This window comes from Variovorax sp. PAMC28562 (genome assembly GCF_014303735.1).
Taxonomy (GTDB): Bacteria; Pseudomonadota; Gammaproteobacteria; order Burkholderiales; family Burkholderiaceae_C; genus Variovorax.
Map to the genome: position 1 here is coordinate 564953 of NZ_CP060296.1, position 115343 is coordinate 680295.

Consider the following 115343-nt stretch of genomic DNA (forward strand, 5'->3'; position numbering starts at 1 on the left):
GTCGTGTTCGGCCGCCGCGCGACAATGCACGCTCCAGACGCCCCTGCGCCATCGGCGCGTCGCTTTTTGATCCGTCCATCCCTCGTACTCGTCGTCGCTTTTGCCTCAATTCCTGATTTCCTTCCGCTCACGCAGGCTCCTGCTTGCGCTCGCGTTGTCTTTGCAGATCGGCTGCAGCGTGCAGCCATCTTCGACAGATGCGCCCGCAGCCGTGTCCTTGCAGCCGGGCACCCGCATCGATGTCGCTTTCTCACCGGAAGCGGGTGCAGAGGCCCTGGTGCTCAAGGTCATGGACAGCGCCCAGCGATCGTTGCGCCTTGCCGGCTATTCCTTCACATCTCCCGCCGTCGTCCGTGCACTCGTGAACGCGCGCAAGCGCGGCGTGGACGTCAAAGTCCTACTGGATGACCGGGGCAACCGCGGTAAGGCCAGCATCGCCGCAATGAACTTGATCGCAGGCGCCGATATACCGATCAGGGTGATCTCGAGCTATGCCATCCACCATGACAAATACATCGTGGTCGATGGCCGGCACACGGAGACGGGTTCCTTTAACTACAGCCAGGCGGCCGCACGGTCCAACTCCGAGAACGTGCTCGTGGTCTGGAACGATGAACGCGTCGCGTCGAGTTATCTCGCGCATTGGGACAGCCGCTGGGCTCAAGGGGTTGCGGTGGAAGTGAGCTTCTGAGCATGGACGGCTCAGACGGCTTTCCGGAAACAGTCGACGCAGCTGTTCGGCTGCTGATCGCGATGGTGCCGAAAGCAGAACAGGCACGAATCGCAGCCATGGCGCGGGACGAACTGGTGGTGTTGCACTTCGGTTTGGGCCTGTGGATCCGAAACAACCTCGGGCTGTGGCAAGGCAACCGGGCGTTGCTCGAAGCTTGTGGTGTCCAAAGCCCAGACGATGCTTCGACCTTCCTCATCGAGGCGTTCTGGCGGGAGCTGCGTGCCCTGGAGCCAAAGCTTCACTGAACATTGACCGGCGCCACCCGACTCCAGCGGCTCGGACGCCGTGACTTATTTCCGCGGCGAGTCTGTGTTCAAGTCAATCCCTTAGTGCGGGGGATTTCACAATTTAGCTGTACCCATTGTCCACAGTGAGCGTGCATAACATTGTGGACAACTGCGCTGGCACAGGGCCGGATCGTTGCTGTGCGGGCCTTCGCCGGTGGTGCTCTGTATTTAGGCACCGACCTCAGTAAGTCTGCCAGCCTTGCACGGAGGGCGCTAGGGTGCTTTGTCACTATCGTTGGACGCGACCAGCGTTGCTGGTGCAACGATAGGCCCGGCGACGAACACATCCACCGACGCGAGTCGCAACATCTGCTTGGCTTCCTCGACGGTGCCGGCCAGCCACTGGTCGACATCGCCGGCCTCGATTGGGATCACGCTGCGCTTGTCCTGCGCGTCCGGGGCGAACTTCGGATCGGGCTTGTGCATGCGGCGCATCAGTTCGTGGTCGTCGGCGTTGAGTGTGAGCATCGTGTAGCTCTCGTGCACCTCGCCGGTGTCCTTGTTCGTCCAGACGTTCCACAGGCCCGCCAGACCCCACGGCGCGCCATCCGCGCGGCTGAACTGCCACCAGATGTTCTTGCCCGTTTCCCAGTTGGGTTCGTCGAACGATGCCGCTGGAATGATGCAGCGCTGCCCGCGCTTCCACGGGTCTTTGTAGCTGGCCTTCTCCGCCAGCTCTTCGCTGCGCGCATTGTTGGTGGGAAACTTGAGTTTGGGTTCTTTGGCGAACCATGGGATCAAGCCCCACTGGCCGACGACCAGCTCGCGCTCGTACCCTGTTGAATGACGTGCGCGCCGAATGAAAGGCCCCGGCGACCGCGGGAAGACCTGGCGCGGAAACAACGGCGGCCGGTTCGTTGGGCCGAGGTGCCAGAAGCGTTCCATCTCCGCTTCAGCGGGCGTGACGTAGCGATTGCACATCGTCAGATGCTACTGGCTTGAGCCACTCGGCGGCCGCGTCGGCGGGCGGCATGGTGCGTAGGTGCTCATCCCGCCAAAGGTCGCGCGCCAACTCTTCAAGCACGGCCGCATCGAGCGTTCGCCACCGCTGATGAAGGCGATGTGCGCAAGCCCCAATCCAAACGTCAGCGTTCAACAATTCCATATCGACATCGTACACAAACACTGTACATTCATCCAGCATGCGGGTGAGAATGAAACGACGATTCAAGGCTGGCGTGGAACTGGACGACCGGCAGTTTCACGCTCAACCGTGGGTCATCGGGTTGCTGCAGTACCAGGGCAGCGCGCTGTATCTGTGTGCGAGCACCCCTGACGGCAACCCACCTCCTTTTGGCATGCTTTACCGGCCCGCCCTGAAGGCTTGTTATAGCGACACGATCAGCTTCACCGGCATCGAGCTGGAGGGGCACCAGTGGCTGGTGCAGGTATGGTTTTGCGAGGTGGGGAATAGATGAGCCTCACGGACATCTTCAACGCCGAGCAGGCGCGCATCTATGGCCCGCTGATGATCGCGTCACAAGAGGCCGCCACGCGCTGACGGCCGTCGAATTTAGGCAGACGCTGCTTGATGTTCGCTGGAAGCGATCGGACTTCTGCTGTATGGGGGGTGCGAACGCAACACGCCGAGCCGCTGGGCGAACGGCGTCGTACCGGTGCCGGCTTGGGTTCGCGTATATCGCGGCGTTCTGCTGGAACTAAAGGGCATGCACGCGACGTACTTCGATCCGATGGTGGCGCCTGACACCTTAGGTTCGCAGTCGGTGGCCCGTTGATTTCCGCCAGCGGTGGTCGGAGCCCGGTCCCGACGCAAGGAGAGCCGCGTTTCGATCTACGACTGCTCTTTCGGGATCGTCGCTATTCGGACGCTCGTTGCTCTGGCTCTCGATGAAGGGCACGTCGATTGCCCCACGCAGCATGGCGTGTAGCTCGACTTCCACCTTTAACGAATTGATCAGCGTCTGTGCGGTTTCGCAGACGGCACGCTGTCTGGCGATGTCGAGCGGCTTCGTGTCGTCGTCAAGGCTTTCGAGAACCTTGAACAAATGCCCTCGCATGGTCTCAATGTTTCGCTTCGACATCTTGCAGTTTCCTTTGGACGTTGTGGTGGAGACGGATCAGTGATCGCAGTTCGGGCGGGTAGGCGTGGTGTCGCTGGTCCCATGTGCTGAGCACGTATGCATGGCCGCGTTCGATACCAAGAACGTCAGCGCGGTGGTAGATGTTCCGATCGGTGCGACGGGGCAGCAGACAGGCAAACACAGGCACGGGCGTGCATGGGTAGTGAGCCCACAAGATCTCGTCCTCCTCCTGCGACCATGCTTTTCGCATCCGCAGGTTGAGGTAAAACGCGCGCGCCCGAAGGGCTTCCGGCGGCCGAGTAAGCATGGCTGCCAGAAAAATAGTGTCGACCGCGCCGTATAGATCCCTGAGCATGGAATCTTCATCCAGCGCCCAAGGCACTGGAGGCGTCAACTTGTGAATCCCGAATTTGAGGCGACGTATAACGACGCCGACTTTGGAACGACCGAGCCTTTTGCCTATCGCGGCGTCGGTCATTGCGGCGCATTTAGCGAGCATGAAAGCGTCATCCTCGGCAGACCAACGGCGACACCGGTTTTCCTCTGTCCCAGTCGTTCGTGGCTGCCGGATGGCAGGCGCTATGGGCTTCCGTGGACGTTGTGGCATCTGCACAGTTTTTCAGACTGTGACGTTGCCAGCCATGGCAGAAAACCGGATGTGCAGCAGGCCCGTCAAAGGGCACTCGCATGCACGCGCACGCGCCTTAATTGATTTGTCGACGCAGCGTACAGCGAAGATGTGAGGCGCGCGCTTCGAGTACTACCAGACGTAATCACCGTGCGCGGTCTGGAGAAATACGGGTGCGGATTGTGTAAAAGTACACTGAACCAAGTTGTTTAGGTGTACCATAACAACTATGGAAACGAAAAAGACTCACGGTGGCGCTCGCGAAGGTGGCGGCAGGAAGCCGCAAGTTGCTGGCGCGCCGGCCACAGCCCCGGTCACGATCAAGCTATCTGACGCCCAGAAGGAGAAGCTTCAGCGGCTTGGCGGAGCACCTTGGGTTCGTGACCGGATCGACAAGGCGAAAGAGCCAACGAAGTAAGGCGCCGCGCCTCAGGGCGCTGGGGGCATCAGCCTGTTACCCCCAGAAAGCTGAGGCACAAAAGGCGACGGCCACAGGAGGTGAGATTCCTGGAGCCGTCTAACCACAACGTGCAACTTTTGAAGGACCGCACACCATGGCTATACAAATTATCACTCCCGCCCGCGGCAAGCAGCACACAGCGAAGCGCGGTAAAGCGCAGGACCGCACGAAAGCTCCGCAAAGCGCCCCAGCATCAAACTGGCGGACGATCGCCACCTCGGCACGCGATGCAGCGTGCAACTTAATGGAAGCAGCGGAAGAGCGCGCCGAGCAGGAAATGGACACCGACGGCTTTCTGCGTTTGATGAACCTGGCAACCATCATGCTGGGACAATTCAGCTTTCAAGACGAGCAGCGCTCAAAGCAAGAATGCGAACGGGTCGTCTTCGACACGATGGCGATGATCAATGGCGCTCTGCACACTCCGGAAGAGATGGACAGCGTCGCGCGTTCACTTGGCGCACAGACATACGACATTCTCGACAAGATGTCCGATGTCATGACGAGCGGCTCTTACAACCCGGAATATGAGCGCATTGCACGGGCAGCCATTGAGGCAGCGACTGTCGTAGATCCACAAGACGCCGTGCCTTTGGATGCCGCAAGAGCCCGCGGGCCGTGCGACAAGAAATCGTCGGCGCAATCTCCGAAGCGCGTTGATGACGAACCGGTCGACATCGAGGGCTTGATCTTGCGCGCTACCTGCCATGCGCACGAAGCATGCGCAGTTCTCAGTGCGATCACAGAGGAACTGAACAGCAATGCTGCTTACGGTGGGTCAGATCTCGCAGAGATCGCCGCTAAATCCCTTGAATCGATCTCGCAAACTGACACGAAAGAGGACGAATGCAACCCCGCAAGCAACGCTCTGTGCGTGGCAATCGCAGTGCTCACCATGGTGGCGCATCAGGACACAAACATTGCGCTGTGGGCATCTATCAGCCTGCTTGAATCATCCAAGCGCCACATCGACCGCGCCATCATCAAGATCATTCGGGAGCGCCAAGCATGAAGCCCGCAAAGAGCAAGATCACCGGCGTAGATTGCTTCGGCGATAGCCGCGGCAACTATTACTTCGGTCGGCCTGACGCGTTGATCGCTGCCGGCTTAGTTGAACCCGACCAGTTACCCGGCAAGGCTGGCATGCCTCGAACGTCAGTGATGTTTGTTAAAGGCATTCAGCAACCTCGCACGGCACGCCCCCAGCACAATCAAGATTGGATGCAGGTTGCCAAGATTGGCAGCGCATTTCGAGTGACCAAGGGCGTCACAGGCGAAGAGAGCGAACGCCGCGAGCAGACCGAAGAAGATGAGCGCGAAGCCCGCTCACGCATCAAACACGATCCCGGCCTGTCCGCATCTCATGAAGCAGTCCGCGACGCCAGCGCTTTGTTCAAGGTTGGCGATTCGGTGACAGTGGCGGGCTGCGCTGCCGTCATCTCACAGGGTTACGGAGTACACCGCACGAAGGAGAAAGGCGGGGAATATCTGCAAGACGATGGATCGCGCAGCAGCTACAGGCTCGGCTACATCATTCAGTTCAGAAACGGGGAAACGTACTTTGTAGAGGCATGGAAGGTGACAGATCCGGAAGGGGCACCAACCCATCTCCAGTTGGTTGGCGTTCCATCGGTTCGGACGCAGCGACCAATGATTGCGCTCAGGGGCTGATCGCTCCACTACTCTCAGTTCTGCCAGCCATAGGCTGATCCCCGAAAACCTGCTTCCCTGGCGGGCTTGGCTGGCATCTTTCTTAAGGGGCGCAAGGGGCGCATATGCAAACTATTTACCGTCAAGACACTGGCCGCATTACAGTCGCCGACGCGAAGGAATTGATTCGCAAAGCCGCACCGATTGAGCGGGTGGTTAATGTGTACGTCGAAGTAGGCCCCGACGATGAGGCCGTTGCCGACTCGCCGCTGATCATCGAACAGGGCACTGCCCGACGTTATGACCTGAGCATAGAAAGCGACTTTGATGAACTGTGCAAACAGCTTTCGATTGAGCCCCGCAATCGCTGGCGCCCGGCACTTACCGGATACAAGTCTGACGCGAGGCAGGACGCTCTCTACTCGATCGACCACATGGAGTTTGTCCGACTCGCGGAGCTCCATGGTGGGACTGTCGTGGTCCGTCCTTCCAAGAGGGCAAAGCCAGTCGTTACAACAAGCGAATATGCAGAGTTAGAAAAAATAGTTGATTGGTACAACGCAGTGCTGGGCGCGGACATCTGGCGCAAGCTTCCTGCGGTAAAAGCCGAAGATGCTGCGCTGCTGATGAGCGAATTTTCTCCGGCTTCGACTAAAGCAGCCGACATCAAAGCCGACGGCATAGCTAACCTGCAAGTGAATGCCGATGAGTTTGCGCTGATGCTCAGCGCCTTCGAGGCTTTGAGCACGACAAGCCGCAGCTTGGCTGATTGGCACCTCGTCGCGAGACAGCTGGGTCTGACGTATCACGATTGGATCGATCGATACGAAGCGGCAATGGCGATTCTCGATCCTGCCAATGTGCCGATCCAAACTGCAGCGGCTACATCACCATCGGCCGCGGCGCCGGTCGACGCTGCCGTGGAAAGAATCGAACTGGAAGCCGAGGTTGTCCGGGTAGATACCAAGCCTGCCACGCCCAATGACATGCCTGCCCCGCAGGCAAACGAGGCTGATGCTCACGGAGCCGCGGCTACTGCGCCCCGTACGACTCCTGACGGCCCCGTTTCGCTATCGACGGGTGACATCGCGTTCTGCTTCGCGGGCCTGAAATGGACCGAGAAGGAATGGAAGAAGCCACTCGGCGACATGCCCAAGTGGCTGGAGAAATGCCTTGAAATGAGGGGGCAGAGAGGGGTGCGGGAGCATCGATGGAACCCGGTGCTCATCGCAGCCACCCTTGTGCGAGAACACAATATCAAGGCCAATAGCGCCCGCGCAAGATTCCAAACGCAGCCTCTACTGAAGCCGTGGTTCGACCTTTGGAAAACCTACGAAGCAGATCACTTTGATACGTTGGCTTAACCCCGGGTGTAAACCCCGCGTTATCGGATAGTCCATCGCATGCGCACAGCGAGAAGCGCAGTTTTTCAAACCCCAGGGTCGTTGCTCTAAATGCGGGGTTTTCATTGTTCGCCCATACCGGTCTGTGCCACCGGTTTAAAGGCAAATAATGGAACAAGTTTCCTACCAAGCATCGGGTATGCAGCGCGATTCAGAGAGCGCAGGGTTCACACCCTTGGACCGCGAAGATCGTCCGACGGTCAACACAGCCGCAGCGGCACACTATCTGAACCGCCGACCGCAAACATTGCGCCAGTGGGCATCCAAGGACCACGGACCGCTTCGTCCACTCCGCGTAAACGGGCGCCTTGCCTGGCCCGTGGCCGCGATCCGTAAGCTGATCGGGGTGGCACTGTGATGAAGGCCCTCAACGCATTGGCCTTGCGACTCTGGTTCGCAAGCCCTTCCCTTTGGTTCAAGGGAGCGTCCAAATGAAAGAACCCATGGCACTTTCGAGGGCGACCATGGGCTTTCAAAATCAGACCAGCAGTTTCGATTTTACCGCCAACGTGGGCGTAGCAGCGCGCCGATACCTCACCCGCAAAGAGCAGCACAAGGTCATCTTGTCAGCGCTGCGTCACAGCCCCAAAACGACGGATTTTTTGCGCTCCGTCGGTTGCTTCCAAGCCCCGACTCGTATCCACGAACTGCGCGCGCAGGGCTACAGCATCGACACCGCGATGGTGAATGCATGGGGCGCTGATGGCCGAACCCATCGCATGGCGCTCTACACGCTGAACGAACCGACAGACGACTGGGTTCGCCCAGCCGCAGGGAGCAACTGATGCCCTTCGCAAAGATGGCCGCGCTGGCGGCAGTCCAACCGTGGGCGGCACCACGCAAAACCGATGCCGACAACACTCATTGCGATTGCTGTGGGGGCTCGATGGAAGCCTATGCGCGCCGCTGTGGTTTCTGCAACCAGCCAGCGCTCGACGAACTGGCAGCACGTCGCGAGAAAACGGTTCTGCTTCGTATGGGAGCACAACGCCATGGCCGCTGAAGACAAGACCTACGCCACGTTGGCAGCCGAGTACGCCTTGCGCGGTTTCGCGCTGGTACGTACTGACCCTGGCAGCACGCAAGCACCCTTCTATGCATGCAGGTGGGGATGGCTTAAGCCGATCCACAGCCTCGACGACGCCCGTCGTTTCCTCTCACAGAGAACAGGTGCCCGATGAGCGCTACCACTGACTCCACCGAAAAGTTCCGTTCAGCGATCGAAGCTGCCGGCATGACTACACCTGACGAGATCTTCGGCGATGGACTTCTCCACCGCTTCAGCCCCGAAGGCAAGCGGAGCGACAAACCGGGCTGGTACGTCCTTCATCTGGACAACATCCCAGCCGGCACCTTCGGCAACTGGCGTACCGGCGAGACGCAAACATGGTGCTCGAGGTCCGACAACGACATGAGCCCCGCAGAACGCGTCGCCTTGCGTGATCGCATCAAAGCTGCGCAGCACATGCGTGACGCCGAGACAGCCCGACGCAACGCCGATGCTGCTGACAAGGCAGCGCAGATATGGGCGCTCGGCGTGCCTGCAGTAGGTCATCCCTACTTGAAGTTGAAGGGCGTCAAGGGTCACGGCCTGCGCGTCGGCCGGTGGCAGAAGTGGGACGGCGAAACCGGCGAGATCACCACGCTGGAGAACGTCCTCTACGTGCCCATGCGGGACACCGCGGGCAAGTTGCACAGCCTGCAGGGCATCACGAGCAACGGCGAAAAACTCTTTCTTTCTGGGGGCAAGGTCAAAGGCATGTATCACTCCATCGGTCGCCCAAGTGGGCGGCTCATCATCGGCGAGGGGCTTGCAACCTGCTCCACAGTCTTCGAGGCAACAGGTGATGCGGTCGCCGTCGCGTTCAACTCCGGCAACCTTGAACCGGTGGCGCGTGCGCTGCGAGCAAAGTACCCATCCCTCTCCATCGTGCTCGCAGCCGATGACGACTGGCAGACGCCCGGCAACCCCGGCATGACCGCGGCAAAGAACGCTGCAGCAGCCATCGGTGGTCTGCTTGCCGTGCCTGGCTTCGGCAACCTACCTAGAGGACCGAAGGACACGGACTGGAACGATCTGGCCCGCCTGGCTGGTTCGGTGAATGTGGAGGCGTCGGCATGAGCGCGCTGGTCCCCGTGAGATCCGGTATCGATGCCGCTGCTCCCGTCCTCGATGGCTGGCCGGTCCCTACCAAGCTGCCCGACACGCTCCCGCCCGTGATGGCGTTCGATCCCGACCTGTTGCCCGACGAGATCCGGGGCTGGGTGATGGACATCGGAAACCGCATGCAGTGCCCGCCGGACTTCCCTGCTGTCGCCGCGATAACAGCACTCTCAAGCCTGATCGGCGCCCGTGCGGTCATTCAACCGAAGGCCAAGGACGACTGGCAGGTAGTGCCGAATCTTTGGGGCTTGGTCATCGGCAACCCCGGCGTCATGAAGTCCCCGGCCTTGAGCGAAACGCTCCGGCCACTCAATCGACTCGAAGCCGACGCGCGCGAGAAGTGGGAAGCGGAGAAAGAGGACTGGGATCTCGACGTGAAGGTGGCCGAGCTGCAGAACGAAGCCAACGCACGAGAGGCCAAGGGCTTGGCGACCAAAAATCCGGCCGGCGCCAAAGAGAAACTGAAGCCAGTGGATTTGCCAGCCACACCAGCGGAGCGTCGCTTCATCGTCAACGATGCCACCGTGGAAAAGCTCGGCGAGTTTCTGAGCGTCGACTCGTGGGGCATGCTGGCATACCGCGACGAGATCTACGGGCTGCTGAAGAGCATGGACCGCGAAGGCCAAGAAGGCGCGAGAGCGTTCTACCTGCAGGGCTACGACGGCAATCAGGGCTACACCTTTGACCGGATCGGCCGCGGCACGAAGCGCATTGACCGCGTCTGCATCGCCATGCTCGGCGGCATCCAGCCGGGGCGCATCCAGAGCTATGTGCGTGATGCCGTGGCAGGTGGCGCCGGTGACGACGGCCTGCTGCAACGGTTTGGGATGGCGGTATGGCCGGACGTCACGACAAGTTTTGTGAACGTCGACCAGTGGCCCGACACGCCGGCCAAGCAACGCGCTTACGACGTGTTCACCCGCCTGGCAGCGATCGAGGTCGACGCCGAACCACGGGTCTGGCGCTTCGACGATGAGGCACAAGCCATGTTCAATGAATGGCGCGAGGAGTTTGAACCGGAAGTGCGTGGCGGCGAACTGCACCCGTCATTCACGGCGCATCTCTCGAAGTATCGGAAACTGGTTCCGGCGCTGGCCGTCGTCTTCACCATGATCGACACGCCGAACGCTGCCACGATTGGAGCTGAGCAATTGGCACGAGCACTCGACTGGAGCGTATATCTCCGCTCGCATGCTGAACGGCTCTACAGCGCGGCAGTGATGCCCGAGACAGGCGCCGCCAAGGCTTTGCTCGGCAAGATTCGCACGGGCGTGCTGTGCAGCTCGTTCACGCCGCGCCAAGTCGTACAGAAGTGCTGGGCCCACCTGGGCACCACTGAGGCAGTGCGCAAGGCTGCTGAACTGCTCGCTGACTACGACTGGCTCCAGCGTGAAGTCGTGCACACCGGTGGTCGGCCGAGTGAGCGATATGAAGTGAACCCGCTGGCTTGGAGCCCAACATGACCGGGTCGGTGAAGATCACGGCGCAGAACGTCGCAGTAGATGCCTTCTACTTCTGGCGCGAGATGGCCGACTGCCCGGTGAACAGCAAGGTGCAGCTTCTTGGCGCGGGCGGCCTGCCGCAATACGGCCAGTGGGACGGCAAAGCCGCCTTCTATGTCGCGTGGGCGCCGCTGCCCAAACGCCGGCCGAACGACCCGACAAGGGCCTGTCAGCTATGCGGATGCTGCTCGCCGCATGCGGGACCCGGTGCCACATTGACGACCGCGCAAGAGCCGACAGGAGGCGCCGCATGAAGTGGCTCGACCGCGTCCGCAAAACGGCAGATGCCCCGCCCGTGGCACCTACAAAACCTACAGAAGCCACTTTCGTAGGTTTTGTGGGGTCGCCCCCCGCCCCTTTCTCTGAAATTGAGGGCTTCAACGACCCCGAAGTTTCGGATGACTGCCCGCCGAACTTCTTGGACGAAGCCCCGGCGGTGGTGACCGCTGCAGCCTCGCCTGCTTCCAACCCGGAGTCCGGCGTGGTGTTAGGTCGAGCATCCGCACCGGGCGCGGACCCTGCCGAACCAAGTGAAGCCCACATGGCGCTGGTGATGCTCTTTCAACGGCGTGGCGTTCGCAACGAAGAGGCTGATCAGTTGGCGCTGGATGTCGCCGCCCGAACGTTCAACCTCGATGACCATCACATCTGCCTCGAATGCCGACGCCTGAACGGCAAGCGATGCACGGTGCCGACGCGGGCGCAAGCCGGGGAAATCGTGACGCCGTTCTTGCGGTGGCCCATGCGCTGCCCTGGCTTTGAGGCTGCGGCGTGACCACCGCGCATACCGAACTGGTTGCGTTGGTGGATGCGTCCACATCGCGTCGGCGTGCAAACACGGAAGCCACTACGGCGGCGCTGACAGCTTCGGCGGGCCGTGATGGCATGACCATCTCCGGTGATGGCCGAGTGACCGAGAAGGACGCCGCAAAGCTGCTGGGTTACTCCGCTGGCTTCCTGAAAGCGCTTCGGCTCAGCAGCAATGGCCCGGTGCACTTCACCGTCGGCATGAACGGTTGCCGCGTGAGTTACCGCATCGAGCACCTGGCCGCATGGATTGAGATGGGCAGGGAGGTCTAAGGACGGCATTGACCGCACTCCAACGACATAGATCAAGGGGACACTCCGGCGCGACCATCGAGACATGAGGGCGGCACTCCATGTGCCCGCCTTCCAACCTAACGCAGTGATTGCGCTGGAGCACTTGATGGCAGACATGTATTCCGACCCGAGTAACGCGGCTAACAACCCGTTCCTCAGTGGCTCAAACCCTTATTTGCAGGGCAGCATCGACAAAGCGCAAGGCGATGTCGTCCGCAACTACAACCTGACGACCCAGCCTGCGTACAACTCGGCGATGGCCAGGTCCGGCTCCTTCGGGAATGCCGGCATCGATGAGATGAACGCCAACGGGCAGCGAACCCTTCAGGACTCGCTGGGCAACATCTCCACGCAGATGCGCGGTGCGGATTACCAGAACCGCGGCAACCTGTACATGCAGCAGCAGGGCATCGACAGCTCCAATTACTGGAACAACAACAATTTCAACCGGTCGCTCTACAACGACGCCTATTCGCAGAACCAGCAGAACCTGCAAACCGGAATCGGCCTGTTGGGCACGCAAGCGGGCTACAACACCAACAACCTGAACAACGGCACGACGATTCAGAACACGCCGATGAACTATTGGTCGCAGTTTGCCAACGCGGCGAATGGCACAGGCCAGGGTTACGGCACCGAGATCAAGACGACCGGCACCACGAGCAACCCGTTCGTTTCGGCAATGGGCGGCGCTCAACTCGGCCAGTCGGCCATGGGCTGGTGGAACAAGAACTTTCCCGGCACCACCGGCACGAGCGGCAATGACTACTCGGGATCGAGCGGCGACTACACCGCGCCGAACTACACCAACTCGATGGATCAAGGGATCAAGTGGTAACCCCATGAGCGAAGCCGCAAAGATCATCGATTCGGCCACTGCGCCCACCATCTACGTTGACCAACCCGTTGGCTTCATCATGAGCCGCGGCAACGTCATCATCACGTTCGCAAACCCTACCGCCGACCACAACCCGAGCGGCGAATCGGTGCACAAGAAAGTCGCTCTGCGTGTAGTCATCCCGGCGCGTGAGGCTCAGGCGTTGACGGTCACGCTCTACGAGTACCTCAAAGAGCAAGGCGTCGATGTCGCCGGCACCGCTGGAGCTATGCAGTGACCGCCACCGTCTTCACCGAGTGGAACACCGAGATTCCCGACACGGAGCAGGACGCGGCATTGCACGAAGCCTTTGCAACGTTCGCGCTTGATGTGGTGGCACAGACCATGCCGGCGTTCTTCGACTTTCTGAATGCAAATGACGCGCAGGTCGTCGCGGGGCTGCACATCTTCTCGTACTCGACGCCCGCCGCTCCTGAGGTCTGGGTTGACGTGCCAGCCATGGCAAACCGACTGAATTTCTTGCCGTGGGCCGAGCCCCACGAAACCGCGCACTAAGGACCACTCATGGGGCTACTCGACTTCCTTCAGCAACCCGACGCTCAGCTTGGTATCGGCTTGCTCGCCGCCGGTGGGCCTACGACCGATCCAAACCGCACCGGGATCGGCCAGCGTCTTGCTGGTGCGCTACAAAGCGTCGATGCGAACCGTGATGCCGACCTGAAACGGCAGTACGTGAAATCGCAGATCGACGAGAACACGGCCCAGATCGCAGCACGACAGATGCAAGCCCAGCGTGACGCACAGATCAATGGAATGATCATGTCCCGCTTCGGTAACGGCGCTCCTCAGCCGCCCCTCGCCAGCATGTCGGGCGCTCCGCCTTCGACCGGCTTTTCGAACGGCGGCACTGCCCCCGACGGGTTCGCATCGGCCCCTGTCGGCAGTGCACCGTCCTCGCCTGGTGCCGGGTACAACCCTTCAGCTCCGGTTCAAGGTCCGGGCGCTGCGCAATCAAGCGGCAGCTTTCCTCTTTCGCTCAACGACCTCGCTTTGCTCAGCACTGCCGGCGCGAAGAACGCGGGCGACTTGTTCAACATGTACAAGTACTCCACGGACGGCGTGAAGCAGGAGGCCGGCAACTACTACAAAGACCCGAGCACGGGCGCTGTGCGCTACATGCCGAAGCTGGACAACGGCATGGGGATGGTCAATGGTGCGGTGGCCCCGATGTCGGGCTACTCCGCTTCCAATGCCTTGATCAAAGGCCAAGAGGCTGGTTCCGTTGCCGGGGCAAAGATGCCCTTCGACGTAATGACCGACCGTGCGCGACAGGTCACGGGCGCGCAGTTGCAGACCAAGTCGGTGATCGGCGCAGATGGCAATTCATACGAGGTGCCTCTCTACAACCTCGCGCAAGGGCAAGGCGGCGCCGCTGGCGGTGGTAGTCAGGGCGGCGCGCCTGGCAGTGCCCCTGCTGCGTTCCCTGGTGCATTCCAGAGTGGCCGCAACCCGATCACGCAGCAGTCGGCCGTTGCGCTGAACGACAACTGGATCAAGAGCACTTATCAGCCGACGCTTGATGCAGGAAAGACGGCGACGGATCTGCAGTCGAGCATTCAAGCGGTGCGCAACGTCAATATGAATACGGGATGGGGCGCCGAACAGAAAGCTGCAGGCGCGGCGATGCTCGAAGGCTTGGGCATCAACGTCGGCAACTCGAAATTGTTTGCGTCGAGCGCTCAGAAGTTTCAATCGGTCGCCATGGACAAGCTACTGACCACGCTCGCAGCGCAGAAGGGACCGCAGACCGAGGGCGACTCGACCCGCGCGCAGCAGACCTTCGTCAAGCTGTCGAACACGCCAGACGCCAACGCTTTCATCATGGACTTCGCGCAGGCCAAGGCGAACATGGACCAGCGTCGCGCCCAGTACTACGAGCAGGCGTTGCCCTTGGCGCAGAAGGCCGGTGACCTCACGCGCGTGGATCGCGAGTGGCGAAAGATTCAGGGCTCGGTGTGGGCTGATCCCGTCCTTCAACCGTGGGCTAAGTGATGGAAATCTTTAACAGCCTCGAATCGCAATACGGTCTTCCGGCCGGCTTGCTCGATAGTGTCTGGTCTGCCGAATCGGCTCGGGGCCGCAACATGGTTTCCCCTGCCGGCGCGCAGGGCCACTTTCAATTCATGCCCGGCACCGCCCAGCAATACGGTGTGACCAATCCCAACGATCTCACGCAGTCGGCGACCGGCGCCGCACGCATGTTTTCTGACCTCTTGAAGAGCACAGGCGGCGATGTGACGAAAGCCCTCGCTGGCTACAACTGGGGGATTGGCAACGTCCAGCGAAAGGGGCTCGAAGCAGCCCCGACAGAAACGCGCAACTACATCCAGAAAGTGACGGCCGGCATGGGACAACCTCAGGCAGACAGCAACTCCTCGGAATGGGACGCGCTCGCTCAGAAGTTCGCGCCACAGACGGCAGCACGAACGGGAGCAAGCGGCGCCGATCCATGGGCTGACCTCAATGCTCAGTTCACGCAGCCCATGGCGACCGCAGGCGCGCAACCGAGCCGAGCAGCCAGCAAGGAGGCGGCGGCAAGCAACTCGATGCTCGACAACGCGGCGAGCGTCATCACGAACCTCGCACCCTTCGGCACGCTTATCAACGCGGCGCGCGGTCCTGGCATGGAACGCGATGCGGCGAAAGGCTTTGCAAGCGGCTTCGCTGATGTCGGCAACACGCTGCTCAACGGCGGCGCGCGTCTGGCGGATGCTGTGGGCTTGGGTGTCAAAGATCCCAGCCAGTCAACGCTGGGGCGCATGGGCATCACCCCACCGCTTTCCAGCAACGACGACCGGCAGGCGTCACTCAGCGCTTTCAACAAGGAAAACGATTCGCTCGCCTTTGGTGGCGGACGCTTCGCCGGCAACATTGCGGCGACGTGGCCGGTCGGGGGGACCATCGGTGCGGGCATCCGGGGCGCAGCGGCCCTGCCGATGCTTGCCCGCGCAGCCCCTGCCCTCGACGCACTGGGCACCTCGATTGCAAGCGGTGGCATGTCCACGGGGCTTGCTCCTGCAACGCTTTTGGGACAAGCCGGAAACCTCGGCCTGCGCTCCGCTGGCGGTGCGATCAACGGGTATGCCAGTGCTGGCCTGGTCGATCCATCGTCAGCCGGCCTTGGTGCTGTCGTCGGCGGTGCGCTGCCTCCAGTGGTTGCGGGCCTCGGCAAAGCAGGCTCATTGGCCGCGTCGGGCGTCCGGAAGATGCTCACGCCCGAAGAGGTCCGCGCTGCACAAACCGTGATGGCCGCAGGTGGTTACAAGACTCCGGAAGAGATTGCCGCGGTGCGTGCTGCTCTCGGTCAGCAGGGTCCGAACATCGTCGGCGAAGGCCCGACGGTTCCGCAGATCCTGCAAAACCCCGGCGTCAGCCAGTTGCAGCGCACGCTTCGAAACAGCGGCGATAGCGCCATCCTCGGACGCGAAACCGCGCAGGATGCGGCCCGCCTCGCCACGCTCGATCGTGTGTCGCCAGTCAGCGGAACCGTGCAGCAGTCGGCCGAGAACTTCGGCAACGGCCTGAGCGCTGCTGTCCGGCCCGCAGAAGCGCAGGCATCGAAGGAAGTAAATCAGGCGTTCAACGCCGTCGACCCATTCGACGAAACCCGCTTCAATCTGCCGCTTGATGAGATGCAGGCAGCGAAAGACAAGTTTCTCGGGGCTGGCACCTTCGGCACTGGTGGCAAGGTCGACGCAGCGCTCGCTGAAGCGCGTCGCATCGGAACTGAAACGGTTCCTGCGATCGTGCCAACCGGTGCACCTGGCGCCCGCTCGCAGCCCCAGAACATCGCTCAGGCTGTCCGCGCGCTGGGTGGCATCAATACGGGTGCGGTGTCCTCTCGGGGTCTCGCTGGCGAGCTTGCCGATCTTCGTCAGTCGGGGCTCGGCAGCATCATGCAGAACGGCCGCGGCCAGTCGATCGATACGCTGGCTCAGGCGATGCACGCGCAAGGCTTCATCCCGGAAGCCGACTCGGCCACGCTGCTCAACGCGCTTCGTGATCACTCGTCTGGTGAGACGGTGGTGTCGAACGCTGCCGACCAGTCCCGCGCAATGCTGGCGATGCACGAAGCCGCGCAAGGTGAAGCACCCGGCGCACAGGTCATCTCCAAGGTTGTCCCGTTCGCCCATGTGCAGAACCTGCGTTCATCGCTCGGTGAGGCGGCAGCAGCTGCAGATGCGAAGGGCGCCAACCGTGAAGCTGCGGCGCTCCGGCAGATGGTTGCCGATGTCGACACGCGTGTGAAGGCGGTCGCAGGCGGCAACGGTGGACCGGGCGAGAATTTTCCGCCTGACATCGTTGCGCAGTGGGAGAAGGCAATCGCCCTGCACGCCGACAAGATGGACCGATTCCATACCGGCCCGCAGTCGCTGATGTTTCAACGTGGCGGCGATGGCCTGCCTGCTGCCCAAGGTGCTGAGCTGGCTCCCAAGTTTTTCAACCCGCGCGGCTCGCAGTCTTCCGACATCGCAGCCTTCCAGAAGGTCGCTAATCCAGAGACGACGGCAGCGCTGAAGAACTATGCGATCACCGACGCGGCAAACCAGACGGACCGGCTCGGTCGGCTGACCAACGCCAAGTTTGCGAACTGGGTGAATGCTCGGAGTGGTGCGATCGATGGGCTGATGAGCCCCGGCGAGCGGGCTCAGCTGATGGGTGTGCAGAGCGACCTTGCGCGTGCTGATACAGCAACGTCGCTAGGCATGGCCACCGGCTCGAACACGGCGCAGAACGTGCAGAACGCACTGGGGCTTGGATTGCTGGATCACAAAGCGGTCAACGTGCTTGCGAACCGCATTCCCTTCATCGGCAAGTTCACCGGTCCGATGCTCGACGGCCTTCGGGCTACAGCGAAGCAGGGCAAGGTGGAACGGCTCGGCGGTCTGCTTGCAGACCCTGACGAGATGGTCAAGGCGTTGAAGCTGCTGGAGATGCAGTCGGCGCCGCGGCCTATCGGTCTGCTCCATCCCGACCTTGGACAGTACCTGCTGCGGGCGGCACCGATGAGTACATCCGGTTCCGGTCGTCAGTGAGGTTGCGGCCTGTCTTCCATGTGTAAACGAAATTCACCACGAAGGCCAGCAAGCCAAGGGCGACCAGCTTCAAGAGCAGGTACGCCGGGATGCTGTAGCCGAAGATTTCCATCGCCCGATGTTAAGGACTTACTGTTCAAAACAACAGCCCCCGAAACAATCCGAGTTACCGAATGACCAAAAAGACCGATTCTGAAAATGCACTGCCGCCAGCAGGCGAGAAGAAGCGCCCGCCGCAGTTGTGGAAGAAGGGCCAGTCGGGCAACCCTGCAGGCCGGACGCCGGGCACGAGCAAGGCTCACGAGTTGCGCGAGAAGATCCGCGATTGCGTGCCTGACCTCATCGCCAAGTTAATGGAGCAAGCCAAAGGCGGAGATGTGGGCGCTGCACGCCTCTTGCTCGAACGCGTCCTGCCAGCTATCAAGCCGGTGGAGCTGCCACAGGCAATCATGCTGCCGTCCGATGGCAACCTGACCGAAAAGGGCCACGCGCTGCTGCAAGCCGCTGCCGACGGCGAGATCCCTGCCGCCCACGCCGCCAGCCTGATGACCGCGCTTGGCTCGCTTGCGAAGGTGGCCGAGGTCGACGAACTGGCCCGCCGTGTCGCAGCCCTCGAAGATTCCGCAACCAAGAAGTGAGGCCCGGTATGGACATCAAGAAACGAATCGAAGCTCTGGAGCAGCGCAAAGGCACGAGGCGCGTTTACCGGGGCCTGGTGGATGAAACGCTGGAGCAGGCGTGCAAGCGGCTCGGGCTATTCGGTGACGAGGATGCGATCGTGATCCTGCGATCCATCGTCGATGTCTGACCGAAGGAGAACGATATGGCATTGAACCTTGAACGACGTGTCGCGGACCTTGAGGCCGCAGGCGACAAGAACAGCAAACCCTTCCTGGTGCGACTTGTCTCCGGTGATGGAACGCTAGAGCAGCAGGCCGAGCACGCGGCACTCAGAGCAGCTGGGAATGAGGTGATGGTCGTCTCGTTGGTCGCCCTGGCGCCAAAGCATCGACCAGCAGCCGAGCCGCCGGCAGCGACGCCCAATCTTTGAACATTGCACAGGAGAAACCATGTTTCCATTCAACCCGACGAACGCGCCCATGGTGGGAGGCGGTCTGCTCGATCCCAAGGTGATCGCAGCAAAGCAAGCGATTGCCAAGGTGCCGAAGGCCAAGGGAACGAAGCACAAGAAATCGCCCGAGCAGATGCGCGGCCGTTGAATGGGTTTTTCAGGTCGCCACGATACACAACCTAAATGCATGAGGCGCGTGCGAAAATTGTTTAGGCACAAAAATGGACGACGACAAGTTTTTTAGACTTCGATACGTGGGGCGACGGTTTGACCGGACGCGGCTTCCGCTCGATGTGTTGGCTGATCTGCCAGCGTTTCGTGACCTGCTCGTTGCTTACGCGAAGCAGCAGTGGCGTGCCGCAAATTCCGATCGCCAGCGGGTGCCCAAAGGGTTTGACAAGAGCCTTTCCTTTGACTTGGTGGGAATCGAACCTGGCAGCGCAATTCCTGCACTTAGTTGGGATGAAGCTACGGCACAAGAATATTTGCCGGGCTTCGCAAGCGAGCTCAATGAGATCGTGACTGCTTCCTACGCAGACGTTATCAGCCTTGTCGATGATGCTGGGCATGATGTTTTTCCGAAGGCTTTGGACCCTGAGCACGTCCGGGCACTCAATCGATTGGGATCGGGATTGCATGAAGATGAACGAATCGAATTTGTCGGGAGCAAAGGCGTAGATGGCAACGTCGTTTACCTCGATGTCGTCCGCCGCAAAAGGCTAATTACCAAAGTCCGTGAGACGTATGAAAGTCGGCACGACGGCATTGGCACTCTCATTGGCGTATTCGCTCCGCCCGACGCGCAGGCAACTATCAAGGTGCAAGCTTTCGAGCTTGGTCAAATAGATATACGTATCGACAACGAGCGCGTCAAAGTTTTTGACGGCAACATCAACGGAACGGTTCAGTTCGACTTGCAGATAGAGCGTGACAACAACGACGCCTTTCGCGGTATCGTGCAGGTACACGGCGTTGATCTAATTGACCCTGAGATCGGTGCCGAGCTGGAGCGTTGCGGCAATAGGGTCGAAGCGATCGCGATCTTGGTTGATGGCTGGTCTGATGGCGCGGGTGTCGCCCCATCTGCAGAGGCTGTTTCGGCGGCAAAGAGTTTTTTGAGCAAGCGCCCAATGTTGTGTGCAGATTTCAGGATTTACCCGACGCTTGCCGGCGGTGTGCTCTTTGAGCTAGTACGAAATGATTGGGACCTATCGGTAGAATTTCTTGCTACTGGCGGCGTGGAACTCTTCGGGATCGAAGTGGGTGGCAGAGGTGAGCTCGAGCCAGTGTTTTACGGAGCAGTCTCGCAAGATTTCATCGACTTTTTCGATGCAAAGGTTGGCCGCTAATGGTTCGACCTTTCGTTCCTGAAGAGGTGTTGTTCCGCCAGATCCATCCGCACTCGCTGGAGAAGGGGGAGCCGTCCAGTGATCGTTTTCGCCCATACGCAAATGACCAAAATCAAATGTCGGTAGACAGGTCTGCGCTAACTACGGCAGCGGAGTCACACACTCTGTATGTAGCGAACGGCAAGCTATCGGCCGCAGTTTTTGGCCTTGCTGTTGCTGAGCTTTCGGCCGAGTCCATTCCGTGCAAAGCCGATCCGCTGACGGCCAAAGATGACCAGCTTGAAAATGCTGCTCACGCATTGGCGGACTATTCCGCGCACAGCGAGAAAGCTCAGAAAAACATCGCGAAAAAGTTAAAGCAACTTGCTATCGCAAGGGGTTGCCTCCACTCATCGGTAGAGGCCTGAGGACCACTGCGTTGATCCGCTCCGCATCGTTGGAGAACGCTTGTGCGATCGCCCCATCCCGGTTCGTGACCATCGGCTTTGCCGCCACGATGACGGCCTATCCCGCAAGGCCATCGAGCGCAAGATCGAAAAAGGTGAATGGGCCGAGGGGATCCATTTCCGCAAGCGCGATGGTCGCGTTTATATCGATATGGTTGAATTTGAACGGTGGATCATTGGGCTGGATAAGTCGCAGCTGACACGCTCCGCTCGCCCTCGTGCATCAACGTAGATTCTCTATCCACTCGATTAGACGTTTTGCGCATCGGGTGGCGTGGGGTAGAGCGATTCAAGCGATCCGCTGAAGTTGAGCAAGCTGATGTTCAGCCTGTTGGCCTGCGTGGCGATCTCTTGCAGCGTGGCTATGGTGACATGCTGGCGCGTGACCTCTAGCCCGTCGGGCGTCTTCTTCTTGTGCCGAATGCTCAGTGCTTCGATCGCCAGCGTCGGGCTAGGCACAAAGCTACCCCAAATCGCGTGGACAACCGTGTTGCGACGCTCAGCCACCACCATCAAGTCATTCACCCACCAAATGGCAACGTCGTGTACTCCGACCAGATCGGCGCACGCCCCAACCGCGATTTTCCATAGCCTGGCTCGTTCCGCCATGGAGTTTGGCAATTGGTGCGTCACGGCCGCGGCGCCGGCTATTCGCATGAGATTCAGCAGCATCAGAGTGAAGTGCCCCTCAAGCCGCCCCCAGGCAACGAGTGCGATCCCCAGCGCTTGGTAGAAATCGTTCGCGTCGACAGGGTCTAGCGGCGACGGTGTCGTGCTCGGCGAAAACTTCAAGACCGCCGGTCCATTGGATTGGGTTACAGACATGAAGCACCTCTGCATGTGCAAGCTATAGCAGCAATGGTGGCTAGAGTAAGGCAGTCGTTTCCGCCGGGATGCAGCCACGGCTCTATCAACGCAGGCTCACCGCCAATCAGTCGGTCGCCTATGCTGCTCGCTCGGAATGACATTGACGCGACGAGAAACGCCGGCGCGTTCGCACGGCCGGGCGCGCCCAGGATTTCTGGACGGACATTCGCACCTGAACAGCACTTCAGCGGTTTGCGGCGTCCAGCCCTGCGTCCCGCCCAATGTCGACGACTCCAGCACCATCTCCTTCTTGCCGCAGAAAACACGCGCGCGTTGAAGCACCTCGCTCGGTGCACCGGCGTCATGGAGGTGCACGCCGTCACGGCCAGCAGCTCAAAACAAGCGCACACCATCGTCCCCTTTTGTAGGTTCTGTAGGGCTCCCATAAGGCCGCTTTCGAATCTCAAGGTGGCTTTCGTAGGTTTTGTAGGCTGCGCGGGGGCACCCTTTCCAGTTTTAGACGGCCGCTATGGCGTCTGTCTGCGTAGATACGAACCGGTAGTTTGCGTAGCCACGCCAACAGATTCAAAGACTGGCGAAGTGACATCCCCGCGTGCGCGCGCAAGGATCGCGCACTTGATGTTCACTGCGTGGCGCATTGGTTGGCGGACAGTTCGGCACGAAGCCCCCGCATGCGTTGCTGGTCAGGGTTGATGACCTCGGGCGGTTGCCACTGCCAGTTTGTGTAGCGCCCCTCGATTTTTGCGCGCTCTGCCGCGAGCTGGCCGCAGCGCTGTGCCCGCTGCGCGTCGGCGGTATGCGTCTGGGTTACTTGGGCACGCCCGGATCTCGCCTGCTCGGCCTGCAGTACCTGCTGTGCCCATGGCACGCCGTCAGCGACATATTCAATGCGATCGATCAACGCGTTGTGCTGGTTGCAGTGATTCGCAGCCCAGAAGGTAGCACCGTTGTATGCCTTGCAAAGGTAGATCGTGGCAGCGTGCCCCGTACCCGCCATCAGCGCCAGAGTGCAGACGATTGTTGCTTTCATGTTTCCTGCTCCTGGGCGAAGTCTATGAGCCCGCGGACACGTCGCACGCCACAAGTCCGCGGAAACGGGAATAGTTGGCACCGGCGCTCGCTTACCCCTAGGACACAGTTCGTTGACGATTGCAGACTGCTCGAGCCCGATCCGGGTGAGGAGAAAAAAATGAAGAAGATTGCCGTTATCGCGCTGGCCCTTATCAGCGTTTCTGCCTTCGCCCAATCGGAGCATCTGCGCCGGGGATACACCACATCGAACGGAACATACGTCGCGCCAAGCTATGCGACCAATCCAAACCACACGAAGATGGACAACTACAGCACGCAGGGCAACTACAACCCGCACACCGGCCAGGCGGGCACCGTGAACCCGTACCAGCAGCCGACCTACCAAGCCCCACAGCAGCGGTGCGGGACCAATCGCAACGGCCAGTTCGTCTGCAACTGACGCCGAGCACAAATTGACCCTGTGAGCGAAGTCGAAGTGATGAGGCGCCTCGATCAGCTGACCGCCGCGGTCCTTGAGCTGACGCGCTGCTTAGGCGCCAGGCTGACACGCTCGCAAATGTGCGAACGGCTCGGCGTTTCTGGCAAGACCCTCACAGGTCGCGTCAGGCGCGGCGTAGTGCCCTCGCCCGCAGCCGATGGCAAATGGTTGCTAGCGGAAGTGATGGCGTGGGAAACAAAAGGATGATTGTGAATAAACTTCTATTGATCCTGATTACGTTCGCCCTGACCGGCTGTGCGATCACTCATGAAACCTCTGTACTTGTCGGCACGGCACGGACGCCGACGACGCCGGATCAGGTGAAGCTCTACACCAGCCCGCCGAAGAAGTACGTCGAGATTGCTATCGTCTCAGCCGATGCCGCGCATGACTTCATGGACAAGCAATCGTTGATGAATACCGCTGTGGCGAACGCCAAGAATCAGGCCGCAGCGGTCGGGGCAAATGGTCTGCTGCTGGACGGCCTGGGCGACTTCGAAACGGGAAGCTCCGGTATCGTCATGCTGCAGCCCTCCTACAACCGCAAGGCGCCCATGATCGGCGTCTCAAGCTCGAATGTCCGGACTGGCAAGCAGATCAGCGGCAAAGCGATATTTGTCACCGAAGAGTGAATGGGAATGGGACGACTACTGTTGCTGTCGCTGCTGTCGCTGCTGTCGCTGGTCGGATGCACGGGCCTGCGCGGACCCACGGCCGAGGCCATGATGGGCTCCGACCCGACGATGGCCTGCTTCAGGCGCATGAACGCGGACCCCGAGGCGCGCCGGGTGCTGCATGACAAAGTAGGCGTCGGCCTCGACGGTCCGCCGACGATCCAGATGCTGGCCGACAAGACGGCTCCGACCGAAGAGGAGCGTCAGGCACTTGTGACCTTCACCAGCGTGAGACAGGCTTGCATCGCCGAGGGCGCCAGCTATAGGCGAGCGAACATGCCGCCCGAAGTCTGGATGCAGATTGAGGGGCTCGGTGAGCAGACCACATTGCTGTTCGCCAGGCTGTACGCCGGCGACATCACCTACGGCGATTACAACCGCATCCATCTGGAGCAGACACGCAACGCCATGCTTCGTCTCGCTGACTCAGATCGGCAACGAGCGCAGGCTCAGGCCGCTGATGACGAGCGACGCGGCCAAGCCTTCTTGCAGGGCTTGCAGGCGGCTCAACAGCAGCAGTACCAGCAGCAGATGCTTCGACAGCAGCAGATTCAGATGAACCGGCCGGTGACGACTGAATGCTCGCGGTTTGGAAGCTCGGTAAGCTGTACGTCGAGGTGAGTGGTAAGCGTCCAGTAGGCGTGCGCAACCGCGTCGGGATCGGCCGCTATGCTGGCGCATGCATCAGCCCTATACCTCGTCGGAACTGTTTCACTTCGTGGGGCATGCGCAGCCACAAGACGACGCTCGCAACTGCTCCACGCTGATTCAAATTCTGCGCGCCGGGCTTCTTTCATTTCCGCCGCATGACAAGCCAGGCAGACTGCCTCGCACTGTGACCGTGCGCCCAGAAGCATCTTTGCTCGACGAGCAATTAATTTCACCGCACATCACCTGCTTTGCTGATATTCCTGCCGATTCACTTGGCTCGCATGTGTCTCGATATGGCCGCTTCGGTCTTAGCTTTCAAAGAGCAGAACTGATCAAATGGGGCGCCCGTCCAGTGGCTTACGTGCCGACGTTTAAGGGCGATTGGGATGGACTCGCAGGCCGGCCGTTGCTACGCGACATTCAAGCCGTCTACAAAGGTTTTCGGAAGCATTTTGATGATCGTGTTCCTCCTCAACCGGAGACGATGCCGCGCACGATGGAGGAAATGTTTGCCTCGAAGCACCTGTACCGAGAGATGGGGAAAATACCTTCTGACGAGGTGCAGTTGATGCGCGGCCTGAAGAGCATCTTGGAAATGGAACTGCTCGCGTACATCAAGCCGTTCAACGCAGACCTGCCGGACGACCATCGAGATAATTTCTATATGGAGCGGGAGTGGCGCTTGCTGGGGCAGTGGCCATTCGACATTGCCGACATCGTGCATGTACATCTTGCGCCAGCCTTCCGATCTGCTGTCGAGGCTGAGTTTCCTACGCTGGCAGGTCGGATCATCGAGATCCCCACCTCCTAAACCCATCGGGCGTCGGCAGTTGGCCGACGGGTCGTCATGCGCGCTGCATGGCAGCACAGACAAACGTCCAGTACGTGCGCGCGCGCAAGGCAGCGAATCCGCGAAGGCTTTCAATGCTGCATGGTGCGGCTGTTTGTGCTTCACAAAACACGGCGATGGTATCCAGAAGGGTATCCACCGGTTGCCGGCTTTGGTTGCCAGACTGGTTTCCACGAAACTCTCTACTTTCCGACCGCATTGCTTTTGAAGGTTGGTTAGCGCGCTGGTTAGTGCGCTCTTGCCACCTTGGCGCCGACAGGACGCCAACGCTCGCTACAGCGCGTGCCCCAACACGCCACATGGTGGGCTGGAATGAACCTTTCGTAGGTTTTGTAGGGTGGATAGTGGCGCCCTTTGTGCTTTTTGGCGCAGCAAGAGCACGTCGCCGAAAGACCGGCATGAGCACTCGCGGATTGGATTTGGGGATGAGCACAGAGTACGGCACGCTTGACATGACTCCACCCCCAGTCGGCCAGCATAGGCGGAATGTCTGGGCAAGGCCAGTGCTCTTGCTGGCAGGCGGCATCGCGCTCGTTGTGATCCTCAGCGTCGTGTTGCGCTGATCCAGAAGCCGGGCAGGAGATCAACGAGGCACCTGCAGACGGCGGGGACCGTTTATATATTCTGTAGGGTAGTCTGGGGCCACTTTTTTGAAATCAGTCGCCCACGCCCCCGCTCGAACGCCGCGCCGGGAAGGCGCGGCGGTCCTAAAAATCGGTGGTTTGGTTGGAGCGCCTGGCGTTTTGCAGCTGCTCGGCGTCGCGTTGCCCGTGCGGCATTTCACTGAACAACATAGCCAGCACGATCAATGGCAAGCCCACCAGGATGACTGGACCGAAGGCGTGCACCAACCCGGCCATTACGACAGCGCTGACCACGACGGCAAGAAACTTGATCATGCACCATGATCCAGACCGCGCTCTACTGGGTCAATCCATCGGATTGCCTACGGCGCACTGAAAATGCGTCGTCCGTTAGTTCGATAGTGGAAACGTGCAATCCTGCACAGGCGGTGCCCACAATGGACGCCAATCGTTTGATGATTCTGAGCGTTCCGCGCGCGTACGCGATGGCTCGATCAAAGGTGTACCGCCGGCTACATGGTGGCTACATGACGCTCAGAAACGAAAAAAGTCTGCTACTTATTTGATAGCAGACTCTTCAAGCCCCTTGCGGGATAAATAGATGGTGGCCTGGGGCGGAATCGAACCACCGACACGCGGATTTTCAATCCGCTGCTCTACCAACTGAGCTACCGGGCCATACACACAAGCTCTTGCAAGCTCGAATGCAGCCTCAAATTATACCGCGCTGCGGCGGCCCCTAGAAAGGTCGACGCCAAGTTGTTTGAGTTTGCGATAGAGGTGCGTGCGTTCAAGGCCGGTCTTCTCGGCAACTCGCGTCATAGAACCGTTTTCCATGGCGAGGTGAAATTCGAAGTACGCCTTTTCGAAGCCGTCGCGTGCGTCACGCAATGGGCGGTCGAGGTCGAAGCTCTGGTTCGATTGCGGGCCTGGGTCCGTAGCTGGGATGTGCAGGGGGGGCGGCACCATCGTGCTGTCACTCACAGTGGTCAGCGCTGCAGCGAAGCTGCTCGATGCGGCAGCCGGCACCACGTTCGCTGCAGCCCGACGTGCGCTCTCGCGCGCGAGACCCTGTTCGACTGCCTTGAGCAGCTTCTGCATCGTGATCGGCTTTTCGAGGAAAGCGAACGCGCCGATGCGGGTCGCGTCCACTGCCGTGTCGATGGTCGCGTGGCCGCTCATCATCACGACCGGCATGCTGAGCAAGCCAGCTGTCGACCACTCCTTCAAGAGCGTGACGCCGTCGGTGTCCGGCATCCAGATGTCGAGCAGCACGAGATCGGGCCGAGCGCGCAGCCGTGCGGCGCGCGCCTCGGCTGCGTTCTCTGCGAGTTCCACGTTGTGGCCTTCGTCATTGAGAATTTCGAAGAGCAGGTCTCGTATGCCCAGCTCGTCGTCGACCACGAGGATATTTGCCATGAATGCTTGTTTACTGCGCCGGTATGAGGCCCGCTCGCCAAAGAAAGACTTTGCGTCTTCGGTGTGAGCGACCGCTATTGCGGATCGCCTGCCAACGCGAATGATAACGAGACTTGCGCTCCTGCTACAGCCCCGTCGGACACGCGGTTGCTCAGCTCGATGCGCGCACCGTGTTCATCGGCGATTTTCTTGACCACCGCGAGCCCGAGACCGGTGCCTTTGGTCTTGGTCGTGACATAGGGTTCGAACGCTCTTTTCAAGATGTTCTCGGCGAAGCCTGGCCCACTGTCCTGCACCGTCAATCGCACCCGCTGGCCGGAGTCGGAAAGGCGTGTGCGAATGCTGATCTCGCCGGCGCGACCGAGACTGTGGGCAGCCGTTTCCGCCGCATCCTGAGCATTTTGTAAAAGGTTGTGAATAACCTGCCGAATCTGTTGTGCATCGCCTCGAATCGGCGGGCAACGCGGGTCGAGTTCGGACAGCACGGCGATAGGCGCGTTCTCGGCACCATACAGCTGGAGCACGTCGCCGACGAGTGCGTTGAGATCGATCGCCTTGAGGTCTGCAGCGGGCAGACGGGCGTAGTCACGAAACTCGTTGACCAGCCGCTTCATCGCGTCGACCTGGTCGACGATGGTCTTGACCGATTTGGTGAGGATCGCCTGTTCAGGCGCTGCCACCTTGCCAGACAACTTCATCTCCAGCCGCTCTGCCGACAGCTGAATCGGCGTCAACGGATTCTTGATTTCATGTGCCAGCCGCCGCGCCACTTCGCCCCATGCCTGCGCGCGCTGTGCCGACACGATTTCGGAGATGTCGTCGAACACGAGAAGCCGCGCAGCGCCCGGCAGCTCCGCCCCCCGCGCCACGAGGTTGATGGCGTCCTGCGACAGGCCGTTGCCCGAAGCGTGCAACTCAAAAGCATGCTGCCAATGGTCCAGCCCATGCTGCAGGCGCTCGACCTGGAAGTCGTCGAACTGCTGCTGCACGTCTTGCCCGAACTCGGTCAGACCCGGCACATCGCTCAGCAAGCGACCTTCGAATGCGGCCAGCGGCGCCCGCAGCACGCGCGTGGCGCCGGGGTTGATCGAGAGCATCGTTCCCCTCGCGTCCAGCACGATCACGCCCGAGGTGAGGTTGTCGAGAATGGTCTGGAGATTGGCCCGCGCGGCGTCGAGCTGCCCCATCGTCTTTTCGACCGCGCCGCGGGCGTCCGACAACTGTTGTGTCATGACGGCGAAAGAGCGCGTCAGCCCACCAAGCTCGTCCCTGCCTTGCAACACTGCGGTCGGTCGCAGATCGCCAGCTGCGACCTGCCTCACGCCGTCGGCCAACACCAGCAATGGCCGCGCCAACTGGGTGCCGAACAGCACCGCCAGCAGCACGGCCCCGAAGACCGCCAAGAACAGACTGAGCGTGAGCGTACCGATGTACATGCGCCGAAGGCCCTCGCGCGCCAGCGCTCGCTCCTGGTATTCGCGGTTGGCTTCCTGCACCGCCAGCGCGTTGGCAACGACGGCGGGCGGCAGAGGTTGCGTCACCTGCAGGTAGCGCGGCTCGGTATTGAAATCGAAGCCCGGTCGCTGGACCAGCGCCAGGGCACGAATGGTGGCGGCGGGCGGCGCGTTGGTGCCCGGTGCCGGCACTTCGTCCAGCCCTTCGATGTGCGCGATCGGCCGGTCGGCGCGCACCTGTCGAAACTGCTGCTGCGTCGGTCGCTCGGGACTGAGCTGAAAGCGCGAGGCACCAGCACTGGCGACCAGTTGCCCGGTGCCCGTCCAGAGCACCACGTCGCTGGCGCCCAACTGGTCGCGAATACGCTCGAGCAGCAGGCCGGCGCTCGCATCGGATACCTCGGCGAGTTGACTACTGGCGACGCGTGCTTTGGAAGCGAGCTCGTCGGACAAGGAATCGAGCGTGGCACGGCCGAGGTTCAGCCCGGCGTCGAGCGCGCCCTCTACCTTGACGTCGAACCAGCTTTCGATCGACCTTGCGACGAATTGATAGGACACCACGTACACCAGCGCGCCCGGTACGACGCCAACGAGCGCGAAGATGGCCGCCAGCTTGATGAGCAACCGGCTGCCGAACTTGCCCTGCTGCAACCGGCGCAACAGCCGGAAAGCGACCCAACCGATCACCAGCACCAGCAGCGCCGCGACCACGACATTGAGACCGAAGAGGCGCGCGTAGTTCTGCTCGTAGAGCGCGCGGTTGTTGGTCGCCTGCGCAAGCAGGAAGATCAGCACCAGGCCGATGGCCGCAACCAGTGCGACCCCTACGCCGACGGCCCAGCGCACGGCGCGCGAACGGCGCGCAGCGGGCGACGACGCGCCGCCGCGAGGGCCGCCATTTCCGCTACTCACTTCAGTTTCTCCAGTGCCAGGCGCGCGCTGCGTTCGACCACGATATTCCAGTCGGCCTGCCCCGCCACGCCGATCTGGAACGGCCGCGGCAGTTGCGTGGTGTCGAGCCTGAAACTGAACTGCACGGGCTGCGTCGCCTCATCACCGACTTCGCTCCGGTCGGCCAGCCGAAGCCGTCCGACGCGTTTGATCGCGTCCAGGGCTTCGGGCAGGCTGTCGAAGTTCTGGTTCAAGGACACGCCCAAACCCGCATTCGCGATCGGCACCGACGACACGTTGAGCCGCCAGCGCCGGCTGAGCGGCTGGTAAGCCAGCCGCATGTGGCGCGTGGCCGACCCGACCTTGCGATCCGCCCAGTACCAACGCTCACGATAAAGCTCAGCGTCGACCACGAAATAGATAGCGATACCTTTGTCGAGCACCTCACCGACACCCAGGGGCAGTTCGAACTGGACCTGCGCGGTCAGATAGATGCCGTCGTCGGCCTCCTCCAGCCGCATTTGAGTAATGGAGGCTTGGGGCGAGTCGGCCAGGGCGGGCGTCGGCACACCTGCCAGCGTGCCAATGACCAGTAACGCTGCGAGCGCGACGATCCGACGCCGGCGCATCGGCAAACCGACAGCTGCCAGCGCGCGCAACTCAGCCGGTGCGCTTTTCGAGCAGGGCGTAGAAGAAACCGTCGTGTTCACCCAAGGCATTGTCCGGGACGGCATGGGCAATCCCGGCGCTTTGGGGAAGCAAATGGCCGGGCGAAGGTCGCAATCGGGCGTCGGTGTTGTGCGCAAGAAACGCATCGATCTGTTGCGATCCCTCTTCACGAAAAACCGAACAGGTGCAGTAGACAAGACGTCCTCCAGCCCGCAACAGCGGCCAGAGTGCGGCCAGCAGCTGGGCTTGCTGGGCCGCCAGCTGCTCGATGTCACTCTCCCGGCGCAGCCATCGGACGTCCGGATGGCGACGCACGATGCCCGACGCCGTGCACGGCGCGTCGAGCAGGATGGCATCGAATGGCGTACCGTCCCACCAATTTTCCGGTCGCGCAGCGTCGGCCACGACGATATGCGCCTGCAATCCGAGCCGCGTCAGCGTCTCCTGGATACGGCCAGTGCGCGTGGAGTCGATTTCGAGCGCGGTGACATCGAGGCCGCGTCCACGGTCGAGCTCCAGCAGGTGCGCAGTCTTGCCGCCGGGCGCGGCGCAGGCGTCGAGCACTCGCAGACGCGCCCCGGACGCCAGATCGAAGCCTTCGAGCAGCAGCGGCGCGGCGAGCTGCGCGGCGGCGTCCTGCACCGACACCTCGCCTTCGGCAAAGCCGGGCAGTTGCAGCACAGGTCGTGCACGGCCCAATTGCACGCCGCTCGCGCCCACGGCCTTGGCGGTCTGACTGTCGGCGGTCAGGGCGACCAGGTAGTCGGCAACCGACGTCTTTCGGAGATTGACGCGCAACGTCAGCGGCGCTTGCAGGTTGTCGGCCGTGAGCACCCGCTGCCAATCGCGCGGATGGTCGCGCCGCAGCCGCTCGATCCACCAGCGCGGATGGTTCCACTGCGCGACCGGCTCGCGTTCCGTCACCTCGACCAGCTCGTCGCGCTCTCGCAGAAAGCGCCGCAAGCAGGCGTTGATGAAGCTCGCTTGGGCACGCGTGGCGGGGTTGCGCTTGGCGGCCTCGACGGCTTGATCGACCAAAGTAAAGGGCTCGTACGGCGCACGGCCAACGTCCCACGCCAAAGCCAATGCGGTGCAAAGCAGCGCGTCGGCGGCCGGTGGTGGCGTGCGTTTGGCGAGGTGCCGACGCAGCGCCTCGGCGCGGCCGAGCCATCGCAGCACCTGGAAGCCGAGCGCCTGCACGCCGGGCCGCATGGCGGTCTCCACATTTTCGAAGGCGACAGAGCCGGACACGCCGCTCCGGATGGCGGCCAGGGCCATCGCTGTCAGCTGCAATTGGCGCCAAAGCGGCGGCTGGTTCGGCGCAGTGCCGCTGGAGGGGTCTGTGAGATCGGGCAAGTTGCCGCCATGGTAACGGGGCGCGCGAGCTGCCGGCGCTGCGTCGACGTCCAAGGCGTCAGAGCAAGGGCGCAGCCGGACGCAACCGCGTGATCCAGGCGATCAGCAAAGGCGGAAACTGCCGGATGGCAGTGTTGTATTGCGCAACGGCCGTGTTGAACTGCCCGCGCGCAATCTCCGCTGCGGCCGATGGTTCCGGCCATGCAATGAAGCGGCTCGGAAATGGTGATGGCGGCGCTTCGTAGACGCCCTTCAGAGGCGCAGGTCGCGACAGCGTGCCCTCGGCATCGAAGCTGACGACATCGTCGGGATGCAGGCGCTGCCATGCCGACAGCATGACGTTAAGGGCCGTCCCGAGCGCGTCGATGCGCTCAGGCTCGAGCGGGCGCATCCGCGTCGCTGCCAGCAGCGTGGTGAGCTGCGTGGTGGCTGCCAGCAAAGACTCCGCCCCGACGGCCGCGTTGGCCTGGACGAATTCGAGTTGCCGCAGCAATGCGGCGTCAAGGATCGCATACGCCTGGAAGGCCGCAGAACGCAGCCTGACCATCCGGTTGTAGGCACCGACGAACCAGAACACCAGCAGCGCACAGCCGATCCAGAAAGCCAATGAATCGGGGACCGCACTCATCGCCGGACCAGAATGAAAAACGCCCTCCGTCCGCAAGCGGAGGGAGGGCGTCGGATACCGGTCATGCCGGCATGCTAACGCGCGGTGGCGCGTGGGGCCGATTACTCGGCTGCAGCGCCTTCGCCCGCGTCGGCCGTCGCAGTGTCGTCGCTCGAATTGCCAGCCAATTCGGCCGCTTCCGAATCGGCGATCGCGCGGCGCTCTGCCTCGTCCATGGCGTCCTTGACCTTGCGTGCCTGGTGGTACGCCATGCCGGTGCCTGCGGGAATCAGGCGGCCGACGATGACGTTTTCCTTCAGGCCGCGCAGTTCGTCGCGCTTGCCCATGATGGCCGCTTCGGTCAGCACGCGCGTGGTTTCCTGGAAGGAAGCCGCGGAGATGAACGAGTCGGTCGACAGCGATGCCTTCGTGATACCCAGCAGCAGGTTGGTGAACGTCGCGGGGATCTTGTCAGCGGCGCGCAGGGCGTCGTTGGTGTTGAGCATTTCGCTGCGTTCGACCTGTTCGCCGGAGATGTAGTTGGTGTCGCCGATGTTGTCGACAACGACCCGACGCAGCATCTGGCGAACGATCACCTCGATGTGCTTGTCGTTGATCTTCACACCTTGCAAGCGGTACACGTCCTGCACTTCGTCCACGATGTAGCGTGCGAGTTCTTCCGAGCCCAGCAGGCGCAGGATGTCCTGCGGGTCCGCCGGTCCGTCGACCACGCTTTCGCCCTTGTTCACGACTTGGCCTTCATGCACCAGGATGTTCTTTTCCTTCGGCACGAGGTCTTCATAGACGCCGCCTTCGGGATCGGTGATCTGCAGGCGAATCTTGCCCTTGGTCTCTTTACCGAACGACACGGTACCGGTCATCTCGGCCAGCATGCCCTTGTCCTTCGGTGAACGGGCTTCGAACAACTCCGCCACACGCGGCAGACCGCCGGTGATGTCGCGCGTCTTCTGACCTTCGACCGGAATGCGCGCCAGCACTTCGCCAGGACCCACGTCCTGGCCGTCGCGGATCTGAACCAGCGAGCCGATCGGGAAGCCGATCGTCACCGAGTGGTCGGTGCCGGGGATCTTCACTTCGTTGCCCGATGCGTCGATCAGCTTGACTTGCGGTCGCACGACCTTCGTGGCGCCGCGGCGCTTCGGATCGATCACGACGAGAGTCGACAGGCCCGTCACTTCGTCCACCTGCTTGGCAACCGTGAGGCCTTCCTCGACGTTTTCAAACTGGGTCTTGCCGGCGAACTCGGTAATGATCGGGCGCGTCAGAGGATCCCAGTTGGCAAGCACGTGGCCAGCCTTGACCTGTTGATCGGCCTTCACCGCCAGGATGGCGCCGTACGGCACCTTATGACGTTCGCGCTCGCGGCCATGCTCGTCGTGAATCACGATTTCGCCCGAACGCGAGATGACCACCAAATCGCCCTTGCCATTGGTCACGTAGCGCATCGTGGCGTTGAAGCCGATCGTGCCGTTGGACTTCGCTTCGACGCTGGAAGCGATCGCCGAACGCGATGCCGCACCGCCGATGTGGAAGGTCCGCATCGTCAGCTGCGTGCCGGGTTCGCCGATCGACTGCGCCGCGATCACACCGACAGCTTCGCCGATGTTGATGAGGCCGCCGCGACCGAGATCTCGTCCGTAGCAGGTGGCGCAGATACCAAAACGCGTCTCGCACGTGAGCGCGGTCCGCACCTTGACTTCGTCGACGCCTTGCGCCTCGAGCACTTCGATGTTGTCCTCGTCGAACATCTCGCCGGCCTTCAGCAGCACCGAACGATTTTCCGGATGCAGCACGTCTTCGGCCGCCGAACGACCGAGGATTCGGTCCCGCAACGATTCGATGGTTTCACCGCCTTCGACGATGGCGCGCATGAGGTAACCACCGTGCGTACCGCAGTCCTGCTCGATGACCACCAAGTCTTGCGTCACGTCGACCAGACGACGCGTCAGGTAACCCGAGTTAGCCGTCTTCAATGCCGTGTCGGCCAAGCCCTTACGGGCACCGTGGGTGGAGATGAAGTACTCCAGCACGTTCAGACCTTCGCGGAAGTTGGCGGTGATCGGCGTTTCGATGATCGAGCCGTCGGGCTTGGCCATCAAACCGCGCATGCCGGCAACCTGGCGAATCTGCGCGGCTGAACCGCGAGCGCCGGAGTCGGCCATCATGTAGATCGAGTTGAAGGACTCCTGCTCGACGTCCTTGCCGTGGCGATCGATGACGCGCTCTTTCGAGAGCTTGGACATCATGACCTTCGACACTTCGTCGCCGGCCTTGCCCCAGATGTCGACCACCTTGTTGTAGCGCTCGCCAGAGGTCACCAGACCCGAGACGTATTGCTGCTCGATCTCTTTTACTTCCTTGGCCGAGCGTTCGATGATGCCGTGCTTTTCAGCGGGCACCAGCATGTCGTCGATGGCGATCGAGATACCGGCTTTGGTGGCGAGACGGAAGCCGTTCTGCAACAGCTTGTCGGCGAACACCACGGTCTCTTTCAAGCCGCACTTGCGGAACGAGACGTTGATGAGCTTGGAAATTTCTTTCTTCTTCAGCGCCTTGTTGATGTTCGAGAACGGCAGGCCCTTCGGCAGGATCTCGGACAGCAGCGCACGGCCCACGGTCGTGTCGACGAGCGAGGTCGACGCGGTGAATTCGCCGGTTTCCTTGTCCTTGGCGTACTCGGTGATGCGCACCGCCACGCGGGCGGTCAGTTCGACCACGTCGGCGTCGAGTGCACGCTGAACTTCGCCGATGTCGGAGAAGATCAGGCCCTCGCCCTTGCCGTTGATGCGGTCGCGGGTCGTGTAGTACAGACCCAGCACCACGTCTTGCGACGGCACGATCGATGGTTCGCCGTTGGCCGGGAACAGCACGTTGTTGGAGGCCAGCATCAAGGTGCGGGCTTCCATCTGCGCTTCTACCGACAACGGCACGTGGACGGCCATCTGGTCACCGTCGAAGTCGGCATTGAAAGCCGCGCAAACGAGTGGGTGCAGCTGGATCGCCTTGCCTTCGATCAGGATCGGCTCGAACGCCTGAATGCCCAACCGGTGCAGCGTGGGCGCCCGGTTCAGCATGATCGGGTGCTCTTTGATCACCTCTTCCAGAATGTCCCAAACCACCGGCGTGCCGGATTCGACTTCCTTCTTGGCAGCCTTGATCGTCGTCGCGATGCCCATGGCCTCGAGGCGCGAGAAGATGAAAGGCTTGAACAGTTCGAGCGCCATCAGCTTGGGCAAGCCGCACTGATGCAGCTTGAGGGTCGGGCCCACCACGATGACCGAACGACCCGAGTAGTCGACCCGTTTGCCCAGCAAATTCTGGCGGAAACGACCGCTCTTGCCTTTGATCATGTCGGCAAGCGACTTGAGTGCACGCTTGTTGGCGCCCGTCATGGCCTTGCCGCGACGACCGTTGTCCAGCAGCGAGTCGACGGCTTCCTGCAGCATCCGCTTTTCATTGCGCGCAATGATTTCCGGCGCCTTCAGTTCCAGCAGACGGCGCAGGCGGCTGTTGCGGTTGATGACGCGGCGATACAGGTCATTCAGGTCGGAGGTCGCAAAGCGGCCACCGTCGAGCGGCACCAGCGGACGCAGGTCCGGCGGCAGCACCGGCAGCACGTCGAGCACCATCCAGTTGGGCTTGATGCCCGACTTGCGGAAGGCTTCGAGCACCTTGAGGCGCTTGGAGTTCTTCTTCACCTTGACTTCAGAGCCGGTCAGGTCGCCGCGCAGGCGTTCGATCTCGCTGTCGAGTTCGATGCCTTCGAGCAGATCCTTGATGCCTTCGGCGCCCATCTTGGCAGTGAACTCGTCACCGAATTCCTTGCGCTTGGTGTCGTAGTCGTCTTCGGACATGATCTCGCGCTTCTTCAGCGGGGTCATGCCAGGGTCGGTGATGACGTACGCTTCGAAATACAGCACACGTTCGATGTCGCGCAGGGTCATGTCGAGCACCAGGCCCAGACGCGACGGCAGCGATTTCAGGAACCAGATGTGGGCGCAAGGTGCGGCCAGATCGATGTGACCCATGCGCTCGCGGCGCACCTTGGTCTGCGTAACTTCAACGCCGCACTTCTCGCAAATGACACCGCGATGCTTGAGGCGCTTGTACTTGCCGCAAAGGCATTCGTAGTCCTTGATAGGACCAAAAATCTTTGCGCAAAACAGGCCGTCGCGCTCGGGCTTGAATGTGCGGTAGTTGATCGTTTCCGGCTTCTTCACTTCACCGAAAGACCACGAACGGATCTTCTCGGGCGAAGCCATGCGGATGCTGATGGCATCGAAATGCTCATCGGGCGTGAATTGCTTGAACAGGTCGAGTAGTGACTTCATGTGACTCTTTCCTTTTCTGCTTATGAACGTTCGAGTTCGATGTCGAGGCCGAGGGAACGAATTTCCTTGACCAGCACATTGAACGATTCCGGCATGCCGGCTTCGATGGAGTGTTCGCCCTTGACGATGCTCTCGTACACCTTGGTACGGCCCACAACGTCGTCGGACTTCACCGTCAGCATTTCCTGCAGCACGTAGGCGGCGCCGTAGGCTTCGAGTGCCCACACTTCCATTTCGCCGAAACGCTGACCACCGAACTGAGCCTTGCCGCCCAGCGGTTGTTGCGTGACGAGCGAGTACGGACCCGTCGAGCGCGCGTGCATCTTGTCGTCCACCAAATGGTGAAGCTTCAGGAAGTGCATGTAGCCGATGGTGACCGGGCGATCGAACTGATCACCCGTGCGGCCGTCGTACAGGTAGGCCTGCGTGCGCGTGTCGGTGAGACCCTTGAGCTTGGCGATCTCTTCCGGATAGGCGAGCTTCAGCATGCCGCGGATTTCTTCTTCCGAGGCACCGTCGAACACCGGCGTCGCGAAGGTCACGCCGGCGGCCAGATTGGCGGCCATCGCCAGCACATCGCTGTCGCTCAGCTGCGCCAGGTCTTCCTTGCGGCCGGAGCCGTTGTAGAACTGGTCCATGAACTTGCGCACTTCGGCCACCTTGGCCTCGGCTTGCAGCATGTCGCCGATGCGCTGACCGATGCCCTTGCCGGCCCAGCCCAAATGCACTTCGAGGACCTGGCCCACGTTCATGCGCGAAGGCACGCCCAGCGGGTTCAGGCAGATGTCGCACGGCGTGCCGTCGGCCATGTGGGGCATGTCCTCGACCGGAACGATCTTGGACACGACACCCTTGTTGCCGTGACGACCGGCCATCTTGTCGCCGGGTTGCAGGCGGCGCTTGACGGCAAGGTAAACCTTGACCATCTTCAGCACGCCCGCCGGCAGCTCGTCGCCTTGCGTCAGCTTCTTGCGCTTCTCTTCGAACATCAGATCGAAGCTGTGACGTGTTTGCTCCAGCGAGTTCTTGATCGATTCAAGCTGCGAGGCCACTTCGTCGTCCGCTGGGCGGATGTCGAACCAGTGGAACTTCTCGACCGACGTGAGGTACGCCTTGTCGAGCTTGGTGCCCTTGGCCAGCTTGTTCGGGCCACCATTCGCAGCCTTGCCGGTCAGCAGCTTCTCGATACGGTCGAACGCATCGGCTTCGACGATGCGAAGCTGGTCGTTCAGGTCGAGGCGGAAGCGCTTGAGTTCGTCGTCGATGATCTGCTGCGCACGCTTGTCGCGCACGATGCCTTCGCGGGTGAACACCTGCACGTCGATCACGGTGCCTTGCGAGCCCTGATCCACCCGCAGCGAGGTGTCCTTCACATCGGATGCCTTCTCGCCGAAGATGGCGCGGAGCAACTTTTCTTCAGGCGTCAGCGTGGTCTCGCCCTTCGGCGTGACCTTGCCCACCAGCGTATCGCCCGGCTGCACTTCGGCACCGACGTAGATGATCCCGGATTCGTCCAGCCGGTTGAGCTGTTGCTCGGCAAGGTTCGGGATGTCGCGGGTAATTTCTTCGGCACCCAACTTGGTGTCGCGCGCCATGACCACCAGCTCTTCGATGTGAATCGAGGTGTAGCGGTCTTCGGCGACGATCCGTTCGCTGATCAGGATCGAGTCTTCGAAGTTGTAGCCGTTCCATGGCATGAACGCGATCAGCATGTTCTGGCCGAGGGCCAGTTCGCCGAGGTCGGTCGATGCGCCGTCCGCCACCACGTCGCCCTTGGAGATGTGGTCGCCGCGCGCCACGATCGGGCGCTGATGAATGTTGGTGTTCTGGTTCGAACGCTGATACTTGATCAGGTTGTAGATGTCCACACCGACTTCACCGGCCGCCGCTTCGGCGTCGTTCACGCGCACCACGACACGGGTCGCATCGACATAGTCGACCACGCCGCCGCGGGTGGCCGTGACCACGGTACCGGAGTCGACCGCGGAAACGCGCTCGATGCCGGTGCCGACGAACGGCTTTTCAGGGCGCAGCACAGGCACGGCCTGACGCTGCATGTTGGCACCCATCAATGCGCGATTGGCATCGTCGTGCTCCAGGAACGGCACCAGGGATGCCGCGACCGACACGATCTGCGCCGGCGACACGTCCATGTACTGGACGCGCTCGGCACCGACCAGGATCGATTCGCCGGCTTCACGTGCGGAAACCAGGTCGCCGGTCAGCTTGCCGTCCTTGTCCAGAACCGCATTGGCCTGGGCAATGACGTACTTGCCTTCTTCGATGGCCGACAAATAGTCGATGTCCATCGTGACCTTGCTGTCAGCCACGCGACGGTAGGGCGTTTCGATGAAGCCGTATTCGTTCAGGCGGGCGTACAGAGCCAGCGAATTGATCAGGCCGATGTTCGGGCCTTCAGGCGTTTCGATCGGGCACACGCGGCCGTAATGGGTCACGTGCACGTCGCGCACTTCAAAGCCGGCACGTTCACGCGTCAAACCGCCCGGGCCAAGAGCCGAAACACGGCGCTTGTGGGTGATTTCGGACAACGGGTTCGTCTGGTCCATGAACTGCGACAGCTGCGACGCGCCGAAGAACTCTTTCAACGCCGCCGAGATCGGCTTGCTGTTGATCAGGTCGTGCGGCATCAGCGGCTCTTGCTCCGCTTGACCCAAACGTTCCTTCACGGCCTTTTCGATCCGTGCCAAACCGGTGCGGTACTGGTTTTCGGCCAGTTCGCCGACGCAACGTACGCGTCGATTGCCGAGGTGGTCGATGTCGTCGACTTCGCCGTTGCCATTGCGCAGGTCGACGAGGATCTTGACCACTGCCAGGATGTCTTCGTTGGTCAACACCATCGGACCGGTCGACTCGTCGCGACCGACCTTGGCGTTGAACTTCATGCGGCCGACGCGCGAAAGATCGTACGTGTCCGGGTTGTAGAACAGACGCTGGAACAGCGCTTGCACCGCGTCTTCCGTCGGCGGCTCGCCGGGACGCATCATGCGGTAGATGGCCACGCGCGCTGCGAACTCGTCGACGGTTTCGTCGATGCGAAGGGTTTGCGAGATGTACGCGCCTTGGTCGAGTTCGTTGGTGTAAATCACCTGGATGTCTTGCACACCCGAGGTACGCAGCTTCTTCAACAGCGCTTCGGTCAGCTCATCGTTGGCCTTGGCCAGAATTTCGCCGGTGTCGGCTTCGACGATGTTGCGGGCAATGACGCGGCCAACCAGGAAGTCTTCCGGCACGCTGATGTGCGTGGTCTTCGACTCTTCCAGTTCACGCGTGTGGCGCGCGGTGACGCGCTTGTCTTTGGCGACCACGACCTTGCCGGACTTGTCGGTAATGTCGAAACGGGCGACCTCACCGCGCAGGCGTTCGGACACGAACTCCATCTGCGCGCCGCTGTCCATCAGGCGGAAGTTGTCATTCACGAAGAAGTTCGCGAGGATCGATTCCGGGTTCAGGCCGATGGCCTTCAACAGGATCGTGACAGGCATCTTGCGGCGACGGTCGACGCGGAAGTACAGCATGTCCTTCGGGTCGAATTCGAAGTCGAGCCACGAACCGCGGTAAGGAATCACGCGGGCCGAGAACAGCAGCTTGCCGCTCGAATGGGTCTTGCCCTTGTCGTGCTCGAAGAACACGCCCGGAGAACGGTGCAGCTGCGACACGATGACGCGCTCGGTACCGTTGACGATGAAGGAACCCTTCTCGGTCATGAGCGGTACTTCGCCCATGTAGACCTCTTGTTCCTTCACTTCTTTCACCACCTTCGACTGCGAAGTCGACGACTCGCGGTCATAGATGATGAGTTGAACCTTGGCGCGCACGGCCGAGGCGAAGGTCAACCCGCGGGTCTGGCATTCGCGCACATCGAACGCCGGTTTCGCCAGGTTGTATTCGAGGTACTTCATCTCGACAAAACCGTTGTGCGAGACGATGGGGAACGCCGCTGTGAAGGCGGCTTGCAAACCTTCGATGGTGCGCTTGGTGGGCGCGATGCCGGCTTGCAGGAACGCGGTGTACGCGTCTTTCTGCATCTGCAGCAGGTAAGGGATTTCGACGACGCTGTCGCGGTTGCCGAAACTTTTTCGGATGCGCTTGCGCTCGGTGTAACTGTACGCGGACGTTTGGGCCATGAGAGCTCCGGGGCTTGAGATCTTGCGCGACTTGAGTCGATGCTTTCGCACCACTCCCTGGCGGCTGGCCACTACCAGCCCTGGCGGACGGCGATGCATTGCACATCGCCCGAACCAAGGGGTCTTCTGTAGTCGGGGTCAGAAGACACTAGAAAGTCTTGAATTGACTTTCTGGTGGCCTCTCGGAGCCCGTTAAAAACCGCGCCGCAGCATGGATTTTGAACGTGCTCTGAAAGCGGCAAAGGCTGGAGGGCCATAAAGCCCTCCAGCCCTTCGCGGAAACCGAATTACTTCAGTTCCACCTTGGCGCCGGCATCTTCCAGCTTCTTCTTGGCAACTTCGGCGTCAGCCTTGGACAGGCCTTCCTTGACAGCCTTGGGAGCGGCTTCGACCAGATCCTTGGCTTCTTTCAAGCCGAGGCCGGTGATTTCGCGCACAGCCTTGATCGCCGAGACCTTGTTCGGGCCAGCTTCCATCAACATGACGTTGAATTCGGTTTGTTCTTCAGCGACTGCGGCGGCCGGGCCGGCGGAAGCAGGGCCTGCCATGGCGGCAGCGCTCACACCAAACTTCTCTTCGATGGCTTTCACCAGGTCGTTGAGTTCCAGGACCGTCATGCTGTCGAGCGCGGTCAGAAATGCGTCTTTATCGAATGCCATTTTTGTTTCCTAACAATTGGGTTGAAATGTTCAAACGCAAGCCGGCTTACGCTGGCTGCGCTTCGGCTTCTGCCGGAGGTGCATCGGTTGCTGCTTCTGCCGCGCCTTCGCCACGTTTCGCCGCCAGCGCCGCGAGCACGCGAGCGGTACGGGAAATGGGGGATTGCATCAAGCCCAGCAATTGCGCCAACAACACTTCCTTCGAAGGAATGCTGGCCAGTTGCTTCACGCCGTTCACGTCCAGGACTTTGCCGCCGAATGCACCGCCGCGAATTACCAACTTGTCGTTAGTCTTCGCGAAATCGGCCACCACTTTCGCGGCGGCCACGGCATCGACGGAAAAACCGTAGATCAGCGGACCGGTCATCTGGTCACCGAGGACTTCGAATGCGCTACCAGCGACAGCACGGCGTGCCAGCGTGTTTTTAAACACGCTGAGGGTCACACCCTTGCTGCGCGCTTCATTGCGCAACTTGGTCATATCGGCAACCGTGATGCCACGGTATTCCGCCAGAACGAGCGTTTGAGCTTTTGCGGCGAGGCTGGTCACGTCACCGATGACCGCTTCTTTCTCACTGCGATTCAGACTCAAGGTCTACTCCTTTTAATGCGCCTCTCAGCCTGGTTTTTGCCACAGCCTCGGGACGCGCTTCATGCAGCGACCAACCGTTCAGGAAACAAATCCTTTGCAGCGGGATCGCCATCTGCGCTGGCCGCCTCTCGCGCGGGAAAGGCAATTAAGTACAGGCTGCCCTGCACACCAGCGGTCTTGGATGGCCCACGGCGACCGAAGCTGCCGCGACCCACCACATCGCCCCGCCGTTCGAACGGCAGGGCAAATTCTCTTGCTCTCTCAGCTCGCCGAGATGGTTTGCGTGTCCACGCGGACACCTATGCCCATCGTCGACGAAACAGCCACCTTGCGCAGGAACACACCCTTGCTGGTCGCCGGCTTGGCTTTCACCAGCGCTTCGATCAGTGCAACCAGATTGCCCTGCAACTTGTCGGTGTCGAAAGAACGACGGCCGATCGTGCCGTGGATGATGCCGGCCTTGTCGACACGGAACTGCACCTGGCCTGCCTTCGCGTTACGAACCGCTTGGGCGACGTCGGGCGTCACAGTGCCGACCTTCGGGTTCGGCATCAAACCGCGTGGGCCGAGGATCTGGCCCAGCGTACCGACGACGCGCATGGCATCCGGCGCAGCAATGACCACGTCGAAAGGCATATTCCCCGCCTTGACCATCGCGGCCAGGTCGTCCATGCCGACGATGTCGGCACCGGCCGCCTTGGCTTCTTCAGCCTTTGCGCCCTGGGCGAACACAGCCACACGCTTGGTCTTGCCGGTGCCGTTGGGCAGCACGACAGCGCCACGCACGACTTGATCCGACTTCTTCGCGTCGATGCCGAGTTGCACTGCGACGTCGATCGATTCGTCGAATTTGGCGGTGGCCGCGTCTTTCACGAGACCAATCGCTTCGATCAAGGCGTACAGCTTGTCGCTGTCCACTTTGCCTTCAGACACTTTTTGTTTTTTGGTGAGCTTGGACATTTACACGCCCTCCACAGTCACGCCCATCGAACGGGCAGTGCCGGCGATGGTGCGAACCGCTGCGTCCAAATCGGCAGCGGTCAAATCCTTCATCTTCGTCTTGGCGATCTCTTCGAGCTGGGCGCGCGTGATCTTGCCGACCTTGACCGATTGCGGCGTGGCCGAACCCTTGTCAATTTTGATCGCCTTCTTGATCAGGATGCCCGCTGGTGGCGTCTTGATAATGAAGGTAAAGCTCTTGTCAGCGAACGCAGTGATGACCACTGGCAGCGGCAGGCCTGGCTCGACGCCCTGAGTCTGCGCGTTGAACGCCTTGCAGAACTCCATGATGTTCAAACCGCGCTGGCCCAATGCGGGACCGATAGGCGGTGAGGGGTTGGCTTTACCAGCTGGCACTTGCAGCTTGATGAAGCCGACGATTTTTTTCGCCATGCTTTTCTCCTTGCGGGTGATAACGCGTTGGCTGTTTCAGCCTCGGCTCCCCGGGGGTTAACGACTCTTCGAAAAAAACCGCGTGCGAGTCGGACTACGCGCGGTCGGAATTGGTTCCGGTCTTCCGACCGGCGGCATCAGGTCTGGCTCAGGTCTTTTCGACCTGGCTGAACTCGAGCTCGACCGGCGTCGCGCGGCCGAAGATCATGACCGAAACGCGGACCTTGCTCTTCTCGTAGTTCACTTCTTCGACGGTGCCATTGAAGTCGGTGAACGGGCCGTCCTTGACGCGCACGAACTCGCCCGGCATGAACTCGACCTTGTGACGGGGCTTCTCGGAGCCCTGCTGCATCTGATTGACGATGTCTTCGACCTCTTTTTGCGAGATCGGGGCTGGCCGGTTTTTCGCGCCGCCGACAAAACCAGTCACCTTGTTGGTGTGCTTCACCAGGTGCCAGCTCTCGTCGTCCATGATCATTTCGACCAGCACGTAGCCCGGGAAGAAGCGGCGCTCGGTGGTGCGCTTCTGGCCATTCTTGATTTCGACGACTTCTTCTGTCGGCACCAGAATGCGACCGAACTTGGCCTGCATCCCCACGCGGCCGATGCGCTCGAGGATGTTGCGTTCGACGGCCTTTTCCATTCCAGAATAAGCGTGCACCACATACCAGCGCAGATCCGGGTTGGCAGCAGGTGCCAACAGCGGATTCACCTCTTCCGGCGTGGCTTCAACAACTTCTTCGGTCATTATTTTCTCCAACCCAGAATGAGGTCAAAAAACACCCATTCGAGCGTCTTGTCGGTGAGCCAAAGGAAAACGGACATGATCGCGACGAAGCCGAACACGTACGCCGTCATTTGCATCGTTTCCTTGCGCGTCGGCCAGACGACCTTCTTGACCTCACGCCAGGAGTCACGCCCGAAAGCCCAGAGCTGTCGGCCGTTTTCAGAACTGGCGAAGGCACCCACCGCTGCCGCGAGCAACACGAGCAACACGGCCCATTGCACCAGCGAGCCCTGGCGCGTGAGCAGGTAGAACGCGACGATGGCGCCCACAGCCAGCAACACCGCCGCAGCCAATTTGGCTTTGTCTGCACCGGTGCTCACGGTTTCGATTTGAGAAGTTGCCATGGTTGGCTGTGTTTCCTTAGACGCCGAAGCCCGTCAGGACATGACGGGCTTTTCAAGAGCTGCCACCTCAGGTGGCAGGGGCAGTAGGAATCGAACCTACAACCTTCGGTTTTGGAGACCGACGCTCTGCCAATTGAGCTATACCCCTTCGTTATCTTCTTAAGCGAGGACCTTGGCCACGACGCCAGAGCCGACGGTCTTGCCACCTTCGCGGATGGCGAAGCGCAGGCCTTCTTCCATGGCGATCGGGTTGATCAACTTCACGGTGATGCTCACGTTGTCGCCAGGCATGACCATTTCCTTGCCTTCTGGCAACTCGATCGCACCGGTCACGTCCGTCGTGCGGAAGTAGAACTGCGGGCGGTAGTTGTTGAAGAACGGCGTGTGACGGCCGCCTTCGTCCTTGGACAGGACATAGACTTCGGCGGTGAAGTGGGTGTGCGGCTTGATGGAGCCGGGCTTGCAGAGCACCTGGCCGCGCTGGACGTCTTCGCGCTTGGTGCCGCGCAGGAGCACGCCGACGTTGTCGCCAGCCTGGCCTTGGTCGAGCAGTTTCCTGAACATTTCCACGCCGGTGCAGGTGGTCTTCTGGGTTGGCGAGATGCCGACGATCTCGATTTCTTCGCCGACCTTGATGACACCGCGCTCGACAGCGCCGGTGACGACGGTGCCGCGGCCAGAGATGGAGAACACGTCTTCCACCGGCATCAGGAAGGCACCGTCGATGGCGCGTTCCGGCTGGGGGATGTAGGTGTCCAGGGCGTCGGCCAGCTTCATGATGGCTTCTTCACCGAGGGGACCCTTGTCGCCTTCGAGGGCGAGCTTGGCGGAGCCGTGAATGATGGGGGTGGCGTCGCCTGGGAAATCGTATTTGTCCAGGAGTTCGCGTACTTCCATTTCGACGAGTTCGAGCAGCTCGGCGTCGTCGACCATGTCGCACTTGTTCAGGAAGACGATGATGTAGCCGACACCGACCTGGCGGGCCAGGAGGATGTGCTCGCGGGTCTGGGGCATGGGGCCGTCAGCAGCGGAGCAGACCAGGATCGCACCGTCCATTTGCGCGGCACCGGTGATCATGTTCTTCACATAGTCAGCGTGGCCGGGGCAGTCGACGTGGGCGTAGTGGCGGTTGGCCGTTTCGTATTCGACGTGGGCGGTGTTGATGGTGATGCCGCGGGCCTTTTCTTCAGGCGCCGCGTCGATCTGGTCGTACGCCTTGGCTTCGCCGCCAAATTTAGCGGACAGCACGGTGGCCAGGGCCGCCGTCAACGTGGTCTTGCCGTGGTCGACGTGACCGATGGTGCCCACGTTCACGTGGGGCTTGGTACGGGCGAATTTTCCTTTTGCCATTTTCTCGACTCCGAAAAAAAAGATATCAACGTATCTACGCGAGCTGCAAACCAGGCGCTGCAACCCCAAAACTGGTGCCCTTTGCGGGAATCGGACCCGCGACCTCCCCCTTACCAAGGGGGTGCTCTACCACTGAGCCAAAAGGGCCTGTACAAAACAACGCATTCCTGCGGCGATCCGGAATTTCTGGAGCGGGAGACGGGAATCGGACCCGCGTCATCAGCTTGGAAGGCTGGGGTTCTACCATTGAACTACTCCCGCATCGGGAGCCATCAGCGCACCCCAAATGCCCGTTTCTCACGGTGCCAACGCCCTTGAAATCCATTTCGTCGCTGGTGGAGAGGGCTGGATTCGAACCAGCGTACTCGTAAGAGGGCAGATTTACAGTCTGCTGCCATTAACCACTCGGCCACCTCTCCGGCGAACCGCGGAATATAGCATGGTTCGGAGGCGGTTTCGAGTCCCTTGCGCACCAAGAGCGCCTAAATCCCGGCGCTCCCACCGGACACGGAACGCTGCGCCTCTCGCCAGGCACGTGCCTGACTGAAATGCCCGCAGCCGATAAACGGCAGGGGCGGCCGCAGTGCCGACAGCGGAGAGGGATGGTTCGCCGTCAGCACCTTGTGGCGCTGCATGTCGATCAACGCCCGCTTGCTCTGCGCATGTGCGCCCCACAGCATGAACATCGCCGGATCGTTGCCGGCGCCGACATGGCGAATGATTGCGTCGGTCAAGATTTCCCAGCCGCGACCCGCATGACTGGCAGGTTGCGCTTCTTCGACCGTGAGGCAGGTGTTCAGCAGCAGCACACCCTTTTCAGCCCACTCAACCAGACTGCCCCCAGGCTCGGGAAACGGTGGCGGGGGTGTACCGACATCACGCTCCAGCTCCTTGAAGATGTTGCGCAGCGACGGCGGCACCCTGACGCCTGGCGCCACGGAAAACGCCAGCCCCTCAGCCTGGCCGCGACCGTGGTACGGATCTTGTCCGAGGACGACGACGCGCACTTCCTCAGGGGGTGTAAGCTCCAGCGCGCGGAGCGGGCGCGGCGGAAAGATCACTGCACCAGCGGCCAGTCGCGTTTGCAAAAAGCACAAAAGCTTTTGACCCGCTGCGCTCGCAAAAAACGTGTCGACGAGCGGCTGCCAGCCGGGAGCCACAGGCCAGTCCGCCGGATCGGCGCGCGTCAATTGATCATCTGGCGCGCGGCTCACTTGAACAAATCGGCGAGCGCCTCGCCTGGCTCTTTGGCGCGCATGAACGCTTCGCCGACCAAAAAGGCCTGAACCCCTGCAGCGCGCAGAGCGGCCACGTCGTCCCGCGTCACAATGCCGGATTCGGTAACCAGCAACCGATCGGCTGGCAGCCTCGGCAGCAGATCGATCGTGGTCTGGATCGACACCTCGAAGTTGCGGAGATTGCGGTTGTTGACGCCGACGAGCGGCGTCTTGAGCCTGAGCGCACGGTCGAGCTCCACCGCACCGTGCACTTCCACCAGTACCGCCATGCCGAGCCCCAGCGCGATCGCCTCGAAGTCTTTCATCTGCGCATCGTCGAGCACCGATGCGATCAGCAGGATGGCATCGGCGCCGATCGCGCGCGATTCGTAGATCTGCCATGCATCGACCATGAAATCCTTCCGTAACACCGGCAGGTCGCAAGACGCCCGAGCCTGCTTCAGGTAGTCGATCTCGCCCTTGAAAAACTGCTTGTCCGTGAGCACTGAAAGGCAGGCCGCGCTGACGCTGCCCGCGGTGCCATCGCCCTCGGCATAACTTTGTGCGATGTCGGCCGGAATGAAGTCTTCGCGAATGATGCCTTTGCTCGGACTCGCCTTCTTGACCTCGGCGATCACCGCCGCCTGGCCCGCTGCGATCTTTGCGCGCATCGCGCCGACGAAATCGCGCGTCAGCACGCGGCTCTCGGCGTCGAAGCGAATGCGCTCGAGCGGCGTACGGCGCGTTGCAGCGGCCACTTCTTCGTGCTTGACCGTAACGATCTTGTTCAGGATGTCGGCGGACATGTCAGTGCGCTCCCGCGGTGTTCATGGCTGCCGTGTTCGTCGCTGAGACAAACTCGGCCAGCTTGGCCTTGGCCGCGCCCGATTCGATCACCGCACGCGAACGCTCCACGCCGGCCAGCACCGAGTCGACGACGTTCGCTGCGTACAGCGCCGCACCGGCATTCAGTACGACGATGTCACGCGCCGCGCCTGGCTCGTTGTCGAGCACGCCGAGCAGCATGGCTTTCGATTCGTCGGGCGTCTCCACGCGCAATGCGCGGTTGCTCGACATCGCGAAACCGAAATCTTCCGGATGCAACTCGTACTCGCGGATCTCACCGTCTTTCAGTTCACCGACCAACGTCGAGGCGCCCAGCGAAATCTCGTCCATGCCGTCGCGGCCATAGACCACCAGTGCGTGCTCGGTGCCTAGACGCTGCAGGGCTCGCACCTGAATGCCGACCAGGTCGGCATGGAACACGCCCATCAGCATGTTGGGTGCTCCGGCCGGGTTGGTCAGTGGGCCCAGGATGTTGAAGATGGTCTTGATGCCGAGTTCCTTGCGCACCGGCGCAACGTTCTTCATCGCCGGGTGATGGTTAGGCGCGAACATAAAACCGATGCCGACGTCCTCGATGCACTTGGCAATCTGCTCGGGCTTCAGGTTGATGTTGACGCCCAGCGACTCCAGCACGTCGGCGCTGCCCGACTTGCTCGACACGCTGCGGCCGCCGTGCTTGCTCACCTTCGCGCCGGCCGCGGCCGCGACGAACATCGAGCAGGTCGAGATGTTGAAGGTGTGCGAGCCGTCGCCGCCGGTGCCGACGATGTCGACCAGATGCTTGGTGTCCTTTACCGGCACTTTGGTCGACACCTCTCGCATCACTTGTGCGGCAGCGGTGATCTCGCCGATGGTTTCCTTCTTGACGCGCAGGCCCGTGATGAGCGCGGCCATCATCACGGGCGAACACTCGCCGCTCATGATGAGCCGCACGATGTGCAGCATCTCGTCGTGAAACACTTCGCGATGTTCGATGGTCCGTTGCAGTGCTTCTTGCGGAGTGATCATGTTGTCTCTCTTGGATTTTTGATTCAGGCGTTGAAGAAGCCACGGATGGCAGTCACTGCACGATCGACGCCCGCCGCATCCACATCGAGGTGCGTGACGAAGCGCAGCCGGTACAAGCCCATCGTGTGAATGCCTTGCGCGTTCAACGCGGCCAGCAACTCGACCGAGCGTTCTTTGGCAGCGCCGGTGAGATCAACGAAAACCATGTTGGTCTGCGGCGCCTCGACCATGAGCCCGTCGATACCCGCCAGCCCTGCCGCAAGCCGCTTTGCCAGCGCGTGATCGTCGGCCAGCCGATCGATGTGATGGTCGAGCGCATGCGATGCCGCCGCAGCCAGAAAGCCGGACTGCCGCATGCCACCACCGGCCATTTTGCGAATACGGTGAGCGCTCGCAATGAGCTCGCGCGAGCCGCACAACGCAGAGCCGATCGGTGCGCCGAGGCCCTTGCTGAAGCATACCGACACGCTTTCGAAGCACTGCGCGATACGCCGCGCCTCGACGCGAACGTCGCCACCGCTCTGGGCAGCCTGCGCCACCGCCGCATTGAACAACCGCGCGCCATCGAGGTGCCGCTGCAATCCTTTGGCCTTGGCCAGATCGGTCGCGGCCTGCACATAGTCGAACGGCAAGAGCTTGCCGCCCAGCGTGTTCTCCAGCGCCAGCAGCCTTGTGCGCGCAAAGTGCGCATCGTCGGGCTTGATGGCGGCTTCGATCGCACTGATCGGCAAGGTGCCATCGGCCGCATGGTCGAGCGGCTGCGGCTGCACACTGCCGAACACCGCGGCACCTCCGCCTTCCCAGCGATACGCATGCGCCTGCTGGCCGACGATGTACTCGTCACCGCGACCACAGTGCGACAGGATCGCGCAGAGGTTGCTTTGCGTGCCGGTCGGCACAAACAGGGCCGCTTCGAAGCCGAGCATGTCGGCGATCTTTTCCTGCAATGCATTGACGCTGGGGTCGGCGCCGAAGACGTCGTCGCCCAACGGTGCCGCGGCCATGGCAGCGCGCATCGCGGAGGTCGGCTGGGTGACGGTGTCGCTGCGAAGGTCGACGGTTTTCGTGGCGGTCAAGGTGATTACTCCAGAAAGTTCTTGAGCATGGCGTGGCCGTGCTCTGTCAGGATCGATTCGGGATGGAACTGCACACCTTCGATGCGAACATCGTGCGCAAAAGCGGTGTGGCGCACGCCCATGATTTCGCCGTCGTCGGTCCATGCGGTGACTGACAGATCGGCCGGACAGCTGTCGCGCTCGATGGCCAGCGAGTGGTAGCGGTTCACCGTGAATTTCTCCGGCAGGCCGGCGAAGACACCCTCGCGTGTGGTCGTGATCTGGCTCGTCTTGCCATGCATCAGTTGCTGCGCGCGGACGATCTTGCCGCCGAAGGCCGCGCCGATGGCCTGGTGCCCGAGGCACACCCCCAAGATCGGCAGCCTGCCCGCGAAAGCCTCGATGGCCGCCACCGACACGCCGGCTTCGGCCGGCGAGCAGGGCCCCGGCGACACCACCAGCCGCGTGATACCCGCCGCCACACGCTCGCCGATCTGCGCCACCGTGATCCCGTCGTTGCGCACCACATCGACCTCCGCCCCCAGCTCACCTAAGTACTGGACGATGTTGTAGGTGAACGAATCGTAGTTGTCGATCATCAGCACTCTCATGGCGTGCTTCGCGGCTTGCGTCATGGCTTGCCCACGATCCGATGGACACCCTTGACGACAGGGAACACATTGAAGTTGATCAAGAGCGCCAGCTTGAGCCCCGACAGTCGCAGCGCCGCCATCACTTGCGCGCGATGCAGGTCGGTCAGCAACTCGGCCGCCTTCAACTCGACGACGACCGATTGCTCGACGACGAATCCTGCGCGATACACGTCGCCGAGTGGCCGGCCCTTGTACATCGCGCCAAAAGGCACATTGCGGATAAAACCGATCTCGCGTTCGGCGAGTTCGATTTCCAGTGCAGCGGCGTAAGCGCTTTCGAGCAGCCCGGTGCCGAGCACGCGCTGCACCTCGACAGCGGCGCCGATGATCTCGTGCGAGAAGTCGTTCTGTGCGTTCTGTGGTTCGACGGCAGTCATTCCAATCCCTCTTCGACAAGTTCGGCCGCACGCAGCAGCGCGCGCGCCTTGGCTTCGGTTTCTTTCCATTCCAGCTCGGGCACGGAGTCGGCAACGACACCCGCCGCCGCCTGCACGTGCAACACCTGATTCTTGATGATGCCGGTGCGGATGGTGATGGCCACATCCATGTCGCCGGCGTAGCTGATGTAGCCGCACGCACCGCCATAGATGCCGCGCTTGACGGGCTCCAACTGGTCGATGACTTCCATCGCGTGCACCTTGGGCGCGCCGGTCAGCGTGCCGGCCGGAAAGGTCGCCTTCAGTACATCGATGGCGGTCATGCCGTCTTTCAGCGTGCCTTCGACGTTGCTCACGATGTGCATCACATGGCTGTAGCGCTCGACGGCAAAAGCCTCGGTCACCTTCACCGTGCCGATCTTCGCGATGCGGCCGATGTCGTTGCGCGCCAGGTCGATCAGCATCACGTGCTCGGCGCGCTCTTTCGGGTCGTTGATGAGCTCGACTTCGGCTGCCTTGTCGAGCTCGGCCGACGCGCCGCGCGGACGCGTGCCCGCCAGCGGACGGATCGTCACCTTCTGCTCGCCGTTCGGCATGTTCTCCTGACGCACCAGGATCTCCGGCGACGCGGCCACCACGTGGAAATCGCCCAGGTCGTAATAGAACATGTAGGGCGACGGGTTCATCGAGCGCAGCGCGCGGTACAGCGACAGCGGTGACTCGGTGTAGCGCTTGCTGATGCGCTGGCCGATCTGTACCTGCATGAATTCGCCGCCGGCAATCATCTCCTTGGCGCGGTCCACTGCTGCCAGATAGTCGGCCTTTGCGAACGATCGCTCGGCTGGATGCGCCTGCGTCGGCTTCACCTGCGGCGCGCTGACCGAGTACTTCAACTGGTCGCGCAACTCGCGCAGGCGGCGCTTGGCGATGGTGTACGCCTCGGGCCGCGTCGGGTCTGCGTAGACGATCAGATAGAGCTTGCCCGAAAGGTTGTCGATGACGGCCAGCTCTTCGCACTGCAGCAACATGATGTCGGGGCAGCCGAGCGTGTCGGGTGGGCAGCTGGCTTCGAGTTTCTTCTCGATGTGGCGCACCGCGTCGTATCCGAAGTAGCCAGCCAGCCCGCCGCAGAAGCGCGGCAGCCCTGGCCGCAACGCGACCTTGAAGCGCTTTTGGTACGCATCGATGAAGTCCAGCGGATTGCCTTCGGCAGTTTCGACGACTTGCCCGTCGGTCACGACTTCCGTACGCGCTGCGGCTCCGAAGCCGCTGGCCCGGATCAACGTGCGCGCCGGCAGGCCGATGAAGCTGTAGCGCCCGAAGCGCTCGCCGCCCACAACGGATTCAAGCAAAAAGCTGTATTTGCCGCCGTCTTTGGTGTGTGCCAGCTTGAGGTAGAGCGAGAGCGGAGTTTCGAGGTCAGCGAAGGCTTCCACCATCAGCGGGATGCGGTTGTAGCCCTGCGCGCTGAGGCTTTTGAATTCGAGTTCGGTGATCACAGGTTCGTTCTCCGTTGCCTCACGACGCGTCGTCGGTCGATTTCGGCAAATCAGTCTTCATGGGGGTGACCCGAGTGCGTGGCGTGCATTTCGGGTCCGCGGGGGCGCAACAAGTGTCGCGCCGATCAGTCAGATGGCGCCGTGCGGGCTACGCCAGGGCCAGGCTCCCCGACGGCCCTGACCAGTCTGAATGATGTGATGAACGAACATGTGGACGCAAGTTTAGCAGCGGCCTTTCGCGCTGCAAGCGGCCGGCATGTCGTACTTTTGCCTGCGCGGGGTTCTACGGACGCCGCTGACGCAAGACCGACCGAAAATCCAGTTACACAAAAGAACATCCGCGTTCTGGATGGAAAAAAGGAAAACTGAAATGCGCACACGATTTCGTCAACGCATCGCGGCAACGCTGTTGTCGCTGGTCGCCATCAGCACCGCCTGCACGATCAGCACGGCCAATGCAGCGACCGTCGATGTTTCCGGCGTCAAGCTCGAAGACAGCGTCAGCCTGAAAGGCGAGACCCTGCAACTGAACGGCGCGGGCATTCGCTTCAAGGCGATCTTCAAGGTCTACACCGCCGGCCTGTATCTGGGCAAGAAGGCCGGCACGCCTGAAGAGGTGCTGGCCGCCACCGGTTCCAAGCGCGTGACCATCACGATGCTGCGCGACATCGATGCCAATGAGCTGGGCAAACTTTTCACCCGCGGCGTCGAAGACAACTCACCGCGCGCCGAGTTCTCGCAGCTCATTCCGGGCCTGCTTCGCATGGGCCAGATGTTCGCCGACCAGAAGACGCTGAAGACCGGCGACACCTTCACGATCGACTGGATTCCAGGCACGGGCACGGTCATCACGGTCAGAGGCGCGATGCAGAGTGATCCGATCAAGGAAGTGGCGTTCTTCAACGCCCTGGTACGCATCTGGCTCGGTCCGTCGCCTGCGGACTACCGGCTCAAAGACGCGCTGCTCGGCCGCAGCAGCTGACCGCGATTCGTCGAACGCGGGAGCTCAGGCCTCCGCCAGCGTCTGCGCAGCGACGACCGCCTCGGTCCGGTTGCGCACGTTCAGCGCCCGAAAGATCGCTGCCAGGTGAATCTTGACCGTGCCTTCGCTGATGCCGAGCGCGCGCCCTATCAACTTGTTCGGCTTGCCCTGCGACAGCAGTTGCAGCACTTCGACCTGCCGCTCGGTCAGCACGTTGCGCAGATGGTCGAGCGTGTGGGCCGCGGCTGGGGTCGCGACGCGCGCGGCCGCCTCCACTGCCGGCACGCCCGTCATGATGCCGGGCGGCAGCGCCGACAGCATCATCGGTGGCACATAGACACCACCGGCCAGCACCAGCCGCACCGCCGACAACATCACCTCGGGCGAATACGCCTTCGGAATAAAGCCCAGCACGCCGTGCGCCAGTGCGGTGCGCATGATGACCGGGTCTTCGTAGCCAGACAGCACGATCACCGGCACCGCCGGATGGCGACGCCGCATCTCGTCGATGTGCGCATGGCCGTCGGCGCCAGGCATGTTGAGGTCGATCACGGCCAGGTCGAGGTCGTCCGAAGCCCCGGCGAGTAACTCGTCGACGCTCATGGCCAGCACGAACTCGATGCCCGGTTCGAGTTCCGCCAACTTGGCCTTGACCGCCTCGATGACGAGCCGGTGGTCGTCGGCGATCAGGATTTTCATGACTAGTTCCGCGCTTTTATGGACCAGTCTTGAAGATAGCGGCCTTCGGCGTGCGCGGCAAGCGGCTTGCGCCGAGCGGACGGCATAGTCCCCACGGGATATGGTGCTGCGCGGCGCGGCTCGAAAGAATCGCCTCAACACCCGAGGGACGAGACATGGGCATGTGCGTCTTCATCCACTGCTGACGCGGGCAATCGATGGCGCGCCTGCTCGATCAGTTCTCCGCCCTTTTCTCGTACGGCCTGGCGATCGACGCCGTCGACCCCTTGCGCGCCGGCGTTGCCGAGCCGACCACCCGCGCCGATGCACAGGCACAAGCACGCCGGCTGCTCGCCGAGGCGCGACTGGCAGCAACGGCACGCGGCACCCCGCCCGCGCAGGTCGAATCGGCCGCCTTCGCAATGGTCGCGTGGCTCGACGAAATTTTCGCGCGGCAGCGCCACTGGACCGACGCTGCTCCGCCGCTGCAGGCACAGCTCTTCAATTCCAGCAACGCACACAGCGAGTTCTTTCATCACCTCTCCGGCCTGCAGGCAGGCGACGATGCGGTACGCGAGGTGTATTGGTACGCGCTGGCCAACGGCTTTACCGGCCAGTACTACTTCGAGGCCGGCGACGGCGGCGAGCTCGGCAAGCTCAAGGACTTGCACGGCCGCCAGTTGCCGGTGGTACCGGCCGCTATCGCCACGCTGGCGAAGGACCGCATCACGCCGCAGCCTTACGCCCTGCTCCGCACCGTGCCGCCGCGCGACCCGGAGCGGCGCGAGCGTGCGCTCTTGCGTGCGATTGCCGCCGGTGCGGTGCTCGTCCCGCTCATGGCGCTGTTGTGGCTGCTGCTGGCCGGGCCGCGGCAGACCGCCGCCAGCGCCGAGCAGCGGCTCGATCAGCAACTGCGCAGCTACGCATGTGCCGACCTGCAAGCGAGTTGGGGCGTGACCGGCGCCGTCGGTGCCTTCAGCGCGTTGCACATCAACGGCTTCGTTCCGCTGGCCGACGACATCGCCAAGGTCGAACGCGAGGTGCGCGCCATGCCCGGCATGTCGTCCGCGACCTTCGACTTGCGGCTGCGCGTGTGGCCGCATTGCGAGGTCGTCGCCATCCTGAAGCCGTACCAGACCCGAAACCGCGACAAGACGTTCGACCTCATAGTGACGGCGCCATCGGCGCACGATGGCCGGCTGCGGGAGGGCGATGCCGTGCGCATCGAAGTGACCGCACCGAACTATGAGGGCAACGTGCGGGTCGACTACTACACGGCCGACGGCGCGGTGCAGCATTTGAGCGGCGCGGGCGAGCCGACGCGTTTCGTCGCCGGGCAACGCCTGGTGTTCGGCAAGGACATCCCGGCGAGCTGGCTGGTAAGCCCCCCCTTCGGCACCGTGATGGTGGTCGCGCTGGCGTCGCCTTCCCCGTTTCCGGAGGCGCCGGACCGCCCGCCGTTCGAGCTGGCATCGGCGTATCTGCTCAAGCTGCGTGAGGCGCTCGCCGCCAACAAGGGCGGCGACAGGCTGATCGCGGAGTTCCTCTTCCTGGAGACCGCGGAACGATGACTGCCACCCCCGCCGTGACCGTGCTGACCCAGCTCCCGCTCGTGTTCTGGCTGCTGGTGACCGTCTGCATCGGCGGGGCGACAGCGCTGTGGTGGCGCATCACGGGTCGGCGCCGAGTGGCGCGGCGCCGTGATTTGCAGAAGCTGCTTACGCTCTGCGGCCCTGCCGAATCGCCGGCCGAGCAGGCCACGCTCGACGGCCTGGGCGACGCACCCCGGCAGGCCCGCCAGTCCTCGATGCGTTCGACCGGCGGCCGTGCAACGTTGTATCGCACGCCCTGGTTTCTGTTCCTCGGCGATGCGGCTGCCGATGTGCCACGCCTGCTCGATGCAGCGAGTGCTTCGGCGGGCGACGCCGACACATTCCAGCCCTTCTGGCATTTCTGGCATTGGCACGCACTGCCATCGATGGTCGCCATCGGCATCGATCCGCAGGTGCTGCAGCAAGCGAACCCCGCACGCGTACGGCGCTCGTGGTACCGGGCGTTGCTGGTGCTGGTGCAGGAGCGGCCACGCCTGCCGCTGAACGGCATCGTCGTTTGCGTCGGCGCGAGCAGCCTGTTGCCAGCGACAACGGGAGCGGCCGGAACAAAGGAGGAGTCATCGGCCATGCGCATGCGCCGCCTGATCGACGAAGCCGCCGAACACCTGCATCTGCGACTGCCGATCTACCTCGTGGTCACCGGCCTCGAGAAACTGACCGGCTACGACACGCTCCGCTCGTCGTTGTCGAAAGACGTGCTGACGCAGGTGATCGGTTATCGCTGGTCGGGCATTGCGGGCGCTGGTGCGGCGGCCAGCGTCCGCGCCGAAGAGCGCGCGACCGAAGCCTTCGACTCGATCATCGAGGGGCTCGATGCATTGCGCATGGCGCTGCTGCGGCAGACCAGCACAGCGGCGGACCGACTGGCGATTCATGCGTTCGTCGAACAGGTCCGCGCCATGGAACCAGGGCTGCGTCAGCTGGCCGACGCGCTGTTCGGCCGCATCGGGGACCAGCGTCGCCCGCACCGCTGGCGCGGGCTGTACCTCACGGGCTCGACGCCTTCGGGCGCGGACGCATCGGGCGCCGCCTTTTCGTCGGATCTGTTCGAGCGCTTCTTGCCGGCCGACCAGCCGCTGGCGCGCTTCGATGCCTAGATCACTTCCGGATCACTGCCGGATCACTTCGGATCGATGGTGATCTGCCGCGCGCCGAAGGTCGCCGTCATCACCAGCGGCTTGCCGACCTGCAGCACCTTGACCTCGCGCCAGCGTGCGCGCTCCAGGTCGCGATACGCCGCCATCACGCCGATGACCTTGACGTCCGCGGCCAACGTCATTTCGAGCTTCTTGCTCTCGCCGGGTCGCAGCAGAACTTCTTCGCGCTGCGCCATTTCAGCGCCGAGCGTGGCCTGGTCTTTTTCGAACAGCGAGAAGAAGTCGGCGCTCTCGAACGGTCCCGGCGACTTGAGCGCATACACGCGAACCGTGAGCGGCGACGGGCGCAGGCGCGTATCGGGATTGGCGTCGGGGCCTGCAGTCAACGTCATGGAGACCTGCGTCACCACCGGCTTGGGCGGAGGAGGTGCGCTGCAACCGGCGAGCACGAGGCCGGCGAGCAACACGCCCGATGCGGTCATGCGGCGCCGCAGGGTCGCTATGGAAAACCGACCATAGGGCAAACGGTGTGTACCAGGCGATCGCATGCTATTCCCTTCGTTGCATTGACCCGTTCATAGGCATCTTTGATTATCACCAGTCAACTCGAACAGGCAACATGCTGACCCCCGAACTCGTCGAAGCGCTGCAACTCCCGATCAACGAAGCCTCTCCTTGCGGCGACGATCTGGAGTACGACCCGGCGTTCACGGCATTGGCATCGCTGGCGCAAGGCAAGGCGGAGCAGCAGTTCGGCGACACAGTCTTCCCCGCTGTCGAACCCGACTGGCGGCAAGTAGCAGAACAGGCCGATGCAGTGTTGCGCCGTTCCAAGGACGTGCGCGCCGCGATGCTGCTGCTGCGCGCTGCTACACGACTCGACGGCATGCCGGGCTTCGCTGCGGGCCTCGGCCTGCTGACGTCGTTGCTCGACACGTACTGGGACGGCATACATCCAAAGCTCGATGCAGACGACGGCAACGACCCGACGATGCGCCTCAACGCGCTCATGCCGCTGACCGACGATGCGATGGTGCTGCGCGATCTGTACGACGCGCGAGTCGGCGTGGCGCGCGGTGTCGGAGCCATTCGCGTACGCGACATCGCGATCGCGCACAACCTGCTCGGTGCCACGGGGAGCGAGCCGACGTATTCGACGGCGCAGATTCATGGCGCACTCGAAGAGATCCATACCGAGCGGCCGGACGCCCTGAAGTCGCTGCTCGATGTGCGCGCAACGATCACGGCCTTGCACGCGCTGCTTGGCGAACGCACTGGCCGTCACGACGCCGTCGATATGGACGGCTTGCGCAGCCTGGGCAATCTGCTCCACAAGGTTGCAGCGAGTGCGGTCGGTTCGCCAGTGCAGGCTGAAGCCGACGTCGCGCCAGCAACGGAAGCCGAAACCGCCGCGTCCGGCACTGCCGCATCGCCCGCTGTAGCACGCGGCGAAATCACGACGCGGCAAGACGCGCTGCACATGCTCGACCGTGTCATCAGCTACCTCGTACAGGCCGAGCCCGGCAATCCGGCGCCGCTGCTCATCGAGCGCGCCAAGAAGCTCATCGGCGTCGACTTCTTCGAAATCATGGCCAACCTCGCGCCCAACGCGATGGACACCATCGAGACCGTCACCGGCAAGCGGCCGAGTTCCGATTAGCGCCCTTCCCTTTTCAACGACCCGCACACCATCCGCAAGGAGATTTCCATGTCCAAGAGCAGTCAGAAATTCATCGCCCGCAACCGGGCACCCCGGGTCCAGATCGAGTACGACGTGGAGCTCTATGGCGCCGAAAAGAAGGTGCAGTTGCCCTTCGTGATGGGTGTGCTGGCCGACCTGTCCGGCAAGCCGGCCGACCCGCTGGCACCGGTGGGCGATCGCAAGTTCCTGGAGTTCGACACCGACAACTTCGACACGCGCATGAAGGCCATGAAGCCACGCGCCGCGTTCTCGGTGCCCAACACGCTGACTGGCGAAGGCGACCTCAAGGTCGACATCACCTTCGAGAACATGGACGACTTTTCGCCCGCCGCCATCGCCAAGAAAGTCGACTCGCTCAAAAAACTGCTCGAAGCCCGCACGCAACTCTCGAATCTCGTCACCTACATGGATGGCAAGGGCGGCGCCGAAGACCTGCTGGCCAAGGTGCTCGAAGACCCGGCCCTGCTGGCCACGCTGGCCGCGACGAAGAAGCCTGAAGACAGTGCGCCTGCTGCCTGAACAACGCCCAACCCATCCAACGGACAACGAGGAGAAAGCACCATGGCAGAAGCACTTGAACAAGGCGCGCTGAAAGATGTCGCGTTTGCCGGCAGCGATTTTTCGTCGCTGCTGCAAAAGGAATTCAAGCCGCGCAGCGACGAGGCCAAGAGTGCCGTCGAAGCTGCCGTGCTCACACTGGCGCAACAGGCGCTGAGCAACAGCACCGTCATCGGCAAGGACGTGACCAAGTCGATCCAGGCCATGATCGCCGCGATAGACGCCAAGCTCACTGCGCAGGTCAATCAGATCCTGCACAACGACGAATTTCAGAAGCTCGAGAGTGCCTGGCGCGGCCTGCACTACATGGTGAACAACACCGAGTCGGACGAGTTCCTGAAGATCCGGGTGATGGACATTTCCAAGAAGGAACTGCACAAGAACCTGAAGAAATTCAAGGGCGCGGCCTGGGACCAGAGCCCGATGTTCAAGAAGGTCTACGAAGAGGAATACGGCCAGTTCGGCGGCGAGCCCTTCGGCGCCATCGTGGGCGACTACCACTTCGACCAGAGCCCGCCCGATGTGGAACTGCTCGGCGAAGTGGCGAAGATCGCGGCGTCGGCGCACGCACCCTTCATTACCGGCGCCAGTTCGAACCTCCTGCAGATGGAGTCGTGGCAGGAGCTCGCGAACCCGCGCGACCTCACCAAGATTTTCGGCACGCCCGAGTACGCCGGCTGGCGCTCGCTGCGCGACTCCGACGACTCCAAGTACCTTGGCCTGTGCATGCCGCGCTTCCTCGCGCGCACGCCGTATGGTGCCAAGACCAATCCGATCGAGGAGTTCGACTTCGAGGAAGACGTTGCCGGCGCCGATCACAACAAGTACGCATGGGCCAATGCGGCTTATGCGATGGCGACCAACATCAATCGTTCGTACAAGCTCTATGGCTGGGGCTCGCGCATTCGCGGCATCGAATCGGGCGGCGCGGTCGAGAACCTGCCGCTCCACACTTTTCCGAGCGACGACGGCGGCGTCGACCAGAAGTGCCCGACAGAAATCGCCATCGGCGACCGGCGCGAGGCCGAATTGTCGAAGGCCGGCTTGCTGTCCCTCATCCACCGCAAGAACTCGGACTTTGCCGCGTTCATCGGTGCGCAGTCTTTGCACAAGCCTGCGGAGTACGACGACCCGGATGCGACCGCCAACGCCAACCTGGCCGCGCGCCTGCCTTACCTGTTTGCCTGCAACCGCTTTGCGCACTACCTGAAATGCATCGTGCGCGACAAGGTCGGCAGCTTCAAGGAGAAGTCGGACATGGAGCGCTGGCTCAACAAATGGATCATGAACTACGTGGATGGCGACCCGGCCAACTCCTCGGAAGAAACCAAGTCGCAAAAGCCCCTGGCCGCGGCCGAGGTGGTGGTCGAAGAGATCGAAGGCAATCCGGGTTACTACAGCTCCAAGTTCTTCTTGCGGCCGCATTACCAGCTCGAAGGACTCACCGTTTCATTGCGCCTGGTCTCCAAGCTGCCCTCCGCCAAAGGGGCCAAATAAATTTGCCACGCGTCTTTGAATTCAGGGACTTGAAGTCGTTATCCCTGTAGCTGCGTCGGCACGGAAGTCGATCTGTTTCTCACAACACAACTGAAAGGTGACCATCATGGCTGTAGACATGTTTATCAAGATCGAAGGCGTTGAAGGCGAGTCGTCCGACGACAAGCACAAGAAGGAAATCGATGTGCTGTCATGGAGCTGGGGCGCCAGCCAGTCGGGTACCAGCCACATGGGCGGCGGCGGCGGCAGCGGCAAGGTTTCCGTTCAAGACTTTTCCTTTACCAAGTACATCGACGCAAGTTCCCACGCGCTGCTGCTGGCGTGCTGCAACGGCGAGCACATCAAGGAGGCGGTGTTTGTGGTGCGCAAGGCCGGCAAAGAACCGCTCGAGTACATCAAGCTCACATTGAGCAACCTGATCGTCGCCAATGTCGCCACCGGCGGCAGCGGTGGCGAGGACCGCCTCACCGAAAACATCTCGCTGAACTTTTCGAAATTCAAGTTCGAATACGTTCCGCAAAAAGCCGACGGCACGGGCGATGCCGCCAAAACGGCGGGCTGGGACATCGCGGCGAACAAGAAAGTTTGAGTCGCAGAGGTTCAAGTCGCGAAGCCGCCCCGCATTGAGGAAGACGCCATGGCAACACTGAATCAGAAGATCTTGCAGTGGGCCAGCGGCCACGTCGGCAAGAGCGTGGGGGCCGGCGAATGCTGGGACCTCGCGGAAAGCGCATTGACGAAGGCAGGGGCCGGCGCTTCGTCGGATTTCGGCGGGCCCACGGACAGCGATGCCGACTACGTGTGGGGTGACGAGGTCGATCTGAAAGACGTGCTGCCCGGTGACGTGCTCCAGTACCGCGACTACGAGATGACGAAGACGACCACCACCACCGTTACCTTCGCGGACGGACTGGAGTCCGAAGACGCGGTCGAGACGACGATCGGGCATCCGCACCACACGTCGATCGTGAGCAAGGACACTGGCGCCGGTGAATTGACCGTTCTCGAACAGAACGACAAGGGCCACCACGAAAAAGTGAAGGCCAGCGTGATCCGCTGGAAGGATGCGCCGGTCAAAGAGACGAGCACCCGGAAGTCGATGAAGCGATCCGATAACGGCAAGATGGAACTGGCGACGGTGAAGGTGACAGTGGACGTGAGCGTCACCGGCACGCTCACGGCCTACCGCCCCAAGGCGCCTTGATGCGACACGCCACCAGGACCTGTCGCAACGCGGCAGCGTGGCGGTGACCGCCGCCCTCTGGAGAGTCGCCCCGGGCACGGGCCTCAGCTTGCGTCGGGCTGGTCCGCAACGGCCGGCATGCGGCGCGTGTCTTCGTCGTCCTCACGTAACCAGACGGCCAGGGCCGTGTAGTTGTCGTGCCCCGGTTTGGCGCGCACCTTGATCTGCTGGTCGAGCAACTCGACCCACTGGCTCGGGTTGCGCGAGGCCTGCAGCGTCTCGAGCAGGCACTCGTCGCCGAGCGGCTCCCACACGCCGTCACTGCACATCAGCAGCACGTCGCCGGGCGCCAGCGGCATCGACGCGGACACGCTGATCTCCGGCGCCTCGTCGACCGAGCCGAGCGCCGACAACAGCATGTTGCGTTGTGGATGCAGCCGCGCGCCCTCTTCGTCGATCATGCCGCCGGCCACCATCTGCTGCACCAGGCTGTGATCGGTGGTGCGCGCCACCAATGCGCCCGCGCGAAACAGATACGCCCGGCTGTCGCCGCTGTGCGCCCAGGCCAGTTGATCGTCGTGCAGGTCGATGACCGCGAGCACCACGGTCGAGCGCATCGCCGCCAGCTTGCCGCCCTCGGCCTGGCGCGCGACGACGTCGAGGTTGGCGCGCTCCAGCAGCGCGCGCAATGCGTCGCTGCCGATCGATGGTGCCGCAGCGAAGCCGCCGAGCACGCTGCTGCGCGTGGTGGCGGCCGCGACGTCACCACCGCCATGGCCGCCCGCACCGTCGGCCACGAGGCACGCGACGAAGCGATCGTCGTGCCAATGCCCGTGCACGTCTTCGTTGTAGGGACGCCCGCCCTGTTTGGACAGCGTGACGATTTCGATTTCCAAACCGGATTCCTCTTGTCGTGGATTTGCTCTGAATTTATACGGTGGCCCGGAGCCGCGCCATCTGCGCTTCGTAGGCTTCCAGAAATGCCTTGCCGAACAGGCTGTGAAAGTCGTCTTCGGCCTCGGCCGCGATGCCGCCGTACAGCGCGACGAACTGGTCCCACAGCTTGGCCTTGCGGTTCGCAGCGAAGAGGCTGTCGAGCGCCGATTTGGCCGCGATCTTCTTTTCCAGTTCTTCCGGCGTGAAGCGACCGATGACATGCGCCAGGGCTGCCCGCATACCGACCATCACGCCGAACTGATGCGCGCGCAGGTCGTCGAACGCATCGCGCATGGCGACCTCCGGTGGCATGAATCCGCGCACGCCGTCACCCAGCAAATGCGCCAGCGCGACCTCGACCGTCGGTGAAAACTTGAGCGGATTGTTGGCCTGCGACGCGATCATCGTGACCTCGGCCCGCACTTCGCGCTTGAGCTCCTGGCGCGCCAACAGCAGTTGCAGCGTGCCTTCGGTCGCGCTGCGCAGGATGATGCCGATGCGCTCCATCAACTCCGGCGTGAGCGCTGGGGGCTCTTTGTGCAGACCGCCGAGGCCGCGAAGCAGCGCGGCCAACAGTTCAGCGTCGGAGGTGGCGTTGCCGACCGGCGAGCCGGTTTGGTCGTCGAACTGCGGCGCTGGTGCGTGCGGACGCGGAAGCGGACGCGCACGCTGGGGGACGGGCACCGGGGCAGGCACCACTGCCATCGGCGGCGCATAGCCGAAGTTACCGATCTGCACATGGTCGCTGCGTGCCGCCGCGGTCGGCTTCGCCTTGCCCTGCAACGCCGCGAACGGATCGGCATTGCTCGCAGTGTTGGGTTGCAGCAGCGGGTCGGCCAATGGCGACAACGCGAGCGGGTCACCGCCCAGACCGCCACCGGTACCGAACAGGTCGTCGATGCCGGCAGCCTTGCCGGCCGGCTTCAGCCCCAAGTCGGAGAAATCGTCCAGAGCGCCGGTCGATCGACCTGCGGACGAACCGGCTGACATCGCACCAGATCGAGCGCTGGAGTTCGGCCCGAGCAGGTCGGCGAACGGATCGGCACCGGCCGGGCCGCCGCGGCTCGGTCCGGATTCCAGCGGGTTGGCGAACAGCAGCGAATCGGCGGACGGAGAGGAAGGGAACGAAGGTGCGGCTGCCCGGGCGGGCGAAGGCACAGGTGAGGACGGTGAGGTCGGTGAGGTCGGCGCACCGAGCCCGGCCAGCAGATCGGCGAACGGATCATCGTCGTGCGTCGCCACATTCGGCGCAGTGCCCAGCAGCCCCAGGTCGTCGCCGGGACTGTTCCCCGCCGAAGCCGCCAGAGCCGCCGATCCCGAAGATTGCTGCGCCTCGACCTTCAGCTCGAAGCCGCCGATCACCAGGCGATCGCCATCGGCCATCGGCACCTCGTTGCCGGCACCCAGCGACCGGCCGTTGCACAGCATCGGATTGCTGCCGCGATCGACGATGAAGAAGGCATCGCCGCGGCACACGATCTGCGCATGCACCCGCGACACGGTGCGGTCCGGGTCGTCGAGCACCAGCGTGTTGGTCGAAGCGCGCCCGATGGTGCCGCCCTCCGGCCCAAAACGCCCTTCGAGCGCGCGCCCGACGGACCCGCCTTGATGTGAAACCACAACGACTCGAATCACGAACTCACTCCTGCTGCAATCTGTGAATATCTGACCTGGAACAGCATGGTGTCACGGCGACAGCAGCAACACCAGCGCCTGACTCGGCACGGCCCTTACACCGGGGCAGTTCGTGCTGTTTTGCAGCGACACACTGGTCAGGCGCGTGGCCGGCATACCCTGAAACAACACGGTGAACGCGGCAGTCAAATGCCGGCTCGGGCCCATCACCGTGCCTGAGGCCACGCCCATCACGACGCCGGCGTTGTCGCCGTTGGTCATGGGAATGCTGGTGCCCAGGTTGTGCGCCGGCATGCCCATGATGAGGATGGTCGGGCAGTTGGGAATGGCCATCGGGCCCATCGCGATGTTCGGGTAAGGAATCGGCAACGGCGACGGCGCAGCCGGCGTCATGCAGACATCGGGAAACCCCATGTCGGTGCCCATGAGCTGGCAGTTGGCGAACATGGCCGCGCCCTCAACCGAAGTGGATCTGGCCGCCGCGCGCCTTCACCAGGTTCTGTCCGTTGAGCAGCAGATGCTGGCCTGAAATGCGCGCCAGCTGCTCGGCCTCGCATTCGACATGCGTCGCCTGCACCCGGTCGATGCCATCGGTGGTGCGCAAGTGGTTGCGGCTGAAATGGGTGACGCGCTCGAACACGGTCGACAGCACGGAGCCGACCAGCTTCACCGCGGTGCCGATCACGTGCAGGTTCTTGCCAACGAGTTCGGCATCGTCGGCTGCGACACTGGCCTTGGCTGCGCGCAATGAAAAGACCTCGCTTTCAAGCGCGAGATGCGGCGCGGCCAAAGTCAGCGCGCCGCCGTCGACCGCGATGCGCGTCGGCCCGTGGCAGCGCAGCACGTTGGCCGTGCCCTCTTCACGTTGCAGCACAGCGAGCACCCAGACTTCGTCGGGTGCTACCAGCAGGCAGGCCACGGTATCGCCTATCGCCGGCTCGAGCAGGCAACTCGCAGCGCGTCGGCCGCGTGCTTGCAGGTTGCCGCTGCTCACCGAAATTCCGTTCACGTCAGCGACGGTAATGACGCCGACACAACTCTGCGCAGGCGTCGGCGCAGCGTGGCGCACGGCAGTTCGACGGCGCGGTTTCAAAACGACAGTGGCAGTCATAGGTATCTCCGGAAAGAGCACAAAGGTGGCGTCAGGCGCTTGCAGTCCAGCGCTCGGCACGCGCCAGTTCAGGGTCGGTTTCGAGCGCGCGGCTGCGGTCGGTCATCTGAGCTTCGTCGGTCCGTGCGCCGTGCAACGTCGCGCGAAACATCGTCGCCTGCCGCAAGTCGGCGCGACTGAGGTCGGCATGGCGAAAGTCGGCGTAGGTGAGTTCGGCACCGGCGAGGCTCGCATCGACCAGGTTCGCGTTGGCGAAGTGGCATTGGTAGAGGTCGGCGCCATCGAAGCGCGCCGACGGAAACTGCCCAGCCGTGAAGAGCGCCTGCCGCAGCTTGGCGTTGGAGAAATCGACGCCCTCGCCCTGCGCGCCGCAAAAGAGCGCATGCGGCCCGACCGCGTGGTTGAAGTTAGCGCCGTCCAGCACCGACCCCTGAAAGTTGCATTGCTTCAGCGAGACACCGGCAAAGTCGGCACCTGTCAGATCGGCGAATGAAAACTGGCAACCGTCGAGCACCAGACCCGCGAAGGACTTGCCGATCAGCGCGGTCTTGGTGAACACGGCACGCGTCATGCGCGCACCCGCCCATGTGAGCTGCGCCAGGTCGCATTGCAGCACGCAGGTGTGCTTCCACTCGCTGTCGTCGGCGTTCACGTCGATGAGCGAACAGTCGGTGATCACGGCGGATTCGAGCGTGGCGCCGGCCAGGCTGGCGTGGTCGAGCCGGCAACGCGAGAACGTCGCCATGCCGAGCCATGCCGCAGCGAATTGCGCATGCGTCAACGTGCACTCGCTGAAGGTCGCGCCGTGCAGATGCGCATTGCGAAAATCGGCGTGCGCCAGCTCGCACTGGTTGAAGACGGCGCGCCGCAGATTGGCGCCGTTGAACATCGCGCCTTGCAGCTTGCAGCGGTCGAACACGCTTTCACGTGCGTCGGCTTCACGCCAGTCGCATTCGTCGAGCTGCGCCTGCGTGAACACACCACCGCCGATGGAGATCTTCGCGAACTGACCTTTGCGCAGGTCGAGACCGTCGATGGTCTCGCCCATGCTGACCGCCAGCGAAAGATGCTCGGCTTTCACAGTGGATGCGCGGCCGCGTGCCGTGCCTGTTGTTCGGCCGTGAGACGCGGCCAGCTGCGCACGCGCTCGAGCAATGCGCCGTCGAAGCGGACATCGGCATCGAGTCGGGCGCGCGAGATGTCGGCTCCAAAGAGGTTGGCGTCGCGCAGGTCAGCGCCGCGCAGGTCGGCGTGCTGCAGCATCGCGTCCTTGAAATTGACGCCCGCCAGGCGAGCGCGTGTGAACACGGCCTTGCGCAGCAACGCGCCCTCGGCGCTGGCCAGCCGCGCGTCGCAGCCGGAGAGGCGGGCCGAGCCGAAGTTGGCGCCGGCCAGCCGGGCCTTGACCAGTGACGCATCTCGCAGGTCGACCTCGCCGAAGTTGGCTGCGAGCAGGCTGGCATGCGACAGGTCGGCGCCGACCAGCGAGCAGTCTTTGGTGAACACCGCGCCGTCGAGTTGCGCGCCCGCCAGCCGCACACCATCGAGGCGGCAACTGACGAAGCTCGCGCCCGGCAACCGCGCACCACGAAGGTCCACGCCGCTGAGGTTGCACTCGACGAGGGTCGCGCCCGCCAGGTTGGCTTCGCCGGCCTGCAGCCCCTGCATGTCGAGCTTGTAGAACAGATTGCCCGCGGCTTCGACGCCGGTCCAGTCGGCGTGGCCCCACGACGTGTTCAGCAGGTTGGCGTTGACGATGACGGCCCGGCGCAAGTGCGTGTCGGCCAGCGCGCAATGCATCAACACGGCACCTGCCAGTTGCGCCTGGTCGAGTACCGCGCCGGCCAAGCGCGCGCGGCCCAGGTTGGCGTAGCTGAAGTCGGTGCCGACCGCCAGCATGCGCTGCAGATCGGCATGCGCCAGCACCGCCCGCGTGAAGTTGGCGCCCGACACATTGGCGCCTTGCAGGTTCGCGCTCTCCAACCACGCATCGGTGAAGTCGACATTTCGCAGATCGAGGGTCGACAGGTCTGCTCCCGTCAGGTCGATGCCCGGAAAACTCCGCAGCCCGCGCGCCAGCATCCACTGCATCAACCCGCGACCGCGTGCCGCCACTTCGCCCTGCTGCGGATACGCGGGCGGCTGCAGATGCGCCGCCTGCAGGTAGCCGAGTCGCTCGGCGCCTTCGCGCTGCGCCAGCTTCTGCGCCACCGGCCGCCGGTCGAACACCAGGCCCGCCGCACGCTGTGCGTCGAGTTCCGCCAGATGCGCTTCCGCGTTGTAGTCGGGCGGTCCGCGGTGCACCAGCTTTGCCATGTCGATCTTGCCGGCCTCTTCGAGATCGAGCACGCGCTGAAGCTGGTCGGCCATGTCGCTGATCGCGGCCCACTGCTGCGCCTGGGCTTCTTCCTGCTTCGCCTTGAGATAGGCCGGCAGCTCGCCCATGCTGCGCTTGGGTTCGGGCGGCGGCAGGGTGAATGCAAGCGCGCCCGGGTCTTTGCCTTCGGCGGCCATCTTCTCGCGCGCGACGGCGATGTCCACCTCGGCACGGCGACGCTGCGCTGCGCCCTGCAAGCCTTCCATCGCAAAGGCCTGCTCGGCCTCGGCGGCTTCGGGGTCGGCGGTGTCGATGCCCTCGGGCAGCAGGTCGGCATCGTTCAGTGCTTCGAGGCCACCGTGCTTCGGGTCGGCGCGCCGGGCCAGCACGTCGACGTAGTGCGCATCGGTCTTCGGCTGGCCGATGCGCTCGACCGCGCCCAGCAATTGAAGGATGTCGGCACCGTCGTCCTCCGCGCATTCGGCCATGCCGTGGAACACCAGCACCATGCGCTCGGCATGCGGAAAGAACCAAGCCGTGGTCAGGCGCATCGGCACCTCGCGCAGCTTGGTGGCACCGCTGTCCGCATAGTTGACGAAGGTGCGCACGCGCAGGCCCGGCAACCGGCCTTCGATCCGACGCTGGACCGGGTGCAGGTTGTCGAGCGCAAACGGTTCGTCGCCGCGCAACGGCGCATCGAACCACTGGTCGCTCGGGGCCATGTTGAAGTGCTTCCAATCGAGGTCCGGCGGAAAGCCCGGCGCATGGGCCTTGAGGTAGTCGGCGTCGTAGGTGCCACGGTAGGCGAGCCGCTGCGGGTGCAAGGTTTCGAGCGGACCGTAGCCGGCCGGCACCACCTCGGACTGCGGCGACAACATGCGCGACCCCGGCAGTTCGATGTTGGGCAGCATGCGCACGCCGTTGACGGCCTGGCGGCCTTTGCCGAGCGGGTTCAACGCGTAGTCGGCACCGCCATAGGCGTTGTGCCAGCCCAGCGCGATGCGCTCGGGCGCTGCGGCCACGGCGCGCGGCCGGTCGCCATCCCACCAGCGTTCGCCGAACGCCAGCAGCGTTTTCTCGACATGCCCGACGCGCACGCGCACCGCGCAGCCCGCGGCCTCCGACGGCTGCGGATAGGCATGGCCGTGCACCAGAAACTCGGGCGTGAGCTTGGCCACGCCTTCGTCGAGCAGCGGCAGCGCCATCTCGCGCGCTACAAAATTCCAGAGCGACTGCTCGCCCCACAAACGGCCGGCGCTGCCCTGAACGAAAGGCACGTGCAGATAGTGCGTGACGCACATGCCGTAGCGTTTTCGGTATTCGATCGCGCGGCTCGAAAACCCAAGCGACATGGGCTTGCAGACCTGCATCAGCCGCCCGCCGGCGCGGAGCCGCCGCCTTTGTTGTCGGGCGGGCTCGGCGTCTTGGTCGCGGGCGGTGCAGGAGGCATCGCGGCGTCCCAGGCTTTGTCAGCCGCCTTGCCGACCGCCTCGCCTGCCTTGTCGGCCACATTCGCCACTGATGGCGCCGCACCGGGCACATACTTGCCCCCCAATTGCGAGCCGACTCCGCCGCCAGCCACAGCGCCCGCCGGCCCGCCGAGCACGCCGCCCACCACCGCACCGACGCCTGCACCGACAGCGGTGCCGAGTTGCCGCTGACGCCGGTCGGCGCTGGCGGCCAGGCTGTTGAGCTTGCCCTGGAGTTCGGGCAGCTCGGGGATTTCGCTTGCTGTCTGGCGCAGTGCCGCGGCCGCGTCGGCGTACTGCTTCATGGTCGCGGCCGAGTCGGCGACGCCCAGCACGCCCGCCACCAGGCCGCCCAGCGCGCCGACCACCGCTGCCCCGGCCGCACCACCGGCGCCGGCGCCCGGCTGAATGATCTTGACGGCGGTGCACTCGATGTCGGCCGGCGTGTTGGTGAGATCGAGCGCCGCCACGTTGTGCATCTGCAGCGCGGCGCAGTTCTCCATCTGGATGGCGAGCGCGTTGGCGATGCTCATGCCCAGAAAGTTGTTCATCTGCAGACCCATGAACGTGCTGCGCGCCATGCCCATGTTGGCTTCGCTCGACGAGCCGATGTAGCCACTCGAGTTGGAACCCATCACCGTCGTGTTGGACCCCATCGAGGTCGCATTGATGTTGCCGAAGGCCATCAGGTCCACGTCGGCCGCGGCCACCAGTTTGATGCCAGCGTTGGATGCGACCAGATGCGCACCGCTGGTGATGTCCTTGCGGCCGGCTTGCGAGGTGAACGACATGTCGCCTTTGGTGCCGACCGCCAGTGAAGCGGCAGTCACGCTGACGGCGCCCGAGGTGAGCGCCAGCGACGCCGAGAACTGCGTCATGGCGCCGGTCACGTTCAGGTTGTAGGTCTGGCCGACGATCATGTCGACCTTGCCGCCGACCTGGTTGAACTGCCCCGTCAGGCCGACGATGTTTTCCTGGTACTTGCCGATGTTGTTGTACTGCGCCAGCGTCACGTTGGTGTACTGGTCCTTGTGGACGATGTTGCGCTGGTCCTTGTCGACCTCGCGCTTTTCGAAACCGATGGTGTGCACCGTGCGGTCGTTCTCGACCCTGATGCTCTGGTCGTGCCCCACGCTGGTCGAGTCGTCGGCCTCGACCGAGGTCGACATGTTGCGCTCGGCATGGATGTTGACGAGCTCCTCGCCCTTCTTGTCCTCGAACATCAACTCGTTGTAGTTGTTGCTGTTGCCACCCGGCGTCGACCGCGTCTTGAAACCGCTTTGCGTCGGCGAGTCGTACGGGATCGGCTGCTTGTCGTTGTAGACACGGCCGACGACGATGGGCCGGTCCGGGTCGCCGTTCAGGAAGTCGACGATCACTTCCTGCCCGATGCGCGGCATGAAGTACCCGCCCCACGAAGTGCCCGCCATCGGTTGCGACACGCGCACCCAGCAGGTCGATTTCTCGTTGCTTTCGTCGTAGCGATCCCAGTGAAAGTGCACCTTGACGCGGCCGAGCTGGTCGACGTGCAGTTCATCGCCCTTGGGGCCGACCACGATGGCCGACTGCGGCCCTGGCATCGTCACGCGCGGCGTGATGCGGCGCGGCCTGAAGGGCATGTCGGCCGGCAGCACGGTGATCAAAAACGACTGGGTGCCGCGCTCCGGAATGCGCAACGCCGGATGTCCGTCGATCAACTCCTTCAGCAAGCCGGCGATGTCGTTGTTCGACGGATCTTCGGTCACCATCGCGAGCAGCACGGAGCCGATGCGGTGCGCGTTGCCATCGGTGGCGCTCATGCCTTCGTAGCCGGCATGCGTGACCACGAAGTCACAACCGCCGATCAGGTATTCGCCGTCGCTCGAACCATCGGGCGAGCCGGTGAACTTGAAGGTACGGCCAACCGCTACATCGGGCCAGCTCGTGATAGCCCAGTGCCGGTCGCGCCGCGCGATCTGTTCTTCACCGCGGATCTTCGCGGTGTTGTCGGCATCGTCGGGGGTGAAGTAGCCACCGGGAAACTCGAACTCCTCGAAGTCCGCCAACTGGTGATCGTCCGAGGTGTCGCGCTTGGCGCCGAGCCGCTTGCCGATGGCCTTGAAGTCACTGTCGCGCGTGTCGTACTTGCCGCTTTCGAAACTGCGGGCGCTGACCCAGCGGCTGATCTCTTCGAAGCGCGAGTCGTTGGCGCCGAAGCTCACGTACGGCAGCGTCTGCTTCACAGGCAACGGTTCATGAGCGATCTCGCTGGCGTCCGACAGGTGCATCGTGCCCGGCGCATCGTGTGCGTCGTACCAGTAGTAGATGCCTTCGTCTTCGAGCAGCCGCGAGATGAAGTGAAAGTCGGTTTCCATATGCTGCACGCTGTAGCGGCGCTGCAAGTGGTTGCCGATCACGTTCTGGGTCTCGACCTTCTTGAAGCGCTTGATCGGGCTGTCTTCGAGCACCGCATCCATCACCTCCAGCACCTTCTTCTCCTGCAGGATGCGGGAGTTGGTGCGCTTGGTCAGCAGCCAGAACCACGAGCGCAGCACGATGCGGTACGAGGCATAGCGACCAGCCCGTTCCGCCCGCATGAAGCGCACGGCGTGGCCCTGGCAATGACGCTGGTGCTTGCCGCCGTCGGCGTCGAAGAAATCGAGCACCACATCGAAGGCCCGGCCGAGGATGTCCTTGCCGTCGATCTGATCGTTCCTGGACAGCACCACGAGCTCGTAGATCGAAGGATTCGACAGGCTCTCATGGCCCACCAAGGTCCAGAACATCAAGTCGTCGACCGCCGGCGAATCGCTCTTGATGTGAAACAGTTCTTCGGCCATGTCGCAGATCTTTCGTGGGCTTGCCGTCGTGTTCGTCTAGTCGAACGCGTAGGTGAAGTCGGCGTCTTTCACATCGAGCGCGACGCGCTTGATCTCGCCGCCCGAGGCCAGCCGCTGCAGGTACTCGACCGAGATGGTCGGCAGCACCGTGTTGGTCAGGATGGCGTCGATGGCACGGCCGCCCGACTCCACGTCGTTGCAGCGCGCCACCACCTGCTTGACCACCGCTTCGGTGTATTCGAACGGAATGCCGTGGTTGGCCGCGACGCGCTTCTGGATACGGCCGAGTTGCAGTCGTACGATCATCGCCATCATCTCGGGCGACAGCGGGTAGTACGGAATCGTCACGATGCGGCCGAGCAGCGCGGGCGGAAAGATCTTCATCAGCGGCGCCTTGAGCGCCTCGTTCAGCGCCACCGGATCGGGCAGCAGCTCCGGGTCGCGGCACATGCTCATGACCAGCTCGCTGCCGGCGTTGGTGGTGAGCAGGATGATCGTGTTCTTGAAGTCGATCATGCGGCCCTCGCCGTCTTCCATCCAGCCCTTGTCGAAGACCTGGAAGAAGATCTCGTGCACGTCCGGGTGCGCCTTCTCGACCTCGTCGAGCAGCACCACCGAGTAAGGCCGGCGTCGCACCGCTTCCGTCAATATGCCGCCCTCGCCGTAGCCCACGTAGCCGGGCGGCGCACCCTTGAGCGTGGACACGGTGTGCGCCTCCTGGAACTCGCTCATGTTGATGGTGATGATGTTCTGCTCACCGCCGTACAGCGCCTCGGCCAGAGCAAGTGCGGTCTCCGTCTTGCCGACGCCGGAGGTGCCGCACAACATGAATACGCCGATCGGCTTGCCGGGGTTGTCGAGTCGTGCACGCGAGGTCTGGATGCGGCGCGCGATCATCTCGAGGCCATGCTTCTGGCCGATGACGCGCTTGTTCAGCGTGTCCGCCAATTCCAGCACCGCCTGCACTTCGTTTTTCACCATGCGGCCGACAGGAATGCCGGTCCAGTCGGCGACGACAGAGGCCACGGCCTGCTCGTCGACCGAAGGAAGGATGAGTGGGGACTCGCCCTGGACGGTGGCGATCCTGGCCTGCAGCTCGTGCAGTTCCGCAAGCAGCGCCGCGCGGTCGGGCGCAGTGGCTGCCTCGACGATGGACGGCGTCGCGCCCTCCACCGGCACATCGACCGCCTCACCCGCTTTGCGCAGTTGCGCGCGCAGTTCGAGCAACCGATCGATCAAGCCCTTCTCTTCCTGCCAGCGCGCGTTGAGCTTTTCAAGCTGCTCGTTCGACTCGACCAGCGACCCGCCCACCGCCGCCGCCCGCTTGGTCACATCGATGCCGATCGTCTCCTCACGTCCGATGATTTCCTGCTCGACCTTGAGTCCTTCGATGCGGCGCAAACAGTCTTCGACTTCCGGCGGCGTCGCGTGTTGACTCACGGCAACCCGCGCACAAGCCGTGTCGAGCAGGCTCACCGCCTTGTCCGGCAATTGGCGAGCCGGTATGTACCGATGCGACAGCTTCACTGCAGCCTCTATCGCTTCGTCCAGCAGCTGAACGCGATGGTGTTTTTCAAGCACGCTGGCCACGCCGCGCAGCATCAGGATGGCCTTGACCTCGTCCGGCTCCGGCACCTGCACGACCTGAAAGCGCCGCGTCAGCGCCGGGTCCTTTTCGATGTACTTCTTGTACTCGGCCCAGGTCGTCGCGCCGATGGTGCGCAGGTTGCCGCGCGCCAATGCCGGCTTCAGAAGGTTGGCTGCATCGCCCGTGCCGGCCGCGCCACCGGCACCGACCAGCGTGTGGATTTCGTCGATGAAAAGGATGATCGGCGTCGGCGAGCTTTGCACTTCATCGATGACTTGCCGCAGACGCTGTTCGAACTCGCCCTTCATGCTGGCGCCAGCCTGCAGCAAGCCGATGTCGAGGGTGAGCAGCTTCACGTCCTTGAGTTGCGGCGGCACATCGCCACGCGCGAGGCGCTGCGCGAAGCCCTCGACCACCGCCGTCTTGCCGACGCCGGCCTCGCCGGTGAGCAACGGGTTGTTCTGGCGCCGGCGCATCAGGATGTCGACGATCTGGCGGATCTCTTCGTCGCGTCCGGTGACCGGGTCGATCTCGCCCTTCTTCGCTTTTTCCGTAAGGTCGACAGCGAACTTCTTCAGCGCATCGCCCTTGCCCATCGCTGCCGGCGCCATGGCGCCGGCGTCTGCGCCCGGTGTCCCAACGCCTCCCCCTGACGCCAAGCCGGTGCCGTCTTGCGCACGCATCTGCGACTCGGGCGACGGGTCGCAAATCTTGACGAAGTTGTCGGCCAGGTCTTCGACCTTGACGCGCTCGAACTGCTTCGACAGATTGAACAGCGGGTTGCGCAGGCTCTGCGTCTTCAGCATGCCGATCAGGATGTAGCCGGTGCGCACTTGCGCCTCGCCGAACTGCAGCGTGGCGTAGGTCCAGGCGCGCTCGATCGCGTTCTCGATGTGTGGAGAGAAATCGCTGATGGCCGTAGCACCGCGCGGCAGCCGGTCGAGTGCTGCGGTCATGTCTTTCGCGATGACCGAGATGTCGAGCCCATAGTGCTGGATGACGCGATGCAGGTCGGAGTCTTGCGCCTGCAGCAACTGCGCGAACCAGTGCTCCAGCTCGACGTACGGATTCCCGCGCATCTTGCAGAACACCGTGGCGCCTTCGATGGCTTTGTAGGCCAGCGAGTTGAGCTTGCCGAACAAGGCGGTGCGGCTGATTTCACTCATTGCATTTCTCCGTATGTGATCAAGACGAACCGCGGGCCATGGTTTCAAAAGAACGCACCGAACGATGCGAAACCAGCTCGCCCGCATCGCGCCGGACGCGCACGTCGGCCGCATCGCGAGTGCGAGGGCGCTGCCCGAGCCAGCTGACCCAACCGAGGCGCGGCGCGTTGCCGCCCAGCGTCTGGCCGAGCCGCGTCGCCGGCACTTCTTGTTGCTCGAGCACGAGCTCGGCATCCCACTCGAGTTCGTCGCCGAGCAACTGCTGCATCCAGCGCTGCAGTTCGGGGCGCGCCGGGCCGATCGGCAGGAAAAGGCGGTACTGATGGAGCGACAGCGGACCAAGATGCAGCCGCACCCGATGCTGCCGGTCCCACGCGCGCTGTCCCAGCATTGCGCCCATGCCCATCGAGCGCGAAGCATCACCGCGACCGAGCCGTGTGAGCTCGCCGGGCGGCAACGCCATCCAGTGGCCTACCCATCGCTCGAGCCGAACCGGCACGCCGAAGTAGCTGCACAACACCGCCTCGACCGACTCTGCGTTGTGCACGCGACGCGTGAGCCAACCCGCGAAGTGCAGTCGCGCGTCGTCATGGATTTCGTCGCGGTCATTGCGCGCCGCGGTGCCGGCACCGACCAGTGCGCCGACCTGCAATCGAAACGCGTCTTCGCCCGGTCGATCGAGCGCCACGGCCGGCCGCGACGAGGCCCACGCGCGGTAGAAGTGCAACGAGAAACGGTGCGCGAAAGTGTCGAGGAACGCGACCCATGTCGGATCGCCGTGGTTGATGAAGCGCTCGCGAATGAAGTCGCTCAGGTGCACCGGCAACGGGCCGTTGGGTCCGAGGTAGCCGAAGAAGTGCTGGCGCAGGCGCGGCGGCGAGACATCGGTCGCGGCTTCGAATCGACTGAAGCTGGCGGGCGCGAACGACAGCGACGGCTCTTGCCCGACGCGCACCGGCTCGGCACTCGGCAGCAACGCACGACCCCAGCGCGGACTGCTCTTTGCCACCGATTCCAGGCGACGCATCAACGCGAAGTAGTCGTAGGCCCACGGCTCGTGCGACACCGAATGCAGGTGCGCACCGACCCGTGAGTTCACATCACCGGGCGCGTCCCGCACAGCGGCCTCCAGCGCATCGTCTCGCCCTTGCCGGCGACGGCGAGCACCGTTTCGACAAAGTGATTCACCTCGACATGGCGCGCCAGATACTGCGCCAGCACGGCGCCGAAAAGGAAGGCGCTCTGCCCATGAAAAGCATTGCGGTCGACTTCGAGCGTGACTTCGAGCCCGCGGCCGAAAGCGATCGGGCCGGCCATCGGCAAGCGTCGCGCCACCGGCTTCGACGACACCGACAGCAAGCCGCGCACCTGCACCTGGCGCGACTCGTCGGCATGCACCGCATAGAGCATCAGCATCTCGCGCAGGGCAGCCGCGTTCTTGTGCGTATCGGCACCGCCGATCGACAGGTAGTTGAGCGCCAGATGGTCGACCACACGCCAGCCAAGGCCGTTGTTCACCACTGGCGACACCGGCCGCGACGGGCCGCGCACCATGCGTACGCGCTGCACCGGGAACGAGTCGACGCAATCGAAATCGTTGTCGCGCCCGAGCGGCAGCAGCATCGGCAGATCGCGATTGGTCACGAGCGCCGCAACCGCCAACTGGCGCAAGCCCGGCGGGTACGGCGCCTCCTGCGGGTCGACGATCTGCATGTAGACCTCGGAGCCGATGTGGCTGCTGCGATGCCCCTCGGTGCGCTGCTTGACCGACAGACTGCGCGGCTCACGCGTGGTCGTGTAGTACGCGGGATGGCTGTGCCGGCTGCCATGGAACGCGGCATAGAAGGGGCGGAAGAGCAGCTCCTGCGGACCATCGGACTGGCCCGACCCTGGGGCTCCCTGGCCCTGACCGACGTTGCCGAGCCCGAGCACCTCGGTGACCGAATGCACCTCGAAATCCTGGGGCCGCGTGCGGTCGGGGACCAGATGGAATTCGCTGTTGCTCTCGGTGATGGCGACACGGTCGAGGCGCTTGGGAAAGAGGTTGATGGCCGGCACGCAGTGCAGCTGGATGTTGTCTGCCGTCACCAGTTTTTCGAGCGCCGGGTCGCCACGCGAGAACAGCACGACCAGCTCGACCTCGGTGCCCGGCATGCCGCGCAGCAACGCCTGCAAGCCGACGATGCGCGCGAACTGAAAGCGCTGCGGAAACGCGAAGTACTCCTGCACCAGCCTGAAGCCGGAGAAGCCGGTGGCCGTTACCGGCAGCAGCGCTTCGTCGTCGTCGAAGCCTATCGGCTGAACCGCACTTGCAGGCAGTGTTCGCACCGCGCCTGGCCCCGCTGCGCCGACCGTACCGCCAGGGCCGATCGGCTGCACCATGACACCGATCGGCTTGCCGAGAAAGCATTCGTGCAATTGCCACGCCACGTCGTCGGCGCCACCGAAGTGGATCACCAGCTCATCGAGCTGGAGCTTGTCGAGGGTGAGGCCGGCCGTCGTGCGCAACGACATGCGCAAGCCGCCGCGGATTTCGCGCGCCTGCGGATGCTGGTTGATCGGCAGGTCGGGCGCATAGGTGAAGTACTGCGCCCGGATCACTTCGATCGGCCACACGCGCAAGGCACGTGCGGTGCGAAATTCGCAGTGCGTGTTCTGCCCCACGGCATGGCGCGAACGCAGGCCGCTGTTGCGCGGCAGCGTGGGCCCGGTGGCAAGGTTCGCATCGTCGAGTTCGGGAGTGCAGCACACCACCGTCATGGACGGCGTCGGCGCCATGAAGTGTGGATACACGATGTCGAGCAGGTGCCCGGTGAAGCGCGGAAACTCCGCATCGAGCTTGAGTCCGACGCGCGCCGACAAGAAGGCGGTGGCCTCTATCAGGCGCTCGACGTACGGGTCGGCGACCTCCTGACCTTCGACACCGAGCCGGTGTGCGATCTTGGGAAACGCCCGTGCGAACTCGCCGGAGCTTTCGCGAAAATACCGAAGCTCCTGCTCGTACAGGTTCAGCAGGCGGGGGTCCATGCCGACTACCGTGCCGGGTGCGCCATGTCTTCGATCTCGATGCGACCCTCTTCGAGATCGATGCGGCTTCGCATCAGGAACTCCAGCGGCACGGGTTGTGCCCAGAGCATGCCGCGAATCTGCAGCCCGATGCGGTTGTGTGAATCAAGGGCCGGCCCTTCCATGACGAGTTCGACTTCCAGAGTGCGGGGCAGGATGCGCGGCTCGAACTGCAGGATCGCGTTCTTCAAAGCCTGTTCCATGCTGACACGCTGCACGCTCGACGTGAACTGGCCGGAAAGCATAGGCAATCCGTAGTTGATGACCGAGCGTGCCGCGTTGGGATGGCGCTTGTCGTCGAAGGCCAGGCCGAAGCCGGTCGCGTTGAAGAGCCAGCCGAGGTCGCGCAGCACCGCTTGCCGAAGCGCCTGCTTGGTGAGCGTTCGCTTGTCGTCGCTCTCTCGCTTCTCCGTCGGCGCATGGTCGACAAGTCGGTCGAGCAGCGATGGCTGCAACCGCTCCTGCGCGCTGGCGGGCTCAGCCATTCGAGGCTTCGTTGAACACGATCTCTCGCACGTCCATCAACGCGTGGTCGCCCGCGTCGCTGCTCAACACTCGCTGCCCCGAGCCGACCCACACATCGGGTGCCAGCTCGCGCCATTCGGTCTTGCGTGCCAGTTGCAAGGCGCCGTCGTCGCTCTTGTCGGAGCCCTCGTACCGCGTCGGGATCAGCGCCAGTGTTTCGCCACCGTTCTCGAACTGCAGATGCGCCGGCAACCAGACGCAGTCGCGCAGGTCTTCGGGCGGATCGAGCTTGATGTGCGAGAGACGCGCATAGGGCACCCAGTAGTACTTGCCGTTGACGAAGGCTTCGAGCACCGGGCCGAGCCGCATGTCGGCATCGGCCAGCCACTCGAAGGGTGAGCCGTCGATCGTCCCGGCCGTGGCGGGTGCACCCTCGAAGGCGCGCTCGCGCAGTTGCTCGGCCATCGCCTGTTCGCCACGGCCGCGCCGCAGCAGCGACTCGATCAGCAGCGCCAGCCATTCGTCGGGCTGGCCGAAGACCATCGGCGTGCGGTTGCCGGCGAACACCTCTGCGCGCACGCCTTCGCAGCGAATGGCTTCGCCGTAGACCTGCTTCATCGGCACGGCCAGTGCGTCGAGTTCGGCGGCGACCGACAGCTGGTTGAGCGCACGCTCCCACTGACCGAGCACGCACAACAGCTGCGCGAGGAACACGCGGTTCTTGCTGTCGCCCGGCTTGGCACGCACCTCGTCGCTGAGCGCCTTGAGTGCGCCCACGGGGTCGGATGCCTTCAACAGTTCGATGGCGGACATGGCAGCTCCTTTGCTTTTGTTTTGCGCTTGCTTTGCTGTGCTGGGTTCTTTTCAGGAAGCCGTCAGGTCGCAGGTGCGCACGGCCCCGCGAATGCCGGTGGCGAGCTGCGCGGCAGAGTTGATCGACATCACGCGGTAGCCGAAGCGAATGACTTCGCACGGGTGCCCCGACGAGCCGCCCGTGAGGTAGGCGACCTCATTGACGCGGCCGCCGGTAAACACGAACTCGATCATCGGTTCCAGTTGCGAGCCGTCTTCACCGCCGGAGCGATAGATCGACACGGTGATGGTGAGGCCGACCGTCTGGTTGCGCAGCAGGCTGGCGATCGACGCGGTGGCCGCATCGGACTGCCGCACGACCTGCAAGTGCGACAGCGACAGCGATGCCGTGCTCGCGCCCGGCGCGATGCGCAAGCCCGCGTGCACGTCGTAGCCGAGCAGGTCCATGCGCGCCTTGCCGTCGGCATAGGTGCGCGGCGATTCGCCTTCGACCGGCGTTCCGCGGTTGTCGATCGACATCGCCATGTCGAGCGACACGCCCTTGCGAAGGCCGAGGTCGAGCAGGCGCAATGCCTCGTCTGTGTCCAGGTATCCATCGCCGTTCAATGACATGGCATTCACTCCCGTGGTAGATCAAAGGGTAAGAAACAAAGCCGGAAGTCGGTGCAAAAGCACTGAACAGTCAGTCATCGACGCACTGCCCTTCGACCGGCACCAGGCACTGAGGCAGGTCCGCACCGACCGCCCCGCCGCGCGTCCGGAGGGTCGACGTCGAGGCTGCTGCCACCGCCAGGCCACGCGGCAACAAGATCCAGAGTTGGCCGCGTTCCTTCATGCGACGCGCATTGGCCGCGGCCTGCGTGCCGTTGCCGAAGAAGTAGTCGGCCCGCACCGCACCACGAATCGCGCCGCCGGTGTCTTGTGCGATGGTCAACCGCTGCATCGGCGCGCCAGTCCCGGGTGCGCGTGTCGACACGAACACCGGGAAGCCGAGCGGCGTGCTGCGCGGATCGACCGCGATGGACCGCCCCGCCGACAACGGCACGCCGAAGGCGCCGACCGGGCCGCCCGCAGAGCCGATCGTCTCCTTGAAGAACACATAGCTCGGGTCCTTGATGCCGGAGCCGATCACGTCGCCCGTGGCTTTGCGGCCGGGCACCATGACGGCACCGCTCTCGACCGGTTTCGCCAGCGTGAAGCCGCGCGTCTTGACCGCGCTCAGGTCTTCGTCGTCATCGTCGTCCGGATCGAGTTCGATGGCACCGCCGCGCGTGCGCACCGCGCTCTTGCCTTTGCTGTTGGCCGAGCCGACCAGCGTCGGGCGAAACGGCTGGCCGTTCTGTTCGGCGTAGGCGATGCGGACCACCTCGCCACTCGGCATGCGAATGCGGCCCGAGCCCTGGATCTGCATTTCGTACAGCGCCGTCGCGCTGTTGACGAAGGCCAGCACCTTGGCGTTGGGCGCGCCGCGCGTTTCGATTTCTTCACGCGTGTAGTAAGGCATCAGCCGCTTGCCATCGATGCGAAGCCGCACGCGGCGATCCAGCGTGTCGCGCGTGATGGTGGAGAGGTCGAGCGCATACAAGCCTGGCGCGCCCATGTCACGCGTGCTGAGCCCCATCTGCACGATCACGTCGCGGCCCTGCACGCGCACCGGCACCGTGCCGTTGCCGGCGGGCAGCTTGCGCGCATCGACGAACAGCATGTCTTCAGGCTGGCCGTACACCGGGTAGATAAAGGGCGGCGAGTAGCTGCGGTTGCCGCTGATCTCGGGCTCGAAGTAGCCGGTGACCACGCCGTCGGGCTTGCGGTCGTCGTCGCGAATCTGGTAGGCCGCGAACTCAGTTTCGAAAAAGCTGCGAATGGAGGGTGAGCTCTTGTCGTCGACTTTGCGGGCGCGGTCGCACACCTCTTTCCAGGCATCGCCGCGACCGGTGAGCACCTTGCAGCTGCCGAGGAACGCGGGCCATGTTTCGGCAAAGTCGTCGCGCCGCCAGCCGGGGACCGATTCGAAATTGACTGCGGTGTAGGTCGCAAGCTGGGTCGAAAAAGTGCGGGCCTGACCGGCCACGTTGCCGGCACCGGGCCCGCTGGTCGCGGGCCGCGCCGGTGCCGCAGCTTCGACGGCCGCGGGTGCTGGCGCCGTCGAGGCAGGAGTCGTCATGGAAGCGGGGGGCTTGGGCCCGATGGCGCATCCTGCCAATGCGATGGCGACCATGATGGCAACCGGATAAGTCGTCGAAGAGGTGTTCATGGGCGGTCTCCTTGCCGTGAAACGAGCCGGCCCGAAGGGGCTGCCTGTTCATCAGGACGATTACTTCTCTGTGATTTTGAAAGTCCCGACGCCGTAGACGTCGTTGCATGGCGCACCCGGCGGGCACACGGGCTTGCCGACCAGCGGCGAAGGGCCGGCGCCGCGCGTCGCCTCCAGGGCCGCCAGCACCGGCACGGGAAACTGCGGAAACACGCCGTCGTTTTGAATCCCCGAGCCGGAGAAATCGCGCTCGCGCTCGCTCACCACCACCGCGAACAAATCGACGCCGGCCGGGCCGCCCGCGTCCATCGGCCACGATGCGCGCGGCAGCGAGATCGATGTACCCGCAGTGATCTTGTTGTACTTGTCGAGCAGGTTGGGGAACAGCAGGAACATCTCTCCGCCGCTCGACAAAAGATAGACGTACACGTAGCCGTCGCGGTTGCTCTTGACGTCGAAAGAGAGCCGATCCTTTTTGATGACGACCTCGGCCTTGCGCGGCGTCGCTGTCACGTTGAAGCCTGGTGTGGCGCCGGTGCCGATGGCGGCCATCGATTCGGTCGGCGTGCGTGGTGTGGGCGGCGGTGCGGTTGCGGTTGCGGTTGCGGTTGCGGTTGCGGGCGCGGGCGCGGGAACTTCAACGACCTTCGTGTCTGGCGGCGTGGACGCTTTGCCGTCTGTTGAACCGGCTGCGCTGCCGACCACCGGTTCGGCGCCGTTCGACCTGCCCTGCATCCACCACCAGCCCCCGCCGCCGGTCACGGCAAGCACCGCGACGGCCGCGATGGCAGCGACGGCCTTGCCCGTGCCGCCGCTCGAAGCCGCAGCGGCTTTCGACGGGCGCGGTGCGGGCGCCGGCGCCGACGCTGGCGCAGCAGGCACCGAGCGCCGCACCGGCACGTTCGTCGTCTCGTCATCGAGGCCGAGCGCTTCGCGCAGCGCGCCCATCGACTGCGGCCGCGCCTCCGGCCGCACGCCAAGCCCGGCATCGATGGCCGACAACAACCGCGCGCTGTAGCGCTGGCGCAGCATCTCGTTGTCGACCAGCGGCACATAGCTGTCGGACAGCAACCGCGCGACCGACGGCGGCGGCGCCCGACCGCAGATGGCGACGTGCATCACCGCGGCTAATGCGTACACATCGGTCCACGCGCCCTGCGACATGTCGGGCATCTCGGCGTACTGCTCGATCGGCGCATAGCCCGGCTTCAGGATGACGGTGATGGCCTGCGTCTTGTCGGTGATCACGCGGCGCGCCGCACCGAAGTCGAGCACCACCGGTCGGCCCGAGCCTTCGAGCAGGATGATGTTGTCGGGCGCGATGTCGCGGTGATAGCAATTGGCCGCGTGCATCACGGACAGCGCCTGCGTCACGCCGTCCATGATGCGCATCAACCAACCTTCGTCGACACCGGCCGGGATGGCGGCCAACGCCTGGCGCAACGTGTCGCCGCGATAGAACGGCATCACCATGTAGGTCGTGCCGCGCTCCTGCCAGAAGCGGTAGACCTTCAGCAGCGATGGATGATCGAACTGCGCCAGCAGCCGCGCCTCGTTGATGAAGCTGCGCATGCCGAGATCGAAGGTCTCGCGGTGCCGCTCGGACAACGCCACCACCGTGCCGTCGTGTTGCCGCGTCGACAGCGACACCGGCAGATATTCCTTGATTGCGACGACGCGCTCCAGCGTGTGATCCCACGCTTCGTACACCGCGCCGAAGCCGCCCTGCCCGACCAGTGCGGTGATCTCGAACTCGCCGACCTTGCTGCCGGCCGGCAACACGCCGGCTTCGGCGCCGGCTTGCGAGCCGGAGGTCGGCAGGCGTGTCGGGTTGCCGCTGACCAGGGCCATGCCCGTGCTGCCCACGCCGCCCGTGGAGATGACCGTTGCGCCGTCGTCGTTCTTCGGGGCGTCGGCATTGCTCATGGCTCTGCCTCCACTCGCTTCACCCGCTGCACCCATTCGTCGCTGACAAAGCCGAAGAGCGCATCGAAGCGCGCGTCGGTCGGCAGGCCGATGGCCGTCATGCGAAGACCTGGTTCGGCGACAGGATCGGTCAGCCACAGCGACTGGCCGTCGGCCGGCCAGGCCATCGCCGCGCCTCGGTCGGCATCGGCCACCTCGTCCACGGCGCGGCCGTCGGCGACATCGAAGACGCGCAGCAAGGCGCTGTCGAAGCGGCCTGCATCGAGATCGTTCTCCAGCCCTTCGAGTGCCGCCTGTGCGCAAGTGCGCCACCAGCGCCACGCGGCACCCGACTGCGCCGGCGTGAACTCGTTCAGCGGCACATCGCATTCGGCCGCCATGATGAAAGGAAAGTAGCGACCGACGCCATCGACCGATGGCATCAGGACGCCGAGCCACGCGTTGGTGCCGCCCAATCCGCTGCCCAAAGCGAAGAACCACAGCGGACCTGCGAGATAGCGCTCGGTCCAGTCGTCGTGCGCATCACGCAGCCGCAAGAGGCCGCGCTGCAGCCAGTGGTCGAGGCGCTCGCGCATCGGCTCCGGCATGCGGCGATGCGCGAAGTCGCCCATGCCCGGCAGCTTGCCGAACCAGCCCGGCAACGCGTCCGATGCGAGAAAGGTTCGCGTTTCGCTCACAGCCCCTCCGGGCAAGAGAACTCGCGCAGTTCGCGCAGGCGGATCGGGTGCTGCACGCTGTTGGTCGTCACCTCGAAACGGGTGCGACGGTTCTCGATGTTGAAGGTGATGAAGAAGCGCTCCGGCAAGTCGCCCTGTTCGAGCTGTGCCTTGTCGAGCGTGCGAAACAACGCCCACGGTCCGTCCGTCGACAAGCCGGAATTGCCGGTGGCCGAAGGCGGGCTGATCTGCACGCGCACCTGGTTGCTGCCCTTGGGTCCCGGCCATTGCACCGCCATCGGCACGACCGGGCCATGCGCGTACTTCACCAGCTGCCCATCGACATCGAGGATGAACTGCGTGATGTTCTCGTCCATCTCCACCGGCCTGAAATCCAGCCGCAATGCCGGCCCGCGGCCGCCACCCCGAAAGAAGATGTCCTTGATGCGCGCAGCGCGCTCGAACTGCGCGAGCGATGCGGTGGTGACTGCCGCCTTCTCTGCCACCGGCTTGTAGCGCCACGGCTTGGTGCTGGTGTCGACCAGTGCGGCCAGCTTCTTTTGGAAGAAGTCGTCCATCAAGCCCCCGGGTCCGAACATCTGGCCGAAGTCTTCGGGCAGCACATCGCGGTTGCTGGTGGCGACCAGCGGATAGCGGCCGGCGATGGCGCGTGTGCAGAAGTCGGTTACCGGCCGCAGGTCCTGGCTCAGGTTGCTGCGCTCGGCGCTTTGCGCTTGCGTCGCGCCCGACTGGCTCAGGTTCTCGACCATGCTGCGCACCGGCTCCGGCAGCCGGCCCGCATCACCCTTGAGCTTGGCGGCCACGTCTCCGGGTGGTGGTGACGAGCGGCTCTTCACCGCGGAATCGACGGCCGTCAAATAGACGTAGACCTCGTTGAAGAGCTTGAGTGCATCGTCGAGCGGGGCCGGTCCACCGGGCGTGCCGGCCGTGACCATGCGACGCAGCGGCTCGAAGCGATCGTCCACGATGCTCTCGATGCGCTTGCCGGTCACGACCGGCTTGTTGGGGTCGCCGCCGAACAGGTCTTCGAGGCCCTTGCGCGTGTTGCGAACGGTCTCGGTCGCCTTGCTCACCACGTCCTTTGCGCCTTCGGCCGGAATCAGCGTCGTCTCTTTGACTGCCGCACGCAGGAAGTTGGCGAGCGGTGAACTCGCGCCCGACAAGATGCGCGCGGTCTCGATGTTCTTCTCGAGCCCCGCGCCGCGCACCAACCGAATGTCGGCGAGCATCGCCTCCCACACCTTCACGTATTCCTCGAGGTAGAGGCGGCGCACGCGGTCGGTCATCGCACCGAGTTGCGACACGTCTTTCAGTCGATCGGTCGCGGTGCGGTCTTGCCCCAGCACCCACGGATCTTCCTGCGCGAGCAGGCCGGTGAGCACGGTCACCTCGGCCTGAAACCGCTTGTGATAGCCGTCGTAGGTGAACATGCCCGGCACGCCATCGGTCAGCGGCTTGCCGCTGATGCGCTCGAACACCAGCGGGCCGGAAGGGCCGGCAGCTGCCGCCACGCTGAAGGCCGGCACGTCCTTGCCCAGACGCTGCCGCTTGAGCCGGCTGAACACGCGTTGCTCCAGCGGGTAGCTGGCGAGCACGCCACGCACGCTGCGCACCAGGTTCTCGTCCATCTTCAACGGCGAGCGCGGCGGGCCTTGCGCGATCAGCACATCGAGCTGGTCTTCGAGAAGCTTGCGCTGGTCTTCCGGGATGCCGCGGTCCATGTTGCGCGCCCAGTCGAGCGTGATCCAGGCCTTGAGCGCGTCGGCATCGAAGTGCTCGGGCTGGTGCAGCATCAAGTAGCTCTTCAACGCCTCGTAGCTGAATTCGAGGTTGTCTTGTTGCGCGGTGCGAAGCTGGTCTTCGAGCCGCTTGGCGAGCTGCGGCAAGAAGGCTTCGTTGAGTGCGCGCTGGTGCGCCAACATCGCAGCTGCGTCGAGCTTGTCGCCCTGGTAGAGACCCAGCGTCATCGAGAGCGGCTCGTTGCCCTGCCGGTTTTCGGGCGCCTTCCAGATATCGCGCAGGCCTTGCAGCACCGGCGCAACTTCGACCAGGTTCTGCACGCGCGCCGGCAGTGCCGCCAGCGTCTGCTTGGCGGGCTCCACTTTCGCTTCGACCGCCTTCAGGTAGTCGAGGTTTTGCCAGGTGCTGTAGCCCCATGCGGCGAGCAGGCCGAGCGTGACCAGCGTCATGAGCGACACGGCCGCAAGACGCAGCCCGTGACGACGTCGCTCCAGCTTGACGTCGGCACCCGCGAGCCGCTGCTCGGGGAACACCACGTCGCGCAACAGCGAGGTCAGGAAGTAGCTGCGGCCGCTGCTCTTTTGCGGCGCGAGCATGGCGCGCTCCAGCCCGAAGCTGCGCGCCAGGCTGCCCATCACGCGATCGATCGGGCTGCCCTCTTGCGTGCCGCTGGTGAAGTACACGCCGCGCACCCATGGCGGCTGCGTAAAGCGCGAGCCGGTGAACACCTGGTCGAGCAGGTCCGACAGCAGCGGCCCGACCGAACCCAGCTGCGCCGGGAAGCCGAAGACAGCCGCGCGCCGTGTCACGTCCGTCTCATGCTGCATGCGGTTGATGAGGCCGTCGTTGATGCGGTCGTGCAGCAAGCCGAACTCCCGACCGAACGCGGCCGACAGGCCCTTCTCGTCGACCTGCACCACGTCTTCGGCCGGCAGCGTGAAGCCGAAGACTTGCGCGCGTTGTTCCTTGCCGAGATCGGCGAAGTATTCGGTGAAGCCGTAGAGCAAGTCGCTCTTGGTGACCAGCACGTAGACGGGCAAGCGCGTGGTGAGCTTGGCATCGAGCTCGAGCAGACGTGCGCGGATCGACGAGGCCAGCGAGCTGCGCGCCTCGGCGCCCTGGCTCAGGAGGTCGGCGACGCTCACTGTCAGGAACACGCCGTTGAGCGGCCGGCGCGGACGCACTTTTTTCAACAGGCCGAGAAAACCTTCCCACGCGTTCTTGTCTTCGGCTTGGTGGCTGTCTTGCGTGGTGTAGCGGCCGGCGGTGTCGATGAGCACTGCCTCGTCGGTGAACCACCAATCGCAGTTGCGCGTGCCGCCGACACCGCGAATGGCGCCAGGGCCGAACTTGTCGGCCAACGGAAACGACAAGCCCGAGTTGACCAGCGCCGTCGTCTTGCCCGCGCCCGGTGCGCCGATGAAGACGTACCACGGTAAGTCATACAGATAGCTGCCGCCCGACAGCGACAACCAGTCGCGCCAGCCGGGCTTGCGGCCGGCCGCATGCAGGCGCATCTGCTTGAGCGTCGCGACCGCTTCGGTGAAGCGCGTGTCGAGCACCTTCTGCTCGCCTTCGTCCACAGGCCCCGTCTTGGCGGCCGGCGCGCGCATCAGGCCTTCTGTCAGATTCTGGCTGGCCTTGCGCGTGCGCCAGCGCTTCCAGGTCGCACGCAGTACGGCGATGAGCACGATGACGCCGATCAGCACCCAGCGGGCATTCTCGGATTCAAGCGGTGCCAGCGAACCGATCTTGATGAGCGGGCCGACCCACCAGATCAACAGCGAGACGACCAGCAGCGCAAGCAGCATGAAGAGCAGCGGGCTGAAGAGCCAGCCGAAAAGCTTTTTCATCGCTTGACCTCCGACGTTGCATTCAACGTGGCCGCTGTGCGCTCCGGCTCGGACAACAGCACGATGTCGACGCGGCGATTGCGCGCGCGATTGGCCGGCGAGTCGTTGAGCGTGACCGGCTCGGCATCGGCCTTGCCATCGGACCGCATGCGACCGGGTTCTACCAAACCGACCAGCGAGGCCTTGACCGCATCGGCACGCGCGGCCGACAGATGCCAGTTCGACGGATAGCGCATCGAGCGGATCGGCTGGTTGTCCGAATGGCCGGTGATGAGCACCTCGCCCTTGACCTCGGCCAGCGCCTGGCCGATGCGCTTCAACACCGGCAGCGATTGCGGCATCGGCTCGGCACTGCCGGAGCCGAAGAAGCTGTCGCCGCGCAGGCGCACGGTGCTGCGATCGGCTTCGTCTGTGACGGTGACAAGCCCTTGCTTGACTTCAGGCTCCAGGAATTTCGCCAGCCGCGGCGCCTTCGCCATGATGGCCGGCGGCGCGATCTGCACGTTGGGCACGCGCAGGCCGGAGATCGCTGCATAGGTCGTGTCGGAGCGGTTGTTGAGGGTGAGCCGCAGGCCGAACCAGGCGAGTGCGAGCAGCAGCAGGAAGCCGACCGAGAAGACCCACAACGGCAGCGATTCGCGCAGCCGTGCGGTGCCGGCTGCCTGGCCGCGCCAGTGCGGCGAGAGCTCCGCCTCGAGCGGTGGCCGATCTTTGGCGATGAGATCGGCGAGGCGCTGCCGCACGGTGTCGAGTTGCGCGCGACCGTTGTCGATCACGCGGTAGCGGCCTTCGAATCCGAGCGCCAGCACGCTGTACATCAGCTCCAGCAAATTGCGGTGCGTCGGCACGTCTTGCGCCAGCTTTGCGAGCAGCTGAAAAACTTTTTCACCGCCCCACGATTCGTTGTGGAACTGGACCAGCAGGCTCTGCTTGCTCCAGCCCGCCTGCACGCCCCACGGCGTGTTGGCGACGGCTTCGTCGAGCGCAGTGCAAAGGATGTAGCGAGCGGCCAGCACCGACTCGTTCGAGGCGCCCGAGCGACGCGCGGCAGCATCGAACTGGTTAACTGCATCGGCAGTGGAGGCGCGCAACGCCGGCACGTTGGGCGGCTGCACGAGGTTGCGAAGTTTGCCTATCAGCACCAGCAACTTGCCGGCGGCCGACACCAGTGGGTTGAGCAGGCCGAGTTCGCCGACATCGGCCGGCAACGCTTCTGCCGATGCTGCATACGGGGCGTTGCCGCTTGCCGGCGATGCGCCGCCACCAGCACGCGGCTTCGGCTTGATGACCGTGCGTTCGGATTCGAAAGCAGCGAAAGGGTCCGGGGTTGTCATGGTGCTTTTCCCACGGGCGCGTCAGGACCTGATCGCCCAGAACGCCAGATCCAGGCCGGGGAAGTCGCCGGCGATGTGCATCGCCACGCCACCCGATGCTTCGAGCTGGCGCCACAGGTCGCTGTTGCGCGTTTCGAGCTCGAAGTAGTTGGCGCCCGAGTGAAACGGAATCTGCCGCGGCGCGACCGGCATCGGCATGAGCGTGACGCCGGGCAGCGCAAGGTTGACCAGATCGCGAATGCGCTCGACCGGACCGATCTTGACCTGCGTCGGAAAGCGCGCGCGCAAGGCCTCGCTCGGCATCTGCGCGTTGACCGCGAGCACGAAGGTCGCATTGCGCTGCAGCTCCACATCGGGAATGACGGCGACGCGCACGCCATGCTTGCGGTCGTGCAGCTCGATGCGAATGGCCGACTGTTCGAGCACCATCGACAGGCTGCGCCGCAGGTCGTCCATGACCGGGCGAAATGTGAGTGCGAGGTCGTCGTGGATGTAGGGACCGAAGCGCGCGACCCGACGCGAATCGCGGAACGTCGCGAGGTCACCGGCCAGCGCCAGTGCATGCTCGAAGAAGCGCTGCGGATGCAGCATCGCGCTCTTTGCCAGATGCGCGAACACCGCCTCGTTGCGGTTCACTGTTTGCAGCAGCATGAAGTCGGCGATCTCGGACACGCCGCCAGTGCCGCCTTGCGTCATGCGGCCAGCGAGAGCCTCGCCGCGTTGGCGCAACAGGCCGAGCAATTCGTCAAGCCACGAGCGGATCACCGCGTGGCCAGCCACATCGAGCAGCGGCGGCAGCAGGTTGCGATCGAGCTGAACCTGGTTGTCGACACGCCGCTCGACCACCCGGGCGACGTTGACGGTGGTCCACGCATCGGTCGTCTCACCGGCGCGCATCAGGCGCGTGTGGAGCTGACCGAGTTGCAGCATGGCGGTACGCTCGCCGGCGGTGTTGGAGTCGGGCACTTCGGACTCGAGCACACGATGCCGCACCAGGTCGTCGTAGCCTTCGGCATCGGCTTCTCGGGCACCGGCGCGGCGCAGTGGCAAGGCGAGCACGACGGCATCGTCGCGCATCGTCGGCGGGATGTCGATGGGATCGGGCAGCGGATCAACGGCCGGCATGTCGAACACCGTGCCGTCGCCGAAAACGCCGACGGCACGTACCAGCGCGAGCTTGCCGAGGGTGAGCGCGGCCTGGTCGATTTCGATTTCAGCGAAGCCCCATGCATGAGGGGTCGTGGTGCGCAGGAGCACATGCCGCGCATGGTCGGCGTGGCGCTCGCTTTGCTGCAGGTGCTGAGGCTGCAGCAGCATCCCCTCGCTCCAAACCACTTTTGTTCGCCAACTCATCCGCGCTCCGTCAATGGCAGGGGTGCCAGAAAGAAACATCTAGTTTCCGGCGCAGAGGGTGAACGGCAAATCCACCTAACGGCCTAGACGGGGGCGTTGGGTCTAAGTCGAAGGGCCTAGAAGGCCTTCGTCGATTGGGTGTGCGGGCTTATGGTTTAGTGCGCATGGGGTGGCGGCAGGCGGGCACTAATGAACGGTTGGAGCGTGTGACTGCTTTGGGCCGAGGCTGTATGAAAACACGCGCCATGCCAAGAAATTGCCGGCCGGCTCAGCAACCGACCGATCAGATCGGCCTACAACGCACGATCTGATGGCGAGGAATAGTTCGAGCACCTCCAGAAACGTCGCCCATGAACGTTTTCACACAGCCTCGGCCCGCATCCTGCCAACCGGCAGCCGCGCCAGAGTGCCCAAAGCAGTCGATCAGCCGCCCTGCGCAAGCGCCTTGCGCATGAAGGCATTCGGGATGGTCACACCCCGAAGCGTCGGATATCGCCGCTCAAGAACCTGAAATCCGTGAACGGTAAAGAACGGCTCGGCAGTCAGGCTCACATCTGACGTTAGCTCGGTCAAATTAAGGGTCGCGGCCTCCTCATGGAGACGAGCCATCAGCCGTGCCCCAATGCCTTGCCGTGGATGGGCACCCGACACGAAGAAGTGATCGATGTAGCCATTCTGCTGAACATCGGCGTAGCCAACTATCTCGCCGCCGAGTTCGACCACGAAAGGTCGAATCCCTCGGACTCGCCTTGTCCACAGGTCCACGTCAAGGTCTTTTGGAGCCCAAGCCTCGACCTGCTGTGATGAGTGGTCGCGGGAAGCGACCCTATGTATAGCTGTGAAGTACACGCGGAACAAAGCAGCTTCATCGCCAAGCCTGAACCGTCGAATCTCCATAAAGTCTCCGTGAACGTTAAAACTTGAAGCGAGTCAGCGTCGTGATGCGAACGACCGGTTCTGGCCGATTTCAGTCATAGCAGTAAGCTCGTTGAGTTCGGCTGCACTGGGGGAAGGTTACAAGGTCCATACGAAAGCGAACGCGATGATCACAAAGCTGCCGGCGGATACCCACCAGGACTGCGTGTATAGATAGGCAGCAACGGTCGAGATGCCCAACACGACTGGAGCTATCCATTCCGCCAACCATTTGGGCAAGCGGCGCCTTGCATTTTTTTTGCCCGAAGCTTTGCCAGCTCGCGACGCTGGCAGTCTCGGAAATTGCATTGCCAAGCCGTCTGACGGCCAGCCGTCTTGTGTGCTCGATCCGGTCAGCAGGCGAATGGCATCTTGACTTGAGTAGCGGTGAAAACAATCGACCGCGGATGAAACCGAGTTTGCTTTGTTCAGATCTGACGTTGATTCAAGATCGTCCCAGTCACGGAGCATTCGCTCCAACTGAGGACCTGCATCCTCGACATCGGGCAAGCCGGACGTGCGGAGCAAAACAAAAGGTAAAAATCGGGTCCTGATCAAGGCGGCAAACGCATCAATGATTGGCTCATAGCGCGCGCCAAGTAATTTGAGCAGTGCCGCTCGGCGTGCGGTGAGCGAGGTCAACGCATCATCGACAGATGTGACGAGATAGGGGTAGACCGCTTCTCCGAAGGACAGCAGCTCTTCGCGCCCTTCAGAATCAAGATCCTCGTCGTCCACCCTGCTCGCCCATTTCAGGTCCTTCGGCGAAAAGAGAGCGCACCACAGCAAAGGAAATGTGGCGTTGGACTCAAGTTCCGGACCTTGGCGCAACCAGTAAGCTCGCCACTCGTTCACAGCGCCATCAGGCATGCGCAAATAGGGCGAACTATTCAGAAAAATAGGATGACTCATTGGAACATCTGGTGAGCGTTCTTATGTGTTGATCGCTCTTTACGGCGCTTTAAAGAGCGGGTCGAAAACTGGTGACCGTTACGAACGACCGGTTCTGGCCCGCTTGCCGTCTGTGGCTGGCACGGCGCAGGCGGCTATGCGACGAGCAAAGCCCACACCCAATACGCCCCAATACCAATCTGCGCCAGAAACGCAAGAAATCGAGCATTGACCGCGGGCACGCTCAATGACGACAGATGGACGCTCGACTGGAACACGCGAGCGATTAAAAACCAGGGCGCGAGCCCATCGGTCACGCTGGTTCGGTTGGTAGCCAAAGCGATAAGCAAGAGGCCGCCAAATACAGGGATGCCCTCGAGGCAGTTGGCGTGCGCTCTGCTGAGCCGTTGCATGAACGGTGACAGATTCGAGTTGTCGGGCCGGAACTCATTCGCCGCAACCGCCCTTTGCATGACCAGTCGGGTACGAAGAGCTTCCATGAGGACAAGCAGAATCAGCGACCAAGCGATGAAGCTGGTCAGGACGAATGCAGACATGCTCGGCATGGTTCCATCTCCTCAGGATTCAACGAAGTCCGCAGAATACCCTGCGGTGGCGACCTGTCGGGCTGCGGCGCGCAAAAGTCCGCTTCTGGCCCGCATTCTGCCTTCCGGGGCCGGTGCGTTTTAGCCTCTCGACCTGAGCTGCTTTCGCATGGGCTGACCCTCGATGCCGAATGAAAGAACCGGGGGTCCTTCAGATGCGAATCCGTTGCGGAGGTAGAACGTTCGAGCCGTGCGGGTACTTTCTAGGCGCAGTGCCTCGACGCCCGCCCGAGCCGCGTGGTCTTCAATAGCTGCAAGCAGCGCCTTGCCCACCCCCCTGAACCGGACGGAGGGCGCGACGTAGCAGAGCGTGATTTCACCGGTTGCCGAGGCAGCCCCGAACCCGACCGTTTTACCGTCAACTGTGGCGACCACCGAAAACGCGTTGGGTGCGCGGATAAGTCCAAGCACGAAGTCCGGCGTTTTGTTGCACAACCATGCTTCGAGCACCTTGGCATCGCCGCGGTGATCGTCGTCGCAACATTCCAGGATTGAATTTCGAATGACATTGCAAGCATCAGCTGCATCGTCTTCGGCCGCGGGCTGGACTTGGACTTTCATCGGCACCTCGAATGTCGGCTACTGGCGCGTCAAACGTCTTTCCCCGCAGCATCCAGTCTGCCAGAGGCTGTCTGTCTTCCCCCTGTCGCCGCCCTTAGATTGCCTGCGCGACCTAGGCCGAAAGCTGGCATGTTGACGTATACGTTTTCGTAGCTTCCCGAAGTCGCAGAGTAAGTTTCATGCCAAATTCCGACCGATCCATCCGTTCCGATGGTCTTGTTGAAGGCTTTCCACGCGGGGAGATGCTCGGCGGTTCGCAACTTCGCATAAGCCATGAGCTGTTCCATCGACCGCCAGTACTGAACCATGATCGTCGTGCGCGCGAACCACATCTCGGCATGGATAAAGCCGAGCTCCGGCTGACGATGAAGCTCGACGAGCATGCGAGGCATCGCGCGGATCACCGGGAGCCACTTATGAATCTTAAGAGGTGCATTGATCCGCACGCCGATCATGAACACAACGAAGTCACCTTCCAGGTCTGCGGTCATCCGTTCACATCGAATCATGATGTTTTCTCCGGTGTCGTGTAGCGCTTCTCGCGTCGTCGAGAGCTCTACTGTGAGGCTGCTTTCCCTTCCGATAACCGAAGTCCACGAACGGCAACTTCTGGCCCGCATTCTGCCCTTAGCCCATGCTGATCGAAAGCAAAGGCCAGCGCTCGGCGAAGCGCTTGCCTTCTATGCGCTGCCTATAGATCTCAACGCTCGCTCTGAGCGGGTTGTGACGGACGCGCAGATTGAAAAGATCATCGAGTCCATGCGGGGCGACGACGCCCAGCGACTCATCCCAGTTCAAAAACACGCCAACGCAAGTTGCAAACTCCGGCCACGTCGCAATGCCATCTGCGAGTGAATTGATCGGCGGCACTGCTTGTCCTAAGTCACGGGCGAACCATCGGTGCACGCCAGCCTGATTCGTCACCTCCCAGCGCACTTCTGGCATTGCTGAGCGAAGCCGCTTCTCCAACTCGACATCGTTCTCCGGCTCAGCGTCCGCGTCGAAGTAGACGAGGTCCATGTCTTCCACAACCGTACGGCGCTCAAAGCCGTGCAGAGCATCCCAAACCAATGAGCGGACAGCGCCTGCGCCGATGCACCACGACTGCAGCCCCAGGAGACGCGCTGCATCGAGCGCGGCCATCAGCTCATTCGACGAGGCCACCATGCCAGCAAGGCGTCGTTCAAGGTGCAGCTGCGAAGTGAAAGTCATGATTCGATCTTGATCCCGGCAGGCGCACGGAAGGACCGCTTCTGGCCGTTAGGCGCCGGCTACCGTGTGCACCGCCCGCAGCCAATTCGTGCTGTGCGACAAGCTAAACCGAACATTCGCTGAGAACGGCACCCTGACGATGGAACCGTCCTCACGCTGGATGTCCATCGCGTTCAGTTGATCATTCCCGAACGTTCGATCGCCGATGAACTGCACGAAGCGTCCGTCGCCCGCCGAGGTGCCGGTTGCAATCATCACTGCTTCAGTCCGACCGTTGTCACGGCTGAAGCCATAACGCGGCAAGTTCAGCGCCCGATCCAAGCCAATACCGTAGCCGAGCGTGCTGCACACCATGGATCGCCAAAGCGGTTCAACAATCGCGTCCAGTTCGTCGGGATACGCCTGCTCATCGCTTTGAACCGCACCGACTTTGATGAGGGAAGGCAACAACGCCCTGAGCGCCGTATGAAATTCAAGGGTTAGTTCTTGGGGTGACATGTCGGGGGGCCTCGGCCCACTTTAGCGTTGAGATTAGAACGCCTAGCGCTATCACTGGAGGAAAACGAGGCAGCATGATGTATGACCGCTCCTGGCCCGATTGCCGACTAAGAATGTTTGAATAGACGTCGCCACCAAGGCTCGGCTGAGGCGGACGGCTCCGCAGTTGTCGCGCCTCTTCGGAGGAGCTCTTGGTAGTAGTCCCAAACGTTTGCGGTTGGACCATCCAAAATCCGCTGCTGTGCGCGACCCCAAGGCCAAAATTCGACGCCACTGCCTACGGCGCGCATGCCGGAAAAGCTTTCATTGCCTAGAGTCACGGTGCCCCAGCTGGCGCCATGATTGCGCCGGTAGACCTCGCCGATGTAGCTGCCAAATCCCTTGGAAAACTTTGCCACGTCCGCCTCGGTCGGCTTGTCCTTCTGAGCCTCCCGGTGGAAGAAGTCCAAAAGCTCTTCTATCTTCTCGATGCTCTGATCCGTCCAGTCCAGTTGTAGGCTGAACGTATCGAGAACGTACTTGCAAAGCTTGATGCATTCAGCCATGGCCTCGCGCTTGATGGCCTCGCTGGCGACGAAGCTCACGGCTCAGCCCGTGCTACCGAAAACAAAAGAGAGGTTGTGACCATGGTTGTTCGACTCTATCCGTCGATGGATGTCGACCAACGTGCCGCTCAAATCAAAATCAGGAGAGCGTGCCAAGCGACCGCTCCTGGCCCGGATGCTGCCACGGGATCTGGTTACCGAAGGCGGTATCCGCCCGGGTTCTCCGCTTCTTCGTCGCGCCTCGACGGATAGAACGTCTTTTTTTCGTCGAGTTCGTAGAAGAGCTGACCGTGGATACCCATAGCCTGTGCTTTGACCACTCGGCGTTTCCACATCGCCTCAAGCGCGCTGTTCAGAGCAGCTTCGTCGATCCCGCGTTCGTAGACCTCATCTATGAAAGCAATGTTCAAAGCGGAGACATGCAGGCCTGAGATCTCGCGAAAGCTTCTTGGGTTGCGTACCAGTCAGACGGGTAACGGGTGACATCCCACGGATCTTCAGACGTGTATTGCTCTCGGCCCAAAAAGTCGTGGTACCAGCTCATCGCTTCGAAGCGGCTATCCGCCCAAAAAACCAATATGCAGGAGCCAAGTCCGCCTTCAAACGTTCTGGCGGCGTCGCCCGCTGGACCAAACGCAATGCACGCCCAGAGCTCGTCGCCTCCCTCGTCGCGATATTCCCAAACCTCATGCAAAAAACCGGGCAGTGATCTCATCATCGGTAAGAGGTTCGTGGCAGGTTGCTGAATGTAGCGGCTGAGAATCAACACCTTGCCGGCCGCTTGGCTTCAGGATTGAGCAACCGTGGCGTACGACCGGTTGTGGCCCGAATCCCGCCACAGGATCGCCGGAACATTCGGACCTTCACCCGACATAGCGTCGTCTCAAAAGCAGACCTTGAGACCAGCTCCCGCGGAGACACGAAGAATTGCCATCGGCTTCGACGGCCGCGCTGCCAATTTCAGCCCGCTTCCACCCGAGCCAGATACTTCTCCATCGTTCGCCGCCATGCGGCCCGAGACACGCAACGGTCGCGATAGCTCCGGATGTTCTCGAATGGCTCCAGCAGCCGTTCATCTCTGACCTCCGAGAGCACATGCGACATGAGGATGTCGGCCACCGTGAAATTGTCGGTGGCCACGAATTCACGGCCCTTGAGCCAGCGCTCCAGTCCGGTGAACAAGCGTTGAGCCCAGCCCGCCATGAACTGCCTGGGCTTGGCCGCGCCTGCGCCGCCGTCGGCAGTCCAGTCGATGTAGAGGACGCTCATCAGCGGTAGCTCGATCGAGTTCATTGCTGCCAAGCACCAGCGGATGACCTGCGCCTCGCCCGCGGGATCACTTGGAATCAACTTGTTCGCCTTCTTCGCAAGGTAGATCAGAATCGCCGCCGATTCGGTCAGCACGACCCCGTCGTCATCGATCGCCGGAAGCTGCTCGAACGGGTTCAGTTTGCGGTAGGCATCGGTGTTGAGTTCATGCGCAGGATGATCCATGCCGATGAGCTCGAAGGGCATCTGCATTTCTTCGAGTGCCCACAGAACCCGCAGGTCGCGGGTGTGGCCGCGGGCGGCCGAGTTGACGCGTCCGAATCCGTAGACTTTCAGCATAGTTCTCCTTTGCATGGCGGAAGTTTTCGCCACGAATGATGCGACCCAAACGGCGGCTTGTGGCCGATTATTTCCCGTGACTCTTTGCGAGCGGCGTGCCCGATCCTGCATGCGGCGCAACGGCACCGATCGCGTCCTGCTCATCCAGGTCCACGCCGACGCAAATAGCGGCGTCCCAATGGATGCCCGGCATCCATTGGGCAGCGCTGGGCTTCAGAAGTCGAAGTCAAGTTCAAGGTCACTGCGCCGACTCATGCATTGCACGGCCCGATGCCGCGATACTCGTTTTTCGTTGTTCCTTTTCCCTTCCCCTTTTTCTTCAAAATCGCCGGAAATTCAATGAATCGATCGATCAAGTTCATGGCGGCCGCTGCCGCGTTGTCGGCCCTGCTGGCCACGCCCGCGTTGGCGCAGAACGTCAAGGTGACGCCGCTCGGCGGCATCGACGGCGAGTTCTGTGCGCAAGACCGCGCGCTGATTTTCGAAGACCCGAACGGCACGCGCATCCTCTACGACCCGGGTCGCACGGTGGCGGGCGCCACCGATCCGCGGCTCGGCAAGATCGACATCCTGCTGGTGAGCCACATGCACGGCGACCACCTGGGCAACGCGCACAACAAGGCGCCCAACGCAGGCACGTGTGCCAGCCCCGACATGTCGGTGTCGGACGTGCCCAACTCCAACGCGGTCAACATCGCGCTCGCCAAGAAGTCGAAGATCGTCACCGGCAGCGAGATGCCGCCGTTCTTCGCGGCCAAGCTCAAGGCGCTCGGCGGCGACCCTGCCAACTCGATGCTCGCGCGCTTCGGCGGCAGCGTGACAGTGGGCGGCGTGCGCATCGCGACGGTGACTGCGATGCACAGCAACGGCGTCGACCCGGAGTACATCGGCGGCGAGCTCGGCAAGTCGATGAAAGACGCGGGCATTGCCGGCGACGTGGGACTGGCGACCGGCTACGTGCTGTGGTTCAGCAACGGGCTCGTCGCGTACTTGTCCGGCGACACCGGTGTCACCGCAGACCAGGAGCGCGTGGTGCGCGATCTCTACAAGGCGAAGCTGGCCGTCATGAACATGGGCGACGGTTTCACCACCGGCCCGGCCGAGGCCGCCTTCGTGATGAATGAACTGGTAAAGCCGGCATCGGTCATTGCGTCGCACGCGAACGAGGTCGGCACCGTGGGCGGCAAGGTGCGCCCCGGCAGCAAGACCGAAGCATTTATCAAGGCGGTCAAGGTGCCGGTGTATGTGCCGTTGTCTGGCATCGCGATGGAGTTCACCTCGACCGGTGCCTGCGCCGCAGGATGTTCGACGAACTAAGGAAGTCGACGAATCGATGTGAGCATCGCCCGCCGCATCGATCGAGTTGCACTCGATCTGCAGACTCGGTAGCGGCTACGGCGGCCGGGTGATCCGACCGCCGTTTCTTCCATCAGCCCGCGTTCTTCAGCGACTGCTTGGCCTTGTTGGCCGAACGCTTCGCGCGGTTCTTGTGATAGCCGGATTTGACGTTGTTGACCGCCTTGCCGACCGGGCCGCTCTTCTTGGCCGCGCTGTCGGCACGTTTCTCGTCGATCTTGTGCTGGACCGAGTCGGTGGCTTCAGAGGCAGCCTTGCCGACCTGGGCGTTGGCACTGAGGACGGCGACGGATGCAACAAGCGCGAACAGGATCTTCTTCATTGGGTTCTCCGGATATTGATTGGATGAAGCAGATGGTTACACCGCCCCGGCCAGCGCTTTGTCAGCCGCCGCCGCGTGAGCTCGCCGCCTGTTCGCCCGTGTGCCCGTTGGCAGTTCAGTTCCGCCGCGCCTCGATCCACTGCTTGAATTGACGTTCTGCCTGCAGCTTGAACTCATTGCGCATCTGGTTGCAGACAGCATGCGCCAGACGCCGATGGCTCTGCTTGCGCACGCCGCCCAGAGTGGCATCGTTGAGGTGTTCGATGGTGGCCGACTCGGGCCGTCCGTAGGGCTCGTCGAAGTCCATCGGCAGGCTGCACCAGTAGCAGTTGGGGCCAAACGACGACCGCAGCGCCTTCACGCTCAAGGTGCGCCTTCGCGCAGCGCGGCGACCTGCTCGGCGTACGTGGCTTCGATGCGCTGCAGGCGTGCCTGACGCGCATCTTCGTTGACCCATTGCGCGCTCATTGCGCTTTGCCGGGCGAGCTGATAGGCCAGCTTGGCGGCCGGCATAAGCGAGGCGTTGTCTGCTGCAACGAAACCAGCGAGGTCGTGCAGCGACTTGAGCATGGCGCGCTCCGCGTCGCTGCGCGACCCTTTGCCGCGGCCAAAGGCGACCAGAAAGGCTTGCACCTTCGCCTGGAATGCAGGCGGATAGTCGCGGCGCACGACGATCTGCGCATGCGGAATCAAATCCGATTCCCAGATCACCTGCAGCCGCTCCGCCTCGGTCGGAAACTGCAGCTTGAAGCGTTCGAAATCGGCCGTGTTGTTGGTCGCCACATCGGCCTCGCCGTTGGCGACGGCCAGCGCCGTCACCTGGTGCGTGCCGACCAGCTCACTCGCAAAACGCGTTTCCATGGCGATGTTGTGCGGCAAGAAAAACTGCAGCTGCGGCACGATAAAGCCCGACACCGAACGGCTCTCCCCGCGCGCCAGACGCCACTGTTCGGGCGTGGCGAGCAGGTCCTTGAGCGAGGTCTTGGGCCCGGTCTTGCGCGCCAGCAACAGCGATCGATAACCGGGCATGCCGTCGTGCCGTGTGACCTGTGCAATCACTTTCATGCGACGCTGCGTCACCGCGTCGAGCGCCATCTTTCCAGAGAGAAACGCCATGTCGACCTGGTTGCGCTGGATGGCCTGTTCCAGCGCTTCGTACGACGTCACGGACAGCACCGTCACGGGCCGACCGATGGCGCGGCTCAGGTCGGCGAGCACCGGCTCCCAGTCGTTGCGGGATTCGAAGGCCCCGCCCAAAGGCAGAATCCCGAAGCGGACGGGTGCTACATCGAGCTGCGGCGCGGTCTGGGCGCCGGCCAGTGAAGACACAGACAGCAATCCGCTGACCAAGAGCGCCGACGAAAACTCGAAAAAACGTAACAAGGCGCCCGGGAAACCAGCGAGACCGGCATGGCGGACGTGACCGTCACCGCCGCGGTTGGCGGGGAATGCGGACGTGCGTGGGGCGGTGGTGGCGGTGGTGGCGGCAGTGGGGGCGGCTGTGGCAGGGGCCTGCATCGACTAGGGCTGTTCAAAGGGGGACTGTGCGGAACACAATTAGATACCAACTCGGCCACAGATTCGTGACGTTTTTCTCGCGTTTGCCCCGCCTGTCCCTTGCGCAGCAGCTCGTGTTGCTGGCACTGCTGCCCGCGACGGTTGCCACGCTGGGCGCGATCGGCGTGCTGACCGGTCAGCACCTGACGAGCGTGACCGACCTGATGCGCGCCAATGCGCAGACCGTGGCGCTGCAGGTCGCGACGCTGGCGCAACAGCCGCTGGCGCACCTCGACCGGCGGGCCTTGCTGCGCACGGCGCAGGCCGGCATCGCGCAACCGCACGTGCAACAGGTGCAGATCTGGTCGGAGGACGGGGAGATCGTCGCCAACTCCGAGACCGTCGACCGCAACCGCGGGGAAGGCCTGCGCGCCGTGGTGCCGATCGTGGGCGACGATGGCACGCACATCGGCAAGGTGATGGTCGAGATCAGCCTCGACGCGGTGCACGCCGTGCGCAAGGCGGTATGGCTCAACGTGCTGGTGGTGCTGGCCGCCAGCCTGCTGGGCGTGGGCCTCGCGGGCTGGTGGGCGGCACGTCGCATCAGCGCACCGATCAAGGCGCTGGGTGAAGCCGTCGACCGGCTCGGCGCCGGTGAAGACGCCAGCGTGTCGGTCGAAGGCACGACCGAAGTGCGTCGACTTCAGCGCGGCTTCAATCAGGCGGCGAGCGCGTTGGTGCAAAGCCAGCGCATGCTGCAAAGCCGCATCGGCGATGCCACCGCCGAGCTCGCGCGCAAGAACGAGCAGCTGGAAATCGCGAGCCAGGCCAAGACCCGTTTGCTGGCCGCGGCCAGCCATGACCTGCGGCAACCGCTGCACGCACTCACGCTGTTCTCCGACGGGCTTGCCAACGGCGAAACCGATCCGTCGCGGCTGCAACGCATCGAGCACATCAAGGAATGCGTCGACTCGCTCGACCGGCTTTTTTCGGAGCTGCTCAACCTGTCGCAACTCGATGCCGGTGTGCTGCAGCCGCAGTGGATCGACTTTCCGCTGGACCGCCTGTTCGACGAAATCAGCCGCAACTTTCGCGCGGTGGCCGAGCAGCAGAACCTGCGACTGGTGGCGCGCAAGACCGACCTGTGGGTGCGCTGCGACTACGTGATGCTGTCGCGCATCCTCAACAACCTGGTGTCGAACTCGCTGCGCCATACGGTCGAAGGCGGCGTGCTGATCGGCGCGCGGCGACGCGGCAAGGGCGTCCGCATCGACGTGTGGGACACCGGCATCGGCATCGCGCCGCAGCACCAGCAGAAGGTGTTCGAGGAGTTCTATCAAGTCGACCCAGGCAAGCAGGCGACCCGCGGCGCGCGCGGCATGGGCCTCGGGTTGGCGACGGTGCAGCGGCTGGCGTCTTTGCTGAACACGCGGGTCGACCTGATCTCGCGGCCGAAGAAAGGCACGTCGGTCCGCGTGCTGGTGCGCGGCGCGGCGCCCACCGCTTCGCTGGGCCAACCGGTGGGCGGCACCACGCTCGGCGGGCATGACGAAGAGGCCGATCTGCACGGCGTACGGGTGCTGGTCATCGACGACGAGCGCACCATCCTCGAGGGTCTGCAGGTGGTGCTGGGCAACTGGGGTGCCACCGTGCTGGCGGCGGCAAGCCGGGCCGAGGCGCTGGCGCTGGCCGACCGCTGGGAGAGCCCGCCCGACGTGGTGGTGAGCGACTTGTTGCTGCAGGGTGGCGACAACGGGCTCGACGTCATCACCGCGCTCGAGCGGCATCCGCGCGGCATCCGGGCGGCGACTGCACGGCTGCTGGTTACCGGAGAAACCAAGCCCGACCGGCTGCGCGAAGTGGCTGCCGCCGGAGTCGCGGTGCTCTACAAACCGGTGGCGCCGCGAGCCTTGCGACAGGCCATCGCGGCGCAGTTGGCGGCAGTGCGCGAAACGATCTGAAGCATGTTGTGCAGGTCGCTAGTCCATCGGGCATAGACCGACAGGCCGCGACCCGTTGCCGCCCGACATCGCGGCGCCACCGTTGGACACGCGACACCGGCCTTCTGCCTTATCGCGTGAAATGAGCCGGGTCCGTACATTGAGCTGCATCGTGCTGCCCATGTTTGCGAATCACCTCAGGACGCTTCTGCGTGCGTTGCGCGCCGGCGTCGGCGTTGCCTCTGTGGGCGCCGCATTGTTCGGCGGGGGTGCGCACGCCGGCGGGCTGACGGTGCTGATAGCCGACGAGACCGCGCCGCACACCGAGTTCTTGCGGCAGTTGCGCGAGACGCGAGATGCGCGCGACCCCAACAGCCGCTTCGACGTGGTGCGAATGTCGAACGGCGGCGCCGACCTGTCGACTGCCTCCGCCGCCTCGACCGCCATCGCTGATGAAGAGCGCAGCGTCGTGACCGGCGTGCGAACCCGCAGCATGCGCGCCAGCGCTGCCGCGAGCCCAATCGTTCCCGCCGACACCAGCATCACCATGGCCGTCGGCCCGAGCGCCGCACGCGCGGCCATCGAGCGGCCCGGCCATGAGCCCTTGCTGCTCGTGATGCTGACGCGGCTCGACTACGAAGGCCTGAAAACCAGCCCCTCATTCAAGCGGCCCGACCGCCGCGTCGGCGTGCTGCTGCGCGACCCGGCCATGGCCGATCAGCTGGTGCTGGTCGATGCGGTATTGCCTGGCAAGCGGCGGCTCGGTGTCGTTGCCACGGCCGAGTCGGAGCCGCTGCTGCGCGAACTGCAGCGCGCCGCGCAGGGCTGGGACCTGCAGATCGAATACGCGCCCGATGCCAGGTCGCTCGGCGCCGCGCTGCGTGCGGTTCTGACGCGCAACGATGCGCTGATGGTGCTGCCCGACCTCATCGGCGACAGCCAGGCCGCGACGCTCGCGGTGCTGCACGCGGGCGCCGGTGCGGGGCTCCCGGTGTTCGGCGCCAACGAAGGTCTGGTGCGCTCCGGTGGCCTGGCCGCCGCGGTGTCGACGCCATCGCAATTGGCGATGCAGGCGCGCACCATGGGCCTGAAGCTGGCGAGCGGCGCTGGCGGTAACGGTGCGGGCACCAACGCAGCCGGCGTGCTGGTCGAAGCCGCGACGCCGGCCACGGTACGCGTCAACTCGACGGTGGCGCGCGGGCTCAACTTGCGCGTGCCGGACGAGCGGGAGCTGACCGACCGGTTGACTGCCGTTCGATGACCGCGCCGAGCCCGGGTGCAGCGCACTCCGCGCCGGTGGCCGCTGCGGCGCAAGCGTCGCGTTTGCATAGCCGTCCACTCGTCGTGCAAGGCAATCTGCAGCGAGACCTGATCCGACTCGGCGTGGTGCCGTGCGCCGCGGTCGCCATCGCACTCACCACGTGGTTCACCCACAGTCGCTTGCGCACGCTCGAAAGCGCTTTCGATGCCGAAGGCCAGGCGGTGGCACGACAGGTCGCGGCCATGTCCGACCTGAGCCTGTACGCGGGCGATGTGCCGGCCCTGCAGAACGTGGCCAACGCGGCATTGCGCGGCGGCCAGGTGGTGCGCATCGAGATCAGCAACAGCGCTGGCGTCTTCGTCACCGCTGGTTCAAGCACCGCGCCGATGGAGCGGCTGCGCATGTTCACCGCACCCGTTACGGTGCGCGAAGCCTCGCGTGCCAGCGCCTTCGCGCCCGAGGGCTCGACGGCCGCAGGCGACGCGCCCATCGGCGTGGTGCAGACCTTTCGCGACACCACCGAATACGGCCGCGAACGCACGCGCTCGCTGATGGCCGGCGTTGGCATCGCGCTGGTGGCGTTGCTGGCGGCATGGGCGTCGGTGCGGCACATGGCACGGGCGGTGGCATCGCCATTGCGCCGCGTGTCGCGCACGGTGGCGGCACTCGAAGCCGGTAACTTCGATGCGCGTTGCGACGTCGTCGGACGCGGCGCGACGGAGGACGAGCAAGGCGCCCAGTCGGTGCCTCGCGGCACGCACGAAGTCGCCAACCTGGCGCACGACATCAACCGGCTCGCCGAGCGGCTGCAGCGCAACCACCAGGTCAGCGAGGAGCGCGTGCGCGAAGCCACCGCCGTGGCACTGCAGCGCATGGCCGAGGCCGAGCAAGCAGCGTTGTCGCGCGCACGTTTTCTGGCTGCGGCGAGCCACGATCTGCGGCAACCACTGCACGCGATGGGCCTCTTCATCGATGGTCTGATGCCGACCGCCACGCCGGCGCAGCGGCCGGCCGTGCAGCGTTTGCAGGAGAGCACCGAATTCATGGGCGTGCTGCTCGACGACCTGCTCGAAATTTCGCGGCTCGATGCACAGGTGTTGACGCCCGCCATCACCGCCGTGTCGCTCGCGATGCTGTTCGATCAGCTCGAAGCGCAGCACGCATCGCAAGCCAGCGAAGCGCGCGTGCGGCTGGTCTGGCGCGATCACGATCTGGCGGTGCGCAGCGACCCTGCATTGCTGCTGCGCATCGTCGGCAACCTCGTGAGCAACGCGGTGCGGCATGCGCCGCTCGACGGCACGGTGCTGGTGATGGCGCGACGCCGCGGAGGCGCAGTGCGCATCGAGGTGCGCGACAACGGCGTCGGTATCGCGCCGATCCACCAAAGCCGCATCTTCGAAGAGTTCTACCAAGTCGCGAACACCGAGCGCGACCGTCGCCAGGGCTTCGGACTCGGGCTGGCGATTTGCGCACGCATCGCCCGCCTGCTCGGCACCCGCATCGCGGTGCGCTCTGCCTTGCAGAACGGCAGCACCTTCAGCCTCGACCTGCCCGAAGCCCGGCTCGCCGATGTCGCGCCGCCAATACCGCAGCCGGTCGCGCCGTCGGCATTGGCGCACCTGCGTTGCCTGGTGGTCGACGACGATCCGGCCATCCTCGAAAGCAGCCGCATGCTGCTGGAGCAATGGGGTTGCCAGGTGAACTTGGCCGCGACGTTCGGCGAAGCAGTGGTGCTGCTCGGCGAGCCCGGCGTGCGCTTCGACGTGCTGCTGTGCGACCTGCAACTGGCAGGCGAGGAAGACGGCATGACCGTCATCGAAGCGGCGCGCAAGCTGCAGCCTGATGCGCTGGCGGTGCTGGTGTCGGGCGCCACCGGGCCGGAGGCGCTGCAGCGGCTACGGCAAGGTGGCGTCATGCTGCTGACCAAGCCGGTGGCGCCGGCCAAACTGCGGGCGTTGCTGTCGACACGTCGGCAGAAGACAGCATGACAATTCGCCGATGCTCGATCTCACCGCGCTGAAAGACATTCGCCCGTTCGTCGCAACGCCCAACTACGGCGGCGTGCTGACCTCGGTCTACGTGCGCAGCCTGCTCGGGCTGGTCAACACCGCATGGACGCACGGCATGTCGATGCAGACGCGATTTCTGGATGGCGACAGCCTCGTCACCCGCGCCCGCAATCGGCTCGTCGCCGAGTTCATGGCCGACACGCGCTGGACGCATCTTTTCTGGATCGACGCCGACATCGGCTTCGATCCGCAGGCGGCATTGCGGCTGCTGCTGTCGGGACGCGATGTGGTGGCGGGCATCTATCCGCAGAAGCGCGATGGCTGGCCCGACGCAGGGCTCGAATCGGCCTTGCCTGCGGGCAGCACACGCGCAGATTTCGAGGCCCGCTACGCACGCTTTCCGGTCAATGCATTGGCCGGAACGCACGCGGCCGATGCCGATGGTTTTGTCGAAGTGGCGGAGGCACCGACCGGGTTCATGCTGATCGAGCGCCGCGTGTTCGATCGCATGGCGTCGCATTTTTTCGAGCTGCGCTACACCCCCGATGCGGGAGACGACCCAGCCGAAGCCGGCTGGCCACACTACCGCTTCTTCGACACGATGCAAGAGCCGGACGGCGGCCGCTACCTCAGCGAAGACTTCGCATTCTGTCGGCGCTGGCGTGCCGCGGGCGGACAGGTATTCATCGACACGCAATCGAACCTCGCGCACCACGGACAGCGCACCTACACCGGCAACTTCGCGCGCTACCTGTCGCACCCATGAACAACACCGGCATCTACGCGCTGATCGCGCCGACGCGACTGACCGAGGTCGTCGACGTCGGCGCCAACCCGATCGACGGCGAGCCGCCCTATGCGTCGATGCTGGCGGCTGGCCGGTGCCGCGTGACCGGCTTCGAACCGCAAGCCGATGCGTTCGACACGCTGCAGGCGACCAAGGGTCCGCTGGCGCGCTATCTGCCCTACGCACTGGGCGACGGCGCCGTCCACTCGCTGCAGATTTGTCGGGGCAGCGGCATGACCAGCCTGTTCGAACCCGACCCTGCGGCACTCGCGCTTTTCACCGGGCTGCAGCCGCTGGCCGAGGTGCTGCAGCGGGTGTCCATACAGACCCACCGCCTCGATGCACTCGACACCATCACGCACATCGACCTCATCAAGCTCGACGTGCAGGGCAGCGAACTCGCGGTGCTGCAGGGTGGCCGCACGAAGCTGCGGGAAGCGGTCGCGGTGCACACCGAAGTCTCGTTCGTCACGCTGTACAAGGGCCAGCCGCCCTTCGGCGAGATCGATGGAGAACTGCGCCACCAGGGCTTCATGCCGCATTGCTACGACCAGATCAAGCAGGCACCGATCGCACCGGCGGTGGTGCCCGGCGACGGCGGCCGCGGGTTGCGTCAACTGCTGGAGGCCGACATCGTCTACGTGCGCGATCTCACGCGCCCGGACGCCATGAGCGATGCGCAGTTGCGCCAGCTCGCCGCCATCGCGCACAGCTGCTATGGCTCTTTCGACCTGGCGCTGCGCTGCGTCGCGTTGCTGGAACAGCGCGGCACGCTGCAGGCTGGCGCGCAGCAGGCCTATGCCGCGCTGCTGGCCGCACCCGACCCCGCAGACCTCGGCCCCTAGAAGTCCGAACAGCCGTTGCGCCGCTCGGCGTCGACGCAACTCGTGAGGTTGGGCCGGGAGCGCACGCGAGACCATTCGCTGGCGAGCACGTCGCCGCCTTGCTGTGCGCGCTCGCCATCCAGCGGCCCGGTGGCAAAGCAGATCGGCGGCGCGCCGATATTGCGGTCGTAGATCCAGCTGTCGGGCATCTCGCGCAGCACATCGGGCTTGGGCAACTGAGACAGTTGAGGGAGAACGAATAACGGCGATGCAGGCACTGCACCGACGTTGAGCTGGCCCGGCACCACGTTGACCGCATAACCTGCGGTCGACGCAAAGGCGCCGTTGATCGGGTACGCGCCTGGCGGGCTCGACGCGTTGGCGGGCGACGACAACGCTCCGCCAAAACTCGATCCGGTATCGCCCAATATCAACCCGGTCAGGCTGTAGATGAACGGCGGATTCGGCAAGCCGCCCGGTCGGGTGGCATTGCCGACAACGACCGTGGCCGTCGGCTGCTGCGCATAGATGAAATGGTTGTCGCCCGGCGTCACACTCACGCTGCACAACCCGAGGTACGCGCAGTGGTAGAGATTGGGCAGAGGCCCGGAGCCACTCAGTCCGTTGCGTGTCTCGCCGATCCACGTCTGGGCCCACACCCGCCACGGTGCACCGGCGATGGTGTCGGCCGCCAGGTTCTGGAACCGCGAAGCAGCCACGAGATCGGCACCGCTGCCGCTCGTCACATTGGTGTTGAGCGAGAGGTCGCCGCCCAGCGTGCGCACGAACACCGTATCGGCCGCCATCGAACCTGCGGTGACCACCTGCGGCGTATTCGACGCTGCATCGAAGCCGATGACCGACGCGTTGCCGAGCGTGACCGCGTTGACGTCGGTGTAGTCGAAGCGTCCGGCAGCGCCGCCCGCCACCACGCCGACATCGTTGGCCGCGGACGAGAGCAGCACATTGCCACCGGACGAACGCGCCAGCAGCGTGCCCGCGGCGATCCCGGCGCCAGCCGACTGCGTGATGTTGCCGGCACTCAAGAGGCCGAGCTGCGGCGCGCTGACCGATGCGCCGAGCGTGATGTTGCCGCCGCCACCGTTCTGCAGCGTGAGCGGCGACACCATGGCCAGCGACCCGACCACGTCGATGTTGCCGGCCTGCGTATTGCTGCCGACCACGATCGAACCGGCTGTGATGCGCGTCAGTTCGTCGGCGCTGACCGCGAAGCCGTTGGCCGCCGTCCCGCCCAGCGTGATCGGGTTGGCGATGCGGTCACCGGCATTGCCTCCGGCATCGACGCCACCGGGTCGGAGGTCGAGCACGCCGCCGGCGTTGACGGCGCCGCCGACGGCCAGTGCATCGGCCGTACCGCCGCTCGCGGCGCGAAGCACCACGTTGCCGCCGCCCGCCACGCGAGATGCAGGAATGGGAATGCCTGTGCCGGTGGGCCCTTGAATAAAGATGCCGGCATCCGCGATCTGCGACTCGCCGGTGATTTCGATGTTGCCCGCGCCCAGCGTGGTGACGCTACCGCCATTGACGATGCGAACACCGTTGCCGACAGGCGAGTCGGGCGTCTGCACCGCACGCAGGCCGTGCACGCTGATGTTGCCGCTGACGCTTTGGACGGTGGCGCCGTTGATCTCGACGCCGTGCCCTGCCGTGGGCGCACCGCTGCCCGACAAGGAGTTCCCGACGCCCGTGATCCGGATGGCGCCGCTGGTGGTGGAAATGCTGCTGTTCGTCCCGTTGAAGTTGGAGATCAGTTGCACGCCGGTGCCAGTGGCATTGCTGATGCCCGACAGCGTGACGTCACCGGTTGCGCTCTGGATCGTCGAGCCCGTGAGACCGACGACCGCCGGCGCCAGGAAGAAGTAAGTCCCCGGGTTGCGTGTGCCGATCAGTTGCACCGCGCCGCCTGCATTGGCATCGCTTTGCCCGACACGGGTGTCGACCTTCGCGTTGGTCAGGCACACGCCGCAAGTAGCGAACAGGCTGGTACCGGTCATCGACACGCTGCCGCCGTTGGTGGTGATCTGTCCGCTGTAGTTGACGTTGCCGCCGACGCCGCCCAGGCCGGCACTGAGCACCACGTCCAGCGAACCGCCGGTCGACTGGATCACCGTCGGGTTGAAGGCCGAGATGCCCGCGTTGGCATCGATCTCGAACTTCACCGGCGCACCTGCGCTGGTGCGCTGGATGACGGTATTGAGGCCGAAGGTGACGTTGCCGATCGTGGTCGGCGCCGGCGTGCCGGTGGTGATGGTCACGCCGGTGTTGTTGTCGAGCGCGAAGTTGATGTCGCCGTCCTGCACGGTCGATGCAACGAGCGGCACAAATGGATTGGTCGGCAGCGTGCCTGCGGCAGCGCCGTGGGCGATGGTGACATCCACCGGGTCGATCACCCAACTTCCGGCCTGGCCAGCCGGCGCCGATCCGTCCACACGAATCCCTTGCAGTTGCAACGCGGGCGCCGAGGTTTCGATGCGGCCACCATTGCCGCCTGCCGAACCGCCCCGCGCCGAAAGGCGGCCGTTCGCATAGAGCGACTTGTCGCCGACCACGTCGATGCGACCGGCATTGCCGACGGCCGACGTCGCGCTTGCGTTCAGCTCGACCGTGTCGCCGATCACCACGATGCCGCTGGCGTTGACGCCGGCGACGGCAGTGCCGGTGACAGCGATGTTTCCCGATTGCCCGGCGCCGCCACTGTCGATGACCGCCGCGGTGCCGCTGCCGGCGATCACCACGTTGCGTCCGCTGATCGCGATGTTGCCGCCCGCCATGGTCTGGCTGCGCGTCGACAGGAGGGTGCGTGGCTGCGCGCCCAGAATCGATTCGCCGGGCGGCTGGATGCCGAAGGTCGGTCCTGCATCGGCACCGAATTGCGCCAACGCCACATCGCTGCCGCGACCGTTGATCGTGATGCGCCCGCCTTCGGCCTGAAGGCCGTTGGACGCGTTGGCGCGAACCACCACACCGAAGGCGTCGTTGGCATCGAGCGTGAGCACCGGCGCCTTGTTGCCGGTGACCGTGAAGCCGCGGCTGCCCGCAGTCCCGAGCAGGTCGAGCGACTTGCCTGCCCCTGCGACGATGCTCGAATCGGCCATCGTGACGCCGTTCGATGCACCGAACGTGCTCCCCGCGCCGTTGTTGGCTGCGGCCGCAGCCGCCTGAAAGGCCGCCTGGTTCATCAGGCCGGTGAGGTCGGCACCGCTGCCGTCGAGCCGAACGTTGCCGCCGGTCGCGATGCCGGCCTGCGCCAGTTCGATACCCGAGCCGCCGTTGACGTTTTGCAGCGTGCCGCTGGTTTCGCCGGCCGTCCAGCTTCGGGTGCTGCCGACCAGCGTGATGTCGCCACTGGCAGATCGCAACGACGAGGGTGTCGTGAAGGCTTCGCCGAAGAGGCCGGTGATCGTCACGCCGGTTTGCGCCAGCCCGCCGCGGCCGTCCATTGAAATGGTGCCGCTGCCGGTCTCGAAGCTGCCGCCATCGACGCGCACGCCCGGCCCCGCCACCACGGTCTGGCCCGTACCACCCGCGGTCGCGCCTTGCCCGCGCACCAGGATGCTGCCGCTGCCACCGCACGCGCCGCCCGCCTGCGCGCACGTCGAGATGGCGCTGTCGGAAATGGTGACGCCGTTGACCACGCCGCCGCCGCTGCTCGAAGTGGCGCCCAGTGCGCGTCCGTTGACCGCATCGCTCTGCCCGTAGAGCCGCAGGTTGCCGCCCGCGGTTTCGATGCGGGTGCCGGAGATGGAGATATTGCCGACCCGCTGGTTGTTGTCGTTGCGGTCGGTCACGGCTGGCGTGGCGGGCAACAGCACGCCGCTGGCGTCGGCATTGAAATCGATGTTGAGCGCGCCGGCGGTCGAGCGCAGCGCCGAATTCGCGTCCATGAAAACGCTTCGATCCGAATTGACGGTCAGCTGCGATGCACGGCCTTCGGTCTTGATGACTTGCGAGCCGTTGTCGAACTGCACGCCGCCGCCAAAGTTGCCGACCTGCTGCGGCTGCGCGTGCGAGGTCAGCACCACATCGGTGGCGCGACCCATCGTGGCCCCCAGCGTCGAATCGGCGAGCTTCGACGTGCCGAAAGGCTGGATGGCAACCGAGGCGTCGGGGATCGGGTCGGCCTTGGTGACGACCAGCGTGCGACCCGAGTCGAGCGTCCAGCTGCCGTTGGCGCCGCTGCCACCGTGCGCATCGATCACGACGCCGCGGCCGACTTCGACGATAGCGGCTTGGGTCGTGATGCTGCCGCCGGCGGTGGCGCCGCCCGCACTCAACGTGCCGGCGGCAATGCGCAGCAAAGGCGCGCGCACGTCGATGCGGCCGCCCGGCACTCCGGCCTCGACACCGCTCACGTCGAGTTGACCACCCGATATCACGATGGCATTGCCGACCGCGCCGCCACTGCTTCCAAGAATGATCTCGCCAGCCCGGTTGCTGATGGATTGCGCGCGCACGATGCCCGCCTGATTGACGACCGTCTCCGCGGCGCTCGACGCACCGACCATGACCACGCGACCACCGTTGGCCGACAGCACGCCACTGGCCGCGTTCTCGGCCCTGGCGCTGGCGGCCAACACGGTCGGGTCGACATGAAAGCTGGTGAGGCCGTCGCCGTCGAAGTCGAGCGTGACCCGCTGCCCGGCCGCCAGCCCGATGGACCCGCGCGCCACATTGATCGAACCTTCGTTGCGCGCCTGGGCGCCGATCAGCGCCACGACGCCGCCATCGGCCGCCGTGATGCTCCCCTGATTGAGTACAGTGCTGGCCTTGCCCACCGGAAGCTCGAACGCCAGTTGTTTGGACGTGCCCGACATGAAACCGCTGAACTGCGCGTCGTCCACGAGGTTCAGCGTCGAAGCCACCAGGCCGCCGACGCTCACCGACGACCCCTTGCCGAAGGTGATGCCGTTCGGATTGATGAGATAGACGTGCCCGTTGGCGGACAGCGAGCCCATGATTTGCGACTCGGCGCCCCCTGTCACGCGATTGAGCATCACGCTGGTGTTGCCCAGCGTCTGTTCGATCTGCACGCGATCCTGCGCGCCAATGGAAAAGCCGGTCCAGTTGACGACGGCCCGCGCAGAGGTCTGCGTGATGTTCATCGTCTGCCCTCCATTGCCATTGACCGCCGTAGCCGGCGTGTTGACGGCACCGCGAACAAGACCGAATCCGGTCGGCACCTGAGCCTGCGCCGACACCGCACCGGCACAGACCAGCGCATAGGCGAGCGGCCGCAAAACGAAGGCGGTATGGCGTGCGGCCCGCTCACCCGGGGGGGTGCGGCGACGTAGTGGGGATGCAACTTGGGACATGTCAGAAAACCTTCTGCGCCTGCACGAACAAGCGCGGATTGCGGCCACCGCCGTCGGACTGTGCAGGGCGTGTGCCGTCGCGCCAGGCGAGCGTTGCGTTGATCGCGAAGTTGCCTGAACGCGCCCACGACACGCCGAGGCCATAGCCGCGCAAGCTGATGTTGTTCGGCCCGTCGAAGGCGGTCGGACTGCGCGCGTATTTGCCGCGCGCAGCGTCGTAGAAAGCGAACGGACTCAGCTCGGCGTTGAAAGACCAGCGCCACTCCACCGTGCCGATCCAACCCTGGTCGACCAATGCTTCGGACGACGAATAAGCCCGCACGGCACGGGCGCCGCCGAGCGACAGTTTTTCCGACGCATCCAGGTTCTTGCTAGCGGCTTGACCGCCCACCGACAGGTACAGCGAATGCCGATCGACGATCGATTGCAGGCGCGACAACTGCAACGTCCCCTTGCTGAAACTGCCCTCGGTATGGCGACCCGCACTGCTCGCGCCGTTTTGCAGGCTGATCTCGTCTTCGATGCGCAGCGAGCCACGGTACAGCGTGCCCGAGCTGGCCCAGTAGCCGCCGCCGAGCACATCGTCGCGACGCTCCCATGTCCAGCCGAGGCCAAGGCCATGCACCTTCTTTTTCGATGTGAAGTCGACGGCGCGCATCTCGTCCGTCAGGTTTTTGGTATCGGCCGTGAGCCGCAAGAAGAGGTTCTGCTGTCGCTGCCGGATCAATGGATAGTTGAGCGCGAAATCGAGCACGTTGGCGGTGCCCCTGGCATCGAGGTCGACGAAGTTTCCGCCCAGCTCGTAGGCAACGCGCGACAGCCCGATACCGGCGCGCAGGCCGCTGGTGCCGATGGGTGCTTCGTACGCGAGACGGCCAAACTGCAACGCATTGCTGTTGGACACCATCACCCGCATGTCGAGGTTGTCGCCGATGCCGAAAGGGCTCAGCCAGCGTGCCGTTCCGCCGACCCGGTAGCGACCCGATTCGAGCGTGCCGTGGTTATCCGCCTCGGCGGTAAAGGCCCAACGCGGCACGGGCACGACATCGACGGACAGATCGGTGGTGCCGGTCTGCGTGCCTTCCTGCAAGCCCGACGACACGCGGATGCCGGGCTGGTCCGACAGCAGCAGCATCGTTCGTTCATAGACCGGTGCATTGACCGCTTCGCCGACCGCGAGCCCGCTCAGGAATCCCCGCACGCGCGCTTCGCTCATCGGCGCGTCGGCGGCGACGTTGACCTCCACTTTGCCCAGTCGCCCTTCGATGACGCTGATCTCCACGACGCCGTCACGCACCGTCTGCACCGGCACGATGGCGGTCGCCAGAAAGTACCCCCGCGCCCGGTATTGCGCGGTGATCGCCTGGGCCAATGATTCGAGGTCGACGAGCGTCACGTCGCGGCCGATGTAGGGCTGCGTCACGCTCTTGAGTTCTTCGCCCGACAGCGTCTGCGCGCCGGTCAGGCGAAGGTCGTTCAAGCGGAAGGCGTTCACTGTGGGCGTGGGCGCAGCGGGCAGGCTCTGGCTGTTCGGGTTGGCGATCGAACCAGAGGAACCGGCCTGTGCCACCGGCCGATCGCAACTGCCGCAGGGGTCCTTGGTCGGCAGAAGCGGCACGCCGGGGTCGGCCGCTTGTGCTTGTGGGGCGTGCTGCGCGCCGAAGGCCAGCAACATCGCAATCAGCAGAGGCGAGCGCTTCATGCTCCGGCTCCTCCGACCGTCAGGCGCCAGTTGCCGATCAGGTTGAACGGGGCCCAGAAAAACGGATGCGACATGCGCGGGTTCTTCAAGACGGCCAGCTGCCCGGCCTGCATGGCGAGCTGCACGTCACGGCCTTTAGAGAGCTCGGTGTAGAGCGTTGTCATCAGCACTTCGGTGGCGTCGTCGGACACCGGCCAGAGCGAGGCGATGAGACTCGATGTGCCGGCCGACAGAAACGACCGCGTGAAGCCGAGCACCTCGTCGCCCTGCGCGATGCGGCCGAGGCCCGACTCGCAAGCAGAAAGCGTGACGAGCGCAGTGCCCTGCATCGGCAGCCCCAGGATTTCGTGGGCTTCCAGAAAGTTCTGCTTGCCGTTTTCGTTGGCCAGCAAGATGCGCGAATAGAGCGGATCGATCTGGTCGGCCTCGGCATGTGCCGCGACGTGCATCAGCGGCGAGCGCGATGCGATATCGCGAAACTGCGTCTTGGTGGCGGCGGTGCCGATGTAGAGGTTGTTGCGCGGGAACAGTTGCGCCAGTTGCTTGACCTCGATCTCGGCGCCGGGCAACTCGTACTTTTCATCGATGCGCGGATTGCCGAAAGCGGTGAGCGAAGCCGACACGTGCGGGCTGCGTTGCGCGAGTTGCACCGCGATGCTCATCGATGGAGAGACCGACACCGGATGCGTCTCGATCACGTAGCGGCCGTTGAGCCTCAGCGCCTGGAACGGCAGATAGTGCAGCGGCCCGTGCGGCACCACGATGAGCCGCTGACCGTCTTGCAAGGCAAGCGGGCCGAGCAGTTGTGCGCCCAGCTTGTCGGCGGTCGTGATGGCCGCGCGCCGGCCGCGCACCACCGAGTTACGAAACGACTCGACCGCTTCGGTGAGGTCGTCGCGCGAAATGGCGACGCTCTTCTCGACGATGGCGGTCGGGCTCACCACCCACACCTGCAAACGGTCGGGCAGCGAGTGGAACTGCACGACGCGCTCGTCCGGTCGCAACGTCTTTTGCAGCGTCGCGAGGTCGACCGTTGCCACAGCTTCGCCCGACACTGTGGCACGGCCGCGCACCGCGTCGAGCAGCGCACGCGAGCGGCTGTGCT

105 protein-coding genes, 5 tRNA genes and 1 pseudogene (1 of these 111 cut by a window edge) are annotated in these 115343 nt (G+C 63.5%); 42 read left to right on the plus strand and 69 right to left on the minus strand.

The window, feature by feature from the left end; translation table 11 throughout:
* The first annotated feature begins 160 nt into the window (after positions 1-160).
* Entirely contained in the window at positions 161-691 is a 531-nt protein-coding gene (locus H7F36_RS02745) for a phospholipase D family protein (RefSeq protein WP_410003078.1), read from the plus strand.
* Between the two features lie 2 nt (positions 692-693).
* Positions 694-978 (plus strand): DUF6794 domain-containing protein, encoded by a 285-nt coding sequence (locus tag H7F36_RS02750; protein WP_187053232.1) that lies wholly within the window; start codon positions 694-696, stop codon positions 976-978.
* A gap of 255 nt (positions 979-1233) precedes the next feature.
* On the opposite strand, the gene H7F36_RS02755 is transcribed toward H7F36_RS02750, so the two are convergent.
* Positions 1234-1941: an SOS response-associated peptidase gene (locus H7F36_RS02755; RefSeq protein WP_187053233.1), complete on the minus strand. Its 708-nt coding sequence runs from the start codon at positions 1939-1941 to the stop codon at positions 1234-1236.
* A 233-nt stretch (positions 1942-2174) separates the two neighbouring features.
* On the opposite strand from H7F36_RS02755, the gene H7F36_RS02760 reads away from it, so the two are divergent.
* Positions 2175-2438, plus strand: a complete 264-nt coding sequence (locus tag H7F36_RS02760) for a hypothetical protein (RefSeq protein ID WP_187053234.1) — start codon at positions 2175-2177, stop codon at positions 2436-2438.
* Between the two features lie 291 nt (positions 2439-2729).
* Here H7F36_RS02760 and H7F36_RS02765 read toward each other — a convergent pair whose 3' ends face one another.
* Entirely contained in the window at positions 2730-3062 is a 333-nt protein-coding gene (locus H7F36_RS02765; RefSeq protein ID WP_187053235.1) for a hypothetical protein, read from the minus strand.
* Positions 3043-3540: a hypothetical protein gene (locus tag H7F36_RS02770; RefSeq protein ID WP_187053236.1), complete on the minus strand. Its 498-nt coding sequence runs from the start codon at positions 3538-3540 to the stop codon at positions 3043-3045. The genes H7F36_RS02765 and H7F36_RS02770 overlap by 20 nt, the downstream gene beginning before the upstream one ends.
* Before the next feature lie 704 nt (positions 3541-4244).
* Here H7F36_RS02770 and H7F36_RS02775 point away from each other — a divergent pair.
* The 21 genes from H7F36_RS02775 (at position 4245) to H7F36_RS02875 (ending at position 20732) form a co-directional block, all read left to right on the plus strand.
* On the plus strand, positions 4245-5162 hold the full coding sequence (locus H7F36_RS02775) for a hypothetical protein (RefSeq protein WP_187053237.1): 918 nt from the start codon (positions 4245-4247) through the stop codon (positions 5160-5162).
* Positions 5159-5821, plus strand: a complete 663-nt coding sequence (locus H7F36_RS02780) for a hypothetical protein (protein ID WP_187053238.1) — start codon at positions 5159-5161, stop codon at positions 5819-5821. Before H7F36_RS02775 ends, H7F36_RS02780 begins: the two co-directional genes overlap by 4 nt.
* A 104-nt stretch (positions 5822-5925) precedes the next feature.
* Complete coding sequence (locus H7F36_RS02785) at positions 5926-7164, plus strand: hypothetical protein (RefSeq protein ID WP_187053239.1); 1239 nt, start codon at positions 5926-5928, stop codon at positions 7162-7164.
* A gap of 470 nt (positions 7165-7634) precedes the next feature.
* Complete coding sequence (locus H7F36_RS02790; RefSeq protein ID WP_187053240.1) at positions 7635-7988, plus strand: helix-turn-helix domain-containing protein; 354 nt, start codon at positions 7635-7637, stop codon at positions 7986-7988.
* Positions 7988-8206: a hypothetical protein gene (locus H7F36_RS02795; protein WP_187053241.1), complete on the plus strand. Its 219-nt coding sequence runs from the start codon at positions 7988-7990 to the stop codon at positions 8204-8206. The genes H7F36_RS02790 and H7F36_RS02795 overlap by 1 nt, the downstream gene beginning before the upstream one ends.
* A 174-nt stretch (positions 8207-8380) precedes the next feature.
* Positions 8381-9325: a toprim domain-containing protein gene (locus H7F36_RS02800; protein ID WP_187053242.1), complete on the plus strand. Its 945-nt coding sequence runs from the start codon at positions 8381-8383 to the stop codon at positions 9323-9325.
* The gene (locus tag H7F36_RS02805; protein ID WP_187053243.1) at positions 9322-10830 is read left to right on the plus strand and encodes a YfjI family protein; all 1509 of its coding nucleotides are present in this window, start codon (positions 9322-9324) and stop codon (positions 10828-10830) included. The genes H7F36_RS02800 and H7F36_RS02805 overlap by 4 nt, the downstream gene beginning before the upstream one ends.
* Entirely contained in the window at positions 10827-11123 is a 297-nt protein-coding gene (locus H7F36_RS02810; protein ID WP_187053244.1) for a hypothetical protein, read from the plus strand. The genes H7F36_RS02805 and H7F36_RS02810 overlap by 4 nt, the downstream gene beginning before the upstream one ends.
* On the plus strand, positions 11120-11644 hold the full coding sequence (locus H7F36_RS02815; RefSeq protein WP_187053245.1) for a hypothetical protein: 525 nt from the start codon (positions 11120-11122) through the stop codon (positions 11642-11644). Before H7F36_RS02810 ends, H7F36_RS02815 begins: the two co-directional genes overlap by 4 nt.
* Entirely contained in the window at positions 11641-11949 is a 309-nt protein-coding gene (locus tag H7F36_RS02820) for a hypothetical protein (RefSeq protein ID WP_187053246.1), read from the plus strand. The genes H7F36_RS02815 and H7F36_RS02820 overlap by 4 nt, the downstream gene beginning before the upstream one ends.
* Before the next feature lie 127 nt (positions 11950-12076).
* The gene (locus H7F36_RS02825) at positions 12077-12808 is read left to right on the plus strand and encodes a hypothetical protein (RefSeq protein ID WP_187053247.1); all 732 of its coding nucleotides are present in this window, start codon (positions 12077-12079) and stop codon (positions 12806-12808) included.
* 4 nt (positions 12809-12812) lie between these two features.
* On the plus strand, positions 12813-13085 hold the full coding sequence (locus tag H7F36_RS02830; RefSeq protein ID WP_187053248.1) for a hypothetical protein: 273 nt from the start codon (positions 12813-12815) through the stop codon (positions 13083-13085).
* Positions 13082-13363 (plus strand): hypothetical protein, encoded by a 282-nt coding sequence (locus H7F36_RS02835; protein WP_187053249.1) that lies wholly within the window; start codon positions 13082-13084, stop codon positions 13361-13363. Before H7F36_RS02830 ends, H7F36_RS02835 begins: the two co-directional genes overlap by 4 nt.
* A 9-nt stretch (positions 13364-13372) precedes the next feature.
* On the plus strand, positions 13373-14860 hold the full coding sequence (locus H7F36_RS02840) for a hypothetical protein (protein WP_187053250.1): 1488 nt from the start codon (positions 13373-13375) through the stop codon (positions 14858-14860).
* A complete protein-coding gene (locus tag H7F36_RS02845) occupies positions 14860-17904 on the plus strand; it encodes a transglycosylase SLT domain-containing protein (RefSeq protein WP_187053251.1) in 3045 nt (1014 codons plus the stop codon). Before H7F36_RS02840 ends, H7F36_RS02845 begins: the two co-directional genes overlap by 1 nt.
* 173 nt (positions 17905-18077) lie before the next feature.
* Positions 18078-18542, plus strand: a complete 465-nt coding sequence (locus H7F36_RS02850; RefSeq protein WP_222620428.1) for a DUF5681 domain-containing protein — start codon at positions 18078-18080, stop codon at positions 18540-18542.
* 8 nt (positions 18543-18550) lie between these two features.
* Positions 18551-18712 (plus strand): hypothetical protein, encoded by a 162-nt coding sequence (locus H7F36_RS02855; RefSeq protein ID WP_187053252.1) that lies wholly within the window; start codon positions 18551-18553, stop codon positions 18710-18712.
* A gap of 15 nt (positions 18713-18727) precedes the next feature.
* Entirely contained in the window at positions 18728-18955 is a 228-nt protein-coding gene (locus H7F36_RS02860) for a hypothetical protein (protein ID WP_187053253.1), read from the plus strand.
* 19 nt (positions 18956-18974) lie between these two features.
* On the plus strand, positions 18975-19124 hold the full coding sequence (locus tag H7F36_RS02865; protein ID WP_187053254.1) for a hypothetical protein: 150 nt from the start codon (positions 18975-18977) through the stop codon (positions 19122-19124).
* 73 nt (positions 19125-19197) lie between these two features.
* Entirely contained in the window at positions 19198-20325 is a 1128-nt protein-coding gene (locus H7F36_RS02870) for a hypothetical protein (RefSeq protein WP_187053255.1), read from the plus strand.
* On the plus strand, positions 20325-20732 hold the full coding sequence (locus H7F36_RS02875; RefSeq protein WP_187053256.1) for a hypothetical protein: 408 nt from the start codon (positions 20325-20327) through the stop codon (positions 20730-20732). The genes H7F36_RS02870 and H7F36_RS02875 overlap by 1 nt, the downstream gene beginning before the upstream one ends.
* A 288-nt stretch (positions 20733-21020) precedes the next feature.
* On the opposite strand, the gene H7F36_RS02880 is transcribed toward H7F36_RS02875, so the two are convergent.
* On the minus strand, positions 21021-21596 hold the full coding sequence (locus tag H7F36_RS02880) for a hypothetical protein (protein WP_187053257.1): 576 nt from the start codon (positions 21594-21596) through the stop codon (positions 21021-21023).
* A gap of 625 nt (positions 21597-22221) precedes the next feature.
* A complete protein-coding gene (locus H7F36_RS02885; RefSeq protein WP_187053258.1) occupies positions 22222-22629 on the minus strand; it encodes a hypothetical protein in 408 nt (135 codons plus the stop codon).
* A 159-nt stretch (positions 22630-22788) separates the two neighbouring features.
* On the opposite strand from H7F36_RS02885, the gene H7F36_RS02890 reads away from it, so the two are divergent.
* The 4 genes from H7F36_RS02890 to H7F36_RS02905 all read left to right on the plus strand — a co-directional run bounded on the left by H7F36_RS02890 (position 22789) and on the right by H7F36_RS02905 (position 25245).
* On the plus strand, positions 22789-23070 hold the full coding sequence (locus H7F36_RS02890; protein ID WP_222620429.1) for a hypothetical protein: 282 nt from the start codon (positions 22789-22791) through the stop codon (positions 23068-23070).
* 248 nt (positions 23071-23318) lie between these two features.
* A complete protein-coding gene (locus H7F36_RS02895) occupies positions 23319-23741 on the plus strand; it encodes a hypothetical protein (protein WP_222620430.1) in 423 nt (140 codons plus the stop codon).
* A gap of 21 nt (positions 23742-23762) precedes the next feature.
* On the plus strand, positions 23763-24404 hold the full coding sequence (locus H7F36_RS02900) for a hypothetical protein (protein WP_187053260.1): 642 nt from the start codon (positions 23763-23765) through the stop codon (positions 24402-24404).
* 58 nt (positions 24405-24462) lie between these two features.
* On the plus strand, positions 24463-25245 hold the full coding sequence (locus tag H7F36_RS02905; protein ID WP_187053261.1) for an abortive infection system antitoxin AbiGi family protein: 783 nt from the start codon (positions 24463-24465) through the stop codon (positions 25243-25245).
* A gap of 746 nt (positions 25246-25991) precedes the next feature.
* Here the strand turns inward: H7F36_RS02905 and H7F36_RS02910 are convergent.
* From H7F36_RS02910 to trpE, 27 genes and pseudogenes are all read right to left on the minus strand, one after another.
* A complete protein-coding gene (locus H7F36_RS02910; protein WP_187053262.1) occupies positions 25992-26183 on the minus strand; it encodes a hypothetical protein in 192 nt (63 codons plus the stop codon).
* Positions 26184-26470: 287 nt separating this feature from the next.
* Positions 26471-26546: transfer RNA gene (locus H7F36_RS02915), tRNA-Phe, on the minus strand.
* A gap of 39 nt (positions 26547-26585) precedes the next feature.
* Complete coding sequence (locus tag H7F36_RS02920; protein ID WP_187053263.1) at positions 26586-27287, minus strand: response regulator; 702 nt, start codon at positions 27285-27287, stop codon at positions 26586-26588.
* 45 nt (positions 27288-27332) lie between these two features.
* Positions 27333-29653 (minus strand): annotated as a pseudogene (locus H7F36_RS02925) (ATP-binding protein); the annotation flags it as partial.
* Positions 29650-30342 carry a DUF4390 domain-containing protein gene (locus H7F36_RS02930; RefSeq protein ID WP_315971440.1) on the minus strand — a complete coding sequence of 231 codons (693 nt, stop codon included), beginning with the start codon at positions 30340-30342 and terminating at the stop codon, positions 29650-29652. The gene H7F36_RS02930 and the pseudogene H7F36_RS02925, both read right to left, overlap by 4 nt.
* Entirely contained in the window at positions 30293-31579 is a 1287-nt protein-coding gene (gene rsmB, locus H7F36_RS02935; RefSeq protein ID WP_261802595.1) for a 16S rRNA (cytosine(967)-C(5))-methyltransferase RsmB, read from the minus strand. Before rsmB ends, H7F36_RS02930 begins: the two co-directional genes overlap by 50 nt.
* 136 nt (positions 31580-31715) lie before the next feature.
* A complete protein-coding gene (locus H7F36_RS02940; protein WP_187053266.1) occupies positions 31716-32285 on the minus strand; it encodes a lema family protein in 570 nt (189 codons plus the stop codon).
* Positions 32286-32386: 101 nt separating this feature from the next.
* Entirely contained in the window at positions 32387-36616 is a 4230-nt protein-coding gene (gene rpoC / locus H7F36_RS02945) for a DNA-directed RNA polymerase subunit beta' (RefSeq protein WP_187053267.1), read from the minus strand.
* Between the two features lie 20 nt (positions 36617-36636).
* Positions 36637-40761, minus strand: a complete 4125-nt coding sequence (rpoB, locus tag H7F36_RS02950) for a DNA-directed RNA polymerase subunit beta (protein ID WP_187053268.1) — start codon at positions 40759-40761, stop codon at positions 36637-36639.
* A gap of 287 nt (positions 40762-41048) precedes the next feature.
* Positions 41049-41420, minus strand: a complete 372-nt coding sequence (gene rplL / locus H7F36_RS02955; RefSeq protein WP_187053269.1) for a 50S ribosomal protein L7/L12 — start codon at positions 41418-41420, stop codon at positions 41049-41051.
* A gap of 46 nt (positions 41421-41466) precedes the next feature.
* Complete coding sequence (gene rplJ, locus H7F36_RS02960) at positions 41467-42012, minus strand: 50S ribosomal protein L10 (RefSeq protein ID WP_187053270.1); 546 nt, start codon at positions 42010-42012, stop codon at positions 41467-41469.
* 261 nt (positions 42013-42273) lie between these two features.
* A complete protein-coding gene (rplA, locus tag H7F36_RS02965) occupies positions 42274-42972 on the minus strand; it encodes a 50S ribosomal protein L1 (protein WP_187053271.1) in 699 nt (232 codons plus the stop codon).
* Positions 42973-43404, minus strand: a complete 432-nt coding sequence (gene rplK / locus H7F36_RS02970) for a 50S ribosomal protein L11 (protein WP_187053272.1) — start codon at positions 43402-43404, stop codon at positions 42973-42975.
* A 148-nt stretch (positions 43405-43552) separates the two neighbouring features.
* Positions 43553-44152, minus strand: a complete 600-nt coding sequence (nusG, locus tag H7F36_RS02975; RefSeq protein ID WP_187053273.1) for a transcription termination/antitermination protein NusG — start codon at positions 44150-44152, stop codon at positions 43553-43555.
* Positions 44152-44535: a preprotein translocase subunit SecE gene (gene secE, locus H7F36_RS02980; RefSeq protein ID WP_187053274.1), complete on the minus strand. Its 384-nt coding sequence runs from the start codon at positions 44533-44535 to the stop codon at positions 44152-44154. The genes nusG and secE overlap by 1 nt, the downstream gene beginning before the upstream one ends.
* 72 nt (positions 44536-44607) lie before the next feature.
* Positions 44608-44683: transfer RNA gene (locus H7F36_RS02985), tRNA-Trp, on the minus strand.
* 11 nt (positions 44684-44694) lie between these two features.
* Entirely contained in the window at positions 44695-45885 is a 1191-nt protein-coding gene (tuf, locus tag H7F36_RS02990; RefSeq protein ID WP_187053275.1) for an elongation factor Tu, read from the minus strand.
* A gap of 72 nt (positions 45886-45957) precedes the next feature.
* Positions 45958-46032, minus strand: a tRNA-Thr gene (locus H7F36_RS02995).
* A 40-nt stretch (positions 46033-46072) separates the two neighbouring features.
* Positions 46073-46146: transfer RNA gene (locus H7F36_RS03000), tRNA-Gly, on the minus strand.
* A gap of 72 nt (positions 46147-46218) precedes the next feature.
* Positions 46219-46304 (minus strand) — tRNA-Tyr (locus tag H7F36_RS03005).
* Between the two features lie 63 nt (positions 46305-46367).
* Positions 46368-47075, minus strand: a complete 708-nt coding sequence (locus H7F36_RS03010; protein ID WP_261802476.1) for a uracil-DNA glycosylase — start codon at positions 47073-47075, stop codon at positions 46368-46370.
* 20 nt (positions 47076-47095) lie between these two features.
* Positions 47096-47908: an indole-3-glycerol phosphate synthase TrpC gene (gene trpC, locus H7F36_RS03015; protein WP_187053277.1), complete on the minus strand. Its 813-nt coding sequence runs from the start codon at positions 47906-47908 to the stop codon at positions 47096-47098.
* A 1-nt stretch (position 47909) separates the two neighbouring features.
* On the minus strand, positions 47910-48956 hold the full coding sequence (gene trpD, locus H7F36_RS03020) for an anthranilate phosphoribosyltransferase (RefSeq protein WP_187053278.1): 1047 nt from the start codon (positions 48954-48956) through the stop codon (positions 47910-47912).
* A gap of 23 nt (positions 48957-48979) precedes the next feature.
* Positions 48980-49972: a low-specificity L-threonine aldolase gene (gene ltaE, locus H7F36_RS03025; RefSeq protein WP_187054777.1), complete on the minus strand. Its 993-nt coding sequence runs from the start codon at positions 49970-49972 to the stop codon at positions 48980-48982.
* A gap of 65 nt (positions 49973-50037) precedes the next feature.
* Positions 50038-50622, minus strand: coding sequence for an anthranilate synthase component II (locus tag H7F36_RS03030; protein ID WP_187054778.1), 585 nt, complete (start codon positions 50620-50622; stop codon positions 50038-50040).
* Between the two features lie 20 nt (positions 50623-50642).
* On the minus strand, positions 50643-51041 hold the full coding sequence (locus H7F36_RS03035; RefSeq protein WP_187053279.1) for a GxxExxY protein: 399 nt from the start codon (positions 51039-51041) through the stop codon (positions 50643-50645).
* Positions 51038-52540 carry an anthranilate synthase component I gene (gene trpE / locus H7F36_RS03040; protein ID WP_187053280.1) on the minus strand — a complete coding sequence of 501 codons (1503 nt, stop codon included), beginning with the start codon at positions 52538-52540 and terminating at the stop codon, positions 51038-51040. Before trpE ends, H7F36_RS03035 begins: the two co-directional genes overlap by 4 nt.
* A 370-nt stretch (positions 52541-52910) precedes the next feature.
* Between trpE and H7F36_RS03045 the strand changes: the two genes are divergently transcribed.
* Positions 52911-53522 carry a chalcone isomerase family protein gene (locus H7F36_RS03045; protein ID WP_187053281.1) on the plus strand — a complete coding sequence of 204 codons (612 nt, stop codon included), beginning with the start codon at positions 52911-52913 and terminating at the stop codon, positions 53520-53522.
* A 24-nt stretch (positions 53523-53546) separates the two neighbouring features.
* Here the strand turns inward: H7F36_RS03045 and H7F36_RS03050 are convergent, their stop codons facing one another.
* Positions 53547-54221 (minus strand): LuxR C-terminal-related transcriptional regulator, encoded by a 675-nt coding sequence (locus H7F36_RS03050; protein WP_187053282.1) that lies wholly within the window; start codon positions 54219-54221, stop codon positions 53547-53549.
* A gap of 197 nt (positions 54222-54418) precedes the next feature.
* On the opposite strand from H7F36_RS03050, the gene H7F36_RS03055 reads away from it, so the two are divergent.
* Positions 54419-55771, plus strand: coding sequence for a DotU family type IV/VI secretion system protein (locus tag H7F36_RS03055; RefSeq protein WP_187053283.1), 1353 nt, complete (start codon positions 54419-54421; stop codon positions 55769-55771).
* Entirely contained in the window at positions 55768-56910 is a 1143-nt protein-coding gene (locus H7F36_RS03060; RefSeq protein ID WP_187053284.1) for a type VI secretion system protein, read from the plus strand. The genes H7F36_RS03055 and H7F36_RS03060 overlap by 4 nt, the downstream gene beginning before the upstream one ends.
* 23 nt (positions 56911-56933) lie before the next feature.
* On the opposite strand, the gene tssJ is transcribed toward H7F36_RS03060, so the two are convergent.
* A complete protein-coding gene (gene tssJ / locus H7F36_RS03065; RefSeq protein ID WP_261802477.1) occupies positions 56934-57392 on the minus strand; it encodes a type VI secretion system lipoprotein TssJ in 459 nt (152 codons plus the stop codon).
* A 137-nt stretch (positions 57393-57529) separates the two neighbouring features.
* On the opposite strand from tssJ, the gene tssA reads away from it, so the two are divergent.
* From tssA to H7F36_RS03090, 5 genes are all read left to right on the plus strand, one after another.
* Positions 57530-58570 (plus strand): type VI secretion system protein TssA, encoded by a 1041-nt coding sequence (gene tssA, locus H7F36_RS03070; protein ID WP_187053286.1) that lies wholly within the window; start codon positions 57530-57532, stop codon positions 58568-58570.
* A gap of 42 nt (positions 58571-58612) precedes the next feature.
* Entirely contained in the window at positions 58613-59131 is a 519-nt protein-coding gene (gene tssB, locus H7F36_RS03075; protein WP_222620457.1) for a type VI secretion system contractile sheath small subunit, read from the plus strand.
* Positions 59132-59173: 42 nt separating this feature from the next.
* A complete protein-coding gene (gene tssC / locus H7F36_RS03080; protein WP_187053288.1) occupies positions 59174-60667 on the plus strand; it encodes a type VI secretion system contractile sheath large subunit in 1494 nt (497 codons plus the stop codon).
* 106 nt (positions 60668-60773) lie between these two features.
* Entirely contained in the window at positions 60774-61256 is a 483-nt protein-coding gene (locus tag H7F36_RS03085; RefSeq protein WP_187053289.1) for an Hcp family type VI secretion system effector, read from the plus strand.
* 48 nt (positions 61257-61304) lie between these two features.
* Entirely contained in the window at positions 61305-61871 is a 567-nt protein-coding gene (locus H7F36_RS03090) for a hypothetical protein (RefSeq protein ID WP_187053290.1), read from the plus strand.
* Between the two features lie 83 nt (positions 61872-61954).
* Here H7F36_RS03090 and H7F36_RS03095 read toward each other — a convergent pair whose 3' ends face one another.
* The 29 genes from H7F36_RS03095 to H7F36_RS03235 all read right to left on the minus strand — a co-directional run bounded on the left by H7F36_RS03095 (position 61955) and on the right by H7F36_RS03235 (position 97240).
* Positions 61955-62746: a PP2C family protein-serine/threonine phosphatase gene (locus H7F36_RS03095; protein WP_187053291.1), complete on the minus strand. Its 792-nt coding sequence runs from the start codon at positions 62744-62746 to the stop codon at positions 61955-61957.
* A 34-nt stretch (positions 62747-62780) separates the two neighbouring features.
* Positions 62781-64421 carry a type VI secretion system-associated FHA domain protein TagH gene (gene tagH, locus H7F36_RS03100; protein ID WP_187053292.1) on the minus strand — a complete coding sequence of 547 codons (1641 nt, stop codon included), beginning with the start codon at positions 64419-64421 and terminating at the stop codon, positions 62781-62783.
* 51 nt (positions 64422-64472) lie between these two features.
* The gene (locus tag H7F36_RS03105; RefSeq protein WP_187053293.1) at positions 64473-64868 is read right to left on the minus strand and encodes a DUF4150 domain-containing protein; all 396 of its coding nucleotides are present in this window, start codon (positions 64866-64868) and stop codon (positions 64473-64475) included.
* A 10-nt stretch (positions 64869-64878) separates the two neighbouring features.
* Entirely contained in the window at positions 64879-65532 is a 654-nt protein-coding gene (locus tag H7F36_RS03110; RefSeq protein ID WP_187053294.1) for a DUF3540 domain-containing protein, read from the minus strand.
* Between the two features lie 31 nt (positions 65533-65563).
* Complete coding sequence (locus tag H7F36_RS03115; protein WP_261802478.1) at positions 65564-66580, minus strand: pentapeptide repeat-containing protein; 1017 nt, start codon at positions 66578-66580, stop codon at positions 65564-65566.
* Between the two features lie 29 nt (positions 66581-66609).
* Positions 66610-69201: a DUF2169 domain-containing protein gene (locus tag H7F36_RS03120; protein ID WP_261802479.1), complete on the minus strand. Its 2592-nt coding sequence runs from the start codon at positions 69199-69201 to the stop codon at positions 66610-66612.
* Positions 69202-69218: 17 nt separating this feature from the next.
* Entirely contained in the window at positions 69219-72137 is a 2919-nt protein-coding gene (locus H7F36_RS03125; protein ID WP_187053297.1) for a type VI secretion system Vgr family protein, read from the minus strand.
* Between the two features lie 36 nt (positions 72138-72173).
* On the minus strand, positions 72174-74891 hold the full coding sequence (tssH, locus tag H7F36_RS03130; RefSeq protein WP_187053298.1) for a type VI secretion system ATPase TssH: 2718 nt from the start codon (positions 74889-74891) through the stop codon (positions 72174-72176).
* A 19-nt stretch (positions 74892-74910) separates the two neighbouring features.
* Positions 74911-75990 carry a type VI secretion system baseplate subunit TssG gene (gene tssG, locus H7F36_RS03135; protein ID WP_261802480.1) on the minus strand — a complete coding sequence of 360 codons (1080 nt, stop codon included), beginning with the start codon at positions 75988-75990 and terminating at the stop codon, positions 74911-74913.
* Complete coding sequence (gene tssF / locus H7F36_RS03140) at positions 75987-77918, minus strand: type VI secretion system baseplate subunit TssF (RefSeq protein ID WP_187053300.1); 1932 nt, start codon at positions 77916-77918, stop codon at positions 75987-75989. Before tssF ends, tssG begins: the two co-directional genes overlap by 4 nt.
* 5 nt (positions 77919-77923) lie before the next feature.
* The gene (gene tssE / locus H7F36_RS03145) at positions 77924-78442 is read right to left on the minus strand and encodes a type VI secretion system baseplate subunit TssE (protein WP_187053301.1); all 519 of its coding nucleotides are present in this window, start codon (positions 78440-78442) and stop codon (positions 77924-77926) included.
* Positions 78435-79235: a type VI secretion system accessory protein TagJ gene (locus H7F36_RS03150; RefSeq protein ID WP_187053302.1), complete on the minus strand. Its 801-nt coding sequence runs from the start codon at positions 79233-79235 to the stop codon at positions 78435-78437. Before H7F36_RS03150 ends, tssE begins: the two co-directional genes overlap by 8 nt.
* A gap of 51 nt (positions 79236-79286) precedes the next feature.
* Entirely contained in the window at positions 79287-79847 is a 561-nt protein-coding gene (locus tag H7F36_RS03155) for a type VI secretion system tube protein Hcp (protein ID WP_187053303.1), read from the minus strand.
* A 70-nt stretch (positions 79848-79917) separates the two neighbouring features.
* On the minus strand, positions 79918-81489 hold the full coding sequence (locus H7F36_RS03160) for a murein transglycosylase A (protein ID WP_187053304.1): 1572 nt from the start codon (positions 81487-81489) through the stop codon (positions 79918-79920).
* 60 nt (positions 81490-81549) lie between these two features.
* Positions 81550-83415: a serine/threonine-protein kinase gene (locus H7F36_RS03165; protein ID WP_187053305.1), complete on the minus strand. Its 1866-nt coding sequence runs from the start codon at positions 83413-83415 to the stop codon at positions 81550-81552.
* Positions 83412-84092 carry a type VI secretion system-associated protein TagF gene (gene tagF / locus H7F36_RS03170; RefSeq protein WP_261802481.1) on the minus strand — a complete coding sequence of 227 codons (681 nt, stop codon included), beginning with the start codon at positions 84090-84092 and terminating at the stop codon, positions 83412-83414. Before tagF ends, H7F36_RS03165 begins: the two co-directional genes overlap by 4 nt.
* Entirely contained in the window at positions 84089-87685 is a 3597-nt protein-coding gene (tssM, locus tag H7F36_RS03175; RefSeq protein WP_187053306.1) for a type VI secretion system membrane subunit TssM, read from the minus strand. Before tssM ends, tagF begins: the two co-directional genes overlap by 4 nt.
* Positions 87682-89019: a DotU family type VI secretion system protein gene (locus H7F36_RS03180; RefSeq protein ID WP_187053307.1), complete on the minus strand. Its 1338-nt coding sequence runs from the start codon at positions 89017-89019 to the stop codon at positions 87682-87684. The genes tssM and H7F36_RS03180 overlap by 4 nt, the downstream gene beginning before the upstream one ends.
* 21 nt (positions 89020-89040) lie before the next feature.
* On the minus strand, positions 89041-90372 hold the full coding sequence (gene tssK / locus H7F36_RS03185; protein ID WP_187053308.1) for a type VI secretion system baseplate subunit TssK: 1332 nt from the start codon (positions 90370-90372) through the stop codon (positions 89041-89043).
* A 423-nt stretch (positions 90373-90795) separates the two neighbouring features.
* The gene (locus H7F36_RS03190; RefSeq protein WP_187053309.1) at positions 90796-91269 is read right to left on the minus strand and encodes a GNAT family N-acetyltransferase; all 474 of its coding nucleotides are present in this window, start codon (positions 91267-91269) and stop codon (positions 90796-90798) included.
* Between the two features lie 117 nt (positions 91270-91386).
* Positions 91387-92199 carry a hypothetical protein gene (locus H7F36_RS03195; protein ID WP_187053310.1) on the minus strand — a complete coding sequence of 271 codons (813 nt, stop codon included), beginning with the start codon at positions 92197-92199 and terminating at the stop codon, positions 91387-91389.
* A gap of 134 nt (positions 92200-92333) precedes the next feature.
* A complete protein-coding gene (locus tag H7F36_RS03200) occupies positions 92334-92735 on the minus strand; it encodes an MAPEG family protein (protein WP_261802482.1) in 402 nt (133 codons plus the stop codon).
* Between the two features lie 129 nt (positions 92736-92864).
* The gene (locus H7F36_RS03205; RefSeq protein ID WP_187053312.1) at positions 92865-93344 is read right to left on the minus strand and encodes a GNAT family N-acetyltransferase; all 480 of its coding nucleotides are present in this window, start codon (positions 93342-93344) and stop codon (positions 92865-92867) included.
* Positions 93345-93373: 29 nt separating this feature from the next.
* The gene (locus H7F36_RS03210; protein WP_315971441.1) at positions 93374-93835 is read right to left on the minus strand and encodes a DUF4188 domain-containing protein; all 462 of its coding nucleotides are present in this window, start codon (positions 93833-93835) and stop codon (positions 93374-93376) included.
* 136 nt (positions 93836-93971) lie between these two features.
* On the minus strand, positions 93972-94511 hold the full coding sequence (locus tag H7F36_RS03215; RefSeq protein WP_187053314.1) for a nucleotidyltransferase family protein: 540 nt from the start codon (positions 94509-94511) through the stop codon (positions 93972-93974).
* A gap of 93 nt (positions 94512-94604) precedes the next feature.
* Positions 94605-95054 (minus strand): hypothetical protein, encoded by a 450-nt coding sequence (locus H7F36_RS03220; RefSeq protein ID WP_187053315.1) that lies wholly within the window; start codon positions 95052-95054, stop codon positions 94605-94607.
* Between the two features lie 107 nt (positions 95055-95161).
* On the minus strand, positions 95162-95638 hold the full coding sequence (locus tag H7F36_RS03225) for a hypothetical protein (protein WP_187053316.1): 477 nt from the start codon (positions 95636-95638) through the stop codon (positions 95162-95164).
* A 155-nt stretch (positions 95639-95793) separates the two neighbouring features.
* Positions 95794-96009, minus strand: a complete 216-nt coding sequence (locus H7F36_RS03230; protein ID WP_187053317.1) for a hypothetical protein — start codon at positions 96007-96009, stop codon at positions 95794-95796.
* A gap of 550 nt (positions 96010-96559) precedes the next feature.
* Positions 96560-97240, minus strand: a complete 681-nt coding sequence (locus H7F36_RS03235; protein WP_261802483.1) for a glutathione S-transferase family protein — start codon at positions 97238-97240, stop codon at positions 96560-96562.
* Between the two features lie 306 nt (positions 97241-97546).
* Here H7F36_RS03235 and H7F36_RS03240 point away from each other — a divergent pair, with 306 nt between their 5' ends.
* Positions 97547-98524 carry an MBL fold metallo-hydrolase gene (locus H7F36_RS03240; protein WP_187053318.1) on the plus strand — a complete coding sequence of 326 codons (978 nt, stop codon included), beginning with the start codon at positions 97547-97549 and terminating at the stop codon, positions 98522-98524.
* A 112-nt stretch (positions 98525-98636) separates the two neighbouring features.
* Here the strand turns inward: H7F36_RS03240 and H7F36_RS03245 are convergent, their stop codons facing one another.
* From H7F36_RS03245 to phnD, 3 genes are all read right to left on the minus strand, one after another.
* Positions 98637-98885 carry a hypothetical protein gene (locus H7F36_RS03245; protein ID WP_187053319.1) on the minus strand — a complete coding sequence of 83 codons (249 nt, stop codon included), beginning with the start codon at positions 98883-98885 and terminating at the stop codon, positions 98637-98639.
* Positions 98886-99000: 115 nt separating this feature from the next.
* Entirely contained in the window at positions 99001-99246 is a 246-nt protein-coding gene (locus tag H7F36_RS03250) for a hypothetical protein (RefSeq protein ID WP_261802597.1), read from the minus strand.
* 2 nt (positions 99247-99248) lie between these two features.
* Positions 99249-100403, minus strand: a complete 1155-nt coding sequence (phnD, locus tag H7F36_RS03255) for a phosphate/phosphite/phosphonate ABC transporter substrate-binding protein (protein WP_187053321.1) — start codon at positions 100401-100403, stop codon at positions 99249-99251.
* Positions 100404-100468: 65 nt separating this feature from the next.
* Between phnD and H7F36_RS03260 the strand changes: the two genes are divergently transcribed.
* From H7F36_RS03260 to H7F36_RS03280, 5 genes are all read left to right on the plus strand, one after another.
* The gene (locus H7F36_RS03260; protein ID WP_261802484.1) at positions 100469-102343 is read left to right on the plus strand and encodes an ATP-binding protein; all 1875 of its coding nucleotides are present in this window, start codon (positions 100469-100471) and stop codon (positions 102341-102343) included.
* Between the two features lie 160 nt (positions 102344-102503).
* A complete protein-coding gene (locus H7F36_RS03265) occupies positions 102504-103583 on the plus strand; it encodes an ABC transporter substrate binding protein (RefSeq protein ID WP_187054781.1) in 1080 nt (359 codons plus the stop codon).
* Positions 103580-105571: an ATP-binding protein gene (locus tag H7F36_RS03270; RefSeq protein ID WP_187053323.1), complete on the plus strand. Its 1992-nt coding sequence runs from the start codon at positions 103580-103582 to the stop codon at positions 105569-105571. Before H7F36_RS03265 ends, H7F36_RS03270 begins: the two co-directional genes overlap by 4 nt.
* A gap of 10 nt (positions 105572-105581) precedes the next feature.
* Complete coding sequence (locus H7F36_RS03275) at positions 105582-106358, plus strand: hypothetical protein (protein ID WP_187053324.1); 777 nt, start codon at positions 105582-105584, stop codon at positions 106356-106358.
* On the plus strand, positions 106355-107224 hold the full coding sequence (locus tag H7F36_RS03280; protein WP_187053325.1) for an FkbM family methyltransferase: 870 nt from the start codon (positions 106355-106357) through the stop codon (positions 107222-107224). Before H7F36_RS03275 ends, H7F36_RS03280 begins: the two co-directional genes overlap by 4 nt.
* On the opposite strand, the gene H7F36_RS03285 is transcribed toward H7F36_RS03280, so the two are convergent.
* The 3 genes in view from H7F36_RS03285 to H7F36_RS03295 are tightly spaced (at most 1 nt apart) and all read right to left on the minus strand, a layout consistent with a single transcriptional unit that may run on beyond the window.
* Complete coding sequence (locus tag H7F36_RS03285; RefSeq protein ID WP_187053326.1) at positions 107221-112536, minus strand: beta strand repeat-containing protein; 5316 nt, start codon at positions 112534-112536, stop codon at positions 107221-107223. The genes H7F36_RS03280 and H7F36_RS03285 overlap by 4 nt on opposite strands.
* A 1-nt stretch (position 112537) precedes the next feature.
* Complete coding sequence (locus H7F36_RS03290) at positions 112538-114238, minus strand: ShlB/FhaC/HecB family hemolysin secretion/activation protein (protein WP_187053327.1); 1701 nt, start codon at positions 114236-114238, stop codon at positions 112538-112540.
* Positions 114235-115343: the 3' portion of a CHAT domain-containing protein gene (locus H7F36_RS03295; RefSeq protein WP_261802485.1), read on the minus strand. The gene runs 988 nt beyond the window's last position; 1109 of the gene's 2097 nt are visible here — the last part of the coding sequence; the start codon falls outside the window, past its right edge; it ends in the stop codon at positions 114235-114237. Before H7F36_RS03295 ends, H7F36_RS03290 begins: the two co-directional genes overlap by 4 nt.

Bases quoted from the DNA above. Each gene is read 5' to 3' on its own strand.
- H7F36_RS02850 (WP_222620428.1), top strand. From the start codon at position 18,078: ATGACCAAAAAGACCGATTCTGAAAATGCACTGCCGCCAGCAGGCGAG.
- H7F36_RS02910 (WP_187053262.1), bottom strand. From the start codon at position 26,183: ATGATCAAGTTTCTTGCCGTCGTGGTCAGCGCTGTCGTAATGGCCGGG.
- rplL (WP_187053269.1), bottom strand. From the start codon at position 41,420: ATGGCATTCGATAAAGACGCATTTCTGACCGCGCTCGACAGCATGACG.
- H7F36_RS03205 (WP_187053312.1), bottom strand. From the start codon at position 93,344: ATGAAAGTCCAAGTCCAGCCCGCGGCCGAAGACGATGCAGCTGATGCT.
- H7F36_RS02885 (WP_187053258.1), bottom strand. From the start codon at position 22,629: ATGAAAGCAACAATCGTCTGCACTCTGGCGCTGATGGCGGGTACGGGG.
- H7F36_RS02795 (WP_187053241.1), top strand. From the start codon at position 7,988: ATGCCCTTCGCAAAGATGGCCGCGCTGGCGGCAGTCCAACCGTGGGCG.
- H7F36_RS02790 (WP_187053240.1), top strand. From the start codon at position 7,635: ATGAAAGAACCCATGGCACTTTCGAGGGCGACCATGGGCTTTCAAAAT.
- trpC (WP_187053277.1), bottom strand. From the start codon at position 47,908: ATGTCCGCCGACATCCTGAACAAGATCGTTACGGTCAAGCACGAAGAA.
- trpD (WP_187053278.1), bottom strand. From the start codon at position 48,956: ATGATCACTCCGCAAGAAGCACTGCAACGGACCATCGAACATCGCGAA.
- nusG (WP_187053273.1), bottom strand. From the start codon at position 44,152: ATGACCGAAGAAGTTGTTGAAGCCACGCCGGAAGAGGTGAATCCGCTG.
- H7F36_RS02920 (WP_187053263.1), bottom strand. From the start codon at position 27,287: ATGGCAAATATCCTCGTGGTCGACGACGAGCTGGGCATACGAGACCTG.
- H7F36_RS03155 (WP_187053303.1), bottom strand. From the start codon at position 79,847: ATGTCATTGAACGGCGATGGATACCTGGACACAGACGAGGCATTGCGC.
- H7F36_RS02750 (WP_187053232.1), top strand. From the start codon at position 694: ATGGACGGCTCAGACGGCTTTCCGGAAACAGTCGACGCAGCTGTTCGG.
- H7F36_RS02755 (WP_187053233.1), bottom strand. From the start codon at position 1,941: ATGTGCAATCGCTACGTCACGCCCGCTGAAGCGGAGATGGAACGCTTC.
- H7F36_RS03265 (WP_187054781.1), top strand. From the start codon at position 102,504: ATGTTTGCGAATCACCTCAGGACGCTTCTGCGTGCGTTGCGCGCCGGC.
- H7F36_RS03275 (WP_187053324.1), top strand. From the start codon at position 105,582: ATGCTCGATCTCACCGCGCTGAAAGACATTCGCCCGTTCGTCGCAACG.
- ltaE (WP_187054777.1), bottom strand. From the start codon at position 49,972: ATGCGCGCTGCCATGGCCGCGGCACCGTTGGGCGACGACGTCTTCGGC.
- H7F36_RS03055 (WP_187053283.1), top strand. From the start codon at position 54,419: ATGGCGCGCCTGCTCGATCAGTTCTCCGCCCTTTTCTCGTACGGCCTG.
- tssA (WP_187053286.1), top strand. From the start codon at position 57,530: ATGCTGACCCCCGAACTCGTCGAAGCGCTGCAACTCCCGATCAACGAA.
- H7F36_RS03280 (WP_187053325.1), top strand. From the start codon at position 106,355: ATGAACAACACCGGCATCTACGCGCTGATCGCGCCGACGCGACTGACC.
- H7F36_RS03150 (WP_187053302.1), bottom strand. From the start codon at position 79,235: ATGTCCGCCATCGAACTGTTGAAGGCATCCGACCCCGTGGGCGCACTC.
- H7F36_RS02875 (WP_187053256.1), top strand. From the start codon at position 20,325: ATGGTTCGACCTTTCGTTCCTGAAGAGGTGTTGTTCCGCCAGATCCAT.
- H7F36_RS03120 (WP_261802479.1), bottom strand. From the start codon at position 69,201: ATGTCGCTTGGGTTTTCGAGCCGCGCGATCGAATACCGAAAACGCTAC.
- H7F36_RS03200 (WP_261802482.1), bottom strand. From the start codon at position 92,735: ATGTCTGCATTCGTCCTGACCAGCTTCATCGCTTGGTCGCTGATTCTG.
- rplK (WP_187053272.1), bottom strand. From the start codon at position 43,404: ATGGCGAAAAAAATCGTCGGCTTCATCAAGCTGCAAGTGCCAGCTGGT.
- H7F36_RS02760 (WP_187053234.1), top strand. From the start codon at position 2,175: ATGAAACGACGATTCAAGGCTGGCGTGGAACTGGACGACCGGCAGTTT.
- tssJ (WP_261802477.1), bottom strand. From the start codon at position 57,392: ATGACCGCATCGGGCGTGTTGCTCGCCGGCCTCGTGCTCGCCGGTTGC.
- H7F36_RS03110 (WP_187053294.1), bottom strand. From the start codon at position 65,532: ATGACTGCCACTGTCGTTTTGAAACCGCGCCGTCGAACTGCCGTGCGC.
- H7F36_RS03165 (WP_187053305.1), bottom strand. From the start codon at position 83,415: ATGAGCAATGCCGACGCCCCGAAGAACGACGACGGCGCAACGGTCATC.
- H7F36_RS02810 (WP_187053244.1), top strand. From the start codon at position 10,827: ATGACCGGGTCGGTGAAGATCACGGCGCAGAACGTCGCAGTAGATGCC.
- secE (WP_187053274.1), bottom strand. From the start codon at position 44,535: ATGGCAACTTCTCAAATCGAAACCGTGAGCACCGGTGCAGACAAAGCC.
- H7F36_RS03220 (WP_187053315.1), bottom strand. From the start codon at position 95,054: ATGTCACCCCAAGAACTAACCCTTGAATTTCATACGGCGCTCAGGGCG.
- H7F36_RS02840 (WP_187053250.1), top strand. From the start codon at position 13,373: ATGGGGCTACTCGACTTCCTTCAGCAACCCGACGCTCAGCTTGGTATC.
- H7F36_RS03215 (WP_187053314.1), bottom strand. From the start codon at position 94,511: ATGGTGGCCTCGTCGAATGAGCTGATGGCCGCGCTCGATGCAGCGCGT.
- phnD (WP_187053321.1), bottom strand. From the start codon at position 100,403: ATGCAGGCCCCTGCCACAGCCGCCCCCACTGCCGCCACCACCGCCACC.
- H7F36_RS03270 (WP_187053323.1), top strand. From the start codon at position 103,580: ATGACCGCGCCGAGCCCGGGTGCAGCGCACTCCGCGCCGGTGGCCGCT.
- H7F36_RS03160 (WP_187053304.1), bottom strand. From the start codon at position 81,489: ATGAACACCTCTTCGACGACTTATCCGGTTGCCATCATGGTCGCCATC.
- tssE (WP_187053301.1), bottom strand. From the start codon at position 78,442: ATGGCTGAGCCCGCCAGCGCGCAGGAGCGGTTGCAGCCATCGCTGCTC.
- H7F36_RS03290 (WP_187053327.1), bottom strand. From the start codon at position 114,238: ATGAAGCGCTCGCCTCTGCTGATTGCGATGTTGCTGGCCTTCGGCGCG.
- H7F36_RS02770 (WP_187053236.1), bottom strand. From the start codon at position 3,540: ATGACCGACGCCGCGATAGGCAAAAGGCTCGGTCGTTCCAAAGTCGGC.
- H7F36_RS02815 (WP_187053245.1), top strand. From the start codon at position 11,120: ATGAAGTGGCTCGACCGCGTCCGCAAAACGGCAGATGCCCCGCCCGTG.
- rplA (WP_187053271.1), bottom strand. From the start codon at position 42,972: ATGTCCAAGCTCACCAAAAAACAAAAAGTGTCTGAAGGCAAAGTGGAC.
- rpoB (WP_187053268.1), bottom strand. From the start codon at position 40,761: ATGGCCCAAACGTCCGCGTACAGTTACACCGAGCGCAAGCGCATCCGA.
- H7F36_RS03285 (WP_187053326.1), bottom strand. From the start codon at position 112,536: ATGTCCCAAGTTGCATCCCCACTACGTCGCCGCACCCCCCCGGGTGAG.
- rsmB (WP_261802595.1), bottom strand. From the start codon at position 31,579: ATGGCCCTGGCCGCCATCCGGAGCGGCGTGTCCGGCTCTGTCGCCTTC.
- H7F36_RS02855 (WP_187053252.1), top strand. From the start codon at position 18,551: ATGGACATCAAGAAACGAATCGAAGCTCTGGAGCAGCGCAAAGGCACG.
- H7F36_RS02890 (WP_222620429.1), top strand. From the start codon at position 22,789: ATGAAGAAGATTGCCGTTATCGCGCTGGCCCTTATCAGCGTTTCTGCC.
- H7F36_RS03060 (WP_187053284.1), top strand. From the start codon at position 55,768: ATGACTGCCACCCCCGCCGTGACCGTGCTGACCCAGCTCCCGCTCGTG.
- H7F36_RS02845 (WP_187053251.1), top strand. From the start codon at position 14,860: ATGGAAATCTTTAACAGCCTCGAATCGCAATACGGTCTTCCGGCCGGC.
- H7F36_RS03050 (WP_187053282.1), bottom strand. From the start codon at position 54,221: ATGAAAATCCTGATCGCCGACGACCACCGGCTCGTCATCGAGGCGGTC.
- H7F36_RS02825 (WP_187053247.1), top strand. From the start codon at position 12,077: ATGGCAGACATGTATTCCGACCCGAGTAACGCGGCTAACAACCCGTTC.
- H7F36_RS02775 (WP_187053237.1), top strand. From the start codon at position 4,245: ATGGCTATACAAATTATCACTCCCGCCCGCGGCAAGCAGCACACAGCG.
- H7F36_RS02905 (WP_187053261.1), top strand. From the start codon at position 24,463: ATGCATCAGCCCTATACCTCGTCGGAACTGTTTCACTTCGTGGGGCAT.
- H7F36_RS03190 (WP_187053309.1), bottom strand. From the start codon at position 91,269: ATGGAGATTCGACGGTTCAGGCTTGGCGATGAAGCTGCTTTGTTCCGC.
- H7F36_RS03085 (WP_187053289.1), top strand. From the start codon at position 60,774: ATGGCTGTAGACATGTTTATCAAGATCGAAGGCGTTGAAGGCGAGTCG.
- H7F36_RS03115 (WP_261802478.1), bottom strand. From the start codon at position 66,580: ATGGGCGAGACCATCGACGGTCTCGACCTGCGCAAAGGTCAGTTCGCG.
- H7F36_RS02830 (WP_187053248.1), top strand. From the start codon at position 12,813: ATGAGCGAAGCCGCAAAGATCATCGATTCGGCCACTGCGCCCACCATC.
- H7F36_RS03240 (WP_187053318.1), top strand. From the start codon at position 97,547: ATGAATCGATCGATCAAGTTCATGGCGGCCGCTGCCGCGTTGTCGGCC.
- H7F36_RS03090 (WP_187053290.1), top strand. From the start codon at position 61,305: ATGGCAACACTGAATCAGAAGATCTTGCAGTGGGCCAGCGGCCACGTC.
- H7F36_RS02860 (WP_187053253.1), top strand. From the start codon at position 18,728: ATGGCATTGAACCTTGAACGACGTGTCGCGGACCTTGAGGCCGCAGGC.
- tssM (WP_187053306.1), bottom strand. From the start codon at position 87,685: ATGAAAAAGCTTTTCGGCTGGCTCTTCAGCCCGCTGCTCTTCATGCTG.
- H7F36_RS03125 (WP_187053297.1), bottom strand. From the start codon at position 72,137: ATGGCCGAAGAACTGTTTCACATCAAGAGCGATTCGCCGGCGGTCGAC.
- H7F36_RS03105 (WP_187053293.1), bottom strand. From the start codon at position 64,868: ATGTTCGCCAACTGCCAGCTCATGGGCACCGACATGGGGTTTCCCGAT.
- tssH (WP_187053298.1), bottom strand. From the start codon at position 74,891: ATGAGTGAAATCAGCCGCACCGCCTTGTTCGGCAAGCTCAACTCGCTG.
- tssK (WP_187053308.1), bottom strand. From the start codon at position 90,372: ATGAGTTGGCGAACAAAAGTGGTTTGGAGCGAGGGGATGCTGCTGCAG.
- H7F36_RS02880 (WP_187053257.1), bottom strand. From the start codon at position 21,596: ATGTCTGTAACCCAATCCAATGGACCGGCGGTCTTGAAGTTTTCGCCG.
- H7F36_RS03045 (WP_187053281.1), top strand. From the start codon at position 52,911: ATGCGCACACGATTTCGTCAACGCATCGCGGCAACGCTGTTGTCGCTG.
- tuf (WP_187053275.1), bottom strand. From the start codon at position 45,885: ATGGCAAAAGGAAAATTCGCCCGTACCAAGCCCCACGTGAACGTGGGC.
- H7F36_RS03210 (WP_315971441.1), bottom strand. From the start codon at position 93,835: ATGACCGCAGACCTGGAAGGTGACTTCGTTGTGTTCATGATCGGCGTG.
- H7F36_RS03180 (WP_187053307.1), bottom strand. From the start codon at position 89,019: ATGACAACCCCGGACCCTTTCGCTGCTTTCGAATCCGAACGCACGGTC.
- tssC (WP_187053288.1), top strand. From the start codon at position 59,174: ATGGCAGAAGCACTTGAACAAGGCGCGCTGAAAGATGTCGCGTTTGCC.
- H7F36_RS02940 (WP_187053266.1), bottom strand. From the start codon at position 32,285: ATGAGTGCGGTCCCCGATTCATTGGCTTTCTGGATCGGCTGTGCGCTG.
- H7F36_RS02805 (WP_187053243.1), top strand. From the start codon at position 9,322: ATGAGCGCGCTGGTCCCCGTGAGATCCGGTATCGATGCCGCTGCTCCC.
- H7F36_RS02785 (WP_187053239.1), top strand. From the start codon at position 5,926: ATGCAAACTATTTACCGTCAAGACACTGGCCGCATTACAGTCGCCGAC.
- H7F36_RS03030 (WP_187054778.1), bottom strand. From the start codon at position 50,622: ATGAGAGTGCTGATGATCGACAACTACGATTCGTTCACCTACAACATC.
- tssF (WP_187053300.1), bottom strand. From the start codon at position 77,918: ATGGACCCCCGCCTGCTGAACCTGTACGAGCAGGAGCTTCGGTATTTT.
- H7F36_RS02870 (WP_187053255.1), top strand. From the start codon at position 19,198: ATGGACGACGACAAGTTTTTTAGACTTCGATACGTGGGGCGACGGTTT.
- H7F36_RS03035 (WP_187053279.1), bottom strand. From the start codon at position 51,041: ATGACTGCCGTCGAACCACAGAACGCACAGAACGACTTCTCGCACGAG.
- H7F36_RS03195 (WP_187053310.1), bottom strand. From the start codon at position 92,199: ATGAGTCATCCTATTTTTCTGAATAGTTCGCCCTATTTGCGCATGCCT.
- H7F36_RS02865 (WP_187053254.1), top strand. From the start codon at position 18,975: ATGTTTCCATTCAACCCGACGAACGCGCCCATGGTGGGAGGCGGTCTG.
- H7F36_RS03245 (WP_187053319.1), bottom strand. From the start codon at position 98,885: ATGAAGAAGATCCTGTTCGCGCTTGTTGCATCCGTCGCCGTCCTCAGT.
- H7F36_RS02800 (WP_187053242.1), top strand. From the start codon at position 8,381: ATGAGCGCTACCACTGACTCCACCGAAAAGTTCCGTTCAGCGATCGAA.
- H7F36_RS02780 (WP_187053238.1), top strand. From the start codon at position 5,159: ATGAAGCCCGCAAAGAGCAAGATCACCGGCGTAGATTGCTTCGGCGAT.
- rpoC (WP_187053267.1), bottom strand. From the start codon at position 36,616: ATGAAGTCACTACTCGACCTGTTCAAGCAATTCACGCCCGATGAGCAT.
- H7F36_RS02765 (WP_187053235.1), bottom strand. From the start codon at position 3,062: ATGTCGAAGCGAAACATTGAGACCATGCGAGGGCATTTGTTCAAGGTT.